Annotated in this window: 108 protein-coding genes, 3 tRNA genes and 5 pseudogenes (1 of these 116 running past the window's edge); 70 read left to right on the top strand and 46 right to left on the bottom strand. The window is 38.9% G+C overall.

What is annotated here, in order from left to right; genetic code table 11:
- Together ACT2CV_RS04315 and ACT2CV_RS04310 are read right to left on the bottom strand one after the other, a co-directional pair.
- On the bottom strand, positions 1-222 hold the 5' portion of the coding sequence (locus ACT2CV_RS04315; protein ID WP_464973564.1) for a hypothetical protein. It extends 210 nt beyond the left edge of the window; the window shows 222 of its 432 coding nt (coding positions 1-222); the start codon lies at positions 220-222; its stop codon lies off the left edge, out of view.
- A 9-nt stretch (positions 223-231) separates the two neighbouring features.
- A complete protein-coding gene (locus tag ACT2CV_RS04310; RefSeq protein ID WP_464973563.1) occupies positions 232-1,269 on the bottom strand; it encodes an IS1595 family transposase in 1,038 nt (345 codons plus the stop codon).
- Between the two features lie 118 nt (positions 1,270-1,387).
- Between ACT2CV_RS04310 and ACT2CV_RS04305 the strand changes: the two genes are divergently transcribed.
- The 7 genes from ACT2CV_RS04305 (at position 1,388) to mreD (ending at position 11,679) form a co-directional block, all read left to right on the top strand.
- On the top strand, positions 1,388-1,723 hold the full coding sequence (locus tag ACT2CV_RS04305) for a helix-turn-helix domain-containing protein (protein WP_464973562.1): 336 nt from the start codon (positions 1,388-1,390) through the stop codon (positions 1,721-1,723).
- Positions 1,724-2,947 (top strand): hypothetical protein, encoded by a 1,224-nt coding sequence (locus ACT2CV_RS04300; RefSeq protein ID WP_464973561.1) that lies wholly within the window; start codon positions 1,724-1,726, stop codon positions 2,945-2,947.
- Between the two features lie 278 nt (positions 2,948-3,225).
- On the top strand, positions 3,226-4,356 hold the full coding sequence (locus tag ACT2CV_RS04295) for a glycosyltransferase family 9 protein (RefSeq protein WP_464973560.1): 1,131 nt from the start codon (positions 3,226-3,228) through the stop codon (positions 4,354-4,356).
- A 248-nt stretch (positions 4,357-4,604) separates the two neighbouring features.
- Complete coding sequence (locus tag ACT2CV_RS04290; protein WP_464973559.1) at positions 4,605-8,303, top strand: YadA family autotransporter adhesin; 3,699 nt, start codon at positions 4,605-4,607, stop codon at positions 8,301-8,303.
- 409 nt (positions 8,304-8,712) lie between these two features.
- Entirely contained in the window at positions 8,713-9,831 is a 1,119-nt protein-coding gene (locus ACT2CV_RS04285; protein WP_464973558.1) for a transposase, read from the top strand.
- Between the two features lie 304 nt (positions 9,832-10,135).
- The gene (gene mreC, locus ACT2CV_RS04280) at positions 10,136-11,188 is read left to right on the top strand and encodes a rod shape-determining protein MreC (protein WP_464973557.1); all 1,053 of its coding nucleotides are present in this window, start codon (positions 10,136-10,138) and stop codon (positions 11,186-11,188) included.
- Complete coding sequence (gene mreD, locus ACT2CV_RS04275; RefSeq protein WP_464973556.1) at positions 11,188-11,679, top strand: rod shape-determining protein MreD; 492 nt, start codon at positions 11,188-11,190, stop codon at positions 11,677-11,679. The genes mreC and mreD overlap by 1 nt, the downstream gene beginning before the upstream one ends.
- A 37-nt stretch (positions 11,680-11,716) precedes the next feature.
- Here mreD and ACT2CV_RS04270 read toward each other — a convergent pair whose 3' ends face one another.
- Positions 11,717-13,051 (bottom strand): NAD(P)/FAD-dependent oxidoreductase, encoded by a 1,335-nt coding sequence (locus tag ACT2CV_RS04270; protein WP_464973555.1) that lies wholly within the window; start codon positions 13,049-13,051, stop codon positions 11,717-11,719.
- Positions 13,052-13,227: 176 nt separating this feature from the next.
- Here ACT2CV_RS04270 and rep point away from each other — a divergent pair, with 176 nt between their 5' ends.
- The 8 genes from rep (at position 13,228) to purT (ending at position 18,731) form a co-directional block, all read left to right on the top strand.
- Positions 13,228-15,246, top strand: coding sequence for a DNA helicase Rep (rep, locus tag ACT2CV_RS04265; protein ID WP_464973554.1), 2,019 nt, complete (start codon positions 13,228-13,230; stop codon positions 15,244-15,246).
- 92 nt (positions 15,247-15,338) lie between these two features.
- Positions 15,339-15,432: transfer RNA gene (locus ACT2CV_RS04260), tRNA-Ser, on the top strand.
- A 31-nt stretch (positions 15,433-15,463) separates the two neighbouring features.
- Positions 15,464-15,540: transfer RNA gene (locus ACT2CV_RS04255), tRNA-Arg, on the top strand.
- Positions 15,541-15,591: 51 nt separating this feature from the next.
- Positions 15,592-15,668, top strand: a tRNA-Arg gene (locus ACT2CV_RS04250).
- 119 nt (positions 15,669-15,787) lie between these two features.
- Positions 15,788-16,396: a beta-phosphoglucomutase family hydrolase gene (locus ACT2CV_RS04245; protein WP_464973553.1), complete on the top strand. Its 609-nt coding sequence runs from the start codon at positions 15,788-15,790 to the stop codon at positions 16,394-16,396.
- Positions 16,389-16,868, top strand: a complete 480-nt coding sequence (locus ACT2CV_RS04240; RefSeq protein ID WP_464973552.1) for a YqaA family protein — start codon at positions 16,389-16,391, stop codon at positions 16,866-16,868. The genes ACT2CV_RS04245 and ACT2CV_RS04240 overlap by 8 nt, the downstream gene beginning before the upstream one ends.
- A 163-nt stretch (positions 16,869-17,031) precedes the next feature.
- Positions 17,032-17,538 (top strand): S-ribosylhomocysteine lyase, encoded by a 507-nt coding sequence (luxS, locus tag ACT2CV_RS04235; protein ID WP_464973551.1) that lies wholly within the window; start codon positions 17,032-17,034, stop codon positions 17,536-17,538.
- An 11-nt stretch (positions 17,539-17,549) separates the two neighbouring features.
- On the top strand, positions 17,550-18,731 hold the full coding sequence (gene purT / locus ACT2CV_RS04230; RefSeq protein WP_464973550.1) for a formate-dependent phosphoribosylglycinamide formyltransferase: 1,182 nt from the start codon (positions 17,550-17,552) through the stop codon (positions 18,729-18,731).
- A gap of 12 nt (positions 18,732-18,743) precedes the next feature.
- Here purT and tsaA read toward each other — a convergent pair whose 3' ends face one another.
- Positions 18,744-19,472 (bottom strand): tRNA (N6-threonylcarbamoyladenosine(37)-N6)-methyltransferase TrmO, encoded by a 729-nt coding sequence (gene tsaA / locus ACT2CV_RS04225; protein WP_464973549.1) that lies wholly within the window; start codon positions 19,470-19,472, stop codon positions 18,744-18,746.
- Between the two features lie 81 nt (positions 19,473-19,553).
- On the opposite strand from tsaA, the gene ACT2CV_RS04220 reads away from it, so the two are divergent.
- The 7 genes from ACT2CV_RS04220 to ACT2CV_RS04190 all read left to right on the top strand — a co-directional run bounded on the left by ACT2CV_RS04220 (position 19,554) and on the right by ACT2CV_RS04190 (position 26,142).
- Positions 19,554-20,450: a 1,4-dihydroxy-2-naphthoate polyprenyltransferase gene (locus ACT2CV_RS04220; RefSeq protein WP_464973548.1), complete on the top strand. Its 897-nt coding sequence runs from the start codon at positions 19,554-19,556 to the stop codon at positions 20,448-20,450.
- A 51-nt stretch (positions 20,451-20,501) separates the two neighbouring features.
- Complete coding sequence (rraA, locus tag ACT2CV_RS04215) at positions 20,502-21,002, top strand: ribonuclease E activity regulator RraA (RefSeq protein WP_464973547.1); 501 nt, start codon at positions 20,502-20,504, stop codon at positions 21,000-21,002.
- A gap of 159 nt (positions 21,003-21,161) precedes the next feature.
- A complete protein-coding gene (locus tag ACT2CV_RS04210; protein ID WP_464973546.1) occupies positions 21,162-22,547 on the top strand; it encodes a DASS family sodium-coupled anion symporter in 1,386 nt (461 codons plus the stop codon).
- A gap of 201 nt (positions 22,548-22,748) precedes the next feature.
- The gene (locus ACT2CV_RS04205) at positions 22,749-23,363 is read left to right on the top strand and encodes a PepSY domain-containing protein (RefSeq protein WP_464973545.1); all 615 of its coding nucleotides are present in this window, start codon (positions 22,749-22,751) and stop codon (positions 23,361-23,363) included.
- A gap of 51 nt (positions 23,364-23,414) precedes the next feature.
- Positions 23,415-23,969 carry a hypothetical protein gene (locus ACT2CV_RS04200; RefSeq protein WP_464973544.1) on the top strand — a complete coding sequence of 185 codons (555 nt, stop codon included), beginning with the start codon at positions 23,415-23,417 and terminating at the stop codon, positions 23,967-23,969.
- A gap of 72 nt (positions 23,970-24,041) precedes the next feature.
- Complete coding sequence (locus ACT2CV_RS04195; protein WP_464973543.1) at positions 24,042-24,707, top strand: response regulator; 666 nt, start codon at positions 24,042-24,044, stop codon at positions 24,705-24,707.
- A 70-nt stretch (positions 24,708-24,777) separates the two neighbouring features.
- Positions 24,778-26,142, top strand: a complete 1,365-nt coding sequence (locus tag ACT2CV_RS04190; RefSeq protein ID WP_464973542.1) for an ATP-binding protein — start codon at positions 24,778-24,780, stop codon at positions 26,140-26,142.
- A 481-nt stretch (positions 26,143-26,623) separates the two neighbouring features.
- Here the strand turns inward: ACT2CV_RS04190 and acrB are convergent, their stop codons facing one another.
- The 5 genes from acrB to priA all read right to left on the bottom strand — a co-directional run bounded on the left by acrB (position 26,624) and on the right by priA (position 34,804).
- Positions 26,624-29,731 (bottom strand): multidrug efflux RND transporter permease subunit AcrB, encoded by a 3,108-nt coding sequence (gene acrB, locus ACT2CV_RS04185; RefSeq protein WP_464973541.1) that lies wholly within the window; start codon positions 29,729-29,731, stop codon positions 26,624-26,626.
- A 16-nt stretch (positions 29,732-29,747) separates the two neighbouring features.
- Positions 29,748-30,944: an efflux RND transporter periplasmic adaptor subunit gene (locus ACT2CV_RS04180; protein ID WP_464973540.1), complete on the bottom strand. Its 1,197-nt coding sequence runs from the start codon at positions 30,942-30,944 to the stop codon at positions 29,748-29,750.
- Positions 30,945-30,971: 27 nt separating this feature from the next.
- Positions 30,972-31,538 (bottom strand): TetR/AcrR family transcriptional regulator, encoded by a 567-nt coding sequence (locus ACT2CV_RS04175; RefSeq protein ID WP_464973539.1) that lies wholly within the window; start codon positions 31,536-31,538, stop codon positions 30,972-30,974.
- 159 nt (positions 31,539-31,697) lie between these two features.
- Positions 31,698-32,528, bottom strand: coding sequence for a cell division protein FtsN (ftsN, locus tag ACT2CV_RS04170; protein ID WP_464973538.1), 831 nt, complete (start codon positions 32,526-32,528; stop codon positions 31,698-31,700).
- Positions 32,529-32,599: 71 nt separating this feature from the next.
- On the bottom strand, positions 32,600-34,804 hold the full coding sequence (gene priA, locus ACT2CV_RS04165; RefSeq protein WP_464973982.1) for a primosomal protein N': 2,205 nt from the start codon (positions 34,802-34,804) through the stop codon (positions 32,600-32,602).
- A 204-nt stretch (positions 34,805-35,008) separates the two neighbouring features.
- On the opposite strand from priA, the gene rpmE reads away from it, so the two are divergent.
- Positions 35,009-35,221 carry a 50S ribosomal protein L31 gene (gene rpmE / locus ACT2CV_RS04160; protein ID WP_464973537.1) on the top strand — a complete coding sequence of 71 codons (213 nt, stop codon included), beginning with the start codon at positions 35,009-35,011 and terminating at the stop codon, positions 35,219-35,221.
- 62 nt (positions 35,222-35,283) lie between these two features.
- On the opposite strand, the gene ACT2CV_RS04155 is transcribed toward rpmE, so the two are convergent.
- A complete protein-coding gene (locus ACT2CV_RS04155; RefSeq protein ID WP_464973536.1) occupies positions 35,284-35,946 on the bottom strand; it encodes a YtjB family periplasmic protein in 663 nt (220 codons plus the stop codon).
- A gap of 44 nt (positions 35,947-35,990) precedes the next feature.
- Here ACT2CV_RS04155 and serB point away from each other — a divergent pair, with 44 nt between their 5' ends.
- Positions 35,991-36,956 (top strand): phosphoserine phosphatase, encoded by a 966-nt coding sequence (gene serB, locus ACT2CV_RS04150; protein ID WP_464974048.1) that lies wholly within the window; start codon positions 35,991-35,993, stop codon positions 36,954-36,956.
- 13 nt (positions 36,957-36,969) lie between these two features.
- Positions 36,970-37,461 (top strand): YajQ family cyclic di-GMP-binding protein, encoded by a 492-nt coding sequence (locus tag ACT2CV_RS04145; protein ID WP_464973534.1) that lies wholly within the window; start codon positions 36,970-36,972, stop codon positions 37,459-37,461.
- 51 nt (positions 37,462-37,512) lie between these two features.
- Here ACT2CV_RS04145 and ACT2CV_RS04140 read toward each other — a convergent pair whose 3' ends face one another.
- From ACT2CV_RS04140 to ACT2CV_RS04125, 4 genes are all read right to left on the bottom strand, one after another.
- The gene (locus ACT2CV_RS04140; protein ID WP_464973533.1) at positions 37,513-38,238 is read right to left on the bottom strand and encodes a TerC family protein; all 726 of its coding nucleotides are present in this window, start codon (positions 38,236-38,238) and stop codon (positions 37,513-37,515) included.
- A 70-nt stretch (positions 38,239-38,308) separates the two neighbouring features.
- Positions 38,309-38,977, bottom strand: a complete 669-nt coding sequence (gene mutH / locus ACT2CV_RS04135; protein WP_464973532.1) for a DNA mismatch repair endonuclease MutH — start codon at positions 38,975-38,977, stop codon at positions 38,309-38,311.
- Between the two features lie 9 nt (positions 38,978-38,986).
- Positions 38,987-39,520: a methylated-DNA--[protein]-cysteine S-methyltransferase gene (locus tag ACT2CV_RS04130; protein WP_464974045.1), complete on the bottom strand. Its 534-nt coding sequence runs from the start codon at positions 39,518-39,520 to the stop codon at positions 38,987-38,989.
- Between the two features lie 49 nt (positions 39,521-39,569).
- Entirely contained in the window at positions 39,570-40,928 is a 1,359-nt protein-coding gene (locus ACT2CV_RS04125; protein ID WP_464973530.1) for an outer membrane protein transport protein, read from the bottom strand.
- 185 nt (positions 40,929-41,113) lie between these two features.
- Between ACT2CV_RS04125 and ACT2CV_RS04120 the strand changes: the two genes are divergently transcribed.
- The 9 genes from ACT2CV_RS04120 to ACT2CV_RS04080 all read left to right on the top strand — a co-directional run bounded on the left by ACT2CV_RS04120 (position 41,114) and on the right by ACT2CV_RS04080 (position 47,989).
- The gene (locus tag ACT2CV_RS04120) at positions 41,114-41,401 is read left to right on the top strand and encodes a DUF406 family protein (protein WP_464973529.1); all 288 of its coding nucleotides are present in this window, start codon (positions 41,114-41,116) and stop codon (positions 41,399-41,401) included.
- A gap of 12 nt (positions 41,402-41,413) precedes the next feature.
- The gene (gene fsa / locus ACT2CV_RS04115; RefSeq protein WP_464973528.1) at positions 41,414-42,079 is read left to right on the top strand and encodes a fructose-6-phosphate aldolase; all 666 of its coding nucleotides are present in this window, start codon (positions 41,414-41,416) and stop codon (positions 42,077-42,079) included.
- A gap of 245 nt (positions 42,080-42,324) precedes the next feature.
- Positions 42,325-42,876, top strand: a complete 552-nt coding sequence (gene srlA / locus ACT2CV_RS04110) for a PTS glucitol/sorbitol transporter subunit IIC (RefSeq protein ID WP_464973527.1) — start codon at positions 42,325-42,327, stop codon at positions 42,874-42,876.
- A 30-nt stretch (positions 42,877-42,906) separates the two neighbouring features.
- Positions 42,907-43,896 carry a PTS glucitol/sorbitol transporter subunit IIB gene (gene srlE / locus ACT2CV_RS04105; RefSeq protein WP_464973526.1) on the top strand — a complete coding sequence of 330 codons (990 nt, stop codon included), beginning with the start codon at positions 42,907-42,909 and terminating at the stop codon, positions 43,894-43,896.
- A 44-nt stretch (positions 43,897-43,940) separates the two neighbouring features.
- Positions 43,941-44,306 carry a PTS glucitol/sorbitol transporter subunit IIA gene (gene srlB / locus ACT2CV_RS04100; RefSeq protein WP_464973525.1) on the top strand — a complete coding sequence of 122 codons (366 nt, stop codon included), beginning with the start codon at positions 43,941-43,943 and terminating at the stop codon, positions 44,304-44,306.
- 27 nt (positions 44,307-44,333) lie between these two features.
- A complete protein-coding gene (gene srlD / locus ACT2CV_RS04095) occupies positions 44,334-45,119 on the top strand; it encodes a sorbitol-6-phosphate dehydrogenase (RefSeq protein ID WP_464973524.1) in 786 nt (261 codons plus the stop codon).
- Between the two features lie 92 nt (positions 45,120-45,211).
- Positions 45,212-45,574 carry a transcriptional regulator GutM gene (gutM, locus tag ACT2CV_RS04090; RefSeq protein ID WP_464973523.1) on the top strand — a complete coding sequence of 121 codons (363 nt, stop codon included), beginning with the start codon at positions 45,212-45,214 and terminating at the stop codon, positions 45,572-45,574.
- Positions 45,575-45,584: 10 nt separating this feature from the next.
- On the top strand, positions 45,585-46,355 hold the full coding sequence (srlR, locus tag ACT2CV_RS04085) for a glucitol operon DNA-binding transcriptional repressor SrlR (RefSeq protein WP_464973522.1): 771 nt from the start codon (positions 45,585-45,587) through the stop codon (positions 46,353-46,355).
- Positions 46,356-46,543: 188 nt separating this feature from the next.
- Positions 46,544-47,989 (top strand): alanine/glycine:cation symporter family protein, encoded by a 1,446-nt coding sequence (locus ACT2CV_RS04080; RefSeq protein ID WP_464973521.1) that lies wholly within the window; start codon positions 46,544-46,546, stop codon positions 47,987-47,989.
- Positions 47,990-48,076: 87 nt separating this feature from the next.
- Here ACT2CV_RS04080 and ACT2CV_RS04075 read toward each other — a convergent pair whose 3' ends face one another.
- The gene (locus ACT2CV_RS04075; protein ID WP_464973520.1) at positions 48,077-50,392 is read right to left on the bottom strand and encodes a Tex family protein; all 2,316 of its coding nucleotides are present in this window, start codon (positions 50,390-50,392) and stop codon (positions 48,077-48,079) included.
- A gap of 116 nt (positions 50,393-50,508) precedes the next feature.
- On the bottom strand, positions 50,509-50,988 hold the full coding sequence (gene greB, locus ACT2CV_RS04070) for a transcription elongation factor GreB (RefSeq protein ID WP_464973519.1): 480 nt from the start codon (positions 50,986-50,988) through the stop codon (positions 50,509-50,511).
- Between the two features lie 138 nt (positions 50,989-51,126).
- Here greB and tatA point away from each other — a divergent pair, with 138 nt between their 5' ends.
- Genes tatA through hemB form a run of 4 tightly spaced genes read left to right on the top strand, consistent with a single transcriptional unit; the run spans position 51,127 to position 53,764 of the window.
- Complete coding sequence (tatA, locus tag ACT2CV_RS04065) at positions 51,127-51,348, top strand: Sec-independent protein translocase subunit TatA (RefSeq protein ID WP_464973518.1); 222 nt, start codon at positions 51,127-51,129, stop codon at positions 51,346-51,348.
- 3 nt (positions 51,349-51,351) lie between these two features.
- On the top strand, positions 51,352-51,939 hold the full coding sequence (tatB, locus tag ACT2CV_RS04060) for a Sec-independent protein translocase protein TatB (RefSeq protein ID WP_464973517.1): 588 nt from the start codon (positions 51,352-51,354) through the stop codon (positions 51,937-51,939).
- A gap of 5 nt (positions 51,940-51,944) precedes the next feature.
- Positions 51,945-52,691, top strand: coding sequence for a twin-arginine translocase subunit TatC (gene tatC / locus ACT2CV_RS04055; RefSeq protein ID WP_464973516.1), 747 nt, complete (start codon positions 51,945-51,947; stop codon positions 52,689-52,691).
- 50 nt (positions 52,692-52,741) lie between these two features.
- On the top strand, positions 52,742-53,764 hold the full coding sequence (gene hemB, locus ACT2CV_RS04050; protein ID WP_464973515.1) for a porphobilinogen synthase: 1,023 nt from the start codon (positions 52,742-52,744) through the stop codon (positions 53,762-53,764).
- Between the two features lie 46 nt (positions 53,765-53,810).
- Here the strand turns inward: hemB and ACT2CV_RS04045 are convergent, their stop codons facing one another.
- Positions 53,811-54,839, bottom strand: a complete 1,029-nt coding sequence (locus ACT2CV_RS04045; RefSeq protein ID WP_464973514.1) for a glycosyltransferase family 9 protein — start codon at positions 54,837-54,839, stop codon at positions 53,811-53,813.
- A 190-nt stretch (positions 54,840-55,029) separates the two neighbouring features.
- Between ACT2CV_RS04045 and rpsP the strand changes: the two genes are divergently transcribed.
- The 9 genes from rpsP (at position 55,030) to metH (ending at position 67,654) form a co-directional block, all read left to right on the top strand.
- The gene (rpsP, locus tag ACT2CV_RS04040) at positions 55,030-55,278 is read left to right on the top strand and encodes a 30S ribosomal protein S16 (protein WP_464973513.1); all 249 of its coding nucleotides are present in this window, start codon (positions 55,030-55,032) and stop codon (positions 55,276-55,278) included.
- Positions 55,279-55,314: 36 nt separating this feature from the next.
- Complete coding sequence (rimM, locus tag ACT2CV_RS04035) at positions 55,315-55,842, top strand: ribosome maturation factor RimM (RefSeq protein WP_464973512.1); 528 nt, start codon at positions 55,315-55,317, stop codon at positions 55,840-55,842.
- Between the two features lie 55 nt (positions 55,843-55,897).
- Positions 55,898-56,635 (top strand): tRNA (guanosine(37)-N1)-methyltransferase TrmD, encoded by a 738-nt coding sequence (trmD, locus tag ACT2CV_RS04030; RefSeq protein ID WP_464973511.1) that lies wholly within the window; start codon positions 55,898-55,900, stop codon positions 56,633-56,635.
- 33 nt (positions 56,636-56,668) lie between these two features.
- The gene (rplS, locus tag ACT2CV_RS04025) at positions 56,669-57,019 is read left to right on the top strand and encodes a 50S ribosomal protein L19 (RefSeq protein WP_464973510.1); all 351 of its coding nucleotides are present in this window, start codon (positions 56,669-56,671) and stop codon (positions 57,017-57,019) included.
- Between the two features lie 179 nt (positions 57,020-57,198).
- Positions 57,199-58,575 (top strand): GntP family permease, encoded by a 1,377-nt coding sequence (locus ACT2CV_RS04020; protein WP_464973509.1) that lies wholly within the window; start codon positions 57,199-57,201, stop codon positions 58,573-58,575.
- A 228-nt stretch (positions 58,576-58,803) separates the two neighbouring features.
- Positions 58,804-60,171 (top strand): L-serine ammonia-lyase, encoded by a 1,368-nt coding sequence (locus ACT2CV_RS04015; RefSeq protein ID WP_464973508.1) that lies wholly within the window; start codon positions 58,804-58,806, stop codon positions 60,169-60,171.
- A gap of 110 nt (positions 60,172-60,281) precedes the next feature.
- Entirely contained in the window at positions 60,282-63,152 is a 2,871-nt protein-coding gene (polA, locus tag ACT2CV_RS04010; protein WP_464973507.1) for a DNA polymerase I, read from the top strand.
- Positions 63,153-63,156: 4 nt separating this feature from the next.
- Entirely contained in the window at positions 63,157-63,954 is a 798-nt protein-coding gene (gene nudC, locus ACT2CV_RS04005) for an NAD(+) diphosphatase (RefSeq protein ID WP_464973506.1), read from the top strand.
- Between the two features lie 19 nt (positions 63,955-63,973).
- The gene (gene metH, locus ACT2CV_RS04000; protein ID WP_464973505.1) at positions 63,974-67,654 is read left to right on the top strand and encodes a methionine synthase; all 3,681 of its coding nucleotides are present in this window, start codon (positions 63,974-63,976) and stop codon (positions 67,652-67,654) included.
- 90 nt (positions 67,655-67,744) lie between these two features.
- Here the strand turns inward: metH and ACT2CV_RS03995 are convergent, their stop codons facing one another.
- On the bottom strand, positions 67,745-69,418 hold the full coding sequence (locus ACT2CV_RS03995; protein WP_464973504.1) for an ATP-dependent nuclease: 1,674 nt from the start codon (positions 69,416-69,418) through the stop codon (positions 67,745-67,747).
- Between the two features lie 257 nt (positions 69,419-69,675).
- Here ACT2CV_RS03995 and ACT2CV_RS03990 point away from each other — a divergent pair, with 257 nt between their 5' ends.
- Positions 69,676-70,497, top strand: a complete 822-nt coding sequence (locus ACT2CV_RS03990) for a DUF72 domain-containing protein (protein ID WP_464973981.1) — start codon at positions 69,676-69,678, stop codon at positions 70,495-70,497.
- A 65-nt stretch (positions 70,498-70,562) separates the two neighbouring features.
- Positions 70,563-71,033, top strand: a complete 471-nt coding sequence (locus ACT2CV_RS03985; RefSeq protein ID WP_464973503.1) for a hypothetical protein — start codon at positions 70,563-70,565, stop codon at positions 71,031-71,033.
- An 85-nt stretch (positions 71,034-71,118) separates the two neighbouring features.
- Here ACT2CV_RS03985 and ACT2CV_RS03980 read toward each other — a convergent pair whose 3' ends face one another.
- From ACT2CV_RS03980 to ACT2CV_RS03945, 8 genes are all read right to left on the bottom strand, one after another.
- Positions 71,119-72,312 (bottom strand): ATP-binding protein, encoded by a 1,194-nt coding sequence (locus ACT2CV_RS03980; RefSeq protein ID WP_464973502.1) that lies wholly within the window; start codon positions 72,310-72,312, stop codon positions 71,119-71,121.
- A gap of 103 nt (positions 72,313-72,415) precedes the next feature.
- Positions 72,416-73,147 carry an ABC transporter ATP-binding protein gene (locus ACT2CV_RS03975; RefSeq protein WP_464973501.1) on the bottom strand — a complete coding sequence of 244 codons (732 nt, stop codon included), beginning with the start codon at positions 73,145-73,147 and terminating at the stop codon, positions 72,416-72,418.
- On the bottom strand, positions 73,140-74,114 hold the full coding sequence (locus ACT2CV_RS03970) for a FecCD family ABC transporter permease (protein WP_464973500.1): 975 nt from the start codon (positions 74,112-74,114) through the stop codon (positions 73,140-73,142). The genes ACT2CV_RS03975 and ACT2CV_RS03970 overlap by 8 nt, the downstream gene beginning before the upstream one ends.
- Before the next feature lie 5 nt (positions 74,115-74,119).
- Positions 74,120-74,914, bottom strand: a complete 795-nt coding sequence (locus ACT2CV_RS03965; RefSeq protein WP_464973499.1) for a substrate-binding domain-containing protein — start codon at positions 74,912-74,914, stop codon at positions 74,120-74,122.
- Positions 74,915-74,955: 41 nt separating this feature from the next.
- A complete protein-coding gene (locus ACT2CV_RS03960; protein ID WP_464973498.1) occupies positions 74,956-76,902 on the bottom strand; it encodes a TonB-dependent receptor plug domain-containing protein in 1,947 nt (648 codons plus the stop codon).
- 362 nt (positions 76,903-77,264) lie between these two features.
- On the bottom strand, positions 77,265-77,477 hold the full coding sequence (locus tag ACT2CV_RS03955) for a Gfo/Idh/MocA family oxidoreductase (protein WP_005628486.1): 213 nt from the start codon (positions 77,475-77,477) through the stop codon (positions 77,265-77,267).
- A gap of 95 nt (positions 77,478-77,572) precedes the next feature.
- The gene (locus ACT2CV_RS03950; RefSeq protein WP_058652120.1) at positions 77,573-78,259 is read right to left on the bottom strand and encodes a DUF4405 domain-containing protein; all 687 of its coding nucleotides are present in this window, start codon (positions 78,257-78,259) and stop codon (positions 77,573-77,575) included.
- 49 nt (positions 78,260-78,308) lie between these two features.
- Positions 78,309-78,602 (bottom strand): flavodoxin, encoded by a 294-nt coding sequence (locus ACT2CV_RS03945; RefSeq protein WP_005612106.1) that lies wholly within the window; start codon positions 78,600-78,602, stop codon positions 78,309-78,311.
- On the opposite strand from ACT2CV_RS03945, the gene ACT2CV_RS03940 reads away from it, so the two are divergent.
- Positions 78,516-78,905 (top strand): IS1 family transposase, encoded by a 390-nt coding sequence (locus ACT2CV_RS03940; RefSeq protein ID WP_464973497.1) that lies wholly within the window; start codon positions 78,516-78,518, stop codon positions 78,903-78,905. The genes ACT2CV_RS03945 and ACT2CV_RS03940 overlap by 87 nt on opposite strands.
- 53 nt (positions 78,906-78,958) lie before the next feature.
- Positions 78,959-79,102, top strand: a pseudogene (locus ACT2CV_RS03935) (arsenical-resistance protein); the annotation flags it as partial.
- A 69-nt stretch (positions 79,103-79,171) separates the two neighbouring features.
- Here the strand turns inward: ACT2CV_RS03935 and ACT2CV_RS03930 are convergent.
- Both ACT2CV_RS03930 and ACT2CV_RS03925 read right to left on the bottom strand, forming a co-directional pair.
- Positions 79,172-80,719, bottom strand: a complete 1,548-nt coding sequence (locus tag ACT2CV_RS03930; RefSeq protein ID WP_464973496.1) for a multicopper oxidase family protein — start codon at positions 80,717-80,719, stop codon at positions 79,172-79,174.
- A 10-nt stretch (positions 80,720-80,729) separates the two neighbouring features.
- Positions 80,730-81,185, bottom strand: a complete 456-nt coding sequence (locus ACT2CV_RS03925; RefSeq protein ID WP_279438880.1) for a DUF411 domain-containing protein — start codon at positions 81,183-81,185, stop codon at positions 80,730-80,732.
- A gap of 152 nt (positions 81,186-81,337) precedes the next feature.
- On the opposite strand from ACT2CV_RS03925, the pseudogene ACT2CV_RS03920 reads away from it, so the two are divergent.
- Positions 81,338-81,891 (top strand): annotated as a pseudogene (locus ACT2CV_RS03920) (zinc-binding dehydrogenase); the annotation flags it as partial.
- 52 nt (positions 81,892-81,943) lie between these two features.
- Here ACT2CV_RS03920 and ACT2CV_RS03915 read toward each other — a convergent pair.
- Both ACT2CV_RS03915 and ACT2CV_RS03910 read right to left on the bottom strand, forming a co-directional pair.
- A pseudogene (locus ACT2CV_RS03915) lies at positions 81,944-82,303 on the bottom strand (arsenical-resistance protein); the annotation flags it as partial.
- A 14-nt stretch (positions 82,304-82,317) separates the two neighbouring features.
- Entirely contained in the window at positions 82,318-82,716 is a 399-nt protein-coding gene (locus ACT2CV_RS03910) for a Cd(II)/Pb(II)-responsive transcriptional regulator (protein WP_010907411.1), read from the bottom strand.
- Between the two features lie 72 nt (positions 82,717-82,788).
- Between ACT2CV_RS03910 and ACT2CV_RS03905 the strand changes: the two genes are divergently transcribed.
- Entirely contained in the window at positions 82,789-83,403 is a 615-nt protein-coding gene (locus tag ACT2CV_RS03905) for a cation diffusion facilitator family transporter (protein ID WP_078277646.1), read from the top strand.
- 88 nt (positions 83,404-83,491) lie between these two features.
- On the opposite strand, the gene ACT2CV_RS03900 is transcribed toward ACT2CV_RS03905, so the two are convergent.
- Positions 83,492-83,878: a Cu(I)-responsive transcriptional regulator gene (locus ACT2CV_RS03900; protein ID WP_464973495.1), complete on the bottom strand. Its 387-nt coding sequence runs from the start codon at positions 83,876-83,878 to the stop codon at positions 83,492-83,494.
- Positions 83,879-84,285: 407 nt separating this feature from the next.
- On the opposite strand from ACT2CV_RS03900, the gene copM reads away from it, so the two are divergent.
- The 4 genes and pseudogenes from copM to ACT2CV_RS03880 form a co-directional block, all read left to right on the top strand.
- Entirely contained in the window at positions 84,286-85,032 is a 747-nt protein-coding gene (gene copM / locus ACT2CV_RS03895) for a CopM family metallochaperone (protein ID WP_464973494.1), read from the top strand.
- 283 nt (positions 85,033-85,315) lie between these two features.
- Positions 85,316-87,532, top strand: a complete 2,217-nt coding sequence (locus ACT2CV_RS03890; protein ID WP_464973493.1) for a copper-transporting P-type ATPase — start codon at positions 85,316-85,318, stop codon at positions 87,530-87,532.
- A 419-nt stretch (positions 87,533-87,951) separates the two neighbouring features.
- On the top strand, positions 87,952-88,218 hold the full coding sequence (locus ACT2CV_RS03885; protein ID WP_238327096.1) for an alcohol dehydrogenase catalytic domain-containing protein: 267 nt from the start codon (positions 87,952-87,954) through the stop codon (positions 88,216-88,218).
- Positions 88,219-88,271: 53 nt separating this feature from the next.
- Positions 88,272-88,703, top strand: a pseudogene (locus tag ACT2CV_RS03880) (helix-turn-helix domain-containing protein); the annotation flags it as partial.
- 34 nt (positions 88,704-88,737) lie between these two features.
- Here the strand turns inward: ACT2CV_RS03880 and ACT2CV_RS03875 are convergent.
- Positions 88,738-88,911 (bottom strand): IS1 family transposase, encoded by a 174-nt coding sequence (locus ACT2CV_RS03875; RefSeq protein ID WP_464974047.1) that lies wholly within the window; start codon positions 88,909-88,911, stop codon positions 88,738-88,740.
- 99 nt (positions 88,912-89,010) lie between these two features.
- Between ACT2CV_RS03875 and ACT2CV_RS03870 the strand changes: the two genes are divergently transcribed.
- Both ACT2CV_RS03870 and ACT2CV_RS03865 read left to right on the top strand, forming a co-directional pair.
- Positions 89,011-89,409 (top strand): LysR substrate-binding domain-containing protein, encoded by a 399-nt coding sequence (locus tag ACT2CV_RS03870; RefSeq protein ID WP_464973492.1) that lies wholly within the window; start codon positions 89,011-89,013, stop codon positions 89,407-89,409.
- Positions 89,410-89,462: 53 nt separating this feature from the next.
- Positions 89,463-89,810 (top strand): LysR family transcriptional regulator, encoded by a 348-nt coding sequence (locus ACT2CV_RS03865; protein ID WP_464973491.1) that lies wholly within the window; start codon positions 89,463-89,465, stop codon positions 89,808-89,810.
- Between the two features lie 237 nt (positions 89,811-90,047).
- Here the strand turns inward: ACT2CV_RS03865 and ACT2CV_RS03860 are convergent, their stop codons facing one another.
- Together ACT2CV_RS03860 and ACT2CV_RS03855 are read right to left on the bottom strand one after the other, a co-directional pair.
- Positions 90,048-90,458, bottom strand: coding sequence for a hypothetical protein (locus ACT2CV_RS03860; RefSeq protein ID WP_464973490.1), 411 nt, complete (start codon positions 90,456-90,458; stop codon positions 90,048-90,050).
- Between the two features lies 1 nt (position 90,459).
- Positions 90,460-91,254: a hypothetical protein gene (locus ACT2CV_RS03855; RefSeq protein WP_464973489.1), complete on the bottom strand. Its 795-nt coding sequence runs from the start codon at positions 91,252-91,254 to the stop codon at positions 90,460-90,462.
- 723 nt (positions 91,255-91,977) lie between these two features.
- Here ACT2CV_RS03855 and ACT2CV_RS03850 point away from each other — a divergent pair.
- Both ACT2CV_RS03850 and ACT2CV_RS03845 read left to right on the top strand, forming a co-directional pair.
- Positions 91,978-92,241: pseudogene (locus ACT2CV_RS03850) on the top strand (replication initiation protein); the annotation flags it as partial.
- Between the two features lie 60 nt (positions 92,242-92,301).
- Positions 92,302-92,949 (top strand): primase alpha helix C-terminal domain-containing protein, encoded by a 648-nt coding sequence (locus tag ACT2CV_RS03845; protein WP_464973487.1) that lies wholly within the window; start codon positions 92,302-92,304, stop codon positions 92,947-92,949.
- Between the two features lie 68 nt (positions 92,950-93,017).
- On the opposite strand, the gene ACT2CV_RS03840 is transcribed toward ACT2CV_RS03845, so the two are convergent.
- From ACT2CV_RS03840 to ACT2CV_RS03830, 3 genes are all read right to left on the bottom strand, one after another.
- Positions 93,018-93,170, bottom strand: a complete 153-nt coding sequence (locus ACT2CV_RS03840; RefSeq protein WP_464973486.1) for an excisionase family DNA-binding protein — start codon at positions 93,168-93,170, stop codon at positions 93,018-93,020.
- Positions 93,171-93,560: 390 nt separating this feature from the next.
- Complete coding sequence (locus ACT2CV_RS03835; protein WP_464973485.1) at positions 93,561-94,334, bottom strand: LEM-3-like GIY-YIG domain-containing protein; 774 nt, start codon at positions 94,332-94,334, stop codon at positions 93,561-93,563.
- A 13-nt stretch (positions 94,335-94,347) separates the two neighbouring features.
- On the bottom strand, positions 94,348-94,743 hold the full coding sequence (locus ACT2CV_RS03830) for a hypothetical protein (protein WP_464973484.1): 396 nt from the start codon (positions 94,741-94,743) through the stop codon (positions 94,348-94,350).
- Between the two features lie 125 nt (positions 94,744-94,868).
- Between ACT2CV_RS03830 and ACT2CV_RS03825 the strand changes: the two genes are divergently transcribed.
- Positions 94,869-95,258, top strand: coding sequence for a helix-turn-helix domain-containing protein (locus ACT2CV_RS03825; protein ID WP_464973483.1), 390 nt, complete (start codon positions 94,869-94,871; stop codon positions 95,256-95,258).
- A 37-nt stretch (positions 95,259-95,295) separates the two neighbouring features.
- On the opposite strand, the gene ACT2CV_RS03820 is transcribed toward ACT2CV_RS03825, so the two are convergent.
- The 5 genes from ACT2CV_RS03820 to ACT2CV_RS03800 all read right to left on the bottom strand — a co-directional run bounded on the left by ACT2CV_RS03820 (position 95,296) and on the right by ACT2CV_RS03800 (position 101,278).
- Positions 95,296-96,513 (bottom strand): tyrosine-type recombinase/integrase, encoded by a 1,218-nt coding sequence (locus ACT2CV_RS03820; RefSeq protein WP_464973482.1) that lies wholly within the window; start codon positions 96,511-96,513, stop codon positions 95,296-95,298.
- Between the two features lie 190 nt (positions 96,514-96,703).
- Complete coding sequence (locus ACT2CV_RS03815; protein WP_464973481.1) at positions 96,704-97,852, bottom strand: hypothetical protein; 1,149 nt, start codon at positions 97,850-97,852, stop codon at positions 96,704-96,706.
- Between the two features lie 2 nt (positions 97,853-97,854).
- Positions 97,855-99,375 carry a site-specific integrase gene (locus tag ACT2CV_RS03810; protein WP_464973480.1) on the bottom strand — a complete coding sequence of 507 codons (1,521 nt, stop codon included), beginning with the start codon at positions 99,373-99,375 and terminating at the stop codon, positions 97,855-97,857.
- Complete coding sequence (locus ACT2CV_RS03805; protein WP_464973479.1) at positions 99,362-100,642, bottom strand: site-specific integrase; 1,281 nt, start codon at positions 100,640-100,642, stop codon at positions 99,362-99,364. Before ACT2CV_RS03805 ends, ACT2CV_RS03810 begins: the two co-directional genes overlap by 14 nt.
- 150 nt (positions 100,643-100,792) lie before the next feature.
- Positions 100,793-101,278 (bottom strand): single-stranded DNA-binding protein, encoded by a 486-nt coding sequence (locus tag ACT2CV_RS03800; protein ID WP_464973478.1) that lies wholly within the window; start codon positions 101,276-101,278, stop codon positions 100,793-100,795.
- Positions 101,279-101,428: 150 nt separating this feature from the next.
- On the opposite strand from ACT2CV_RS03800, the gene uvrA reads away from it, so the two are divergent.
- Positions 101,429-104,257, top strand: coding sequence for an excinuclease ABC subunit UvrA (gene uvrA / locus ACT2CV_RS03795; protein ID WP_464973477.1), 2,829 nt, complete (start codon positions 101,429-101,431; stop codon positions 104,255-104,257).
- A gap of 56 nt (positions 104,258-104,313) precedes the next feature.
- Here uvrA and ACT2CV_RS03790 read toward each other — a convergent pair whose 3' ends face one another.
- Entirely contained in the window at positions 104,314-105,261 is a 948-nt protein-coding gene (locus ACT2CV_RS03790; RefSeq protein ID WP_464973476.1) for a hypothetical protein, read from the bottom strand.
- A gap of 148 nt (positions 105,262-105,409) precedes the next feature.
- On the opposite strand from ACT2CV_RS03790, the gene ACT2CV_RS03785 reads away from it, so the two are divergent.
- The 6 genes from ACT2CV_RS03785 to ACT2CV_RS03760 all read left to right on the top strand — a co-directional run bounded on the left by ACT2CV_RS03785 (position 105,410) and on the right by ACT2CV_RS03760 (position 108,750).
- A complete protein-coding gene (locus tag ACT2CV_RS03785; protein ID WP_464973475.1) occupies positions 105,410-105,616 on the top strand; it encodes a TOBE domain-containing protein in 207 nt (68 codons plus the stop codon).
- Positions 105,617-105,745: 129 nt separating this feature from the next.
- Positions 105,746-106,000, top strand: coding sequence for an FAD assembly factor SdhE (locus ACT2CV_RS03780; protein WP_464973474.1), 255 nt, complete (start codon positions 105,746-105,748; stop codon positions 105,998-106,000).
- A 106-nt stretch (positions 106,001-106,106) separates the two neighbouring features.
- Complete coding sequence (gene rpoE, locus ACT2CV_RS03775) at positions 106,107-106,682, top strand: RNA polymerase sigma factor RpoE (RefSeq protein ID WP_464973473.1); 576 nt, start codon at positions 106,107-106,109, stop codon at positions 106,680-106,682.
- A 46-nt stretch (positions 106,683-106,728) separates the two neighbouring features.
- Positions 106,729-107,295: an RseA family anti-sigma factor gene (locus ACT2CV_RS03770; RefSeq protein ID WP_464973472.1), complete on the top strand. Its 567-nt coding sequence runs from the start codon at positions 106,729-106,731 to the stop codon at positions 107,293-107,295.
- A 59-nt stretch (positions 107,296-107,354) separates the two neighbouring features.
- On the top strand, positions 107,355-108,308 hold the full coding sequence (rseB, locus tag ACT2CV_RS03765) for a sigma-E factor regulatory protein RseB (RefSeq protein WP_464973471.1): 954 nt from the start codon (positions 107,355-107,357) through the stop codon (positions 108,306-108,308).
- Between the two features lie 7 nt (positions 108,309-108,315).
- Positions 108,316-108,750, top strand: a complete 435-nt coding sequence (locus tag ACT2CV_RS03760; RefSeq protein WP_464973470.1) for a SoxR reducing system RseC family protein — start codon at positions 108,316-108,318, stop codon at positions 108,748-108,750.
- 2 nt (positions 108,751-108,752) lie between these two features.
- Here ACT2CV_RS03760 and srmB read toward each other — a convergent pair whose 3' ends face one another.
- Positions 108,753-110,069 (bottom strand): ATP-dependent RNA helicase SrmB, encoded by a 1,317-nt coding sequence (srmB, locus tag ACT2CV_RS03755; protein ID WP_464973469.1) that lies wholly within the window; start codon positions 110,067-110,069, stop codon positions 108,753-108,755.
- 69 nt (positions 110,070-110,138) lie between these two features.
- Between srmB and ACT2CV_RS03750 the strand changes: the two genes are divergently transcribed.
- Positions 110,139-110,831 (top strand): tRNA1(Val) (adenine(37)-N6)-methyltransferase, encoded by a 693-nt coding sequence (locus ACT2CV_RS03750; protein ID WP_464973468.1) that lies wholly within the window; start codon positions 110,139-110,141, stop codon positions 110,829-110,831.
- A gap of 31 nt (positions 110,832-110,862) precedes the next feature.
- Here the strand turns inward: ACT2CV_RS03750 and pnuC are convergent, their stop codons facing one another.
- Positions 110,863-111,546: a nicotinamide riboside transporter PnuC gene (gene pnuC, locus ACT2CV_RS03745; protein ID WP_464973467.1), complete on the bottom strand. Its 684-nt coding sequence runs from the start codon at positions 111,544-111,546 to the stop codon at positions 110,863-110,865.
- Positions 111,547-111,814: 268 nt separating this feature from the next.
- The coding region (locus tag ACT2CV_RS03740) for a YadA-like family protein (protein ID WP_464974044.1) at positions 111,815-115,343 on the bottom strand (3,529 nt) is incomplete at its 5' end.

Here is a 115,343-nt window from a genome sequence, read left to right as displayed (position 1 = left end):
AATCTGTAAGATATATTTGCGAATTTTCCCTTTAAATAGCTTGTATCTACGGCGATAGACAAAGTTTTCCGTATTGTATAATGTCACATCACTTTCACTTTGCATTAATGCTATTGCACGCTTTATTACGTCAATGTTAGCATCGAGTAAAGCGAGGTGATGTAGCACTTGCTTGCGTTCAAATTCAAGGTCTTTAAGTTTGCGGTCGAGTGTATAAGCCATATTGCTTCCTTACTGCAATATGACTTCTTGAGGAACAATTTTACGTTGCCAATAACCGCACCATTCATTGTTTTCATTGGTTGTATTCAGGCATTTACTGAGAATGTCATTAAATTGCCATCCATTCGGTTTTCTACGATTATCTTCACGATAGGCAACTTCATTGGCATAATTGAGTAAGTAGAGATTACTCATTTTATGCACTTGTCCGTAGTACATTCTTTTGAAACGTGAGAAGTAACTTTCTGCTTGGTTATTGGTTACCCCTAAATCACTGCGGTATTCTTCTTTGTGGTTGACGGTACAGAGATTGTAAAATGGCATGAGGACATCATAGGCATTACTTTCATCGGTATTGATTCTTGTCCCACGAGCCACGATGTTATCGGCTATCTGTTTAATGGTCGATTGGGTTTCGGCATAAGATACCGTCACGTAGGTCGATTTTGCCCCACGAGCATCACGATTAGCTTGTTTTTCCGCTTCGGTGTAATGCTCACGAGCCACAATAATGCAACGTTTATCAGGGTTTTGATTTTCTTTTAAACGATAGTCTATGCGGTCAGCTTTCTTATTCGCCTTGCGGGGTGCAGGGTGAACGTAAGTGCCGTCCATATCTACTTCCCCTGACATCATCGTAGATTGTCGATGAACCAATAAGGCTTTACGCAACTTTTGAGCCAACACGAAAGCGGCTTTATATTGCACATCTAATTCTCTGGATAATTGTAAAGCAGGCATACCTTTCACTGCATTGACGAACAAGGCAATCGCAAAGAGATACGTTTTTAACGGTAACTTATGATTGGCAAAAATTGTCCCTGATGTAATAGAAAAGGTATGTTTACAATGTTTGCATCGCCACTGCTTGCGAGTAGAGATAAAGTAGGCTTTATGTTGCACGCCACATTTCGGGCAAACCACATCTTCTTTACTTCCCCATCTGCGATAGCAAAGGTGATCGAATACTTGTTCGTCCGTCAAGGCTGCGACCTCTGTGATAGAGATGGTTCTTGATGCAGATGATATGAGAAAGTGTTGTGTCATTTTGCTATTTATTTTAATTAGGGGTAAACTACCAAATGTTAATAAGTACGCAACATTGTGTGTTATCTATTGTTTTATAATGCCACAAATAGCGTAAAAGTCAAGTCGGTATGTCATTATGTGTATAGCTAAGAGATTAAAAGATATAATTGAATCACAATCCTTGAGTATCAAGGCTTTTGCAGATAAAACAGAAATTCCATATCGTTCAGTGCAAAGCTATCTGTTGGGGGAACGTAGTCCAAGTGCTGAAATTTTAATCAAGGTAACAGAGTGTTTTGGGATAAATGCTAACTGGTTATTATTGGGCGAAGGTGAAATGTTTGCAAAAAATACCGCACTTTCTAAGCAAGAAATGCAGCTATTACACAGTTACAGCCAATGTAGTGATGACGTAAAACGTAAAATTATGGTGGCAATCAATGCAATTGCATTAGATTCAGTAGAGAAATAAATGAAAAAACTCATTCTAACTGCATTAGATGATAATGATGAAATTTGGTATCGTTGTTTTATCCCATTCATTCTAAGTTTAAGAAAAACAGATTACTTAGGCGATATTGGGGTTATTAGTTACCAATTATCATTAGAAAAACAACAAATATTGAAAGCGAATAATATTATTGTCTTTGAAGCGAAACATCAGTTTTCTGAAATGTTAGTTGATCGGCATTTTTCAGCGGCTGAAATTGCTCAAGATTATGATCAACTGGCTTTCTATGATGCAGATATTTGGTTTCCTTACCCCAAATTAACGGTTTTTGATCAAATTCGGGATAATCATTCTCTCTATTGTTGTTATGATGTAATCATTCCTCCATTCTTAGAAGAACCTTTACCTGACAAAATTTCAGAATCAACACGATTAAAATTTAATCGCCTGTTATCTTCTCAAAATGCTTTCTGGCAAGCAGGATTAATTATTGGCTCAAATCAGGCTTGGAACAATTATTTCCATTATATAAAGCAAGATCTACTCTGCTTATCTGAATTTAAAATGGTTTATGGCATAGATGCAACAATTTTGAATTTATATGCTTGCGATAAAAATAATGTAAAACATATATCGGAAAAATATAATTGTTTACCTTATTGGGGAATTAGCTTTGTAGGGCTGAATTATTTTAAGTTGAATGACAATACCGTTGAATCAGTGCATATTACTCGTTATCATAGAGATAGCAAAGAATATAATTATATTCACTTGAATAAATCAATCTATCTGAGTAGAGGGAAAGATTTTTCAATTGATGCACCAAAAATGTTGCATTATTTTCAATGCGGTCATCTATTTTCATCACTTCCTCAAAATACTAATTTTCCTGTCTTATCCATAGAAGAAATCTATTGTACATCTCTTTTTGCAAACACAGATACAGATGGAAAATTTTATAAGAAAGATAGCGTTATCTTGGATTGTAGTGCTAATGCTAAAATTGCACTGAGAAACCCATTAAACCAAGAGATTGAAATTTTATTTTACTTTCAGGAAAAACCTAATTCTGTTCTTCCTTGCCATATCGAATTTAAACAAAATGATAAACAACTTAATCTTGAGAGAAATACATTATATACAATAAGCCTTTTACCTTATGATCATCTTGAACTGATAACAAATGATATATGGCAGAATCGTTGTGGTATTCGTTATATTTTTAACAATGTAAGGTTTATTTAGATGAATAATTTTTCACTTTTAAATATTCTTAGAAAATTAGTTAAAATTGATACTTTACTATCAATTCATCATAGAAATCCAATGCTATTTCATCAGAGAGCAATATTGCTTGCTGACATAGGTTGCAATTCTCTTGCCATGAGAGATATATCACTTGCTACATTGTTAGAAAAACAAAATAATATTGAATCAATCAATCAATCAATCAATCAATCAATCAATCAATCAATCAAATTAAGTATAAAGACCTATCTAATTCTTTTTCAATATTATTTGAATTGGAAAAAGAGACTATTTATTACGATCTGGTCTATCAAATCGTTATTAACGACAAGTATTTTCATAAAGAAACCTTAGACCCAATGCACTATATCGCTCGTGCAGGTAATTTGAAAAAATTAGGTTTATTTCAACTTACCTTGAGAGATTATAAACAAGGGATGGAGTGTCTAGGGAGTTTTCCACAAGAGCTTGCCATTGCTTGTATGGATGCAGGTATGTTACTCAATCTATTAGGTGATTATGAGTTTGGTTGGCAACTTTATGAAAAACGTTGGGAGAGTAATTATAAGAGTTTCCAAAATCCGATTATATTTCCACGCCCTCGTTGGAATGGGGAAGATATTTCACAAGGCAGATTACTTATTCATTCAGAACAAGGAATAGGTGATAATATTCAATTTATCCGTTATGCTATTTATTTAAAACAGCAAGGTTTGGATGTTTTAGTTTGGAATAATGAGCATATTGACGATTTTTTGTCGTTTAATCTTGCAAAATATGGTATTGCTACTGCCAAAGGCGGAGATGAAGTACAATTTTCTCACTGGATTCCAATGATGAGTTTACCTGCAATATTGGAAACTCGCCTTGATAATATCCCTTATACAACAAGTTATCTCTTCTCAGAAAATAGCTATTTGCAAAAATGGAGAAAAAAACTACCGCTTAATAAATTCAAAATTGGGGTTGCTTGGCGTGGAGGGGCAGCCACAGATGTTGACAAAATTCGTAGTATTCCATTAGAAATATTCTCTCATTTATTTTCTCTTAATGCTGATTTTCACGTTTTACAGAAAGATATTAATGATAATGAACAGTCGATATTGGCTATATTTAATAATGTCTATGATTGGCATAACGACATTGATAACTTCTTCGATACATCTGCAATCATTGATCAAATGGATTTAGTGATTTGTGTAGATACTTCAGTTGCACACCTTGCTGCTGCAATGGGGAAACCAACTTGGATTCTCATTAATTATAGCCCTGATTTTCGGTGGTTACTCAATCGAGAAGATTCGGTTTGGTATGATAGTGTAAGATTATTTAGACAGGATTTAGATTATGACTGGAAGTCAGTGATAGATAGTGTTTTGAGTACGTATGCAATAAAATATTTTTAAATAATCAATAATGCTCTTGCCAACCGAGTTTAGTTCTTTTAGAATAGTATCACTCTCCAGAAACAAATAAACCACTCAGGTGAGTGGCTTATTTTCGTTTATTATGTCTGGTTTCTTTACCAGATATGTTTATTATGTCTAAATTTTCAAAGTAAAGCAATAGCTTTATCATTTTTATTCTGTTTTTTTGCCAGATATTCCACTCCACAAAATATTGTGGGTAATTATTTTCTATATAGGAATATTTTATGTATAAAAAACATAATAATACAGCAAAAACCGCAATTACTTTATTAACAGCATTAGCCACAGGGCAAATTTTTGCTACACCAATTTCTATTCAAGGTACTGCAACATCTGAAAACGCAGTGTCTATTGGAACAGATAGTTTTGCAACGGCATTAGATGGTGTTGCAACTGGTAAAGGTTCTGTTGCAACAGGAAATGGCTTTAACCGAGAGGATTTTGCCAATAAAGTCAATGCACAAAATGCGTTGTTGAGTGAAAAAGCCACTAAACAAGAGGAGCTTGACACTATCAATACCAATTTAGAAGCTAATGATAAAACCCAAGATAATCTGAATAAACAAATTGCTGACTTAACTAATCTTATTGATAGTAAAGAGCAAAAATCTGATCAACTTGATAATCTAAATGATGAGTTGGCTAATAAAGGTAATGAATTAACTGGGTTAACGCAAGATTTGGATAATGCTAAAAACAGTTTACCTAATGAGTATCTGATTGGTGAAAATAAAAATGTAGCTGTTGATTTTACACCTGTTCTTAATAGTTTAGATTACAACAAACTCAATAATGCTGATGGTCGTTCTGAGCTTACTCAGGACTTAAAGAATAAACTAGAGGGGGATTTTCCTGATATTCAAGGTATGTTCACCGATAAACAGTATCTTGACGTCTTGAATGAATTTATCAATAAACGTTCTTCTTATGATGCTTATCGTAATATTTATGATGCAGAAATGGGAAATGAAAAGTATAGAAATATTTCAGTTGGCAGTGATAATACAAGCGTGCCACTTAATACAGGGTTAGCACTCGAAAATATTTATTTAAGACTTGGTAAATCTATCCAAGATATTTCACGTGATGATATTTACACTCATTTAGAGAATGATGAATATAATCACACGAATTCTACTTACCAAGATAATAATAATTTGAGTAATAAAAATTTAACTCAAAATGATTGGGACAAGGCTCGGAACTTTAAACATTCTGATTTACAACGCAATCTTTATGATCAACTTATTCTTAGTCATTTGATAGCGGATACATCTACAAATACTCATGCCATTGCTACACAATATACAAATGTTCAGTATTTCAATCGTGAACGTAATGCATCAAACGGTCATGATAAAGATTATGTGTTTAAGCTAGCTCCCTTAAAAGGTAATTACGATCAAAGCAATCCATTTCAGATTATAAAAAAAGCTGTTAAAAGTGAAATTGCTCCTAGTAAAAAACAAACAGGTTTAATGGTATATGTTAGTGGAGTTGATGCTGTTGTAGAGCGTATTATCAAAGATAAAGCCTTATCAGATGAAGATTTAGAGTATATAAAGCACCGTTACGATCAGTTCAATCTTTACTCAGATACTATTGACTATGATTCAGATAAATGGGTTGTAGATAAAGATCATTATCGTGAGAATTTACAAAAAGTCTTAGATTTTAATGCAAAATTGGAAGAATACCGCCAAGTCAGTGAGCAAATTCGTAACGATGCTGTCACTAATAATGTAAGAGATGAATTGCTTGCTCGTCAGATTAACCTCAAAAAAGAAATTGAAGCCTTAAATGTTGATTCGTCTTATTTTGAAAGAATGTCTGTGAGATTTAATGAAACTGGTAAAAATGAAGTGAATCAAGGGATTGATTATGTCATTAAGCAAGAAAATTTCATTGATAAAAATTTACGTTATTATGATGGCAAAAATGTCATTATCACAAAGGTTCAAGAGAAAATAAAAGAAATCCAATCTGACATTTCTCAAGCACAGCAAGCTGTCGATAGAAAACAACGTGAAATTGACGAGCTTAATAAGCAAATTACAGATTTAGCTTTAACTCCAGACGAACAAGGTGCAGCAGACTTAAAAGCTGAAAAAGAACGTGAATTAGCGGATAAACAGGCTGAAAAAGCACAATTGGAAGATGATAAAGCAAGAAAGCAAAACGAACTTGATGAAATCAATCGCCAATTAGCGGATTCTAGTCTAAGAGATCTTGGTCTGCGTTCACAAGCTCATGGTTCAAATGCCTTTGCTTCAGGTAATGATTCCATTGCGATGGGGACTAATTCAACAGTAACAGCAAATGATGGTATTGTTATCGGACGTGATTCAATGGTAACTGGACTTGGTTCTGTAGCTATCGGAACGAACAATCAAGTACAATCAGCAAACGCAGTTGTACTCGGCAATAATATTACCGTTGGCTCAGGATTTGATAATGCTGTTGTATTAGGTAATAGTTCAACTGTCGAAGCTCCAAATCCAACCGAAAACATAGTGATTCGTGGTGTAACGCATAATTTTGCGGGTATTCAACCAACTTCTACGGTCAGTGTAGGTGCGGAAGGTGCTGAACGTCAAATTGTGAATGTGGCTGCAGGACGTGTTAGTTCAACTTCAACGGATGCAATCAATGGTTCACAATTATATGCTGTTGTTGATGCAGTAAATAGACTAGAGTTAGGTGCGGTAAATCCTGATGATGTATCTGATGCTATTAATAATGCGATTGCGAATAACATCAAAGCAGGGGATAACGTAACTATTGATGAAACAACTGATCCTGATAGTGGTGCAAAAACTTTCACTATTAATGCGATTGTACCAAAATCTCCATTAACAACAGTGAGTACGGGTGCAGGATTGGCATTAACTACTACCACAACCACTAATGATGAAGGTGTATCTGTTACCGATTATCATATTGTAGCAACAGGTAATGACAATCAAGAAGTTGTAGAGGAATCAGTCAGTGCAGGAAGTGAAAACTTAACCGTTAAACAAGAAGGCGTAAATGAATCGGGCGGTAAAAACTTTGTCGTGGATTTAAACAAAAATCTTGATTTAACCGATAAGGGGTCAGTGAAACTGGGTGATGTGTTGTTATCAAGCGATCAACTTAATATGGGTGGTCATACTATTACCAATGTTGGTGTACCAGTTAATGACAACGATGTAGTAAACAAAGCCTATGTGGATAATGGTAAACCAACGGTGACATCTAAAGATGCAACAGTCAGTATTACTGAAACCGTAGTTAATGCAACAACAGGAGCGATCAATTACGATTTATCTGTAACAGGTGGTTTACACGTTGAAACTGACGATGGTACATCTACTCAGCATAAATTGGGTGATACGATTTTTGTAACGGGTGATGGTAAAAATATTTCCACTGCAACAGTAGGTGGCAAAGTCCAAGTGAAACTCGCTGATGATGTGAAAGTGAACTCAATTACCGCAGGTAATGTTTCGCTTTCAACTAAAGGTGTAAATGCGGGTGGTAAAAAAGTCACTAACGTTGCCCCTGCGACTATCAGTCCAACATCAACCGAAGCAGTAAATGGTTCGCAATTATTCGCAACTAACCTACATGTTCACCAAAATACGCAAAATATTGCAAAATTAGGTGATCGAGTAAATCATTTAGATCACAAAATTAATCGTGTGAATAAAGATTTACGAGCAGGTGTAGCAGGTTCTGCTGCCATTGCAGGTTTGCCACAAGTTCGTGGTAATGGTAAATCAATGGTATCTGCTTCAGCAGGTAACTACAAAGGACAAAGTGCGATTGCCGTAGGTTACTCAAGAGCTAGTGATAATGGCAAACTATTACTTAAATTAAGTGGTAGTGCCAATACACAGGGGGATATTGTTAGTTCTGTGGGAATTGGCTATGAATGGTAAATAAAATTCATTCCTTCATGTAATTTAAACGTAAAAAGCAACGGTTCTTGAACCGTTGCTTTTGTATTTACGTTGTTCTAAAATAATTCACTATAAATTGGAATTGAAATAATAGATTTCAATTTATCACTTGCTTACGAATAATTTTCGCCTTTCGCCTTGTTTACAAGGCAAGATGGCTCGCTAGATAAGTGACTATTTCATTGCTTATCTATCATCGACAACGACCGCAATAGGCGGTCGAATGTTGGTTTGAGCTTATCTTGGCATTTGTCACTGAGTATTCAGTGCGGTACGGTATTCGAAGCACTAAACGCTTTGAGCCGACTTGAGTTTTCAGGTGGGCGATTTTTCATATCTGGCGTTTAAGAAAAGGGCTTTGAGTACCTTGTACACACAAGGAATACTTATGGCACAACATCATTTACTTTCAAGCAAATCAAAAACCTTATCTATTATAGACATTGCCCGTTTATCCGAAGAAGAAGCCTTTCATCGTTTAAAAGTCAATCGTTGGGGAAATCCTCATAATATCAAGGATGTCTGCTGTCCGCATTGTGGCATCCGCCATCACGCCTATTTCGTGAAATCTCGTAAACGTTGGCAATGCAAGCATTGTAAACGCTATTTTTATATCACCACGAATACCGCTTTAGTTTTCCACAAACTTTCTTTCGTTCAGATATTGGTAGCGATTCAGCTTTTTGTCAGTCAAGCGAAAGGCATGTCCGCTATTTCCATGAGCCAAATTCTCTGTATTAACCACAAAACCGCCCATGCCCTTTGCCAAAAACTGCGTGAAGTCTTATTTAAAACTCGTGATTTAAGTCCATTGCAAGGTGAAATTCATGAAGATGGAGCATGGATTAACTTCACGCTAAGAAAGCCAAACTTTCGCAAGAATCATTACAAACAGAAACAAAAAGCCGATAAACAAGGACGAAGATTCCCGAAATTTAGACCAACTAAACGTTGTATCATCAATTTTAGTCAACGTGCATCGAATGATAGTCACTTAAATGGTTCAGACAGAACCATTGTGGCAATGGATTACAGTGAAAGTGCCGAAACCATTTTGAAAATGAATCAACAATTTGTCAAACAAGGTAGCGATATTTTCTGCGATGGTTTAGACTTCCACTACACCAGATGGTCAGTCAATCATCAAGAGTGTTTTAGTAAGTGTAGCGTGAACAATAATCTTGCCGAATCCTTCAACGCTCGTTTTCGTGATTTACATCGTGGCGTACATCATAAATGCGACAATAGATATGCTTTACTGTATGCCAATCAAGCAGTCTATATGTCAGATAACCGTCACAAATCAAACGGTGAACTGTTTGAAGATGTCCTCAGACGTTGCTTATGGGTGTTACCACTGAAAGAATGTGTAGGTTACTGGCAAGGTAATCATCGTACTGAAGAACTTATCGGCATGGCTGCGTTCAGTCCTAAAGAAATTTCCCAATCGTATTTTCGCAATCTCAATGAGCGAATGAAGTATGAACAAGAGCAGTTAGTCGCTTAACGTCAGTTACCCACTTCAATTGACATTTCAATGAGGGAAAATAGCTTACCTGAATCAAGGTTGAGCAAATTGCCTACGTCTGTATGTAGGGAAAATGGGATGGATTGTGTGTAAATAAGGGAATGTTTAGGGAAAATTCCCCAAAATAGACCAAAAAAAATGCCCTTAACCTTGTTCATCAGGCTAAAGGCATGCTATTTTATTGCAGTTAAAATGCAGTTTTACGGCTTTGTGCAACTGCTACATAATACCGAAAAAATCCTTTGTTTTTAACCGCACTTTTTGTTTTTAGTTTGGACTGCCTATGAAACCTATTTTTGGAAAATCCCCGCCTCTCGGACTACGTTTATTTTTAGTCGTAGCGGCGTCGATTGCTCTAATTCTTTCCGACGGAAAAACCAATACGGTGATCAAAGCCCGATCAGTTATGGAAACAGCAATCGGTGGACTTTATTATTTGGCAAATACCCCCCACACTGTACTTGATAGCGTTTCAGACAACCTGATTGATACCAATAAACTGCAAATTGAAAATCAGGTACTCAAAAAACAACTGATTGAAAAAAATGCAGATTTGTTGTTATTAGATCAGCTCAAGGTAGAAAATCAACGCCTGCGTTTATTATTGAACTCACCATTGCGTAAAGATGAATACAAAAAAATTGCGGAAATTTTAACCGCAGAAAGTGATATTTATCGTCAACAAGCGGTGATCAATCAAGGACAAGGCTCAGGCGCTTATGTAGGGCAACCTGTGATTGATGAGCGCGGTGTGGTTGGACAAATCATTTCAGTAGGCGAACACAGTTCCAGAATACTGTTACTCACTGATGTTGCTCATGCCATTCCTGTGCAAGTATTGCGTAATGATGTGCGAACCATTGTGAGTGGTACTGGAAGAACCGATGAATTAACCCTTGATCATGTACCTCGCTCAGTGGATATTGTCAAAGGGGATTTATTAGTGACTTCGGGGTTAGGTGGACGCTTCCCTGAAGGCTACCCTGTTGCCATTGTTGAAAACGTATCGCGTGATGGATCTAATTATTTCGCTACTATTACAGCAAAACCCTTAGCTTCCTTAGAACGTTTACGCTACGTATTGCTTGTTTGGCCAAATGGCGAAGAAATGCGTAAGCTACAAGCACATTCACCAGAAGAAGTACGCAAAGCGGTACAGCAACGTTTAGCGAATAAAAATAATGTTCCAGAGCAACTGAAAAAAGAGCCTGTAACAGATGAACAAGAGCCGACACAACAAAGTGAAGAGCATTTAACGGAAAGTTTACCTGTTGAGATGAATTCAAATGATACTCAGCTTGATCCTGAACTTAAAGAACATCGGGAGGAAGACTAATGCAAACGCGTTTTCTCGTTCAATTCATTAGCTTGTGCTTGATCTTTATTATTGCATTAGTCATGGAAATTATGCCTTGGCCAGCGGGCTTTCAAAGCTTTAAACCCTCTTGGTTGGTCTTAGTACTGACTTACTGGGCATTATCTATCCCTGAAAAAGTCAGTATTGGCTCTGCTTTTGTTTTAGGTGTTTTATGGGATTTAGTGCTTGGATCAGTAATGGGGGTGCATGCTTTGGTACTTTCTTTATTTATGTACCTTGTCGCCAGAAACCACATTTTGCTACGCAACTTATCCATTTGGTTACAAAGCTTATTGGTCGTGGTGCTAGTGTTTGGTATTCGAATTGGCGTGTTTATCGTGGAACTACTCATTCATAACGCCACATTCCACTGGCAAGAAATTTTCGGCGCCCTGATTAGCGGTTTGTTATGGCCCTGGTTATTTTTGTTATTGAGAAAGATTCGACTCAAATTACAGTTAAGTGAATAAAAAAAGTGCGGTGGAAAACACCGCACTTTTTTCATCTTTAATAAAGTTTTAATGATGGGCGAATAAAGCGATTTAATCGGCCAATCAAAATGATTAATCCCGTTTTAAAACAACCATGTAAACGTTGTTGGTGTAAACGATATAGAGAAATATAAGCTAATCTCGCTAAGCGACCTTCAACGGTTAATGAGCTTTTCTTACCTGTAGTAATGTTACCTAATGCAGTAAATTTAGATAAAGACACTAACGAACCTTTATCGCGGAATTCAAAGGCTTTAAGATCGTTCTTGCCTGCAAGTAAGGCTAAAATATTTTGTCCACAGACTGTTGCCATTTGTGTCGCTGCCTGACCGCGAGGAGGCACCGGTGTACCATCTTTCTGCATTAAGAAAGCGCAATCGCCGATAGCAAAAATGCTATCATCAACTGTGGTTTGTAAAGTATCTTTCACCACAATTTGATTAATGCGGTTCAATTCTAAGCCGTCAAATTGTTGAGTAATTGGCGAAATACAAACACCAGCCGCCCATACCATTAAGTCCGCTTTAATCTCTTCACCGTCTTTTGTGAGCAATGAATTTGGGGTTGCTTCCGTAATCATGGTGCCAGTGCGCACATCCACACCTAGCTCTTCTAATTCCACGCGTACAGAATGTGAAATACGTTCAGTTAAGGCGGGTAATAAACGATCGCCTGCTTCAATTAGAGTGACTTTCAAGCAATCGCTACGAATTTTGCCATAACCATAAGAGGATAAGTGTTTCGCCGCATTAAAGAGTTCAGCTGACAATTCCACGCCAGTAGCACCACCACCAACAATGGCAATATTCACTTTATCTTCTTGAACTAAACTTTGTTTACTTTCATCTTCACCGATTTCTGATAACGCATTGTTTTCAGAGAATTTTAAGAATAATTCCAACATTTTGTGTTGGAAACGTAATGCTTGATTTGGCGCATCTAAGAAAATACAGTTTTCAGCAACACCTTTGGTATTAAAGTCATTTGATTTACTACCAATAGACACCACTAAATAATCGTAAGGGATACGACGAGCAACCACAATCATGTCGCCATCAGCGCCATAAACGGGTTCTAATTCAACGTATTTATTAACACGATCAATACGCGCAATGGATCCCTGCTCAAAGTTAAAACCATGATTAAAGGCGTGTGCGCGGAAACTTACTGCATCAGTTTCAGCATCTAATACCCCTGTTGCAACTTCATGTAATAAAGGTTTCCAAAGATGCGTTTGGTTACGATCTACTAACACCACATTGGCTTTCTTTTTACGTCCTAATTTGTTGCCTAAAAAGGTAGCAAGCTCAAGCCCGCCAGCGCCACCACCAACAATTACAATATTTTTCATAGGTTAGCCTCAAAAAATTTCACAAAATTTCAACAATTCTAATATGTAAGACATCGAAAGTCTATTGATTACGCCAAAAGCATTAAAAATAGGTATAATAATTTCCTTTTTATGCATTTTACAAAAAACCTTGTGAAGAAAACACGCATAATTTTAACCGCACTTAATCACAGAATATGAAACTGAATCCGCAACAACAACAAGCCGTTGAATTTACTACGGGTCCTTGCTTAGTTCTGGCTGGCGCTGGCTCAGGCAAAACACGTGTGATTATCAATAAAATTGCCTATTTAATTAATCAGTGCAACTATTCGCCAAAACAGATTGCCGCAGTTACATTTACCAACAAAGCCGCAAGAGAAATGAAAGAACGTGTTGCCCATTCTATTGGCAAAGAACAAAGCAAAGGACTCATTGTGTCCACCTTTCATACGCTTGGCTTTGATATCATCAAACGTGAATATCAGCATTTAGGTTTTAAATCGAATATGACCTTGTTTGATGAATATGATCAAATGGCGTTACTTAAAGAACTTACGGAAGATTTACTCAATGATGACAAAGAATTGCTACGTCAGTTAATTGTAGTGATCTCTCACTGGAAAAACGATCTCATTTTACCTAAACAAGCCAGCCAATTAGCGGCGGATCCGAAATATCAATTATTCGCTCAATGTTACGAACGCTATAATACTCAGCTGCGCGCATACAATGCCTTAGATTTTGATGATCTCATCATGCTCCCCACTTTATTGTTTAAACAAAACGCTGAAGTGCGGTCAAAATGGCAACAGAAAATTCGCTATTTATTAGTTGATGAATATCAGGACACGAACACAAGTCAATATGAATTAATCAAATTATTAGTAGGCGAGCGCGCTTGTTTTACGGTTGTAGGCGATGACGATCAATCCATTTATTCATGGCGCGGTGCGAAACCTCAAAATATGGTGCGCTTACGTGACGATTTCCCTAACTTAAATGTTATTAAACTGGAACAAAATTATCGTTCGACGCAACGCATTTTACATTGTGCCAATATTTTGATTGATAATAATGATCATGTATTTGCCAAACGTTTATTTTCCAATTTAGGCGAAGGGGAAAAATTACAGATCTTAGAAGCTAAAAATGAAGAGCATGAAGCAGAGCGCGTGGTGGCAGAATTAATTGCTCACCGTTTTATTCATAAAACCCAATATAAAGATTATGCCATTTTATATCGTGGCAACCATCAATCGCGCTTGCTCGAAAAAATGCTGATGCAAAATCGTATTCCTTACAAAATTTCTGGCGGCACTTCATTCTTTAGTCGCGCTGAAATCAAGGATATGATGGCGTATTTACGTGTTTTAGTAAATCAAGACGATGATGCCGCTTTATTACGCATTATCAATACGCCGAAGCGAGAAATTGGGCCTGCAACCTTGGAAAAATTAGGTTTATTGGCAAATGAAAAACAGATGAGTCTATTTGATTCGATTTTTGATTTTGAATTAATTCAACGTGTTACACCAAAAGCTTATAATGCCTTACAGCATTTCGCTCGCTGGATTGTGGAACTCAACGAAGAATTACAACATTCGCCAGAAAGTGCGGTCAAAAAAATGCTCGCACAAATTCAATACGAAGAATATCTTTATGAAACCGCGTCTACGCCAAAAGCAGCGGAAATGCAAAGTAAAAACGTAGCAACCTTATTTGAATGGGTGGCAGATATGTTACGTGGCGATGAATTTAATGAAGCAATGTCATTAAGCCAAGTTGTTGCACGTCTAATCTTACGCGATATGTTGGAACGAGGCGAAGATGACGAAGAAAGTAACCAAGTTCAATTAATGACATTACATGCTTCCAAAGGTTTAGAATTTCCTCATGTTTTTTTGATTGGCATGGAAGAAGGTTTATTGCCACATCAAACCAGTATTGATGAAGATAACGTTGAAGAAGAACGCCGCCTCGCTTATGTAGGCATTACCCGAGCGCAACAGAGTTTACATTTTATACTTTGTAAAGAGCGGCGACAATATGGCGAAATCATAAGACCAGAGCCTAGCCGCTTCTTATTAGAGCTACCGCAAGACGATATTCAATGGGAACGTGATAAACCTGTATTAACGGAACAAGAAAAAGCAAAATCCAACGCGGAAAATTTTGCCAGATTACGTGAAATATTGAACGGAACGAGAAAATAATTGTAGAGGAATTAAACAAACAAACGTTTTTTATCAAAAAGCATTTGACTTGTTAGCAGAAAACCGTATCATATCGCCCACAAACCAATTGCGGTGAGATGGCCGAGCAGGCTGAAGGCGCTCCCCTGCTAAGGGAGTATGGGGCTAAACACTCCATCGAGGGTTCGAATCCCTCTTTCACCGCCATTTTTGTAAAACCTAATTAATTGAAAAATCTGCACCCGTAGCTCAGCTGGATAGAGTACTCGGCTACGAACCGAGCGGTCAGAGGTTCGAATCCTCTCGGGTGCGCCATTTCATCTTCTACTCTGGATAAAATGGTTTAGATATCCAATCAATTCTTGAGCACCCGTAGCTCAGCTGGATAGAGTACTCGGCTACGAACCGAGCGGTCAGAGGTTCGAATCCTCTCGGGTGCGCCATTTCCCTTTTATTATCAATAACGAATTCCCTTTATTCTTATCCTTTTTATTATTTTTCGTCAAATTTCGTTCTAAAATCGTTATAATATTTCGTCTGATTAAATGGATGGAATAAAAATATGTTAGCGAAAGAAACCCTGCAAAATTACACCGCACTTATCTTTGATATGGATGGCACACTCATTGATACCATGCCAAGCCATGCAAAAGCTTGGGAAAAAGTAGGCGAGGTATTAGGCTATCCCATTAATGGTGATTTAATGTATCAACTGGGAGGTGCCCCTGTTTCTGTCATCGCCAAAATGGTCATGCAACGCTACGATATTCCGGCAGAATTATTAGAAGAAATCATCCGTTTGAAACGTGCCTTTGGTTTTGAAATGGTAGAACAAAATGCAACGCTACTCCCCGCTTTTGACATTGTCAAAACCTATCATCATCAATTTCCTATGGCATTAGGCACTGGCTCACATGGCAATATGGTCAATTTATTATTAGATAAATTTAATTTGCGTCCTTATTTTGATGTCATCGTCGATGCCGATCAAGTGACGCATCACAAACCTAATCCAGAAACCTTTTTACGTTGCGCCGAATTGTTACAGGTGCCACCCCAACATTGTTTAGTGTTTGAAGATGCAGATTTCGGCATACAGGCAAGCTTAAATGCAGGGATGGATGTGTTTGATGTAAGAATTCAACAAATTATTCAAGCGAAAAATGGTTGATTTTTTAACCGCACTTTTAGGCGAATACAGCCTTTGCTTGATGTTTGCTAGCGCCTTTCTCAGTGCAACCGTCTTGCCAGGCAATTCTGAAATCGTCTTTTTAGCTTTAGCCGCCAAAATTCAACTTGTTGCTGAGCAATATTTTAGTTTGCCTATCATTCAATTATTCGCAGCAGCTACCTTGGGCAATACATTGGGTAGCTTAACAACTTATTGGCTTGGGCGAATTTTCCCTTCGCCACAAATCAATCCGCAAACCAATACAAAAGCGCGGTGGATTTTAGAGAAGTTTTCCGCTTACGGTACCTTTTTATTATTATTGAGTTGGCTACCTGTGATTGGCGACTTAGCTTGTGCCGTCGCTGGCTGGCTACGCTTAAATCCTTGGCCTTCAGCTTTTTATATTCTCATTGGAAAAGGATTCCGCTATTTATTTTTACTGAGTTTAGTGATTGGTTATACCTTTTTATAACAATTTAAGTGTACAATATCCGCCATAAAAAAGCCGCTCACAAGGAGCGGCAAGTATAACCTAAGGAACCAATTTTTTATTATAAACACAACTATATGTTGCTTGTAATATAAGACCAACTAGAGGTTAGAAAGTTCAACTTTTTTTAATTAAAGGATCTTTTATGCCATTACTCGACAGTTTTAAAGTAGATCACACTATTATGAAATCCCCTGCGGTGCGTATTGCCAAAACCATGCAAACCCCAAAAGGCGATATTATTTCTGTTTTTGATTTGCGTTTTTGCCAACCCAACAAAGAAATCATTTCGCCAAGAGGTATTCACACCTTAGAACATTTGTTTGCTGGATTTATGCGCGATCACTTAAATGGCGATGATGTAGAAATTATTGATATTTCACCAATGGGCTGCCGCACAGGTTTTTATATGTCATTAATTGGCACGCCAGATGAACAACGCGTTGCAAAAGCTTGGTTAGCCGCAATGCATGATGCCTTAGCAGTGAAAGATCAACATGCTATTCCTGAATTAAATGAATATCAATGTGGCTCTTTCAAAGAACATTCATTAGAAGATGCACACAAAGCTGTTCAGCACGTTATTGATAGCGGCATTGGCATTAATAAGAATGAAGATTTAATGTTAGACGAGAAATTACTCAATCCCTAAGGAGTGAAAAAATGACGACAATTGGTACCGCACTTACCCCAAAAGCAACCAAAGTAATGATGCTAGGTTCTGGCGAATTAGGCAAAGAAGTAGTGATTGAATTAATGCGCCTCGGCGTAGAAGTGGTTGCAGTGGATCGCTATGCCAATGCGCCCGCTCAGCAAGTAGCACACCGCGCTTACACTATTTCTATGTTAGATGGCGCTGCATTACGCGCGCTTATCGAAAAAGAAAAACCAGACTACATTGTGCCAGAAGTGGAAGCCATTGCCACAGACACATTAATTGAGCTTGAGCAAGAAGGCTATAACGTCATTCCAACAGCGAAAGCCACCAAACTCACTATGAATCGCGAAGGTATTCGTCGTCTTGCCGCAGAGGAATTGGGTTTGCCGACCTCTAACTATCAATTCGTGGACAATTTTGACGATTTCAAAAGTGCGGTGGAAAAAATCGGTATTCCTTGTGTTGTGAAACCAATTATGTCTTCTTCCGGTCATGGTCAATCTGTGATCAAATCAGCCGATCAAATTCGACAAGCTTGGGACTATGCACAACAAGGCGGTCGCGCTGGTGCAGGTCGCGTCATTGTAGAAGGCTTTATCAAATTTGATTATGAAATCACCCTATTAACTGTTCGTCACATCGGCGGCACCTCATTCTTAGCGCCAATTGGTCACCGTCAAGAAGATGGCGACTATCGTGAAAGCTGGCAGCCACAAGCCATGTCTGAAGCCGCATTACAGAAAGCACAGCATATTGCAGAAAAAATCACTAGCGCATTAGGTGGACGCGGCATTTTTGGTGTCGAAATGTTTGTACATGGTGATGATGTTATTTTCAATGAAGTCTCGCCACGCCCTCATGACACAGGCATGGTGACGCTGATTTCACAAGAACTTTCCGAATTCGCTTTACATGCACGTGCGATCTTAGGTTTACCAATTCCTACCATTAATTTAATCAGCCCAGCAGCATCTAAAGCGGTTGTGGTAGAAGGGAAATCAACGCAGGTGCAATTCGGCAACTTAGCAGAAGTATTGGCAGAACCGAATACCGATTTACGCATTTTCGGCAAAGGTGAGGTGGATGGTCATCGTCGCATGGCGGTTGTTTTAGCGCGCGATATTTCCGTTGAAAAAGCCTTAGAAAAAGCGTTACGCGCCCATGATAAATTAGAAATTACCTTATAAAATCAAGGGCGTTTATAACGCCCTTTCATTTTTTTCGATGTCTATCACTTCAACCACGCCTTCCGCACAAAAGCAGAATTTCACATTATAATCCGCTAAATTGACACCATAAACACGCTCGCGGATTTGCCCTTGTTGATAGGCAGGGCGCGGATCTTGCTGTAATACGTCGCTGACAAAACGCTGAAAGTGCGGTTGAAATTGTTCGATTTTTTGCACCGTACTTTGTGCTTTTTCTTGCCACACCACTTGTAACTTCACTTCGGGTTTCTGCTGTGCAAAGCCTGAAATGGCATTAGGTTCGCTGTCAGCATAAGCAAGATAAGGTTTAATATCAAAAATCGGCGTACCATCCACCAAATCCACCGCACCTAAATGCAGCAACACTTTGCCATGTTGACATTCCACTCGACGCAATTCTACTTTGGATAACCCTAACGGGTTTGGACGATGTGTGGCTCGCGAAGCAAAAACTCCGACCCGTTGATTGCCGCCTAACCGCGGTGGTCGAACAGTGGGTTGCCATTTCCCCACAGGAATTTGATCAAACTGAAAAATCAGCCACAAATGGCTAAATTCTTCTAACCCACGAACTGCCTCGGGCGAATTATAAGGCGGTAACAATTCCACCACGCCTACGCCATCTCGCACCAAATTTGCTTGGCGCGGCACCGAAAACTTTTCTTTATAAGGCGTATGGATAATGGCAACAGGCTGTAATGTGAGGCTCAAATCAGACATATTTTATATTCTATGTTAAACTGTGTTCCTTATCATACCTGAAACCGCCTCAAAGTGCGGTAGATTTTTGAGTAGTTTTTTATGGCAACAATGAAAGCGTGGTTCGACACTGCTCGACCAAAAACCTTACCTCTAGCAGTAGCAATTATTTTAACAGGATCCGCATTAGCACAATGGGCAGGACAACACAATTGGGCTATTACGCTATTGTGTTTGCTTACTGCCACGTTATTGCAAATTGTCTCGAATTTTGCCAATGATTATGGCGATCATCAAAAAGGTTCGGATACAAGCGAACGCATTGGTCCTTTGCGTGGTATTCAACAAGGGCAAATGAGCGCAAAGCAATTACGCAATGGATTAATTGCTGTCAGCTTCGCCAGCTTCTTATCTGGCGCAACCTTAATCGCCATTGCTTATGAAAGTGTAAATGATCTAATCGCTTTTGCCATACTCGGCATATTGGCCATTGTTGCTGCGATTACTTACACTGTTGGCAAAAAACCCTATGGCTATTTAGGCTTAGGCGATATTTCCGTTTTCTTATTCTTTGGCTTGCTTGCAGTTTGTGGCACTTACTATTTACAAACGCATCAACTTTCAGCGGATATTTTCCTACCTGCAGCAGCTTGTGGTTTTCTCTCTACTGCTGTATTAAATATCAATAACTTACGTGATATTGAGCAAGATCGCAAAGCAGGGAAAAATACCTTAATCGTGCGTATTGGTGCTGAAAACGGGCGTATTTACCATTGCATCTTACTCTCAAGTGCGGTGATTTGTTACACCCTTTTCGCGATACAGCATAAACCCTTGCTACTTGCACCAATTGCAATGATTGCGATTTTATTAGCCAAACACGCTATTTTTGTTTATCAACATAAAGCGCCAACAGAATTACGACCGATGTTAGCCAAAATGTCGATGTTAGCTCTTCTTAGCACGATTCTATTTAGTTTAGGCTTGCTAATTCTATAAAAACAGGCATATACTAACCAAGCTGAAATAATTAATTTGAAAGGAAATCCTATGCATATTGATACTTCTGAACTCTGTGATATCTATCTTGATCAAGTAGATGTTGTTGATCCTATTTTCTCCAGTTTCGGTGGCTTAGCCTCATTTTATGGCAAAGTAACTACTGTTAAATGTTTTGAAAATAACGGGCTCATCGCTGAACTATTAGAGGAAGATGGCACAGGGCGCGTATTGGTTGTTGATGGTGGTGGTGCTGTTCGTCGCGCATTGATTGATGCGGATTTGGCACAGCTCGCAGCGAATAACGGCTGGGAAGGAATCATTGTTTATGGTGCAATTCGCCAATTGAGCGGATTAGAAAATATTGATATTGGTATTCAAGCGTTAGCGCCAATTCCTGTGGGCGCGGATAACCAAACTCATGGCGAGAGTGATGTGCCAGTAAATTTTGGTGGCGTAACTATTTTCCCTGAAGATTATGTTTATGCTGATTTAACAGGCATTATCCTTTCTCAAGAACCATTAGAATTGGACGACTTAGAGCAAGAATAACGTTAGTTTTTTTAAAAAGCGCGGTGAATTTCTAAATAAAATTTAACCGCGCTTTTTTATTTTTAGAACTCTGTCACAAAACCATAAAAAAATTGTTGCTTTTTTTTAACAATTAGATAACGTGAGACAATCAGTTACGATAAAACATAGGAGAACACTATGGAATTCACGCCAGAGAAGAAAACACTACTCAACCCTAAAGGCGTTATTTTACTTTTCGATATCGCTTTATTTTTCATCTTGCTTAACACCTTACCTTTTGCGCCAAATGAAAATAAAGGGCTTGCCTTACTCGCATTTGTTGCAGTGCTTTGGTTGACAGAAGCCATACATGTAACCATCACCGCCATTTTAGTGCCTTTATTAGCCATTGGTTTAGGTTTGGTTACAACCAAAGAAGCACTCGCCGATTTTGCTAACCCAACGATTTTCCTCTTCTTTGGTGGTTTCGCATTGGCCACAGCGTTACATATTCAAAAGCTCGATCGTATGATCGCTAACCGAATTATGTCTTTAGCACGTGGCAATTTAATGGTGGCTAGCCTTTATTTATTTGGCGTTACCGCGTTCCTTTCTATGTGGATCAGTAACACCGCAACAGCCGCAATGATGTTGCCATTAGCCATGGGCGTGTTAAGTCAATTAGACAGAGAAAAAGAACACAACACCTATGTTTTCGTGCTGTTAGGTATTGCTTACAGTGCAAGTATTGGTGGTATGGGAACCTTAGTGGGTAGCCCACCCAATGCCATTGTTGCTTCACAATTAAAACTCACTTTCTCTGATTGGCTCTGGTACGGCTTACCAATTGCCATTGCGCTTTTACCATTAATGGTGGGAATTCTATACCTTATTTTTAAACCTAATTTGAAAATCCGTTTTGATCAACAATTTGAAAAAATTGAAATGGATCGTCAACGCGTGATTACCTTAATTATTTTCGTCTTAGTGGCTTTATGTTGGATTTTCAGTAGTTCAATCAATCCGGCATTATCATCCGCCCTTGGATTAAGCAAAAAAATTGCAAGCTTTGATAGCGTAGTCGCCTTATTTGCAGCTGTGCTTGTGGCGATTTTTGGCGTAGCGTCTTGGAAACAAATTCAAGATAACACCGAATGGGGCGTGTTAATGTTATTCGGTGGCGGCTTAACCTTAAGTAGCGTGTTAAAAAATTCAGGCGCAAGCAAAATTATGGCGGATGGTATTGTCTTTATGATTGAAGGGGGACATTACTACCTAATCGGACTGATTGTTGCCGCCTTTATTATCTTCTTAACTGAATTTACCTCAAATACCGCAAGTGCTGCATTATTGGTGCCAATCTTTATTTCTATCGCACAAGCCTTAGGTATTCCAGAAACTGGCTTAGCCTTGATTATCGGTTTAGGTGCATCCTGTGCATTTATGTTGCCAGTGGCAACCCCACCAAATGCGATTGTCTTTGGTTCTGGTCAAGTTAAACAAAGCGAAATGGTACGTGCAGGTATTGTACTTAACCTACTCTGTGTATTTGTTATCGCAACCGTTGCTTACCTTTTCTGGTAATGAATTAAAACATAAAATAAATAGACCGCGCTTTTTAAAAGTGCGGTCTATTTTTTTGAAGAAAATTTATAAAAATTTTTATTTCCTAATTTTCCCCTAATTTTTCCTCTCTAAAATGCTCAACATCGAAAGGGCGAGAACATCAAACTTGCGATAAATAATCCTCTATTTATCAATTAATTTCCAAACAAGGAGCAAAAGATGAAAAGATCAGTAAAAACATTCGCAGCAACTTTATTAGCAGGCGTAGTGGCATTTGGTGCAATGAGTACAGTCAATGCTATGTCACCCAAAGAACAAGAAGCTCTAAGCAAAGCACAAATTACCGCAGTACAAGCCTTATCTACTGCACAAGCTAAAATTGGTTCAGATGCAAAAGTGAAAGAAATTGAATTCAAACATTCTTTTTACGGTAAAGATTATTTCCAAGTAGAAATGTTTGCAAATGGTCAAAAACATGAAGTAGATGTAGATGCGACAAATGGTGAAATTTTAGCAGTTGAAAGTAAAACACCGAAAAAAGTAAAACAACATGCAGATATTGTACCCAAAGTAACCTTTACTCAAGCAATTGAAACTGCTATTGCTAAAACGGGCGGTAAAGTAGCAGAAGCGGATTTCAAAAATAAACATGGTAAATCCTATTATAAAATTGAAACCATCAATAACGGTCAAGAATTTGTAGTAACTATTGATGCGGATAATGGGCAACTCATTGATTTGCCTAAAAAAGAGAAAAAAGACAAACACCATAAAAAACACGAACATCGTGAAGGTTATGTCAATACTGATACAGTAGAAGGGAAAACCAATTAATTTTAGTTAGCCCCATCTCAAATGGGGCATTTCAATAAGAAGGAATGAATTATGCAAAACATTAAAATTGATACAGTAAAACAAAATTTACAACAAATTATTGAACAAGAAAATGCAAAATTAACTGAGCAGCTCGAAGGTATTTTGAAACAAAATACACATTTCTCATTATTAGCTGAACAGTTACAGAAAAATCTCAATCAGGAAATAATGAAAAGCCAACAGTTACTTGAATTGATGGCAAGACGATATAGTGAAGATGTCGAAGTAGCATTACAAGGTTTTATAAACACAATAGAAATGGAAGATGAAATGCAACAAGCTCTATTATTACAGCGTGAATCACATCGCTTGGAGCAAGCAATTTATCAAAAATCGGCTGAGTTGGAAGTTGAAATTACATTATTAAATCAAGCCTTAACGACATTAATAAGAGATATTCATACTGAGCTTCAATATGCAGTTGAAACACCGAATAAATTTGATAAAGTGAAATTAGCATTTCAACAGAAATGTATGCCTAGCTTAAAGAAAAACTGGCGACATGGTAGTGTATGGTTAGGTACGGTATTAGAACGTTTTGCTTTAAAATTAAAAGCAGCATAAGTATAAATGGGTAGATTTATTTCTACCCATCCTTTTGTTAAACTCTAGTCAATTTTATTACTAATTTTTATTATGAGAATTTTATTAGTCGAAGATGACAAAATGATTGCTGATGCCGTTTATGAGGGGTTAAAGAACGCTCGTTATGCGGTAGATTGGGTAAATAATGGCAAAACTGCTGAACAAGCCCTCAATAGTCAACAATATGATTTAGTTTTACTTGATTTGGGTTTACCAGGTCAAGACGGTTTGCAGGTGCTTCGCCATTTACGACAAGATAAAAATAATGTTCCTGTACTTATAGTTACTGCTCGTGATGATTTGGATAGCCGATTATCTGGACTAGATGGTGGTGCGGATGATTATATTATTAAACCTTTCGATTTATCAGAACTATTAGCTCGTATTCGTGCTGTACTTCGCCGTCAAAGTGGGCAAAGTACCCCTTTACTGACTAATGGTGCGATCACATTAAACCCAACCAATTACCAAGTCACTATTGCTGATCAACCAACGCCCATCGAATTAAGTAATAAAGAATTTGCAATCTTACAAGCGTTAATGACACGTTCAGGGATTATCCATTCTCGTTCTGATTTAGAAGATAAAATTTATTCTTGGGGCGAAGAAGTTGAAAGTAATGCAATTGACTTTTTAATTCATAGCTTACGAAAAAAAATTGGCAAAGAACATATTAAAAATGTAAGAGGTGTGGGTTGGCTAGTTACCAAGCATTAATTGCAAAAACAAGCAAGTTATCTCTAATACTTATTATGACGACTGAATAAAGGTACTTAATTAGAAATCTATGAAAAATTCAATCCAATTTAAACTTACCCTTGCTTGTACCGCCTTATTTACATTAGTGGCTGCTATTGCTGGTGGTGTGTCTTTTTACGATACCTACCGAGAAACTTATAAATTACAAGATGACATGCTCGTACAACTTTCATCTTTTATTCACTTTTCAGATGATTCAACACCTTATTACCCACTTTCTGATAATGATGCTCGTGTGTTTGTTTATTTTGAACACCGAAACAAACACCTTAATACAATGCCAACAAACTTTCCGCAACAGATAGCTGATGGTTTTCATACGCTCAAAAAAGACGGTAAAAAATATGAGAAAGTGAATCCTCGCAAGGAAAACCGCTTTTGGTTTACTTTAAAAAACGCAGATGATTTATACCGCACTTATGTGCGAAGTACCCCAAAAGGTAAAATGATCATTACGCAAGAAAATGAGTATCGTGAGGATCTTGCTGTTCGCAGTGCATGGCAAAGCATTTTACCTTTGTTGATTTTATTACCTTTAGTCGTCTTACTTACCATTATCATTGTGCGTTTAGCAATGAAACCAGTCGATAGATTATCTCGTAAAATAGAAAAACGCCATGAACAAGATTTAACCCCGTTACCAACTCAAAAAATTCCTAGTGAAATTCGAGGTTTTGTGATAGAAATCAACCGATTATTAGGGCGTACAAATGATTTCATTCAGCAACAAAAACGTTTTATTGCAGATGCTTCACATGAGTTGCGTAGTCCAATGACAGCCCTTTCACTACAAATTGAGCAACTTGCATCACAAAATTTACCTATTGAAGCGAAAAAACAACTGATACAAGTACAAAAAGGCGTTCAACGCAGTCGAAATTTACTAGAACAACTGCTTTCGCTTGCTCGTATTCAAAATAAGGCGACACAACACTATACTCATTTTAATATACAAGATATTTTTAGACGTGTGATTGAAGATGTTTTACCTTTAGCCCTTAATAAAGAACAAGATTTAGGTGTAACAAACAATCAAACTGTCAATTTCTATGGTTCTGAAACCGATATTTATTTGCTCGTAAAAACACTGGTGGATAATGCTATACGTTATACGCCAAATGGTAGTCAAATTGATTTAAACGTAAAGAATAAAGGAAACAAGGTTATTATTCAGGTAGAAGATAATGGTAATGGTATTCCTAAAGAAGAACATGAACGTGTATTAGAACCTTTCTATCGTATTCTTGGAACAGAACAACAAGGCTCAGGTTTAGGTTTAGCGATAGCACGAGAAATTGTATGCAATTATTCGGGAACAATAGAGCTGAAAGAAAGTATCAATTTCAAGAAAGGGTTATTGGTAGAAATTTGTTTACCTAATGAAATGAAGTGAACTGTTTCTCATCAAGCCTAAGCCTATGTTATCACTCATTATAATCAAGTTATTGTACATTATTGACATCACATAGAAAACACAAAAAAATAAACCGCACTTTTTAAAAGTGCGGTCTATTTTTTGAAGTCTGGAACAAGGAAATACTTTTGAAGAAAGAAAATGTGCTTAGGTAGGGCTCCCCACACCTACACACGATCAAAGAAGATATTATTTCAATCCTCCGCCTGCGATCAGGGAGATTCATCGCTTTTCTAAGCACATTTTTGTCATTAGGTAGGGCTCGAAACACCTACACACGATCAAAGAAAGTAAAATCACTTTCCGCCTGCGATCCTCGAGATTATCATCGCTTTTCTAACGACAAAATAGAATATACTCTCGATAAAAATTGAAGTCAATCTTGCTAATTAGCTCGATAAAACACAAAAAAATAGACCGCGCTTTTTAAAAGTGCGGTCTATTTTTTATTAGTTTTATTTTAATGATGACTATCTGTAATCATTACAGGTTGGTTTTCATCAAATTCTGGTAATGGTTTATGTCTTGTTGCTACATAAGAATAAATCACCGGCAGAACAAACAAGGTAAATAGCGTACCAATGGCCAAACCTGACACAATCACAATCCCCATACTAAAGCGCATTGCTGCACCTGCGCCTGAGGCATAAAGTAATGGGATAAGACCCGCGATCATTGCCGCTGTTGTCATTAAAATTGGGCGTAAACGAATTCTTGCCGCATACATAATCGCATCAATACGGTTTTTGCCATGTAAAAGTTGCTCTTCTTTCGCTACTTCACACATCAAAATACCATGCTTAGTGATTAAACCAACTAATGTGATTAAGCCGACTTGCGAATAGATGTTCAATGTTGTACCCACGAAGTTGGCAATTTTCATTCCCGTTAATAAACTCAATACATTTAAAGTGAGCAAGGCTCCACTTAATGCAAGAGGAACGGATACAATAATCACTAATGGATCGCGTAAGGATTCAAACTGAATTGCCAATACTAAGAAAATAATCACAACTGCTAGTAAGAATGTAGTTGCTAAAGCATTACCTTCTTGTACTAATTGACGTGCTTCACCAGTCCAATCGTAGTTATAGCCTTGCGGTAAATCCTTAGCAGCTTCTTTTAACCATTTTACCGCATCACCAGTTGTTGATGTTGGAGATGCCACAGCTTGAATAGTCGCAGAATTTAATTGGCTAAAACGCGCCAATGAAGTTGGTTGAGTTTCCAATTTAATATTTAATAAACTACTTAAAGGAACACTTTCACCATTCGCCGCCGTAATATAATAATGTTTGAAACTTTCTGGTGATAAACGATCTGCGCGTTTTACTTGTGAAATCACTTTATAAGCGCGCCCATCAATATCCACACGCGTGATAGTCGCTGCCGATAAATAACTACCCAACGTAGAAGCAATCTGTTGCATACTAATGCCATAGGTACCCGCTTTTTCTTTATCGATGGTAATGTTCATCTCAGCGGTATCAAATTGTAAGCCCAATTTGGTGTAAACGAACTGCCCTGAACTTTTCATCTTAGTTAAGAAATTACCCGCTACTTCAGCAAGATCTTTTACACTATTCGGCGTACTGATAACAAAACCAATTGGTGGACCACTTTCCCCAGTATCAATTTCAGGGAACGCAAAGCCTGTTACTGAAATTTCAGGAATAGAAGCCGCTTTTGCATTCATCTCCGCCATAATCTGTGCTTGTGAACGAGAACGTTCTTTCCAATCTTTTAACGTCGTCACAATTAACGCACTATTTGACGATGGCACACCCGCAATTACTTGCGAATATTGACGCTCTGGTAAATCATCCAATAATTTTTCGTATTGTTTTGCTGCTTGCTGAATATAATCCACATTCACATTAGAAGGCGCTGTCGCCATACCTAAAAACGCACCTTTATCTTCCGCTGGCGTCAGCTCACTGGATAAGGCGTTGAAAAGGCTTGGCAAAGTAGCAAAAATAATCATCGCAAACACTAGCATAGTTTTACGTGCGCTCATCACTAAACCTAATACATAGCCATAAAAGTTGGTAAGTTTAGTTAAAGTGCGGTTAATTCTTTCCTCAAATTTTGAGCTTTCATGTTTTAGCAATCTGCTCGACATCATTGGTGAAAGGGTTAATGCCACTATCCCAGAAATAAATACCGCTCCCGCTAAAGTTAACGCAAACTCTTTAAAGAGTGTCCCTGTAATACCGCCCATTAATGCCATTGGTGAATATACGGCAATTAATGCAATGGTCATGGAAATAACAGGCACCGCAATTTCCCTTGTGCCAATAATAGCTGCGCGGAAAGGTGTTTCACCTTCTTTAATATGACGATCCACATTTTCCAATACTACGATTGCGTCATCCACTACCAAGCCGATTGCGAGAATTAAAGCAAGCAATGTCATCAAGTTAATCGAGAAATCGAAAACCTGTAACAACATAATTACCCCAATTAATGAAATTGGAATGGTAATAATTGGAATAATAATGGCGCGTAAAGAACCAATAAACAGCATAATCACCACAAGTACGATAATCACAGCTTCAACAATGGTGCTTACCACATCATTAATGGAGCTATTAATCGCAATAGTGCGGTCGTATAAAACCTGCCCTTTAATACTGTCAGGTAAATTCTTTTGAATAGATTCAAACAAAGGGCGAACATCAGCCGCAACGGTTAATGGATTAGCTTCAGCGGTAGGCTCAATAGATAACACCACCGCTTCCGCACCATTTGCTGTTGCTCTGGTGCTGTCACTTTCTTTATTTAATTCCACATCAGCCACATCACGCAAACGAACTAAGTTATCGCCTTTGGAGAAAACAACTAAGTTACGTAATTCTTCCACGTTTTTCGTAGTGGTTTCGACCTTATTTTTGTACACATTGTAGTAACCATTAAAACTACCCGCGGCAGTTTGTACGTTATTACTTGCCAATGCATTCATCACTTGTGTTGCAGATAAATTTTGCGCGGCTAGTTTTTGTGGATCTAACCAAATACGCATTGCATATTCTGATGCACCAAAAATTTCAACTTTCGCCACACCCTGTACAGTAAAAATCTGTGGTTTTACTACACGTTGAATATAGTCCGTTACTTGACTTGCATCTAATCGATCCGACGTAAAGCTGATATACATAATCCCCGTTCCCCCAGTTGATGAGGTCACTGTTGGATCTTCAATTCCTTTTGGTAATGCAGAACGCACTGAGTTCACTTTTGCCAATACATCGGCTAATGCGGTATTTGGATCCGTATTCAACTTCATTTTCGCCGTAATTCTTGAGGTATTTGGTAATGAAGTTGAAGATAAGTAATCAATGTTATCCGCCTGCGCAATGGCTTCCTCTAATTTTGAAGTCACAAACGCTTGGATTAGATTAGCATCTGCGCCTGGATATACAGTGGTTACGTTAATAACTGTTGTCGTCATTTTAGGGTATTCACGCACGCTTAATTTTGAAATCGCTTGCAGCCCTAAAATTACAATCAATAAGCTAATTGAAATAGCTAAAATCGGACGACGAATAAAAATATCCGTAAATTTCATTGACTATATCCTTAACTTATAGATTGGTATTCTTCGCAGGTTGAGTTGTACCTACACCTTCTTTCTCTGTCACAAGAACAAGGCTACCATTATTTAAACGTTGCATACCGCCAGTAACCACTTTTTCGCCTGGTTTGATATCATTGCCTTTCAATTGGGCATAAATTCCTTGACGATCTTTAGTAAAGACGGTGACTTGCTGTACTCGATAAAGCTTGTCTAAATTCTCATCCCCCGCCATTTTCTCTTTATCTTCATCAGATAATGGACGCAACACATAAGAAAATTCGCCATACATATTGTAGCTAATCGCTACTTGTGGAATGACAATCTGGTTACGTTCTGTTGAGAGCGCAAGGCGTAAACGGGTAAACATACCTGATAATAATTTCTTAGCATCACCATCTTCAAAAGTCGCCTGCACATCAACCAACCCAGTTGCTGCATTTACCGCAGGTTCAATCGCAGTCACTTTCGCTAAAAAGGTTTCGCCTGTTTTCGCATCTGAAGTAGCAGTTACTTTCTGACCGATAAAGAGTTGGTCTAATTGATTTTGCGAAATAGAAAAATCCACCTTCATTGAACTATTATCTTCTACGCGCACAATTGCTGTACCCGGTGAAATAAACTGCCCTTCATTTACTTGAACAATACCAGTTACCCCATCAAAAGGTGCCAAAATCTTACGGCGATCAATGCTTGCTCGTAATGCATTGATATTGGCAGACATTTGCTCAAATGCCGCTTTCGCTTTATCTAATTCAATTTGTGAGACGCTTTGTGACTTAATCAAATTCGCATAACGTTGGTAAGTTAAACGTAATGCTGGCAATTGCGCTTCGGCAGCACGTAAATTTGCCATTTCAACATTACTATCTAACTCTACAAGCACATCGCCTTTCTTCACAGATTGTCCTGATTTCACTAAAACTCGGCTAATAGTTCCTGATGCTTCTGCGCTTAACATCGCCCCTTGATTTGGGCGTACCAAGCCTGTTGTTTCAATTACGGGTGTCCACTCACTTGCTTTGACTGTTGTCACCGTAACAGGATTACGAGGTTCAGGTAAATTAGAAATGATTTCTTTTACTTTCATATTCTTAAGAAAATTCATTCCTATGACACCAGCAAAAATCAACACAGCAACAACTAAGCCCACTTTTAATAAAAAAACATGAGCGCGTTTTGGACGCTTGTTTTGTTGTTCAGTCATAAAAACTCCGTTATTTAAAAATAAAATTTATTGTTGAATAGCACGCCATGTCCGCTCAATAACGTTTTCTAATGTGCTTTCAGAGAACTCTTGATTAAAATAAATATGGGCATGAACTAAGTTCACCGCACTTTCAAGACTTAAAGAAAATAAAACCTTTATTGGCAAATCGCAAATTTGTTCACTCGCAATTGCTTTTTGACAAAATACCGCCCAATGTCCTTGATTTTGTTGCTCAGAACAGACCTTAACAAAGGAAGGTAAAGACCAATATTGCCCCATATTTTTAACTAAAATTGGGTTATTCGTGAGATGGTGCCAAATGTTCCACCACATAATGCGATATTGCTCAAAATAAGGTTTATTTTCGTCATAATCTTTCGCTAATTCTTGCGAAAAAATTGTAAATATACGACGAGCAAGTTGCTCTAACAGCTCATCTTTACTCTTAAAATAAAGATAAATTGTGCCTGCTGAGATTTTGGCTTCTTTTGCAATCTTGTGCATTGATAAATTATGTAATCCACCTTCTGCCATTAATCGCTCAGTCGCTAAAAAAATTTGCTCCGCCATATCAATTTCTGATTGACGCATAAATAATCCAATTTAGGTTAATAAAAAAGACAAACAGCGGTAAAAAACACCGCTGAATGAACGTTCGTTCATTTTAATGATTTTTAAAAATTAGGCAAGAAAAAGTGCGGTTAAAAAACAATAAATTTTTTAACCGCACTTAAATTCAACAGAAAATGGTTACATACCGATAATCACACAACCCGCAATGGCACTTGCTTGTTGTTGTGCAGCGGTTGCTGCTGCGCGATCTCCAACTGGCCCAATCAATACACGATTCCATTTGCCACTTTCCGTAATACGAGCATTTAACCCTGACATAGCAAGACGGGCTTGTAAATTCTCCGCTTTGCCACGATCATTGAAAGCACCACATTGTAAGCCAAATTTACCCACTTTCGATCCATCTGATTTTTTGCTTTCTTCTTTCTTCGCTGTTTCAACCTTTACAGCTTCTGCTTTTTTCGCTTGTTCCGCTTTTTTACGTTGTTCCGCAGCTTTGCGTTCTTGTTCCAGCTTTGCAGCCGCTTCTTTTGCCGCCATATCTTCAGTTGGAACAGCAGGTTTTGCTGTGGTTTCTACTGTTGAAGAAAGGTTATTTTCTGCCGCTTTATTGGCTTTCTCTAACTTCGCTTGCTCTTCTTGCTGTCTTAATTTTTCTAACGCAGCTTGTTTCGCTTTTTCTTCTTCCTCCAAGCGTTTTAATTCTGCTTTTTGGCTCTCATTTAATTGAATATTCTGGTTATTGGTAACTGTTCTACTTTCCAATTCTTTAATATAAGACCAAGTTTCTTCAGGGCGACTTGGCAACTGACTTTTTTGTTTCGCTTTCTCGTTTTTTACTTCCTGTTGCGCTTGCACCACTGCTTCAGGTGCATTTGACTTTAATAAATATAATCCCGCAGCAAAAGCAATGACGATACCCGCCGCGATCACAAATAAAAGGGGCTTATTTACGCCTGATTTTTTCTTTTTAGAACCGTTACGAACGGCATAATCTCGCTGTACCACAATATATTTCCGATAATCTATAGATAAATTGTTACAATTTTACTGAAAAATGGGCAATTTTACTAGAAAAATCAAGACAGATCTTGTGGATCCACATCCACATTTAACCGCACTTGACCGACTTTATATTCATATTGCAATGAAAAATCTCGCAGAGCCTGCTGTAAAACGGCGCGTGAGGCATGCTGTAATAGAAGTTGCCAACGATATTGATCAGCCTTTTTAGCAAAAGGCGCAGGCATAACGCCCAAAATCTGTAAGTGCGGTTGATTTTGGTTGAGTTTCCATTGCTGAAAAAATGCTTCAATCTGGTATAAGATCTGCTCTGCTGCTTGGCTTTGGCGACTCTGCGCCTTAAATAATACTTGCGAACTAAATGGTGGCAATCCCATTAATTGCCTGGTCTGCAATGCTTGTTCCGCAAAGGATGAATACCCCTGTTGCAATAAAGAGTGCAGCAAAGGGTGTTCAGGATAGTAGGTTTGTAAAACCACTTCACCCTGTTTTTCGCCTCGTCCAGCACGCCCCGCGACTTGAACATATAACTGCGCTAGGCGTTCTTCTGCACGAAAATCAAGGGAAAATAAACTGCTATCAACATTGACTAACGCCACTAAAGTGACATTAGGAAAATGATGCCCTTTGGCAAGCATTTGAGTGCCAATCAAAATTTGGCTTTTTCCTTGTTGAATATCACTTAAATGACTTTCCAATTTTCCCTTGCGCGCAGTGCTATCACGATCGATCCGCGTAATCGCATACTGTGGGAAGTATTGTTGCAAGCTTTGTTCTAATTGTTCTGTTCCAACACCCGTTGTGACCAAATTCGTCGAACCACATTCTGCACATTGGCGTGGAATAGGGCGTTGTGAAGCACAATGATGACAACGCATTGCTCGTTGTTGCTGATGATAAGTGAGCGGTTTATCGCAATGAGAACAAGTAGCAATCCAACCACATTCATGGCACAACAAAGCGGGGGCAAAGCCTCGACGATTAAGAAACAACAAAACTTGATTTCCTTTCTGCAAATGCTGTTCTATTTTTTTCAGTAAGCTGACCGACAAACCATTCACTAAATTTTGTTTTTTTAGATCAATCAGTTGTCCAACAACAATGTTTGCGTTACCCGCTCGTTTTGATAGCTTAATATGTTGATATTTGCCTAATTTTACATTGTTGAGGCTTTCCAAACTTGGCGTAGCCGAACCTAAGACAATCGGAATATTGAGTTGCTTAGCGTACACTAACGCTAAATCCCTAGCATGATAACGCCAAGCATCTTGTTGTTTAAATGAAGCATCATGTTCTTCATCAATCACAATCAAACCCAAATCATAAAACTGGCTGAGTAACGCAGATCTTGTGCCAATAATCACCGCACTTTGACCGCTTCTAACTCGTTGCCAAACCTGTAAACGCTGGGTGTCATTCAAATTGGAATGTAACACTTCAATCGGCACATTAAAACGTGCCATAAAACGCTGTACTGTTTGTGGCGTTAAACCAATTTCAGGTACCAACACCAAGGCTTGTTTACCTTTTTTGAGCGTTTCTTCAATAAGTTGCAAATAAATCTCGGTTTTGCCCGAGCCAGTTACGCCATCCAGTAAAAAAGCAGAAAAACCTTGTTGGAATAGCATTTGACTCATTGCAAGCGCTTGCTGCTGATTTAACACCAAACGATTTTCCGCTTTAACCATAGGCAAATCACCCAAAGCTTGTTGCCAAGAGATTACGTCTATGGTTTGCTCAATTTCCTCAATAAATTGTTTTGCTTTTAATTGTGACCAAATCGCCGTATTAAATGGATTATTGCCTTTCTCCAGTGGCGACTGCTTCAAGGATTGCAACGCCTCAAGCTGTTTTTTGGCTTTCTTCAAACTACCATTTTGCAAAGCTTGTTCACCAAGTGCGGTTAAATTCCACAAAGTTTTTGTTTTTTGCACCGCACTTTCGCCATTGCGCAATTTTACAGGTAAAGCGGAGATCAACACCTCACCTAAAGGGGCTTGATAATAAGCTGCAGCCCAAGTTAATAATTGCCAACTTGAAGGATTAAATAGCGTTTCCTGATCTAAAACAGCAATCACTTCTTTAAGTTGCTGTGGAGAGACATCTGATTTTTCAGGCAGATCGACCACAATCCCCACTTTTTTTTGCGCACCAAAAGGCACAACTACCCTTGCACCAACAACGGCATGGCAATCCGCTGGCAACAAGTAATCAAAAAAACGCATTAAAGGCACCGCTAACGCGACTCGTGCTAATCTCATCATTTATTCCAATCAGCTAAATTATGGGCATTATAACTAAAAATCTTGCTTGAATAATCCATTTTTTTCGGTATAATTTCTGCTCTTTTTAACGTGCCTTCAGAATTTCAATGGCAAATTCGAAGGTGTAATATTAATCACACGCGGTGTTTGAATATCGAATGATGATTCTTATAGCGGCGTGGCTTCAATTTGAGGTTCTCTATGAAACAAGGTATTCACCCAGAATATAAAGAAGTTACTGCAACTTGTTCTTGCGGCAACGTAATCAAAACTCGCTCAACTGTGGGCAAAGATTTAAACTTAGACGTTTGTGGCAAATGCCACCCATTCTACACTGGTAAACAACGTGTTGTTGACACTGGTGGTCGTGTAGAACGTTTCAACAAACGTTTCAGTATTCCAGGTTCAAAATAATTTGAATAAATAAACCCCACAATTGTGGGGTTTGTTTTATCTATCTTAGCGTGATTATTCCATCACATTCTACGTCTCCGGCGATGAAACATCGTTGCACTACTCAATTTTGATTTAGTAATTTTTATAGGCTCTGAAATAGCACGTCTGGCTCGACGATAATGGCTTAAAAAATAATGCACAGAACTGGCTAAAATAATTCCGGCTAGGAAGACGATAATTAGTTCACCATACAGGCGTGAAAAAATGTGATTAATTTTATTTTGTGTCGTCTGTCCGTATTTATCATCGAAGGTCACGCGTAAAAAACCCACAATGCCATTTGCTGAATAAATAGGTTCAACAATTTGTTGATTACTCAGCGTTTGAGTCTCGTCCAAACCAAGCTGATGCCGCAAACTTAAGGAATGACTACTCTGCGCTAACAGCTCGCCATTATGTCCATACAAAGAAGCGTCCAAGACAAAATTTTCTCGAGTTAAACTGTCCAAATTTTCCACTAATTTTTCTGTATTGGCATTATTGACTAATAAAATAGAAAACAAGTTTGTTTGTTGGCGCACCAATAAATGCGACAAATTCGCCACCTGATTGACACTAGCTAATTGCGATCCAATTTGGAATTGTTTTACACCGAATAAGATAACAGACATGACTGCAACACAAAGCATAATAATCATTAACATCATGGCTGACTTTGTGATTTTTTCTTTGATTATTTGCAAGTTCTTTTCCCAAAAATTTTCAAATATTGTATGATTGTAACACTATCGCCCAAAATTTACAGGATAAATTCATGCAAAGTATTATTCAAAAATTTCCTCAATTTCCCACCGCACTTTTACCCGATCAACCTTTTGAACAAAGCCATGGATATTCCATTTTATTCGGTCGCCATTTGGATGTAGAAAAATTAATGGCATTTCAGAAAAAGTGCGGTCAAAATTTTTATATTTTGGATGCTTGGACAATTTTAGACAATAATGTGGTGTTGTTTTCCAGTGAATTTAGTGCCGATATTATCACCAAAGCCCATGAATTAAGCATTGATTCTGCGGTGATTAATTTTAACGCCCGTTTAAGCCAAGCGGGTTTATTAGTGATGGATATGGACAGTACTGCAATCAAAATCGAATGTATTGACGAAATTGCTAAATTAGCAGGAACCGGCGATGAAGTATCAGCCATTACAGCTGCTGCTATGCGTGGTGAATTAGATTTTGAGCAAAGTTTACGCCGTCGTGTTGCCACCTTAAAAGGCGCACCTGAAAACATTTTAGAGCAAGTAAAATGTGATTTACCCTTAATGGAAGGCTTAATTGAAACCCTGCACGAATTAAAAAAATACGGTTGGAAAACAGCAATTGCTTCCGGCGGCTTTACCTATTTTGCTGATCACTTAAAAACGGAATTACAGCTCGACGCAGCGGTATCGAATCAATTTGAAATTATTGACGGCACATTAACAGGTAATGTAAAAGGTGATATTGTACATGCTCAATATAAAGCGGACACATTATTGCGCCTTGCTAACGAATTTAAGGTTGAAGCAAAAAATACCGTCGCTATTGGCGATGGCGCTAATGACCTTGCCATGATGGCTGTGGCAGATTTAGGCGCAGCTTTCCACGCGAAACCGAAAGTACAACAACAAGCACAAGTTGTGGTAAACTTTGCTGACCTCACTGGCTTAATTTGTTTATTAAGCGCAAATGATCGAATTCAACAGCTTTAATTAGGAGAAAATTATGCCTTCATTTGATATTGTTTCAGAATTAACTATGCATGAAGTGCGCAATGCCGTAGAAAATGCTAATCGCGTATTAAGTACACGTTATGATTTCCGCGGAGTTGAAGCAGTAATGGAATTAAATGAGAAAAACGAAACAATTAAACTCACAACAGAATCTGATTTCCAATTAGAGCAATTAATTGAGATCTTAATTGGTTCTTGTGTGAAACGTGGTATTGAAAGCACATCCTTAGATATTCCAACAGAAAGTGAACATCATGGTAAACTTTATTCCAAAGAAATTAAGTTAAAACAAGGAATTGAAACGGAAGTAGCGAAAAAAATCACAAAATTAATCAAAGACAGTAAGTTAAAAGTACAAACTCAAATTCAAGGTGAACAAGTACGTGTAACAGGTAAATCTCGCGATGATTTACAAGCTGCAATTCAGTTAGTAAAAGGGGCTGATTTAGGTCAACCTTTCCAATTTAATAACTTCCGAGATTAATCATCTTATTGTAAAAAAGGACGTCAATGACGTCCTTTTCTTTGTTCTCTGTTATTTATGATCCATTAATTTTCGCATCCGAATATTTAGAATTTCCACGACAACGGAGAATGCCATTGCAAAATACACATAACCTTTCGGGATATGTACGTCTAAACTCTCGGCAACAAGTAAAATACCAATCATTACTAAGAATGCTAATGCCAAAATCTTCAATGTTGGGTGAGAATCTACAAAATCGCCAATTGATTTCGCTGCAAGCATCATTACACCAACAGCTATCACAATCGCAATAATCATTACTTCGATATTATCTGCCATACCTACCGCGGTAATCACAGAATCCAAAGAGAACACAATATCTAAGATGGCAATTTGCACTAAAGTGAAGAAAAAGCTAGGGTGTTTAGGTTGTTTACCGTCCTCGTGTTTATCCCCATGTGGCGTCATTTCGTTATGAATTTCATGGCAACTTTTCACAATTAGGAACAATCCACCCAATAACAAAATCAAATCACGACCAGAAATTTCTTGCGCAAACAAGGTAAATAAAGGCTCTGTTAATCGCATTACCCAGGCCAATGATAATAATAATAAAATTCGCATTATCATTGCTAACGACAAACCGATAAAACGTGCAGATGGTCTGAGTTTTTCAGGTAGGTGTCCCACTAAAATACTAATAAAAATAATGTTATCAATACCCAATACAATTTCTAAAGCAGTTAGGGTTAATAAAGCAACCCAAGCTTCTGGGTTTGAAATCCACTCAAACATAGATAATCCTTAAAAGAAATAATAAGTTGTCGATTTTATAACTTTGGCTGAAAAAACCAACATTTATTTATCAACAATGGAAAAAATTTTGCAGAATTTGTGCAGTAAAAGGTTTACGCAGATAAAAACCTAATGGTAAGGTCTCTATCACTTCGCCATTTTTACCAATTCCTTTGGTTAATGCACGACTATTTGCCCCTTTTGGACGTAGCTGCAATACTTCGCCAATAGTTGCATTAATCTGTTCAACCTTGCCTAACACAATATAATCCATTAATTCTTCCCAATCTTGTCGTAATTGCTGCTCTTGCTGTGCATTGGGTTGCCACAAAACAGGATAACCAATTCTACGCTCAGCCAAAGGTAAATGGCGTTCCCCTTGCACTGGGATCCACAACACTTTGGCTAATTTATGTTTAACATGGGAATTATGCCAATCAATACCTGAATTCTGAATTAAAGGCGCTAAACAAACAAAAGTGGTTTCTAATGGATAACCTTCTGAATTGATAGGAATGGTTTTTAATTCAATACCTAAATGTGCAAAATCTTGCTCGGGTTTACTACCTGCCTTTGCTCCTAAAGACATTTCAATCAACTGACCAACCCAGCCTTTATCCCGTTTTAAATCAGGTGGCACGCTAATATTAAGCTCATCAGCAAGCTCGCCGAAACTTAAACCAGCAATAGCCTGTGCTCGTTGTAATAATTCAAATTCAGATTGAGGTGTTTTTGACATAAAGTGCGGTCAATTTTTGTATTGTTTTAGTAACTTTTGCTTAACGAATTCCACGCCTTTATCCACATAGTGAATTTGCTCTAAATTCAGTAAATAACGTTTAGCAGGCAAACCTCCTCCAAAACCTGTGAGTTGGCGTTGTTTACCTAACACGCGATGGCAAGGAATAATAATGCTGATAGGATTTCTCCCTACCGCTCCTCCCACCGCTCTCACCGCATTAGGTCGATGAATTCGTTGCGCTACTTCGCCATAGTGGCATATTTCGCCATAAGGAATTTGGCGTAGTTGCTGCCAAATAGCAAGCTGAAATGCGGTTCCTTTTGGTGCCAATGGAATAGCAGAAAACGTCTCTTTTTCACCGTTAAAATAGCGTTTCAACGCTGATTTTACTTGTAAAAATAAAGGAAGATCATTATTTTCTTGCCATTTTGCATTTGGCTCATACTGCTCCAATTCAAAATCAAGATTGGTGAGATGGTCATTTTCAGCCAGCATCAACAACCGCCCTACAGGCGACATATAGTAACTATAATAAATCATAAAATGAAAAAGGGCGTATAAAAATACGCCCGATTATATTTTAAATTGATTAGAAACGGTAGTTTAAGTTTAAACCATAGAGATTTGCTCTCGCTTTGGTTTTCACATCAGTTACGATACCTGCTTCAGTTTCTTTAAATTGGTTTTTCGCACCACGTAAGTGAGCAAAACCTGCATCAATTGATAGGTTCGGGGTGAAGCGATACGTTGCACCTACGCTGTACCATACACGATCTGTATCTGGAATTGAGATAGAATGATGTGTGCTTGCTGCAGTTTCATCATAAGCAATACCAGCACGTAAAGTTAATGCATCATTTACATTATAGGTCGCACCAATAGCTAAACGTGAACTATCGCGGAATTTTTCTGTTTTATCAAACAATACTTTACCTGTTTGAGAACCAACCGCTTTTAATTGATCTAATTTAGACCATTGCGTGTATTTCCAGCTATAGTGGAAAGCAAATTGATCTGTTACTTGGTGGAAACCAGAGAATTCCCAATAAGCAGGTAATGGCAGAGTTAAACCACCCGGTTCATTACCTTGAGATAAAGGACCTAAAATAGCTGCACCAGCATCACTGTATTGGCCTTTAAAATTAATATCAACTTGGGAATGATAAGCTAAACCAAAACGGCTACGTTCTGTTAATTGATACACTAAGCCAGCATTCCAGCCAAATCCCCATTTATCACCTTCGATTTTACGTAATAATGCGTCTGGAGAAACCATTGCTGCTTTTTGAGCTAAAGCACCATAATATTGCGCTTTCGCTAAATCGCCCGCAGCTGCAAATTGTTTAGCTGCTAGATCAGCTTTAGCCGCTGCTGCTTTACCTGCAACACCAACATGACGTTCAATTACAGCATCTGCATGAACAACATTTAAACCTACACCAAACGCAAGCTTATCTGTAATTTTATAAGAACCACTTAAATTAAAGTTTAATGCTGTTAATTCTGTTTTACCCGCAATAAAACCTGCCGCATAATCTGTTGGGTATTTAGTTGCTAAACCATAGTTCACATTTAAACCTGCACCCACAGCAAATTTGTCATTAATTGGGTAAACAGCATATAAGTTAGGCACAACCGCACCTTTTGCAATATCTTTTGCATTTGCGTTTGTTGCAAATGGTGTACCACTTAATGTTGTTGCTTCAATATCAATATTTGGATCTACATAGATTGCACCTGCTGCAATTTCTGGACGAGTAAATAAACTCATTAACGCTGGGTTAGTTGCAACTACACCTGCATTATCAGCGATCGCTGCTTCACCTGCATAAGCACGACCTAAACCAGAAGTTGAAACCTCTGCTAATTGGAACGCAGCAGCATTTGCTGCACCAGCAGCCACTAATAAAGCAGAAGAAAGAAGAGTTTTAGTAAAAAGTTTTTGCATAAAAATTCCCTATGTATTTGTCATCATTAGAGTAAACTTGCGGAATTCTAAAGAACGATCCCACTTCATTCAATGCTTTTTAGCGCTCCACTTGACTGTTCAGACCAGTGAAACGGGAACTTTTGAATCCAACCCAAAAGGGTGCTACACTCAATTTGGTTAAATTTTATAGAGGACAGAGTAAAATGAACTTATCTCAACGAATTGAGCAAACCAGTAAATGTTGCACTAAAAAAGAGCAACAATTTTTTGATGGCGTAGAAAGTGCGGTGCAAATTTCACAAATTTTTTCTGATGAAAAAGAAATCGATATGGCGCTAGATAAGATCGTTCAACTAGCACGTCAACTGGAAAGCGAACCTTGCAGCATAGAAAGCAAAACTACAGCGGTTGAGCAAGGTATTTTATTAGAGGTAAATTTACAATTTTGCTGCCAAGCAGAAGCAGTTCTTTTTCAGATGAAATACAGATAAAAGGAAAAGGTTATGCAAATTTTTTTAGATACCGCTAACATCAACGAAATTGAACGTTTGGCGAAGATTATGCCTATCGCTGGCGTAACAACCAATCCAAGCATTATCGCGAAAGAAAAACGAGATATTTTCACCGCACTTTCAAGTATTCAGAAAATCATTGGTAAAGATAAGTTGTTGTTTGCGCAAACAATGGGGCGCAATGCTGATGAGATGGTAGATGATGCATTGCAACTTTCTGAGCGTATTGATAATTTGATTATCAAAATTCCTGTTACAGCAGAAGGATTGGTTGCAATAAAAGCCTTAACAGAAAAACAAATTCCTACATTAGGTACTGCGGTATATGGTGCTGGACAAGGCTTTCTCGCAGCCTTGTGTGGCGCACAATATATTGCTCCTTATGTTAATCGCATTGATGCTCAAGGTGGCAGCGGAGTTGAGGTGGTCAAAGATTTACAACATTTATTGTCTCAACATCATTGTAACAGCATGGTTTGTGCCGCAAGTTTTAGAACTGCACGCCAAGTGTTAGATTGTATGCTAGCTGGTTGCCAATCCATTACGGTTAGTCCTGACATTCTGGCGCTTTTTATCCAAGATCCAGCAGTATTCAGTGCTATTGATAAGTTTGAACAGGATTGGCATAACGCATTTGGACGGTATAGCTTAAGTTGATTATTCTTCTAATATAAATGAGGGAAATTTATATAAACTTAAATCTTTCAAATTAAATTTTAAAATAAAACTTTTTTCTTTTATTTTAAAAGTTTTTGCTTTTTTGTGATCTAGGTCACAGTTTTAAACAAAATATTCCGGTATTATACAGAAGCTGAACATCCAAGCCTTATATTCAGCTCGCTAGAAAACTTTCACTCTAAAACTTAAAAACTTTCATTTTAAAACTTCTAAGAGGTCATTTTATGGAATACATCACTCATGGTGCAGAATGGTTCATTGGACTGTTCCAAGAAGGTGGTAAGGTTTTTGTTAGTATGGTAACAGGAATTCTCCCTCTCCTTATTTCATTATTAGTTGTAATGAACGCATTAATTAAATTTGTTGGTCAAGAACGTATCGAACGTTTAGCACAACGTAGTGCGGGCAACCCAGTTTCTCGTTATTTAATCCTTCCTGTTATTGGTACTTTTATTTTCTGTAACCCAATGACATTAAGCTTAGGTCGTTTCTTACCTGAACGTTATAAACCAAGCTACTACGCTGCAGCGTCTTATAGCTGTCACTCAATGAACGGTTTATTCCCACACATTAACCCAGGTGAATTATTCGTTTATTTAGGTATCGCAGCAGGTTTAACTAAATTAGGCTTACCATTAGGCCCTTTAGCGATCAGCTACTTATTAGTTGGGATGATCACAAACTTCTTCCGCGGCTGGGTAACTGACTTCACCACTGCATTTTTCGAAAAACGTATGGGCATCACATTAGATCGTGAAGTACATTTAGGTAAATAACGCACAGTAAAAAATTGATAGGTGAACATAATGAGTAAAGCACTTTATATTGAAAAAGGTAATGGCGGTTGGGGTGGTCCTTTAACATTACCTGTTGTTGAAGGTAAAAAAGTCCTCTATATGACAGGTGGAACAAGACCTGCTATCGTTGACAAAATTGTTGAACTTACAGGTTGGGAAGCTGTTGATGGATTTAAAAATGGTGAGCCTGCAAGCGAAGAAATCGGTATCGCAATCATTGACTGTGGTGGTGTATTACGTTGTGGTTTATATCCAAAACGCCGTATTCCAACAATCAACGTTCATGCAACAGGTAAATCAGGTCCATTAGCAGAATTCATCGTAGAAGATATTTACGTATCAGCAGTTAAAGAAAATAATATTAGTTTGGTTGATTCAGATGCACCTGCAGCTGCCGCAGCACCAAAAGCAGAAGCTGAAAAACCACAAGCAAAAGAATATGATACAACCAAGAAAATCACAGAACAAAGTGACGGCCTATTAGCTCGAATTGGTATGGGTATGGGTTCTATCATGGCAGTATTCTTCCAAGCAGGTCGTGATACTATTGATACCGTATTTAAAACAATTCTACCATTTATGGCTTTCGTTTCTGCCTTAATTGGTATTATTATTGCATCAGGTCTGGGCGATATCGTTGCAAAAGGTTTAACACCATTAGCGAGTAATCCTATTGGCTTAGTCACTTTAGCACTAATCTGTTCATTCCCACTATTATCTCCATTCTTAGGCCCTGGCGCAGTAATTGCACAAGTAATCGGTACACTTATCGGTGCGCAAATTGGTCTTGGTAATATTCCTCCTGCATTAGCATTACCAGCATTATTTGCAATCAATGCACAAGCAGCTTGTGACTTTATCCCAGTAGGTCTATCAATGGCAGAAGCAAAACAAGATACTGTACGCGTTGGTGTTCCTTCCGTATTAGTGAGCCGTTTCTTAACTGGCGCACCAACAGTATTAGTTGCTTGGGCTGTTTCAGCATTCATTTATCAATAAAATAGTGGGCGCTTAAGCCCACTTCTCAAAAAGGAACAGAAAGAATGACGACTATTTACGAAACTGAATTTACAAAAATTGGTGACCTTGCAGTTGAATCATTAAATGAAAATATGTTAATCACGTTCAAACAAGGCGCACCTGCTGATGTGGAAGAATACTGCTTCATGCACAATCCAAAAGAGCTTACCGCAACTTTACAAGTTGGCGATATCGCTGAATTTGATGGTGTAGATTACCCAATCACTGCACTAGGTGATGTTGCTAGCACTAACTTAAAAGAATTAGGCCATGTAACATTCCGTTTTGATAGCGCAGCTGCTGCGGAATATCCAGGCACAATTCATGTAAAAGGCACAACACCTACATCACTTAAAGTGGGCAGTGTGTTAAAAATCAAACGTTCATAATTTAAACTCAATCAGAAGGAAAATCATATGGAATCTTCTAAAGTAGCTATCGTTGTTGGTGGTGGTCAAACTCTTGGTGCATTTTTATGTGCGGGTTTAGCTGAAAATGGTTATCGTGTTGCTGTTGCTGACTTAAATGAAGCAAATGCACAAAAAACAGCAGCTGAAATCAACCAAAAAGTAGGTAAAGAAGTAGCCCATGGTTTCAAAGTTGACGCAACAAGCGAAGAAAGTGTTATTCAATTAGCAGCAAACGTTGATGCAACTTTCGGTCGTTCAGATTTATTAGTTTACAGCGCAGGTGTAGCAAAAGCAGCGCCAATCACTAGCTTTGCATTAAAAGATTTTGAATTCTCTGTTGCAGTAAACTTAACTGGTTACTTCTTATGTGCACGTGAATTCGCGAAATTAATGGTTCGTGATGGCATCAAAGGTCGCATCATTCAAATCAACTCTAAATCAGGTAAAGTGGGTAGTAAACACAACTCTGGTTATAGTGCAGCGAAATTTGGTGGTGTAGGTTTAACACAATCTCTAGCGTTAGACTTAGCGGACAACGGCATTACCGTAAACTCTCTAATGTTAGGTAACTTATTAAAATCGCCAATGTTCCAATCACTTATTCCACAATATGCGCAAAAATTAGGTATTCCTGAAAGCGAAGTTGAACAAGTATACATCGATAAAGTACCTCTAAAACGTGGTTGCGATTATCAAGATGTATTAAATGTTCTTATGTTCTACGCAAGTGAACAAGCTTCTTATTGCACAGGACAATCAATCAATATCACTGGTGGTCAAGTGATGTTCTAATATTAAGAGGGCACGTTAATGTGCCCTTTTATCTCCTCTCAAATTATTATAGAATAACCTTGTAAATCTATTTTTCAGAGAAAATCATCTTAATGTCCGCAACAAATTCATTAATCCTAATCGCCATTGTCGCTTGGGTACTTCAAATTATTTTAGGTGGCATACAGGTTAGCCGTTTTAATCGCGCTTTTAGTGCTTTATCAAAAAAAGGAAGAATTGGTGTCGGTCGAACCAAGGGGCGTTTTAAAGCTAAAGTCGTCATTGCTATCGCTTTCGATGATGATTTAACCGTTGTAGATGCCTTAATGATGAAAGGATTTACTGTATTTTCATCTCCACAGCCAGTTCCTGAATTAATTGGCTTAAAGCACCATGAAATCAAACCTGATTTGCTTTTCCCTAATAATCCCAATGCGCAAGATGCTTTATCAGAAGCGATACAAATAAAAGAATAAAGGATACGCAATGAAACCAAAAGAGCGACAACTGGAAATCCTCAATTACCTTCGCACGCAAGGTAAAACATCAGTTGAAGAACTTGCTAGTCATTTTTCCACCAGCGGCACCACAATTCGCAAAGATTTAACCGCACTTGAAGATGAAAAGAAAGTCGTACGCACTTATGGTGGCGTTATTCTGGTTACAAATGATAACGAAGATGATGATTTGCCGATTATCAATAAAGCCTACATCAATTTAGAAGCCAAAAAATTAATTGCAAAAGCAGCAGTTAGCTTACTTAAGAATGGCGATTCATTGATTATGGATTCAGGAAGCACAGTGCTACAAATGATCCCTTATTTTAATCAATTTGAGAATCTGACTATTATGACCAATAGCTTGCATATTCTCAACGCAATTTCTAATCTTAATACTGAGCATGAATTACTGACTTGTGGTGGCACCTATCGTCCCAAATCAGGTTCTTTCCATGGTATTTTGGCTGAAAAAACCTTTGAGTATTTTTCATTTGATAAACTCTTTATTGGAACAGATGGTTTTGATATGAATTTAGGTCTAACGACCTTTAATGAAGTGCATGGAGTGAGCAAAGCCATGTGCGATGCTGCAAAAAAAATCATTGTGCTGACAGATTCAACAAAATTCAATCGCCGCAGTCCCAATATCGTCTGCCCATTAGAAAAAATTGATACCATCATTACAGATAATGGCATTGAGCCTAAAATTCATCAAATGTTGACAGAGAAAGGCATAAATATCATCATCGCTGAATAAGTACCGCAATAAAGCATAAGAAAAAAGGAATTAGATTAATTCCTTTTTTTTCACCTTTTTCTTAAAAATCATTCAAATTTTCACCGCACTTTTATAAATTTTTATCCTGTTTTTCCAGTAATTCGATCACATTTGATCAGAATTATATTAGAATCCTTGCGATATTAACTTCAAGAGAGCGTCCAATTATGCATGATATTGTTCTAAAATTCGAAGAAATCTTAAGATGGATTGTTGATAATATTGATGGTCCATTGTGGGATATTACGGTCATTACCTTATTATTTACCGGCCTATTTTTTACTATTTCCACAGGTCTTGTTCAATTACGCTTATTGCCACAAAGTATTCGCGAAATGTGGTTTGGACGTGCGTCAACAGGTAGTTCATTAACGCCATTCCAAGCATTTGCCACTGGCTTAGCAAGCCGCGTAGGTGTTGGTAACATTGGTGGTGTTGCCACTGCAATTGCTTTAGGTGGTCCGGGAGCAGTGTTCTGGATGTGGGTTACTGCATTAATCGGTATGAGTAGTGCCTTTGCTGAATCTTCTTTAGCACAAGTCTATAAAATTCAAGATGCGGATGGTATGTTCCGCGGAGGCCCTGCTTACTATATTTCAAAAGGTTTAAAAGCCCCTTGGTTAGCGGTCGCTTTTGCTATCACCCTCATTTTCACCTTCGGTTTCGCCTTTAATGCAGTACAAGCCAACTCTATTGTAGAAGCAACCCGTAATGCTTGGGGTTGGAATCCAAACTACGTGGGTATTTGCTTAGTGATTTTAACTGGCTTAGTAATTTTCGGGGGGGTAAAACGTATCGGGCAAGTGTCATCTAAAGTGGTACCGACCATGGCGCTTTTCTATTTAATTATCGCCGTTATTATTCTTGGTATGAATATCAGCAAAGTGCCTGCTGTACTTGCAAATATTGTTACTAGCGCCTTTGATTTCTCTGCAATGGCTGGTGGTATGTTCGGTGCTTTATTCTCAAAAGCTATGTTAATGGGGATTAAACGCGGTTTATTCTCTAACGAAGCAGGTATGGGTTCTGCGCCAAATTCAGCGGCAACATCAAATGCAAAACACCCTGCGATTCAAGGTTTAATCCAAATGCTTGGTGTATTTGTGGATACCATCATTGTTTGTACCTGTACCGCAGTCATCATTTTAATGTCTGACGATTACGGTTGCGAAAGCTTAAAAGCGGTATCATTAACCCAAAAAGCGTTAACATTCCATGTTGGCGAGTTTGGTTTACATTTCCTCGCGTTCATTATTTTATTATTCTGCTACACCTCAATTATCGGTAACTACGCCTACGCAGAAAGTAATATTCGCTATATCCGCAACAAACCAACTATGGTCTTAATCTTCCGTCTCATCGTGTTGTTCTTCGTTTACTTCGGTGCAGTACGTGACGGTGGTATCGTGTGGGCATTCGCAGATACGGTAATGGCATCAATGGCAATGATTAACCTTGTGGCTATTATCTTGCTTTCCCCAGTGGTATGGTTAATTCTCAAAGATTACCGCAAACAACTTAAAGCGGGACAAGAGCCAGTATTCAGTGTGGAAGATCATCCTGAATTATTAAAACGTGGCGTTGATCCTCAAATTTGGGGCAAACAAGAATAACACCAAAACATTCAAAAAAAATCACCGCACTTCATCAAAGCGCGGTGATTTTTTATATTGTTTGTACTGATTTTTCAGATACAGAAATTACGACTTCTTCCAATCTTTCAACGCATTGGCAAAAGCGTTATTGCTGAATGAATTGCGCAGTGAATTCCCTTTGTTACTGGATTTTGGCGCTAAAGTGCGGTCCATTTTGGCCGAGTTTTTATCGTGATTTTTCACTGCAGTTTCATCCATACGCATGGTTAAAGCAATACGACGACGAGCAACGTCCACTTCTAATACTTTCACTTTCACTACATCGCCTGTTTTGACCACTTGATGTGGATCTTCCACAAATTTATCCGCCAAAGAAGAAATATGCACAAGACCATCTTGATGAACACCGATATCCACAAAGGCGCCGAAATTAGTGACATTGGTGATCGTTCCTTCCAATATCATGCCCGCTTTCAAATCCGTAATTTCTTCTACGCCATCCATAAAGGTTGCCGTTTTAAATTCACCACGCGGATCGCGTCCCGGCTTTTCTAATTCGTTGAAAATATCCATTACCGTTGGCAAACCAAATTGTTCGTCAACGAATTTTTTGGCATCTAACTGGCGCACTAAGCTGGCATTGCCCATTAGGGTTTGAATAGATTGCTCCGTTGCTTGTAAGATTTTTTCCACCACAGCATAGGCTTCTGGGTGAACACCTGAAGCATCCAATGGATTTTTTCCAGCTAGAATTCGCATGAATCCCGCACATTGTTCAAAGGCTTTTGCACCAAGTCTTGGTACTTTCTTCAAATCGTTGCGACTTTCAAAACGCCCATTTTCATCACGATAAGCCACAATATTTTGTGCAAGGGTTTTCGTCATGCCCGCAACACGAGCTAATAAAGGTGCAGAAGCGGTATTCAAATCGACGCCAACCGCATTAACACAGTCTTCCACTACCGCATCCAATTTACGCGCTAGCTGTGATTGATTGACATCATGCTGATATTGCCCCACGCCAATCGCTTTCGGATCAATTTTCACTAATTCCGCCAAAGGATCTTGTAAACGACGAGCTATGGAAATTGCGCCACGCAAGGACACATCCACATTTGGAAATTCTGTTGCCGCTAACTCTGAAGCAGAATAAACTGAAGCACCAGCCTCACTCACCACCACAGTTTGCGGTTTTTGACCATCAATTGCTTTAATCACATCTTTAGCAAAACGCTCAGTTTCACGAGAAGCGGTGCCATTACCAATAGCAATGAGTTCAACCCCATGTTTATTAATTAAAGCATAAATACTCGCCATTGCAGCGTTCATTTGACCTGAAGAATGTGGATAGACCGTATTAGTATCGAGCAATTTGCCTGTATTATCCACAACAGCAACTTTCACCCCAGTACGCAAGCCGGGATCTAATCCCATTGTCGTTTTCGCTCCCGCAGGTGCTGCCATTAAAAGCGCGGTTAAATTTCGGGCAAAAACATTAATAGCTTCATCTTCCGCTTTCTCACGCAAGTTTGCCATTAACTCTGTTTCTAAATGTAGGGCGACTTTGATTTTCCACGTCCAAGCAACCACTTGTTCACGCCATCTATCCGCTGGCTGCCCCGTAAAACGAACCTGTAAATGATCACGAATAATCTCTTCGCAATAGCTTGAACGGCTACTTTCTTCCGCATCAGGATCTGCATTTAAACTCAGTTGTAAAATGCCTTCATTACGCCCGCGGAACATGGCTAAAGCACGATGAGAAGGCACATTATTTAAGCGTTCTTGATGATCGAAATAATCTTGGAATTTTGCACCTTCCGCTTCTTTGCCTTCTAAAACTTTTGAAACTAGCACCGCACTTTGCAGTAAATATTGGCGAACTTTTGCTAATAATTGAGCATCTTCAGCAAAACGCTCCATTAAAATATATTTCGCCCCATCCAATGCAGCTTTGGTATCAGCAATGCCTTTTTCAGCATCGATAAAAGATGTCGCTGTCTGCTCTGGTTCATGCTGTGGTTCGTTCCATAACAAATCTGCTAAAGGCTCAAGCCCTGCTTCAATCGCGATTTGTCCTTTGGTGCGACGCTTCGGTTTGTAAGGCAAATACAAATCCTCTAATTCTGTTTTGCTTTGCACCTGTGCAATTTTATCGCGGAGGTCATCCGTTAATTTGCCTTGCTCTTCAATTGACTTCAAAATCGTTTGACGACGTTCGTCCAACTCGCGCAAGTAAATTAAACGGGTCTCAAAATGACGCAGCTGCGTATCATCTAAACCGCCAGTAACTTCTTTACGATAACGTGCAATAAAAGGAATGGTATTGCCTTCATCTAACAATTGGATCGCGGCTAAAATTTGTTGCGGACGAACGGTTAATTCAGAGGCAATAATTTGACTAATTTGTTGATTTAACATAAGGATACTTCTTAAATAAAAAATTGCGGGATAGCATAATATGTTTGCTTATAAAAAGAAAGTGGCGAATCAAGCCACTTTATCTGAAAGTGGGGGCTGAAAAGTGCGGTCGATTTTTATGTGGTTTCATACCAAATACGATTGACATAAAAAGTCATTTTCCCTGAAGGCGTTTCAACAGAGATATCGTCATCCACTTGCTTACCAATTAAAGCGCGCGCCACTGGTGAATCAATAGAAATCCAGTTTTTCGCAGGATCAAACTCATCACAACCGACAATGCGATATTGCTTTAATTCGCCCTGTTCTGTTTCCAATTCAACCCAGGCGCCAAAAAACACTTTGCCTTCTTGCTTAGGGCTATAATCCACAATTTGTAGCACTTCCAAGCGTTTCATTAGAAAACGAACTCGGCGATCAATTTCACGCAAACGGCGCTTACCATAAATATATTCCGCATTTTCACTGCGATCACCTAAGGCTGCCGCATCCGATACAGCCTGCGTGACTTTTGGTCGTTCTTCTTTCCAAAGATACTTCAATTCTTGATCCAAGGCATTCCAACCTGAACGCGTGATGTAATTTGATTTAGCCATTTTTACTTTATTTCCTAACATAAATTGCCCAGATTATAGCATAGTTAGACAAAATAATTCCTTTTGGCTATTGTTCAAAAAGGCTAAAAACGGTATATTCTCACTGTTTTTATCATTAACTCAAAATAAGGAAAAACTATGGGCGGAGTAAGTATTTGGCAAATTCTGATTATTCTTTTAATCGTTGTTGTATTATTTGGAACGAAAAAATTACGTACCCTAGGTTCTGATTTAGGTGCATCAGTCAAAGGTTTCAAAAAAGCAATGGCAGAAGATGAGCCAAAAGACGCTGAATTTAAATCATTAGAAACCCCTGAAGGTACTTCAGCGGAAAAGGCAAAAGAAAAAGAACAGGCTTAATCTGTGTTTGATATTGGTTTTTCTGAATTAATTTTAATCTTTATTGTGGGTCTAGTAGTGCTAGGTCCTCAACGTATGCCTGTTGCCATTAGAACCGTAATGAAATGGGTGCGCACTATTCGAGGATTAGCGGCTAATGTTCAAAATGAACTGAGTCAAGAACTAAAATTACAAGAACTACAAGAAAGCATTAAAAAAGCAGAACATCTTAATTTGAAGACCTTGTCGCCTGATTTGGCTAAAACAGTGGAAGAACTGAAAGAATCGGCGCAAAAAATGAAAGCCGATTTAGATAAACAAGCTGCGGACGCCAATAAATCCTTACAAGAACAAATTAAAGATGTAAGGGAAGCAAACTTCCAACAAACCCAAAAAAAAGCCATTGATGTTGCGCAACAAACTGAAAAGCCAACCGAAAGTGCGGTAAAAAATTCAGAAAATTTAACCGCACTTCATGACTCAACGCCAGAGGAAGCGCAGAACAATATTGAAGATGAAGTGGATCTTGATGCGCAATTAGCGAAATATATGGAGCAATATCATCCACTTGATGATCAGCAACCCTCAACCAATAGCAAATATAATGCATAAATCTCATGAGTAAAGTAGAAGAAACTCAACCCTTAATTTCTCATTTAGTTGAATTACGCAACCGTTTATTACGTGGCGTTATTTGCATTTTAGTGGTGTTCTGTGCATTAGTTTATTTTGCTAATGATATTTACCATATCATTTCCACCCCGTTACTCAATGCTATGCCGGCGGGCTCTACCATGATTGCGACCAATGTCGCAGCACCATTTTTCACACCGATTAAATTAACAGGAATTGCCGCGATTTTTATTTCTGTGCCTTATTTGCTCTATCAACTTTGGGCATTTGTAGCACCAGCATTGTATAACCACGAAAAACGCTTAGTGTACCCATTGTTAGTGTCTAGCACGATTTTGTTCTACACAGGTGTAGCTTTTGCCTATTATGTGGTATTCCCATTGGTATTTAGTTTCTTAACTAATACCACGCCAGAAGGTGTTGCGATGGCGACGGATATTAGCAGCTACCTCGATTTTGTGTTAACCCTCTTCCTTGCATTTGGTATTTGTTTCGAAGTGCCTGTGGCGATTATTTTACTCTGTTGGACAGGCATTACCACACCTGAAGATCTCAAAGCAAAACGACCTTATATTATCGTTGCCGCCTTTGTGATTGGGATGTTGCTCACCCCTCCTGATATTTTTTCGCAAACATTATTAGCCATTCCAATGTGCTTATTATTTGAAGTAGGCATTCTCTGCGCTAGATTTTATCGTCCGAAAGAGGATGAAGAAGAACAAAGTGAATAAAAAGAAAAGGGGCAATGCCCCTTTGTGCATTTTTGATAAAAGGAAACAACATGACTCAACAAATTTTCACAGGCTATCCTGCTCGTCGTTTACGCCGTATGCGTAAACATGATTTTAGCCGCCGTTTAATGTCAGAGAATAAATTAACCGTAGATGATTTAATCTATCCCGTCTTTATTATGGAAGGCGAAAATCATCGCGAGCTTGTACCTTCAATGCCAAAAGTGGAGCGTCTCACTCTTGATCAATTGCTGATCGAAGCCGGGTTATTAGTGAAATATGGCGTACCTGTTATTGCATTATTCCCTGTGATTGAGCAAGACAAAAAATCCCTAATGGCAGAAGAAGCCTATAATCCCAATGGTTTAGTACAGCGTGCGGTTAAAGCATTGAAGACTGCTTATCCCGAATTAGGCGTACTCACTGATGTAGCGCTTGATCCTTACACAGTGCATGGACAAGATGGCATTATCGATGACGAAGGCTATGTATTAAATGAAATCACTAGCGATATTTTGGTCAAACAAGCACTTTCACACGCAGAGGCTGGCGCCGATATTGTGGCACCAAGTGATATGATGGATGGTAGAATTGGCAAAATTCGCACCGCACTTGAGCAGCAGGGCTTTATCAACACCTTAATTATGGCTTATGCGGCAAAATATGCCTCAAATTATTATGGTCCATTCCGCGATGCAGTCGGATCAGCAGCTAATCTAAAAGGTGGGGATAAAAAGACTTATCAACTTGATCCAGCTAACAGTAACGAGGGCTTACAAGAAGTGGCGTTAGATATTGAAGAAGGCGCGGATATGGTGATGGTTAAACCTGGCATGCCTTATTTAGATATGGTCTATCGCGTAAAACACCAATTTGGTGTGCCAACCTTTGCTTATCAAGTTTCAGGTGAATATGCTATGCACTGGGCAGCCATTCAAAATGGTTGGTTAAAAGAGAAAGAATGTATCATGGAAGGATTGCTCTGCTTCAAACGTGCAGGTGCTGATGGTATTCTGACCTACTTTGCGAAACAGGTTGCTGAGTGGTTGTATGAAGAAGGTAAAAATAAATAATCTTTATTGAATAGAACAAAAGTGCGGTCTTTTTCACCGCACTTTTTTAATGCCATTGACGCTCAATAAACGGCAAAATATCCACTAAGCAGTCTTTAATGGAAATCACATGTAAATTCTTTTCCACTTCTTTTTTAAACGGTGGGCAGAAGGCAATGTGCTTATCTGGTGCATTAATCGGCTGCCAGCGGCGAGGAATAGCAGATAGACGGCTTGGATAAAAACCAATGGTCGCCACATTTAAAGCGCCACAAACATGTAAAGGCCCTGTTGAGCCAGCAATAAATAAATCAGCACAAGCAAGGGAATGCGTAAAATCCACTAACCCGTTATTTTGATCATAAACCACCACATTTTTATGATTAACCAATGTTGCTAATTGTTGTGCTTTTTCGCTTTCATTTGGCCCAGCGGTTAGCACAACTTGGCAATCAAAACCTCCTAAAATGCCTTGAATGAGCTCAGCATATTGTGATAAAGACAAATTATTGGCAGAGCCACCGGTTCCGCTATGTACAAATAACCATTTTTTATCTTTATCCAGTCCCAATTGCTCAGATAATAAAACTTTCTGTTTTTGCACCGCACTTTGTTCAAGCTGCAAATAAGGTGGTTGAACATCTTTCACTTCAAAATGATGATCTTGTAAAAATTGACGCGCCAAATCCATATTGTATGCAAATTCGGCTTTTTCAGAGCGGGAACGACGTTGCGTTAAACGCTGATTATATAAAAATTGAAATAATTTGGTGGCGGGCGCCAAACGATACGAAATGCCAGATTGCCAAGTTAATTTGGCATTATACCAATCAGAAACAAAGCTAATCACCGCATCAAATTTTGCTTGTTTAATTTGCTGTAAAGTGCGGTTAAATTCGGTTGAGTTTTTCTTATCCGTTGCATCAATAATGATGTCATCAATGTAAGGGCAAATTTCCGCTAAAGGTGCGGTATATTTTGGCACCAATGCGGTAATTTTAATATGAGGTGTGGATTGTTTGATTAATGCTAATGCAGGAAAAATCAGGATGAAATCACCTAATTTATCATTTCGGATAACAAGTAAATTTTGCATAATGAAAAGTAACCTTAATCAATTTAAGTGATTCATTCTAACAAAAGGCAATCATAAGATAAACCTTGCTTTTCTAATAAAAAAATGTATAATTTTCAGGCTTTTTGTCTATATATACAGAGAAAAAAGTAAGCATTCCTGCTCCTTCGATGCAGGTTTTCTTTTATTATTAAACACTTAGAGGAAGGTTATGGTAACCATTCGTTTATCTCGTGGCGGAGCTAAAAAACGCCCATTTTATCAAATCGTTGTTGCTGACAGCCGTTCACCACGTGACGGTCGTTTCATTGAGCGCGTAGGTTTTTTCAACCCATTAGCAACAGGTAAAGCTGAACGTTTACGTTTAGATTTAGATCGTGTTAATGCATGGTTAGAAAAAGGTGCAAGCCTTTCTGATCGTGTTAGCGTATTAGTGAAAGAAGCGAAAAAAGCAGCATAATTGCTAGCGATTTGAGCATTTAGATAGGTGGATAATATGGAACAACAAAGAATTGAAGTAGTTGGCAAATTAGGTTCAACTTATGGTATTCGTGGTTGGTTACGTATTTATTCATCAACAGAATACGCAGAAAGTATCTTTGACTATCAGCCTTGGTTCTTAAAAATTAAAGGACAATGGCAACCAACTGAATTAGAAAGCTGGAAACATCATAATCACGAACTTATTGTTAAATTAAAAAATATTAATGATCGTGAAACGGCACAAACCCTTGCCAATGTAGAAATTGGCGTGGATTTATCCGTATTTCCTGAGCTAGAAGAAGGCGATTTTTATTGGCATGATTTAATTGGCTGCCAAGTCGTTAATTTAGAAGGTTACAACATGGGCACTGTATCTGAAATGATGGAAACAGGTTCTAATGATGTGTTGGTAGTTCGCGCAAGCGCCAAAGATGCTTTTGGCAAACAAGAACGGTTAATTCCGTTTTTGTATGAACAAGTAGTTAAAAGAGTAGATCTCACCACTAAGACTATTGAAGTGGATTGGGACGCTGGTTTCTAATCTCAGGTATGCTGTTGCGCTTTGAGTAGTAACATTTTGACACAAAGGATTAACTATGTGGATTGGGATTATTAGTCTTTTCCCAGAAATGTTTAAAGCAATTACAGAATTTGGGGTGACGGGCCGAGCTGTTAAACATAATCTTCTGCAAGTGCGGTGCTATAATCCAAGGGATTTTACCTTTGATAAACATAGAACCGTTGATGATCGCCCTTATGGCGGTGGTCCTGGAATGCTGATGATGGTGCAACCTTTACGGGATGCAATTCAATTAGCAAAACAAGAAGCAGGAGAGGGAGTTAAGGTAATTTATCTTTCTCCTCAAGGACGTAAGTTAGAGCAAGCTGGTGTAAAAGAACTCTCACAAAATGAAAAAATCATTTTAGTGTGTGGACGTTACGAAGGCATTGATGAGCGGTTGATTCAAACAGAAATTGATGAAGAATGGTCAATCGGTGATTATGTTCTAACTGGTGGGGAACTTCCTGCAATGACGTTAATTGATGCTGTTGCAAGATTTATTCCTGGGGTATTAGGCAAACAAGCCTCAGCGGATGAAGATTCATTTGCTGTTGGTTTATTAGATTGTCCGCATTATACTCGCCCTGAAATGTTAGATGGCTTAGCAGTGCCACCTGTGCTGATGTCGGGTAACCATGAAGAAATTCGAAAGTGGCGATTGAAACAATCCCTAGAACGAACTTGGTTAAGACGCCCTGAGCTACTGGAAAAACTAGCTCTGACTGACGAACAAAAGAAACTGTTAAAGCAAATTAAAGCAGAAAACAGTTAATATCAGTTTAATCTAGTAAAAAAGGTTTAAAAAATGAGCAACATTATTAAACAACTTGAACAAGAACAATTAAAACAAAACGTACCTAGCTTCCGTCCTGGTGACACATTAGAAGTTAAAGTATGGGTAGTAGAAGGTTCTAAACGTCGTCTGCAAGCATTCGAAGGCGTGGTTATCGCAATTCGTAACCGCGGCTTGCACAGTGCATTTACGTTACGTAAAATGTCAAACGGTGTTGGTGTTGAGCGTGTTTTCCAAACTCACTCTCCAATCATTGATAGCATCAGCGTTAAACGTAAAGGTGCGGTACGTAAAGCGAAACTTTACTACTTACGTGAGCGTTCAGGTAAATCTGCACGTATCAAAGAGCGTCTTGGCGAATAATTCTAAGATCGCAATGAATATAAGCCTTGGGAAATCCCAAGGCTTTTTCTTTTCAAAAAGAAAACGACATAACAAATAACTTTCTACATCCATTTTTTAGAATTGTGATCTAACTCTCCTTTTCTTTATAGTAATTCTGCTAGGATATCTTTGATTTTATTTCAATTAAGGAGATAACTATGAGTGGAATGACGCTTATCATTGGCTTTATTATCGCCATCATTATTATGATATGGATGATTTCAAAATTAAAAGTCCATCCATTTCTTGCATTAATGACGATTTCTTTAGCACTGGCATTAAGTGCAGGTATTGATCTCAATAAAATCCCAGGTATTGTAGGGAATGGTTTTAGTGGTACCTTTAAAAGTATTGGGATTGTAATTATCTTTGGTGCCATTATTGGTACAGTTCTAGAAAAAACAGGGGCAGCCTTAAAACTTGCTGATATCATAGTTAAATTAGTGGGGCAAAAACGTCCTGAATTAGCTATGTTAATTATGGGTTGGGTTGTTGGTATTCCCGTATTCTGTGATAGTGGTTTCGTTGTTTTAAACCCAATTCGTGAAGCATTACGTAAAAAAATCGCTGCCAATCCTGTTGGCATGGCTGTTGCACTAAGTGCGGGTCTTTATGCTGCTCACGTATTTATTCCACCAACACCAGGGCCAATTGCAGCCGCAGGCGCATTGGGTTTAGGTTCTCAACTATTACTTGTTATTTTAATGGGTGTGGTTGTGTCAATTCCTGTACTTCTAGCTTCTTATTTATTTGCGAAATATATTGGCGGTAAAGTTAATATTGATGAATCAGAAGCAGATGCTGTTATCAATAAAAGCTATGACGAACTGCTCAAGCAATATGGAAAATTACCAAGTGGTTTTCTAAGCTTAGCGCCAATTCTTATGCCAATTATCTTTATGGCCTTAGGTTCTATTACCAAAATCATGGGCATTGAGGGTGGCTTTGGTAACATCATGTTATTCTTAGGAAATCCAATTATTGCTTTAGCAATTGGTGTGATTTTCTCTGTATTCTTACTAATTAGCACTGGCAAAATGGCAGATTTTGGCGATTTAACCAACGAGACGCTAAAAACAGTAGGTCCAATCCTCTTTATTACTGCTGCTGGTGGTGTATTAGGTAAAGTGATTACTGAAGCAGGCTTTGTAGAATATATTAAACAAAACGCGCATATTATTAGTATGGCAGGTATTTTCTTCCCATTCTTAATTTCAGCAATCTTAAAAACAGCGCAAGGCAGCTCAACTGTTGCAATTATCACCACAGCCTCCATTATGGGTATGTTTAATGCGGGCGACTCTTTAATGGCTGTGTTAGGCTTCACTAACGAGATTGCTGCAGCTCTTTGTGTTATGGCGATTTCTGCTGGTGCAATGTGCGTTTCCCATGCAAACGACAGCTATTATTGGGTAGTCACTAACTTCACCAAAATGACACCGCAACAAGGTTATCGTACACAAACAACGCTCACATTTATCATGGGTATCGTGGGTATGTTAACCGTTTATGTGTTGTCTTTAATCCTTCTATAACCACATCAAAGCAGGCTAGCTTATGCTAGCCTGTCAAAAATGATGCAAATTTTCTCAAAATATTTTTAAATGACCATTCCTATTTTAGTTCATTCAATACCTCGATAGGTTTAATCGCAATCTCTGCAGTTGTTTATGGATTATTTTTAAATTTCATTTAAAATGCCATTTTTCCTTTATTGCTAGTAAATTGGCCATAAAGGATTTTCTAAATTTGAGAAGAATAAAATGATTAGTGTATTTGATATGTTTAAAGTGGGCATTGGACCTTCTAGCTCACACACTGTAGGTCCAATGAAAGCGGGCAAACAATTTGTAGATGATTTAATCACCCAACATCTATTAGAAAAAACAAGCAGACTTCATGTTGATGTATATGGTTCACTTTCTATGACTGGACGTGGCCATAACACAGATACTGCGATTATTATGGGATTAGCAGGCTATTTGCCTCATGATGTAGATATTGAATTAATTCCTAAATTTATTCAGGAATTAAAACAAACTGCACATTTACCCATTGCACAGGGTGAGAAAATCGTTGATTTTAACTTTGATACCAATATGGTCTTTCATCAAAGTTTCTTATCCTTACATGAAAATGGCATGAAAATCACCGCACTTGATGATGAAAGTGCCCCCCTTTACCAACAAACCTACTATTCTATTGGTGGTGGTTTTATTGTAGATGAAGCACATTTTGGACAAGAACAAGAAACTGTCACACCAGTACCTTATCCATTCAAAAGTGCGGCTGATATTCTAAGACATTGTAAAGACAATGGTTTAGCGCTTTCCACTGTGATGATGGAAAATGAAATCGCCTTAAATGGCAAAGAAGCAACACAAAAACATTTATTATTGGTGTGGCAAACCATGCAAGCTTGTATTGATCGTGGTTTACATACTGAAGGGTTATTACCAGGGCCATTAAAGGTACCAAGACGTGCAGCTACACTCTATCGTATGCTACAAGCCAACACAAACTTAACCACCGATCCAATGCGTGTTATTGACTGGGTCAATATGTATGCTTTAGCGGTGAATGAGGAAAATGCAGCAGGTGGACGTGTAGTAACCGCGCCAACAAACGGTGCTTGTGGTATTATTCCTGCTGTATTGTCTTACTATGAAAAATTCGTCTCGCCATTGGATCAAGAAATTATTGAACGCTATTTATTAGCCTGTGGCATGGTGGGGGCATTATACAAAATGAATGCGTCTATTTCTGGTGCTGAAGTCGGTTGCCAAGGCGAAGTAGGCGTTGCCTGTTCTATGGCAGCAGCTGGTTTAGCCGAAATTTTAGGGGCAAGTCCAGAACAAGTTTGTATTGCGGCGGAAATTGCCATGGAGCATAACCTAGGTTTAACTTGCGATCCCGTTGGCGGTCAAGTTCAGGTGCCTTGTATTGAACGTAATGCGATTGCCTCAGTAAAAGCCATCAATGCAAGCCGCATGGCGTTGCGCCGCACCACAAACCCTCGCGTAACCTTGGATAAAGTGATCGAAACCATGTATGAAACTGGCAAAGATATGAATGCCAAATACCGCGAAACATCACAAGGTGGCTTAGCCATCAAAGTCATCTGTGACTAATTACTGAAAACCTAAAAGTGCGGTGGAAAAATTGCACGTTTTTACACCGCACTTTTTTATGGAAATTCAGCTATAATAGCGTCCAAGATTAGTTGTTCAAGAGAAATACAATGACGCAAATTGCTGAAAACCCACTGGTATTAGTGGACGGTTCTTCCTATTTATATCGTGCATTCCACGCATTTCCCCCATTAACCAATACCCAAGGCGAGCCAACGGGTGCCATGTATGGCGTACTCAATATGCTAAAAAGCCTGATTGCACAGGTGCAACCAAGCCATATTGCAGTGGTTTTTGATGCCAAAGGGAAAACCTTTCGGGACGAAATGTTTGAGCAATACAAATCTCATCGCCCCCCTATGCCCGATGAATTACGCAGCCAAATTCAACCTTTACACGATATTATTCGTGCTTTAGGTATTCCATTGCTTTCCATTGAAGGCGTTGAAGCAGATGATGTGATTGGTACCCTTGCGGTTGAAGCGTCTCGGGCGGGTAAAAAAGTCCTCATCTCAACAGGCGATAAAGACATGGCGCAATTAGTTGATGACAATATTATGCTTATCAACACCATGAATAATAGCCTGTTGGATCGTCAAGGTGTAATGGATAAATATGGCATTCCACCAGAATTAATTATCGACTATTTGGCATTAATGGGCGATAGTGCAGACAATATTCCTGGCGTAGCTGGCGTAGGTGAAAAAACAGCACTTGGACTATTACAAGGCATTGGTTCAATGGCTGAAATTTACGCTAACATTGACAAAGTTGCTGACTTATCCATTCGAGGTGCGAAAAAGCTGGGCGATAAATTATTGGAAGCCAAAGCAGATGCAGATTTATCCTATGCACTAGCTACCATCAAAACCGATGTTGAATTAGAAATCAGCGCAGAACAATTACAGCTCGGTGAAGCAAATAAAGATTTATTGATTGAATATTTTGCCCGTTATGAATTTAAACGTTGGCTCAATGAAGTACTAACGGGCGAAAGTTCCGTTACCAAAGGAGCGGAACAAGCAGTTAAAATTTCCCCTGCCGCAACAGAATCAAAATCAAGTGCGACGAACAAAAGTACGGTGAAAAAAAACATAAAAATTGACCGCAGTTTATATCAAATCATCCGCACAGAAGAACAACTAAAACAATGGATTACACAAATTGAACAAGCAAAATTTGTGGCAGTGGATACGGAAACTAATGCGTTAGATCCAATGCAAGCCGAATTGGTGGGCATTTCTTTCGCTTTAGAAAATGGACAAGCCTGTTACATTCCACTGGCACATATTCATCAAGTTGCAATTGAGCAAGAGCAAACAGATCTATTTGACGAAGTGCCTGAAACAACAGAAATGCAATGGCAACTTTGCCCAAATCAATTAGATAAAACCCTTTGCTTAAACTTACTCAAACCTTTATTAGAAAACCCTGACATTCAGAAAATTGGGCAAAACATTAAATATGATTTAACCATTTTTGCCAATAATGGTATTGAATTACAGGGAGTTGCCTTTGATACCATGTTGGAAAGCTATGTGTTGGATAGCACAGGTCGTCATAATATGGATGATTTGGCTGCGCGCTATTTAGGTTATCAAACCATTTCTTTTGAGACTTTAGCAGGTAAAGGCAAAAATCAACTGACTTTCGACAAGATCGACTTAGCACAGGCTGCCGAATATGCCGCAGAAGATGCGGACATTACCATGAAACTCCATCAAACCTTGTGGCAAGATATTGAACAAAGTGCTGAATTAGTTGAGCTTTATCAAAACATTGAATTGCCATTAGTGGAAGTTCTTTCTCGCATTGAACGTAACGGCGTGTTGATTAATAACCAAGCGCTTGAACAACAATCGCAAGAAATTGCCCAACGTTTAACCGCACTTGAACAAGAAGTACATCAACTCGCTGGTGAAACCTTTAATTTGGCTTCAACCAAACAGTTACAAGAAATTCTATTTGAAAAATTGGCGTTACCAGTCATTGCCAAAACGCCAAAAGGCGCACCTTCTACCAACGAAGAAGTATTAGAAGAACTGGCACAGCAAGGGCATGAAGTACCAAAATTATTAATGGAACATCGCGGTTTAGCGAAGCTCAAATCCACTTATACAGATAAATTGCCACAAATGTGCAATGCCAAAACAGGACGAGTTCATACCTCTTATCATCAGGCTGTAACCACAACAGGACGCTTATCATCCAGCGATCCGAATTTACAGAATATTCCTATTCGTAATGAAGAAGGTCGCCGTATTCGCCAAGCCTTTGTGGCAAGAGAAGGTTATAGCATTATCGCCGCTGACTATTCTCAAATTGAATTGCGAATTATGGCGCACCTTTCCAACGATGCAGGCTTAACACAAGCATTTAATGAAGGAAAAGATATTCACCGCGCCACTGCCGCTGAAATCTTTGGTATTCCTTTAGAGGATGTTAGTAGTGAACAACGCCGTAGCGCGAAAGCCATTAACTTCGGTTTAATTTATGGCATGTCAGCCTTTGGGCTTTCACGCCAATTAGGCATTTCTCGTGCTGATGCTACTAAATATATGAATCTCTATTTCCAGCGCTATCCGAATGTGCAGCATTTTATGACGGATATTCAGGAAAAAGCAAAAGCACAGGGTTATGTGGAAACGCTTTTTGGTCGCCGTTTATATTTGCCAGAAATTAATTCGAGCAATGCAATTCGTCGCAAAGCCGCAGAACGTGTGGCAATCAACGCACCAATGCAAGGCAGTGCCGCTGATATTATTAAACAAGCCATGATTGCGATTGATAAGGAAATTGCGCAGGATCCTGATATTTATATGATTATGCAAGTGCACGATGAATTGGTATTTGAAGTGCGTTCAGAAAAAATCGCACAATATAGCCAATTAATCAAATCATGCATGGAAAGTGCTGCCAAACTGAGCGTGCCACTCATTGTGGATGTTGGCGTTGGACAAAATTGGGACGAGGCGCATTAATAAAATGATACAACCAACGGATAATAAACAAGGTTTTTGGCTTATTACGCAAGCACAAAACATCTACTTCCCACAACATAATTTACCTTTTGGAACTGCGGAAGAATTAGGATTACAACATAAACTCACCACAAAAATTGGCGAATGGGATAATGCACCGCTCTATTTGCTATTAGAGGAAGACAATGCCCAATATGATTGGATTGCATTGCGTTCCTTATTGAATTTACCGAAGAGCAAATTCAATCTCTTAAACCGCGGTGTTGAATTAAATCATTTTTATAACACGCATAAATTCTGTGGCAAATGTGGGCATGAAACCGAAATGCCACAAAATGAATGGGCGGTGCAATGCAAAAATTCCTCTTGTTTACACCGCACTTATCCCGTCATTTGCCCGTCAATCATTGTGGCGATACGTAAGGATGACTGCATTTTGCTCGCAAGTCACCGTCGCCATATGAACAACGATGGCAGAGCCGGACTTTATACGGTGCTCGCAGGATTTGTCGAAGTAGGCGAAACCTTTGAGCAAACCGTTGAACGCGAAGTGTTTGAAGAATCCGGCATTAAAATTAAAAATATCCGCTATTTTGGCAGTCAACCTTGGGCATTTCCAAACGCACAGATGGTGGGTTTTTTGGCTGATTATGATAGTGGCGATATTCAAGTACAAGAAGAAGAGATCGTTGAAGCAAAATGGTTTAAATACAACGAGCCTTTGCCTCAATTACCTGAACATGGCACCATTGCCAGAGAATTAATAGAAACCACATTACAACTTTGTGCAAATGCAAACTAATTAATAACAGGAAAAAACTTTGAAAAATACAACCGCACTTTATAACGCCCTTGCTGAACGTATTTTAATTTTAGACGGTGCAATGGGGACGATGATCCAAGAATATAAGCTCACTGAAACCGATTTCCGCGGTGAACGCTTTAAAGACAGCACCATTGATTTACGTGGCAATAACGATTTACTCACCCTGACTCAGCCTTTGCTTATCAAGGCTATTCACGAGAAATATTTAGCGGCTGGTGCAGATATTATTGAAACCAACACCTTCAGTTCCACCACCATTGCACAGGCAGATTATGAATTGGAAAGTATTGCCTATGAACTCAATTTTGCAGGGGCAAAATTAGCGAGATTGGCTGCCGATAACTATTCTACGCCCGATAAGCCACGCTTTGTGGCAGGTGTGTTAGGTCCAACCAACCGCACAGCATCCATTTCCCCTGACGTAAACGATCCAGGCTTCCGTAATGTAACCTTTATGCAATTGGTCGATGCCTATGCTGAAGCGACCAAAGGTTTAATTGAGGGCGGAGCTGATATTATTTTAGTGGAAACCATTTTCGATACCCTTAATGCCAAAGCGGCAATTTTCGCCATTGAAAATGTATTTGAAGAATTAGGTGTGACCTTGCCTGTGATGATTTCAGGCACGATTACTGACGCTTCAGGTCGTACGCTTTCAGGGCAAACCACAGAAGCATTCTATAATTCGTTACGCCACGCCAAACCAATCAGCTTCGGCTTGAACTGTGCACTGGGTCCAAAAGAATTACGTCAATATATGGAACAGCTCTCCAAAATCTGTGAGTGTTATGTTTCTGCTCACCCGAACGCAGGTTTACCAAATGCTTTTGGCGGTTATGACTTAAGTGCGGTGGAAATGGCGGCACATTTGAAAGAATGGGCAGAAAGCGGCTTTTTAAATATTGTCGGCGGTTGTTGTGGTACCACGCCTGAACACATTAAAACCATCAGTGAAGCGGTTAAAGATTGCAAACCACGCCCGTTGCCAGAAATTAAAACCGCAATGCGTTTATCAGGGTTAGAACCCTTAACCATTGATGAAAACAGCTTATTTGTGAACGTGGGCGAACGTAATAACGTCACAGGTTCAGCGAAATTTAAACGTTTAATCAAAGAAGAAAAATACGCGGAAGCCATTGAGATCGCCATCGATCAGGTAGAAAACGGGGCACAAGTGATTGACGTCAATATGGACGAAGCCTTGTTAGATTCAGAAAAATGTATGACCCGTTTTCTCAATATTATGGCAACTGAGCCTGAAGCGGCAAAAGTGCCAGTGATGATTGACTCATCAAAATGGGAAGTGATTGAAGCTGGACTACAAACCATTCAAGGCAAAGGGATTGTAAACTCCATTTCTCTCAAAGAAGGCGAGGAAAAATTTATTCATCAAGCCAAACTCGTTCGCCGTTATGGTGCTGCGGTTGTGGTAATGGCATTTGATGAAGTAGGACAGGCCGATACCGAAGAGCGAAAAGTAGAAATTTGTACGCGTGCTTACCGCATTTTAGTGGATCAAGTCGGTTTCCCACCTGAAGACATTATTTTCGACCCGAATATTTTTGCTATCGGCACTGGCATTGAAGAACACAATAACTACGGGGTCGATTTCATCAACGCAACAGGTCGCATTAAACGTAGCTTACCGCACGCCAAAATTTCAGGCGGTGTGTCGAATGTATCCTTCTCTTTCCGCGGTAACAACCCAATGCGTGAAGCCATTCACGCGGTGTTCCTATATCACGCCATCAAACAAGGAATGGATATGGGGATTGTCAATGCAGGGCAACTTGCGATTTATGATGATCTCGACCCAGAACTACGCGATGTGATTGAAGATGCGGTGCTAAATCGCCGTTCTGACGCCACAGAACGCTTATTGGATATTGCCGACAAATACCGCAATACAGGTGCTGATGAACAAGATAATTCCGTTGCGGAATGGCGTACTTGGTCAGTGGAAGAACGTTTAAAACACGCTCTAGTAAAAGGGATTACCACGCACATTATTGAAGACACCGAAGAAGCGCGGTTGAAATTTAGCACACCTTTAGAAGTGATCGAAGGGCCGCTAATGGACGGTATGGACGTGGTCGGCGAACTGTTTGGCGACGGTAAAATGTTCCTACCGCAAGTGGTAAAATCGGCACGTGTAATGAAGCAGTCGGTTGCTTATCTTGAGCCTTTTATCAATGCCACTAAACAGAAAGGCTCATCGGCAGGTAAAGTGGTGATTGCGACCGTAAAAGGCGACGTGCATGATATTGGTAAAAATATCGTCAGCGTAGTAATGCAATGTAACAACTTTGAAGTGATCGACTTAGGCGTAATGGTGCCTGCGGATCGCATTATTGAAACCGCAATCCGAGAAAAAGCGGACGTGATCGCATTAAGTGGTTTGATCACCCCGTCACTCGATGAAATGGAATATTTCTTAAGTGAAATGACTCGCTTGAAATTAAACTTGCCAGTGATGATCGGCGGTGCAACTACTTCGAAAGAACACACCGCAATCAAACTCTATCCGAAATATGCACACGAAGTAGTTTACACCACCAATGCTTCGCGCGCTGTTACCGCTTGTGCTGCGCTGATGAACCCAGACACCAAAGCGGAATTATGGGAACGGATGAAAAAAGAATACGAGCAAATTCAGCACGCCTTTGCAAACCGCAAACCGCTACGCAAACAGCTAGCCATTGAAGAAGCACGTAAAAACCGTTTCAACGCGTTCGCAGGCGAATGGGCAGATTATCAAGTGCCGCAACCAAAACAAACAGGCATTATTGAATATAAAAATGTGCCTATCGCCACCCTACGCAAATTTATCGACTGGTCGCCATTCTTTATGCTATGGGGATTAATGGGCGGCTACCCTGATGCCTTTGATTATCCAGAAGGTGGCGAAGAAGCACGCCGCGTATGGAATGACGCCCAAAGAGTATTAGATGAATTAGAACAAAACGGAAAACTCAATCCAAGCGGTATTATGGGCATATTCCCAGCCTACCGCACTGGCGATGATATTGAAATCTATCAAAATTCTGACCGCACTTTATTGGCAGGCAAATGCTACCACTTACGCCAACAAACCGAACGCGGCAAAAACAGCAAAAGCCCATACAATCTCTGCTTGAGCGATTTTATTGCCGACCGAGAAAGCGGACAACGGGATTGGCTCGGAATGTTCGCCGTCTGTGCTGGCATTGAAGAACACGATTTAGTGGAAGGCTACAAAGCCGCAGGCGACGACTACAATGCCATTTTATTGCAAGCCGTAGGCGACCGCCTAGCCGAAGCAATGGCGGAATATCTCCACTTCGAACTTCGCACAAAAGTTTGGGGTTATTCAGAAGAAAGTTTTGATAATCAGGCCTTGATTGATGAAAAATACGTCGGCATCCGCCCTGCTCCCGGCTACCCAAGCTGCCCAGAACATACCGAAAAACAAATCATCTGGGACTTACTGGAAGTGGAACAACGCATTGGAATGAAACTTACCGAAAGCTACGCAATGTGGCCCGCCGCTTCCGTATGTGGTTGGTACTTCTCCCACCCTGCAAGTAACTACTTTACCTTAGGACGCATTGACGAAGACCAAGCGTTAGACTACGCAAAACGCAAAGGTTGGGATGAAAAGACAATGTTGAAATGGTTGAGTGTGGCGATGAAGTAGGATGTGAAATCGCTGGCTGAGAAGATGTGATTGTATGGAGGGCATAAGCCCACCTTATCGTAGTGGCGGGTTTTAACCCCACTACGATATTTATACAGGAATTCCTTTTTTATTTGGATTATTAACCCATTTAGAAATTTTTCCAATAAAATCCCACACATCTCCATCTTGTGGCTTTATATAACCACTTGAGCTAGGATTATCTCCCATTTTCTCAAAGATGTTCTTTAGCCAATGAGACTTTCCTCTTTCAATATCAAGGTCAGATAGCCACTGCTCAATTTCTCCAACAGGAACGACTGCACAACCATACTCAAATAAATTATCAAAAACATTTTCACAAAATTCTTTATCAGAATTACATAATAAACTTATTCCACCATTCCGTTTAAAATCTTGGCCTGTTGCATTAAAAGCAGTACATAAGTTTTCTCTATCTTTTCTATAAGAATCACAATTACGTTCAGGTAGAAAAATCCCATTTAGTACTTTATTCCAGTTTTCTCCACCTTCTTTAATTACATCAATATCAACAATTCCTACAGCAGGTATTCCTAACTCTCTTAATGGTTTTACAATATCCCAAACAGTTTGCTTATTTTGAGCATTTAGAAATAAGCACCCTTCAATCCCTCTGGGATCTCCAGCTTGTAATAAACGCTCGTTTATTTCTTGATAAAAAGCTCTGTCAGCATCCGCTTCGGTAACAACAACAGCATTATAAAAAAGAGCATTAAATACACCGATTGAACGTAGTAAAGGATTCTGCATTAATGGTTTTAATTTTTCTTGTGTTAAAACACGAGCTGTAGCCCCTTGTAGGTCATGAGTTAATCTAACTATATTGATTCCAACATTATTTTGTACGCATCCCATTAAAAAATTTGCACTATGTGTTGAAATAAATAATCTTTGATGATTCTCTACAAAACTAGATATTTCCTTACCTAACTTATAAGATAATGTTGGGTGTAAAAATGCTTCAGGTTCATCAATTAATACAATTTTAGATTCATCTACAAGTATAGATATAATCAGACCTATGAAAGCTTTTATACCGTCACTAGATTCTTCAACCAAGATAGCATCTTTCTGGAAAGCTATTCCTTCTTCTGTAAGGGATTTTTCTATATTATTTTTAGGTTCTTTTACAGATAATCTTAATCTTAAACTACCGAGATTTGTTGGATCTATAACTAAATATTTTTTAAATGCATCAAAGATAACTTCTCTTACCTTTTCCATTAATTTATCATTCTTGAATAACTTTGAAAAAACATTTGTTTCTTTTTCAATCAAATCTCCTGCTGATTTAGAATTTATCAAAGATAGTCGGTTATACCCATCAAGCTTTAAAGTATAATATGAAAAAACATCAAATATACCAGAGTTTTCTTTAGCCGAATTAATATCATCTATACTGTCTAATACACCAGGTAAATAAATTTGACACTTATTTTCATATTTTCCAATATATATATTACCTTTAAACAATGGTCTATTCCCTATAGTTTCTGGAAGTCTTAGACCATTTATAAATTCTGTTTCTAATCTATTCTTGTCTAAAGACTCAAACTCTATATGTCTAATTATTTTCAAGTTTTCTTTAATTCCTTTCGATACTAGCCCTTCTATCTCAATTAAAGTTTGAGACTTGCCGCTATTATTAGGACCAATAAAAATAGTAATTGGTTTTAATTCTAGTTCTAATTCATTTCCTGAATCTGGAGATGAACCTGATTTAAATACTATCTTTTGTAACATGCGAACTCCTTTTTAAGGTAAATTATACAATTTATGTGTTCTAAATTAAATATGTTACTCACAAGCGGTCACTTACCGATAAAATTTTGCAAATTTTACTCACAATCTGACCGCTTGCATTTCTCTAAATTCCCCCTAAACTTATTCTATTTCTCACTTTATAACAAAACCAAATGCATCATCCCCATATTTACATCGGCACTGGCGGTTATAGCGATACGGATTTAGTCGGTACGCTTTATCCTAAATCATAGGGGATCGGAACTTTATTTCGTTATAGCGATACGGATTTAGTCGGTACGCTTTATCCCTTTGGGACGGATAAAACGGAATTTTTGACGATTTATAGTCAGCATTATGATGCGATTGAAATCAACAGCACTTTTCACGCACCGATTGGGGCGAAGGCATTGCAGGGCATGGTGGAAAAGGCTCAGGGGCAGTTGCAGTTTTCGGTCAAGCTTCATCAAGATTTTAGCCATAAACGCACCGCAACAAAAGAACAAGCGGAAGCCTTTTTGAATGCGTTGCAACCTTTAACAGAACAGCATTGTTTGGCGAATTTATTTATTCAATTTCCGTCGAGTTTTGAACGAACGCACGCCAATCGTTACTATCTCGCTGAACTGGTTTCGTGGTTTCAAAATTATCCCTTAGCCATCGAATTTCGCCATCCGAGCTGGCATACGCAGTCGGTGTTAGGCTATTTTCAAGGCAAAGAAAATCTGATTTGGTGCAATGTGGATTATCCACAATATATCGGTTTGCCTGCCTTTCAGTTTTACGCCAATCAACGCACCGCCTATTTACGCCTACATGGTCGTAACCCAAACTGGTGGAAAGCTCAATCAGCTCAAGAGCGACACGACTACCGTTATAGCGACGCAGAAATGCAAGCGTTGGCGAAGTTGCTTCATCAACGCAAAAACGAATTTGATCAACTCTATCTCTATTTTCAAAACACCACCAAAAGCCACTCGTTCTACAATATCGAGTGTTTAAAAAGTTATTTGGCAGAATATGGATTTGACGTAAAAAGCAAACCTGAATTTTTAGTCGGTCAGCAAAGTTTGTTTTAAGTGCTTGTAACAGAAATTTCCGCTATCATAATGCGTTCAAATTAACTTCATTTTCTCGGCATTTTATGAATAAACTGAAACTTATTGTGCTAACGGCAACGATTTCTACCCTATTTGCTTGTACGCAGACCAAAACGCAAACGCAGCCAACCAAGCAAAAAGGCTATTTAAAAGACGACATTAGCTACGCAGAATTAGCAAATCCAGCCCATTACAAACGCTATTACTATTTTTGCCGTAACTTTGAAACAGGTGGCACATCTTATTTAGTGAATTATTTTCCACTCTCCAGAGAAAGTCGTTTACAGGAAAATTTTGGTATCTATTTCCAATTAGACGGTGGCAAAGCACAACCTTTCGACCATATCGAAAACAAAACCTTAAACGCCCGAGGCACACGCTTTGAAGTAGTTTACCGTTCATACCACCCAATTGAAGGGGCTTACATTGACCTAATCGCCCGCCACAGCAGTTCAATTTACTACAAAAACCACCAAGGCACCCGCACGCGTTGGTTAGAGTGTAGAGAGAATTAATCGACGATAAATGAATAAAAGTGCGGTTGAAAACAAATTTGTTTTTAACCGCACTTTAAGATAACTCACTAAGGTTTTATCGCAATCAGTCTGATAACAACCAATCCACAATGTAAATAATTTCTATCCCATTAATTTCTGTTTGTTCGTAATATTTACCTGTGATCAATATTTTTCGATAATTATCCTTAATATGTAATAGGTTATCCGTTTCCCTTGTATTTTCAGGGATTTCAAAAGCGACTTGGACATATAAAATTTCATCAGCTTTACGTGCGATAAAATCAATTTCCTTACTTTCAAGTTTTCCTACATCAATGGTATAGCCCCGTCTTAATAGCTCTAAAAAGACAATATTTTCTAAACGATTTGCATAATTTGCCCCTTTCTTACCAATCGCCTGTCGTCTTAAACCATTATCAACAATGAAATATTTGGCATTTGTTTTCAAATAACCTTTTCCGCGAATATCATACTGTTGTGCTTTATAGAATAAGAAAGCATTTTCAAGTAAATCTAAATATTTACTAATTGTGTGGTTAGATGTAGGAACACGCTCAGAAGTTAGTGTATTACTAATTTTACTTGGATTAACTAACTGTCCCACATTATCCGCAAGGAATAAGATCACACTTTTTAAAATATGAGTGTCTTTTACACCAGCCCGATAGGCAATATCATTTAATACAATCGAGTCAAATATACCTGATAAAATCGTCTCTTTAAGAGGCTCATCGGCTATAACAACACTTGGGAAACCACCATATTTTTCATATTCTTGATAAGACTTATCGACAAGTCTGGAATGATGATCGATATTTTTGGCATCCAAAAACTCTTTAAAAGATAAGGGATAAATTTTAATTTCCACATATCGCCCACTGAGTAAAGTAGCCAGCTCTCCCGAAAGGAGATTAGCATTTGATCCAGTAATAACAATATCTGTATCAAAACTCACTCTTAGTGAATTAATGATTTTTTGCCAATCTTCAACAAACTGAATTTCATCTATTAGGAAATAAACCTTTTCTGTCGAATTAGGCAATAGATCTCGAATAAGTTGTTGAAAATCTTCTGCATTTTTTACCCACTGATATTCGAAACGCTCAAAATTAATGTAGATAATATTTGTAGGTTGGATGCCTTGCTGCTGCAAATAGTCACGATACTGCATCAAGAGAACAGATTTCCCCGAACGTCGGACTCCAGTGATTATTTTAACGAAATCCGTATCTTTAAATTGGATAAGTTGTTGTAGATAGTGCTGTCGAGTTATCATATAAAACCCCATTAATTTTAGAAGTTAAGTTCCAATTTATCAAAATTAAAAATAAATTGGAAGTTGATTTCCAATTTTTTTTAATATTTCTATGATTTATGATCTAAACTTCCAATTTTCTTATATTGATAATCTCTTTCCTTTCCCGATCAATCTCTGCCTTAATTTTAAAGGCTTGGGCGAGATTGCTTTCTGTTAGCACTTGTTCGGTTTTGCCGCTTGCAATGATGTTACCTTTCTCCAACAAAATCACTTCGTCACAGAATTTATAAGCCAACGAGAGATGGTGGATGACCACCACACAGGTGTGTTGTGGGGTGAGGGATTTGAGTTGTTCCATAATATCGATTTGATAATAAGGATCCAGTGCGGCGATGGGTTCGTCTGCGAGCAAAATTGGGCTCTCTTTAATGCAGCAACGTGCCAGCTGAACTCGCGTTTTTTCACCGCCTGAGAGCTGTTGGTAAGGCTTGTCGAGCAAGTGTGAAATGGAAAACTTGTCGGAAATTGACCGCACTTTTTGTGCTTCATCGGCGGTGGGTTGATTTAAACCGAGAGCAATCACATCATACACGTTGAGATCCCAATGAATTGCGGTGCTTTGGGCAAGATAGGCGATTTGCTGGCTTTTCTGTTTAGGCGACATTGCACTTAATTTGCAAGAATTTAGCCAAATCTCACCGCTTGCAAGCGGTAAGATCCCCGCCATACTTTTCAACAGGGTCGATTTTCCTGCACCATTTGCCCCCATAATGCCGACTAATTTTCCTTGTGGAATTTGGCAACTGACTGCGTTCAAGCCGTAAGGCAAGCTGATATTTTCGATCTTAATCATACAATCTCCGTTGTTGTGTCAGCAAAATCCAAATCAGCACTGGTGCCCCGATAATCGCAGTGAGCGTGCCAATATAAATGTGAGAGAAGAAAGGCAGATGTAAAATCGCCAAATCGGCAATGAGCAACAGCAAAGCACCGATAAGTCCGCTCGTCAGATAGAGTTGCGATGGGCGTTTTTTCAGCAAAATGCGAGCAAAGTGCGGTGCGATTAAGCCGATAAATCCAATCGTCCCCGTTTGCGGAATAGTGGCACCCACTAATAAAGCGACACCGAAAGTAGTGATAAAAAAGCTGCGTTTTACATCCACGCCCATTGTGCTTGCGGTTTCTTCGCCAAAGGTGAGTAAATCCACATAGCGACGTTGGCGATAAATGCAGAAAAAGCCAAGTAAAACAATAGGTAAGGAAACAAGCAAAGTGTCTAATTTCGCCCAAACCAAAGAGCCTTGCAACCAGCGATAAAGCTCTGCCAATGCCCAAGGACTTTGTGCATTAGAAAGCAGCAAAGCGATAGCCGAACCGAGCAGCATATTGACCGCTAAGCCACTTAAAATCATCATCGTTGTGCCATAATTTTTCGCAATCAAATAGACCAACAGAAAGCTGAGCAGCGCCCCTGCAATGCCACCCAAGAGCAACAACGTGAAAGGGGCAGAAAAATAGTAGAGAATAAAAACGCTCGCCGTTGTCGCCCCATTCGCACTACCGAGCAAGCCCGGGCTGGCTAGCGGATTTTGAAAAATCCCTTGCATTGCATTGCCTGCCACCGCCAAACTTGCTCCTGTTAAAATGGCGAGTAGAAATCTCGGTAGGCGAATGTCAAATAGCACCAATGACCGCATATCCGTCAGCACACCATCGGCATTCAATAAAGCGGCAAAATCGCCCAGTTGATAACTGCTTGCTAAAGCAATAATGGCGATCAGCAAAGCAAACAAAATAAAATTTAACCTATTGATATTCATCCGTTTTATTTCCTTTCTTGCTGAAATTGTTGGTAAAGTTGCTCTGCCCCTTGCCATAAGCCTTGATCGACACAGTAAGTATATTTCAATGGAATTGTTGCAAGCGGTCGGTTTTGGAACATTTTTTGCAAAATTGGATGTTTTAGCAGTTCCGCTTGTTCGTTGTAGCCCTGTTTGTCGCTGATTGAAATCAGTTGGTTCGGCTGGCTCAACAGCACTTTTTCTAAGGAAAAATTTTGTGGCGTCAGCGTGGTTTTGGTGGGTTTTAAACCGAGTAAGTCGAGCAATATTCGGTATTGTGGAAAACTGGGCTCGACCACGCCTGTATCAGAGAGGATTAGCGTTTCTGCAAGCGGTCGGTTTAGCTTAAAATTTTGCGATGAAAGCTGAGCAATCAACTGCTCTGCTTGTGCCACGTTGCCCGTTAATTGCCCCAAGTGAGAAACGAATTCAATGAGCTGTTCGGGCGTTTGTGGATCGCTCATTGGCACAATTTTCACGCCAAGTTCTCTCAGTTTTGCCACTAATTGCGGGTAAAAACTTTCGTTAATCAGCAAGGTTTTATCCAAATAAGGTAAAAGTTGGCTCAAAGTTGGCTCAACGGTGGGTTTACTGACATTGACTTTATCCAACATCATCAAAGGATTAGTAGAATACGGCGATTGAGCCGCGATTTGCTCAGGGCGAGCAAGCTCAATCAGCAGGCGATCGCTACATAAATTCAGCGAAACAAATTGCTCCGCCTGTGCGGTGCCGAGAGAAGTAAAAAGTGCGGTGCAAATTAGGCAAGTTTTTTTCATTGCATAAAACAAAATGGTGGGCAAAACGCCCACCGAGTTGATTAGAAACTACCTTTTAAGCCAACGTAAACATTGCGTCCGTCTTGACCGTAGCCAATGGTATGCTCATATTTTTTGTTGAACAGGTTATTCAAATTCGCATAAACATTCAAATTCTTAGTGATTTGGTAATTCGCCCCTAAATTCACTAAGGTATAAGAAGGCAATTTCACGCGAGAAGCCGCATAAGTAACTTCATCAAAATGGGTATCCGCACGTTTTCCAACGTAGGCTAAATTCACATTTGTGCCAAATTGCTCTGTGACTTGGTAAGCAAGGCCTAAATTCGCGGTATGTTTTGCACGACGCACTAATGATACGCCTTTGCTATCCTTCGTATTGGTGTAAGTGTAGTTTGCATAGGCGGTTAATACGTCGTTTAATTTGCCGTTATAAGCCAGTTCTACGCCTTTGATTTTTGTTTTTCCATCAAGGTTAATCGCTTGTGTTGTGGATACATAAGTCACAGGATCAAAGGCAAGCACTTTAGAACTAATGAAGTTTTCTACGTTACGAGCGAAATAAGTCACATCTAAGCTGTGTTTTTTATCATTAGAAGTAATCAATAAACCGATATCGCCACCACGACTTTTCTCAGGTTTTAAGTTTGGATTGCCGATGAAAGAACCATTCCAACCAAAATATTCCGTCATTGTCGGATTTTGAATGGCTGAACCATAACTTGCGTGAGCTTGGAAGTTCGGTGAAAGTCTATAAGCCCCCGAAATTCTGCCCGTCCAAGCATTTTTATATTCTGAACTATCAATGTAACGACCACTAATTGCTAAGCTATGATCATCTTCGCTAAATAGACGATACTCCGCCGCCACACTTTTTTCAGTCAGGTGTTTTGGTACAGCATAAGCGGTTGAGTCATAGTCAGAACGTTGAAATTCGCCTAATAAACTGACCGCTTGGGTAATCGATCCTTCACGATCAAAATTGATATCTAATTGATAATTCGCATTTAATTTTTTCGCATCATAAGCACTTGCCCAAGCACTAAAGGTGTCGCTATCTGTTTTTAAATGGCTGATACTTGCTTGGTGTTTAAAGAGTTCTTGATCGTTACCGAAATAACCACTCAATTTGAATAGGGTATCACGAACACGCGTTCTATCATCGAATGATTTCTCGCCAGCTAAACTGCCGTCATAACGAGCCGTTTGAGATGAATGAGAAGCAAGCACTTCTAAACCACGTGTTTCCCCTGCATAGCCGAAGCGTAAAGAAGCGTTGTCACGATGGAATTTGTCTTTTTCTACCGCACCACCTGTTGTGATTTTATTGCCTTGTTCGCCTGTATAGTGGAATTTATTTGAGCTATAAGCAGAAATGCCTTTTGTTGTATGGCTATCCCCATGTAACGCATAGTAGAAACCATTCTGATAGCCAGAAACAGTCGCAGAACCATCAAAGGTGCCATTTGAACCTGCACCGAAATCAAAATCGATGTTAAAGGCTTTGTCTTTGTATAAGCCTTTCTTGGTGGTAATGTAGATTACGCCACCCATTGCATCACTGCCCCATAACGCAGATTGCTCACCACGTAATACTTCAATACGATCAATATTGCTTAATGCAAGACCACCGAAATCAAAGCCATAACCTGTAACAGGGTTCATTTTTACCCCATCAATGACCACTGCTAAATGGTTCGCATCCGCACCGCGTAGGTAAAAATTGGATAGCGTACCACGACCACCCGAAGCACTAAATGCCATACCCGGAACAGTTTTCAGCACATCGCTCACATAGGTAGCATTGCGATCGGCAAAATCTTTTTCAGTTAGAACAGTAACAGATGACGCGGTTTTATCTTGATTGATCGGTGCGGCATAAGCGGAGTACACCGTAATAGGTTTAAGTTCTGCTGCTTGCTCAGTTTCAGCAAAAGCAAGTGCTGGCAAAGCCAAAAGAAGTGATGTTGTGATGAGATTTTTTTTCATTGTTAGGTTCCTACAATAACAAGGTTAAAATTAATATGACGGGTTAATATAATCAGAAACAAACAAAAAAAGAAGACCTTGTTTATAAAAAGGTCTTCTTTTTTTTCATAATCAACGTTAAAAAAATTAATCTTTAATTTTAGAATGGTTGTTTCCATATTATTTGGGAATGTAAATTATAAAATTATTTTAAATCAATTAATTAAACACTAATCTACCCAGATTGAAGTATGAATACGTAAAAATAAAGTATAAAAAGGCTAGATTTCAGATTTTATTTTTACACAATGTATTTACTATAAAATACCAAACAGATAATATTTGTCCATAAATTCATTGGGTTGATGATGCCATTTTTACACTTATTGACTAATCACGATTAAATCCACCTCATCAGTCAGTAACTTTTCAAAATTTGACACAATATCAATGTTGGGGAACCATGCTAATGCCCGAGTGGTTGAACGCTCAAAAAATTTTATCACGTTAAACCGATGATCATTTTTAAAAAAGGGAACGTGGAAAATACGGGTAGAATACCCACTCCCCACAATGGCAACATTAATTTTCTTCATATTTGGCTATCCTTAATTAATAAAATTGTGGCGAGTATAAGATCGTTTCTATCTATCCGCCATTTAGGTTATTTATACAGAATATCTAAATAGATTTAACTTTTGACATCTTTTTTCCTAAATAAAAAGAACCAAACCAAAAATCTTGTGCTGTAAGCCAGCGCAATTAAAATCGCAAGAAAGTCAAAATAAAAGACCGCTTGCGGTTCATCATAATTGAAATAGGCAAAATCTACTTGTAGCAATAAATAGGGTAACAACTCTCGTTGCACAAAAACGAAAATACCATAAGCGGCAATAATCAGCCAACAAGCTGGAATAAGCCTGCGTGCAAGCCAATGTTCAAGATCTAAACGGTAGCCATTTGCGAATAAATTAGCAATAGGTTTCCAATGTAACCCCAAATGTACACCCACTAAAATTTGCAACCAATGGGTGCTGGTCATATGAATTTTTCGCATTAAATCTGTGGTAGAGTGGAATAGCATTTCCACCAATAGATGTTTAGAAAGCATAATGCCACTGATACAAGCGGTTAAAAATAACAAAAAAGTTGCAAAATTGACCGCACTTTGCAAAATGCGATAGCTGTTATAACTGCCTGAAAAGGTCTTTTTGAGCCACCATGTATTCAGTGAAAGATGTGAGATAATCAAAGCAAAAAAGACCAAGCCGAGCCATTCGTGCGTGATTTCTTCATAAAGATGATAGCCAAAAAGAGAAAGCAATATTGCCGTTAGAACCAAATCTTGAGCGAGTTGGAGGAGATATTTTTTCTTCATAAAATTGAAATTTAAATGGTAGGGACATACGCTGTGTGTCCCTACATTTTTATTTTGTATAACCATTTTCGGTTAAGAATTTAGCTAATCTTTTTTCCACTTGTTGTTCAGCCCTTACCGTTTTATGCAAATACGCCTCAAAACCGTTTTTCACGTTGGCTTGTGGTTGAAGTTGCTGAATATCTTTATCCGTTCCACCCAAACGACTGCCACCGTGACCAACCACCGGCACAATATTTTTCCCACTAAAGTCTACTTGCTCGAGCAAAGAATAAAGCGCCATTGGCATTTTGTACCACCAAATCGGATAGACCAAAAATACCGTATCTACATCGGTTATCATGCCAAGACAAGTGAAATCGAGGCATTTGTTTGGGGCAAACGTGATTTGCAAACCGCTTTGGCTTTAAAGCAGCGTTTAAAAGAACTCAAAGTAAGCTATGAACGTATTGCCGGCGATAATTGGGATGCTTTTGTAAATGCGTTTTCTGATACCGGTGACCAATGGGTGGGTAAGCAACATACTAAAGTGATTGAGGGTAATAACTGTCGGATTCGGCACAGATTAAGCAGAGCCGTCAGGCGCAGTTGCTGTTTTTCCAAATCAATGTTTTATCATGTTAAATCTTTTAATATTGGATTTTAGGCAATCAATCATCCCAAACAAATTTAACCCAGTACACTTTTCAGGACACCACCAGTAATTTTTTTGAATTGGCGGTGGCGATTTCCTTGTTTGGCTTGCATTCGGGCGCGGCGTTAGCGACTGTGGTTGGTGTATTGGTTGAAGTGCCTGTGATGCTCTCACTTGTTGCATTGTTAAACCGTTGGAATAGGCAGTGATAAGCAGTGGGATTTTCGCGATTTACAAATTTTCACGAAAATCCCTCTGTTTTTTATGGTTAGATACCACTATTCCACTTTAAACATCCCCATCATACCGAGATTTTCATGTTCCAAAATATGGCAATGGTACATTTTCAACCCAGTGTGTCCTTGCTTAAAGCGAATAATCACTTTTTCATAAGGGCGCAAATTGACTACATCTTTTAACGCCCTGCCTTCTGGCTTGAAGGTTTTGCCGTTTAATGTATGTTGAATCACTTCAAATTGAGTGCCGTGCAAATGGAACGGATGATCCATATGGCTTTCATTGAAAATTTCCCACTGTTCCACTTCATTCAATTTGGCAACAAAATCAATACGGTTCATATCAAAGGTTTGACCGTTGATTAAGAACATACCATTCATCATTGGTGGAATAGGGTTATCCGTTGGTGTTGTAGTAGCGTGATGTGTACCGTGATTCATCATTGGCATATTCGTATGGTTCATCATTTTTTCACTAAAGCGAATTTGGCGAACCTGCTTTGGCTCATCCCAGTTAGGCAAGGACCTTAAGCTTTCAGGTAACTGAACAGGTTCTGATTTCACCTGAATTGTGGCTAAAGTGAGATCTTTAGGCTGTTCTTGAACCATCATCTTACGGCGATCATAATAACCGCTTTGTAAATTGACTGTTCCTTGCGTTTCACCCACCATAATCACTTCAACGCGTTCGGCTGGTGTAAGTAGCAGTTCATCAACAGGCGAGCGAGGTTTTTCAAGTAAACCACCTTCGGTACCCACCACAATCCATTTCACCCCTGGAATGTTTAAACGAAAATAACGAGCGCTAGTGGCATTCCAAAGACGGATTCGTTCATTCGTTTTCACTTGAATCTGGGGCTGATATTGACCGTTGATTAACACAAATTCCCCCTCACGACCATTCATCCAATCTAACATCGTATTTGCTGGAATGGTGCCATCGGCATTTAAACGCAGATCGGAAATCACCCAATGTTGTTCAGGAAGGCGTGCAAGCGGATCATTTTTCGCTTTAACAACGAAAGTGCCTGCTAAGCCTTTATAGACTTGCTCGGAAACATGGTCATGTGGATGAGGGTGGTACCAATATGTCCCAGCACTGCCTTGAGGTAGCGTAAAGCGATAGACTTTTTTCCCTTGCGGTTCAACCATATCCATCGGGTTACCATCCGCTTCATTTGGTACATCTAAGCCGTGCCAATGTACTGTTGAGGGTTGTGGTAGGTGATTGATAAATTCAATTTCTACGGTGTCGCCTTCAAATACTTCAATTTGTGGCCCTGGTAGTTGTCCGTTATAAGCCCAAAATTCCGTTTCTTTATTGTCTGCGAGGCGAATTTTAATTGGCTCTGCTTTTAAAGTGGCTGTGAATAGCCCTGCTTGAGTCGATTGATTAGCAAGTTTTGGCAATATCCCATTAAGCGATAAACCTGAAGGCATTGCCTCAGTTGGCATTAGGCCAGTAGGTACTGAATGCATCATCGCCATATTGCCATGTTGTGCGTGGTTCATCATATTCGCAAGGCTATAAAGCGAGCTACTGGCTAAGCTAATTCCAATTCCATAACGTAAAAAATCTCGACGTTTCATTCTTTCCCCCCTATTGGTTATAGGATTTGAACACTTCACTTTCACCGTTTTTCTTAATTAAAACAACATCATAAGGATCTTTGCGTCCGCCGTATGCTTCACCGTCCATACCTGGTGAACCAATCGGCATGCCAGGTGCGGACAAGCCAACTGCATCGGGTTTTTCTGCGAGTAAACGTTTGATATCCTCAGCAGGTACATGTCCTTCAATCACATAGCCATCAATCACGGCTGTGTGGCAAGAAGCATGTTCATATTTAATGTTAAAGCGCTTATGAGCATCATAATTGCCTGTTTCGTTGACTTTAACCTCAAAACCGTTTTTCTGCATATAGCTGATCCATTCATTACAACAGCCACAAGTCGGGCTTTTCCACACTTCCATAGAAAGTGTTTGTGCTTGAGCAAAAGCGGTTATGCCTAAACTTAAAAGCAACAATGAGCGGGTGAATTTATGTAATTTCATAAGATGTCCTTATTTTTTATTGAGATTGAATGGACATCATTTTAAAGCTTAACCTAGGGTTAAGGTCAAGTAATCTGAAAAAATTCTATCATTTGAAAATTTTTCTCAAAATCCTACTGCTTGTAGTAGAGATATGCCAACGTACCATTACAGTGCAAAAAGGCGATTTTGTTGTATTGGGCGGAGCGACCAGCTCGGTAGGCATTGCCACCATTCAAATCGCCAAAATGCAAGGGGCAAACGTGATTGCTCTGTCTCGCACGCCAAAGGCGATGTGCTTTTACAGAAAGGGGCGGATTTTGTGATTGCCACCAAAGAAGATGACGTTACGGCTAAATTACTAGAAATTACAAACGGCAAAGGCGTGAATTTGGTGTTCGACCCTGTGGGTGGCAAAGAAGCAGCAAAAATTATCAACGCAATGACACAAGACGGCAAATACATCATCTACGGTGCATTAAGCCACGATGATATCGCCGTGCCTGTGTTCCCAATTTTAGGCAAACACTTAACCGTGCGAGAATTGTTTGAAATCACTACCGTACCAGAAAAACTCGCTCAAGCGAAAAAATTCGTGTTTGACGGCTTAGCAAGCGGTCAATTAAAACTAGAAATTGACAAAGTTTTTGCTTTTGATGAAATGGCGGAAGCTCACCGTTATATGGAAAGCAATGCACAGATTGGGAAGATTTTGGTAAAGGTTTGATTGTTTTAAGGTAAATATGCCGTCTGAAAAATAAGTTTCAGACGGCACATCGTTATTTTACCTGCCGATTAAGCCACCACACTAGCGAGAGCATCACAGGCACTTCCACCAGCACACCGACCACCGTTGCCAATGCCGCCCCCGAGTGCAAACTGAACAAAGAAATTGCCACCGCCAATTCAAAAAAATTACTCGTGCCAATCAAGCACGCAGGGGCGGAAATTTCGTGTGGTAATTTGAGCTATTTTGCCAAAACGTGAGCCAAGGCAAAAATGCCGTAAGTCTGTGCCAGCAAGGGAATGGCAATCAGCAAAATAATCAAGGGATTGGCAATAATGGTTTGGGCTTGAAAGGCAAACAGCAACACCACCGTCAAAATCAAACCCATAATGGAAAAAGGTTTCAGGCTGCCTGAAAAATATTCCGCTATTCTTTTTCTTTAATACCTTGAATAATCTGACACTTATCAACCGTTTTATTTTCACAACCCACAAATTGCATTAGAAAAGTTTTAACTTGTTGTAGTTCTGTGATTTGTTCGTCCAAATATGCCAAATGTTGCTCGGCAAGTGCATTGATTTCATTGCATTGTTTGTTAGGCGTTTGTTGTAATTGCAACAGCGTTTTGATGTTACTTAAAGAAAGACCGATATTACGGCAAGTTTTAATAAAGCGTAATTGTTCTAACTGATTTTCATCAAACACACGATAGCCGTTTTGTTGATGTGTAGGGGCGATTAAGCCTTGTTTTTCATAATAACGAATGGTTTCCAAATGTACGCCTGTTTGTTCACTGGCTTGTTTTATTTTAAAAAATTTTGACATTTTGGCTTGACCCTGTAATGACTACGGAGTTTATAGTATAGCAAATTTCATCTTAAAACAGGAGCAAAAAAAATGGCGTGCCAAAATTGTTGTGGTTCAAATCAGCCCATTCATCAATCGCCCAAGTACAAAAAAGCCTTGTGGATTGTCTTGATATTAAATTTATCAATGTTTTTTGTGGAAATTGTGATGGGGGTTAAATCAGGTTCAACTTCGCTGTTGTCGGACAGTTTGGATTTCTTGGGCGACAGTGCCAATTATTTGATAAGTTTGATTGTTTTGCCAATGGCGTTAAGTTACCGAGCCAAAGCATCTATGGTTAAGGGGCTAACGATGGGCGGTTTTGGTTTATTTATTTTAATGACAACCATTTATCGTGTGTTTTATGGGGAAATGCCCAGTTATTCTGAAATGAGCATTGTGGGATTTTTGGCGTTATTGATCAATGTGTCGGCATTGTTGATATTATTAAAATTTCGTGATGGCGACAGCAATGTCCGCAGTGTGTGGCTGTGTTCCCGAAACGATGCGATTGGTAATGTGGCGGTAATTTTAGCGGGTATGGCAGTTTATTTTTTTCAATCAAAATATCCTGATTTAATTGTGGCGTTTGTTTTGGCATTTTTGGCATTACAAGCCAGTCAAGAAATCATCAAAAGGGCTTGGGCGGAATTAAAAGTCAGTTAATTTAAAACACCGTTTTCGTTGGGTTGAAAGCGGTGTTTTTGTTTTTAAAATGGGTAAAATAAACTTTTTAAGGCTGCCTGAAAAAAACCTATCCCCCAAGCCCCTGTAAAATCGAACATTCTGGCATATCATCGCCACGACAGGCATCACGCCACGCCCCAAGAGTAGTTTTCATTTCTTCTAATTCCTTGATTTTATTTGATAAAAATTCAATGTGCGTATTTGCCAACGCTTTGACTTCACAGCTTTTGCGGTGTGGATTGTCTTGCAGTGCCAAAAGCTCGCCAATTTGGGCAAGCGAAAAGCCCACGCCCCTTGCTTTGGCGATGAATTTTAGGCGAGCGATGTCATTGGAGTTATAAATCCGATAACCTGCTTCACTGCGTGATGGGTTAATTAATAAGCCTGCTTTTTCATAATCACGGATTTGTTTGACGGAAAGTTGGGTAGATTTAGACGCTTGTCCGATGTTCATTGTTGCTCCTTATTGAGTGGTGTGTAAAAAAATGTTATCAAGTAAAAATAACCCTTGATCCTAACGCAAGGTTAGGGTTTATGATGCACACATCAAAACAAAAAAGCAATGCTTTTAATCGCTTAAAAGCACTTTGTTTTGATAATCCACTTTAACTTAACATTCGGAGAAACTGTTATGAACGCTGATTTTGTTCAAAACCGACACGCCCATTGCGGCTGCCAGTCTTGCACGGGGCAAAACTGCCGTCCGGACTGCCAATGCCAAAACGGCAAGCCCTGCATTTGTGATGACTGCACTTGCAACGGCTGTGCGTGTGAATCGTAAAACCAAATAGTGAAATGGACATTGGGCGAATCTGTCATTTGCCCAATGTTATCAATGCCCATTTTGACAAGGAGAATCCAATGACATTCATCAAAAACCGTGCCGTACATCTTGTCGCTGCCGCTGTTGTTTTGGCGACTTCAACCGCTTTTGCCGACGGCAAAAACGAAGTGCCGACGCACTCGATGGCGTGCGACAATAACTACACCCAAACCACCCACGACTGCCCAAATAACCAAAACGGGCACGCAGCGGTGAACCACGCCAATATGAACCACTCTGCTATGGCGATGGATACTCAAAATGCTCCGCCCCATACCCAAGCCTATCTTGCAATGATGAACAAGATGGGCGATGAGATGAGCAAAGCGGGCAATCTTGCCGATGCTGATACCGCTTTTGCCAAAGGTATGATTCCGCACCATATCGGAGCAGTTGAGATGGCAAAAGTACAGCTTGAATTTGGCAAAGACGAAACAATGAGAAAACTTGCCCAAGCGATTATTGATGGACAACAAAGTGAAATCGACCTGATGAACGCTTGGCTGCCGGGTAAAGACACCGCAACCCAAAACCCGCAAGCCCCGCACGCCAAGGCCTATGCCGCAGGCAAGGCGCACCACGAGGCGATGATGGCGGCAATCAATGAGCCAAACCCTGATGTTGCCTTTGCCAAAGCAATGATTCCGCATCATCAAGGGGCGGTCGAGATGGCAAAAGTGCAATTACAGTTCGGCAAAGACGAAAAAATGAAAAAGCTCGCTCAAGACATCATCAAAGCCCAAGAACCTGAAATCAAGCTGATGCAAGACTGGCTAAAACAGTAGGGGCAATAAGGCAAAAACACCGCTTTTGATAAAGCGGTGCTTTTGAGGTCGTCTGAAAACAGGTTTAAGGCTTTTTCAGACGGCATTTGGGGTTTTCAGGCAACCTTTAAAACAAGCCCCAAGGAAATGATGATGCCGACTTGTCGGACACATCGGCAAGCGATGTTCTGAACCTTCTGCTTTTTCAGACGGCATCGGTATTTGCAGGCAGCCTGAAAAAAACCGTCATTCTGACCGGCCCAATCCGTACCTGCTTTTTCGGTAAACGACCGGTGATGACCCTATGAACCCAACAGGAGAAATTGTGATGAAGCAAGAAACACACAAACCGCCCAAACACCACGAGTGCCGACACGGACACGGACAGCACCGCCCTGTGCAGACACCGTCCGATGCAGCGGCTGCTTCGGGCTACACCTGCCCGATGCATCCGGAAATCCGGCAAGACCGCCCCGGCAACTGCCCTCTTTGCGGTATGGCATTGGAGCCGCTGATGCCTGAATTGGACGACGACAATCCGGAGCTGCGTGATTTTTCCCGACGCTTTTGGTACACGCTGCCCCTGACGGCGGCAGTGCTGGTGCTGGCGATGTTCGGCGAGCGTCTGAACCTGATGGATATGGCCGCACAAAGCTGGGTAGAGCTGGTGCTGTCGCTGCCGATCGTGCTGTGGGCGGGGCTGCCGTTTTTCTCACGGGGTTGGCAGTCGCTGGCAAACCGTAGTCCCAATATGTGGACGCTGATTGCACTGGGAACGAGTGCAGCCTTCGTTTACAGCGTTGTTGCCACCGCTGCACCCGGCATCTTTCCGGCATCGTTTGTATCGATGGGGCGGGTCGGCGTGTATTTTGAGGCGGCGGCCGTCATCATCTCGCTGACCTTGCTCGGCCAGATGCTCGAACTCAAAGCCCGGTCGCAGACTTCGGCGGCAATCAAGGCCCTGCTCGGACTGGCGCCCAAAACCGCACGGCGTATCGGCCCGGGCGGTGCTGAAGAAGATGTGCCGCTCAGCCACATCCACATCGGCGACCTTCTGCGTGTGCGCCCCGGCGAAAAAGTGCCTGTCGATGGCGTGGTGGTTGAGGGCGCAAGCTCGGTAGATGAATCGATGCTGACCGGCGAGCCGCTGCCGGTGCGCAAAGCCACCGGCGACAAAGTCATCGGCGCCACGCTCAACACCGGCGGTGCGCTCGTCATCCGCTCCGAGCGCATCGGTTCGGAAACAGTGCTTTCGCAGATTGTCCAGATGGTGGCCCAGGCGCAGCGCTCCAAAGCACCGATGCAGCGTATGGCCGACGGGGTGGCAGGCTATTTCGTACTGGCGGTTGTCGCCGTCGCCGTTGCCACTTTCTTTGTCTGGGGCGTGTTCGGCCCGCAACCGTCTTGGGTGTTCGGGTTGATCAACGCCGTTGCGGTCTTGATTATCGCCTGCCCCTGTGCACTGGGACTGGCCACGCCGATGTCGGTGATGGTCGCCACAGGACGCGGGGCAGGCAGGGGCATATTGTTCCGTGATGCCGCCGCTATCGAAAACTTGCGGCGAGTAGACACTTTGGTGATTGATAAAACCGGCACACTCACCGAAGGCCGACCCGCCTTTGACCGTGCCGTTGCGGCAGCAGGCTTTTCCGCCGAAGAAGTGCTGCGTTTGGCCGCCAGCTTGGATCAGGGCAGCGAACACCCGCTGGCCGACGCCATTGTGCAGGCCGCACGGGCACAACAGCTGAAGCTGAGCAAACCCGAACAGTTTGATTCAGGCAGCGGCATCGGCGTGAGCGGCGTGGTTGAAGGGCGTGCGCTGGCACTGGGCAACACGGCGTTTATGCAGCAGAACGGGCTTAGCGTCGAACCACTGATCGAGCAGGCCGAATCCCTGCGCAGTGAAGGTGCCAGCGTGATATATCTGGCTGCGGACGGACATCTTGCGGGACTGCTTGCCGTCTCCGATCCTGTAAAAGACAGCACCCCCGAAGCATTGGCCTCGCTCAAAGCAGCCGGCCTGCGCATCATTATGGCAACCGGCGACGGATTGACCACGGCAAACGCCGTGGGCGCAAAACTGGGCATCGACGAAGTGCACGGCGAAGTCAAGCCCGCCGACAAACTGGCACTGATCGAGCGGCTTCAGAACGAAGGGCGGGTGGTCGCAATGGCAGGCGACGGCATCAACGATGCCCCCGCACTGGCCAAAGCCGATGTCGGCATCGCAATGGGTACCGGCACCGATGTGGCAATGAGCAGTGCGCAAATCACGCTGGTCAAAGGCGATTTGCGGGGTATTGCCACCGCACGCAAATTGTCTGAGGCCACCGTGCGCAATATGAAGGAAAACCTGTTATTTGCCTTCTTATACAACGGCCTGGGGGTTCCCGTTGCCGCCGGCGTGCTGTACCCCTTTACCGGCTGGCTGCTCTCGCCGATGATTGCCGCACTGGCGATGAGCCTAAGCTCGGCATCCGTGGTCGGCAACGCACTGCGGCTGCGCAAAAGCAAGTTGTAGACCACAGCCCCGCAGGCTTCTTCCAATGACAAAACGACCTCAAAAACACCGCTTTTGATAAAGCGGTGTTTTTTATGCCGTCTGAAAAGGTCTTTAATACTTTTTCAGACGGCATTGTGTTTTTCAAACAGTTTCGCAGTGTGCGTCATTGCACCAACCCAATATTTCATCAGGAAAATGGTGCAACAAGTTGCACCCTACATCTTTGATGCTTTTTTAAGACGGCATTGTTTTATTCAAACAGTTTTTGACAACCAAACCAGTCTGAAAAACAACCGCACTTTTTTAAGACGGCATTTTTTCAGACGGACTAAAACGCCCAATCTTTCCATTTTTAAAAACCAACTTCCCATTTTTCGCCATTCTTATTGTTATTTTAAAACGCTAAAATACGCCCATTTTTAATATAGGTCAAAACAATGAGCAAACAAATCCAATTTACAAAAACAGGTTCGCCTGATGTCCTGCAAATCGTTGATGTACAAATCCCCGCCCCAAAATCGGGCGAAGTGCAAATCCAAATGCACGCTTTGGGACTAAACCGTGCCGAGATGATGTATCGGGAAGGGGCGTATGTGATTGACTCTGTGTTCCCTGCGACTTTGGGTTATGCAGGGGCAGGTGTGGTCGTGGCGGTGGGCGATGACGCTGGCGAATTTCAAATCGGCGACAAAGTGAGCGTCTGATCTGCACCCCAAAAGTTGGACTAAAAACCAACTGATTAAGGTGCAGATTTTTTATGACGAAATACAACCAATCTTTCAAACAAGAAGTGATCGCATTTTTTCTCCAAAACGGGAAAAATTGCTCACTCACTCGCCAGCAATTTCAGCTTAAAGCCTCCACGCTACGCCGTTGGATTTCGCAATATAACTATAATGGAATCAATAGTTTAGCCGTACTGGGTAAGAAGCAAAAATATTCCCCAGAATTTAAATTAACCGTCATACAAGCGGTCAAAAAGGGGCAATTTTCTGCAGAAAGTGCTTGTCTGCATTTTGGTATTGCTAATTCAGGGGGGATTAGCCAGTGGTTGCAAGCCTTTGAAAAACAAGGTATAAACGGCTTATTTCCAAAGCCGAAAGGACGACCAGCAATGAAACCGAAATACCCGAAAATGCCTCCCCCACCCAAAACCGAAGAAGAACGCTTGCGTTATCGGATTTTGGAATACGTTCATAGCTTACTTTGAGTGCTTTTAAACGCTACTTTAAAGCCAAAGCGGTTTGCAAATCACGTTTGCCCCAAACAAATGCCACGATTTCACTTGTCTTGGCATGATAAGCGTAAATCAGCCAGATTTTGTTTTTCTTATTTCCAACAAATGTATGGAACTCATCAACTTGTAAAGTGTCGTAATGCTTTTGTTTGGGTGTGATTTGATGATGGCTGCGTTTTAAGGCAGCCTAGACTTTGTCACGACGGCTATAAGCCGTTATGGAACAAATAGCGCGGATACCGTTTCCGATGATATGCAAATGGCACTAATGGCGACCCCACAATATTTAGAAAAAAATGGTACGCCTCAAACAATTAGCGATTTAGTCAAACATAAATGTTTATGTGTACGTATGCCGACTTCTGAGGGCATTTTTGTTTGGGAATTTCGTTCCCCTGAAACAAAAGAGGTGATTAAATTTACCCCTTCGGGAAGATTGGTGGTTAATAATAATTTTCTGGCGAAAAAAGCGTGCCTTTCCCATTTAGGTTTAGCATTAATGCCTAAAGATCGAATGGCAAAAGAGCTAGAACGTGGGGAAGTAGTAGAGGTTTTAGATGACTACGCAATGAGTTATGAAGGCTATCATCTTTACTACCCAAACCGCCGCCAGAATTCGCCGTTGTTTAAGGCGTTGGTGGAGGTACTGAAAGGCTAGAAGTGCGGTCATTTTAGAACGTATCTTTATTGAGATAAATTAGGTTTAGTTTTGTGAAAGCAGGACAGCTATTGGGAATTTCTTCCTCATCCTTAAGCCATAGCATGAAAAATTTAGAGACACGGCTAAACCTACTACTATTCAACCGTACAACACGCAATGTATCGCTAACCAAAGCGGGACAACAGCTTTTTGAACAGCTTTTGCCGCTTTATCAAGCCATAAACCAAGAAGTCGATGCATTAAATGATTTTTTGAATACGCCATCGGGATTGATTCGCATCAACGCCCCGGCGATGGCAGCGGAAGCCGTGTTGTATCCAAAATTAAAGCCGATTTTGAACCAATACCCGAAAACCCGCTTGGAAATCGTGGTGGACGATCGTTGGCAGATATTGTGAAAGAAGGGGTTGATATGGGCGTGCACCTAGGCAACGACGTGGCGTAGTTCAGTACAATAGTGTTTGACGCGCCATTAAACTGCTGTATCTCTCCGGCCAGAAGAAGTAGATGTTGACGAAAATTGTTTTCTACTCTACCCATCAAGAAGTTTAATAGGTGTGAAGAGATTGTCTGAAAATTGATTTTCAGACAATCTTTTGTAGAGACTACTATTATAGTAAAAATCATCCTATAAATTACCTACGTTGACGGTTAACAGCAATAAGAGGCTTATTTAAAGTAATTTGGGTCATACCATGCATATATGCATTATATTGCCATACAATAAATTGCTGTTTATATCGCTCATTAATTTCTTCCAAACGTTGTACTTGAGCTTTTAAATTCTTAACTTGCTTTTGCAGATAATCCACAGTTACATTTGGTATAGGATTAGCTTTTGCTCTTTCTTTTATTTTTTGTTTTCGTCTAGTAAAGGCTGTTTGAATATCTGAATAATTTGCAAGAGACTGTCTCTCAATACTTTTAACATTCAGTAGTTCTGCCACTTTATGACAGAGTAAATCCCATGTTAATTTACCCTCCCAAGTATTAATCAACATGATTATATCTTCTAAATTTTCTTCTGTAATAAGAATTTTAGGCATACTATAACTCCATTAGTCTATATAAATCATCGTCTAACTTAGCTGTTTCTTTCTTCTGTATATCTAGATCCATTCCTCTTTCCAACAAAGCTAATTTAATAGGGGAAGGATCATACTCATCAGGCATCCTTAATAAGGAACCATTTGGGATGCTCTCATTTTCTAAGAATTTAATTTTAGTTTTTATGTGAGTTAGTCTCCATCCTAAATTACTTATCCAGCGATCTGCACCAAAAACACCTATTTTATGGTGTTCTTTAGCTTTATTAAATTGTTCGGTTATCTGGGCTTCACGCACCTTTAAGATTTCTAAGGAGTGCTCTAAACCTTTAATACAAACAAGCTCTTTACATGTTTCGCAATCTCCATGACGAGAACATGGAGACATTGCATAATCATGTTCACAGATCCCTATTTCTGTTACCGTTGCGATTCCAATTCTATCTTTCCCTAAGTCTTCATAGGTAATAGGAAGATTCAAATGAATTTTATCTAAGATAGAAATATCTTCGGGAATGAGTAAATTCCTAACTGATTCACTTTTTTCTTCTTCTGTTCTGTGATCATAAGCCTTGTTATCTGCAACTCTTGCTCGTCCTGCCCAATTAGCTAAAGTTAACTCATCCATTCCTCCTCGTTCAGCTTTTGTACTTAACCAATGTCTTGCATTGTGTGATGGTAATCTTATGAATTCTCCTTTGGATGTGCCTATACAATGTTTTTCCCATAATGATGTTTTAGGACGAGTTTCAGAATAGCAAAACCTATCATTAATTTGATTCACCGTTGGTAACACAAAAGAAAAACTTTTAGGGGAAAAGTCATCATGAAATTCATTTTCTCTAAATAATAATAAAGCTTCAGAAACCTTAACATTTTTATGTTTATCAACATAAGGCCAATTATGAAATTTTGATGTATATTTTTTATTTAAAAAATTGTTTTGATGTTATTAGATCTATATTAGGTATAGCTTTATCAATTTTAATATATAAATTTGGTTACTAATATGGTTACCATAATTCAATGTGCTTCAGCAATATGATCAAAAAATGATCTCTTTTCAATGTTCAGCTCAATCGCTGTAAAATTATACTAAAATTCACAAGAAAGTTAAATTTCAAGTTATTTTACGATAATTTTGGTGTAGGCTTGTAGTGCAATATTGGTCTTGTTCAGTTTACATCAGTTGTTGATGTATTCCTGTTTCAGTCAATATTGCGTATTGTTCATTAACAATATAATGTCATCAAATAATGTTTGGTATTCAATTATCATTATTTCATTTATTAATTTCTAATCATTAATATCTGATATGGGATAATAATTTGTTACTCATACATCATTACAATCATATTCAGCATTATTATCTGATATGGAATGACATTATGTTACTAAAATAAGGAGTAAAATGTACAATAGAAAAAATTACACGTTAGATGACTTTAACCGCAGTTTATCGCAACAGATAAAATAGACAGATTGCTTTGGTGATGGGGTTTGGTTAAATCAAAAAGAAGTCGCATTAACACATAAGTATATTCAATTTAACGATTTGTTTATTAAATTTATGGTGTTTGATGTAGACCGTGAAAATTCAGCAATGGATTGGGAATTAGTGGGTTTACCGAGTCCGAACATTGTGGTGCAAAATAAATTAAATGGCCGTTGTCATTACATTTATGCACTTGAATCACCAATTTGTAATACGAGCAATGGACGCATAAAACCAAAAGTTTACTTTGAAAAAATACGGCAAGCATACGTTGAAAAATTAGGCTAGGATAAACACTATGTGAATGTGTTTACGAAGAACCCTAATTGCGATTTTTGGCGGACATTTGTGTTTAATGTGCCTGCATACAGTTTAGACTATTTAGCTGATTTTGTTGATTTGTCGAATAAACCTGTGTTTTATCAACATATTGATGAAGTTGCTGAAGGTCGAAATTGTGATTTGTTTAATCAAATTAAACGCATTGGTTATCGTGAAGTATTACAATTTAAAAAAGCAAACAAAAATTTATCGCAGTTTAATGAATATTTGTTGTCGTTATTAGAACAACTTAATCAACATCAGCAGCCACCATTAGCCTATCGTGAATTAAAAGGTATCGCAAAAAGTGCGGCTCGTTGGATTTGGGAACGATTTAGTGAAGCACAGTTTCGTGAAATTCAATCAAATCGTTCGAAAAAACGTTGGAAAATACAACAACAAAATAAAGCATTATTCATTGCACAATTTAATCATAATCAACTGAGTGTGTCGCCTAAACAGCTTGCAGAACAATTTAATGTTAGCGTTAGCACAATACATCGTTGGTTAAAAGAAGTAAGGGTTATTAAGTCAAAAAATCAGTCGCAATCAATGTACGAACGCATTTTAGTGTTGAAAAATCAAGGGCTAAAATGGCAAGACATTGCACAACAATTATCTGTTTCAGTCGGTTGTGCAAAAATGTGTTTTAAACGCAATCACCAAATATCATAAAACAAAAGCCGCCAAAGTAATTTTGGCGGCTTTTTTTATAATTGGCAACTGTTAATGTAGTCTAAGACCTAAGATTCGGGAATGCGAACTTGTCGTCCGAGTTTAATTGCGGTGAGTTTTTTCGCTTCGATTAAACGTAAAATCGTTGAACGGCTGAGTCGTAAACGATTTTGTAGGTCTTGAATTGTCAAATAGTAGCCGACATTGTCTTGAATAAGCATAATAATCTCCTTTTTTCATTAGTATTTGTCAGGAGGTTAGCATAAAAATTTTTCAAGATAACTTTTTATTGACAATTTTTTTAATTTTTCGAGCAAGTAGATATTTTGCTTGAGGGGTACGTTGAAACAAGCGCAACAGGAAAATAAGGTCTTCGGGTTCAAGTTTGTTCAGCAAACATTCAAGTAAGACATCAGTATCTACATCATAGTGCGGTGGAAATTTACGCAGTTTTGTTATCATTTTTTATTCTCGTGTACACAAAATAATATGTAGTTATTTATTCTGCACGAGAATGATCCTAAATGAAGCACAGAGACACAATTTGAGTGAAAATTAATTATCCGATTTAGTAGATGAAAAAATCACCAGAACATTATTCTGGTGATTTTTTAGCAATTACGATAAGTAATTGGATTTTGTGGTGCTTTATAATCTTCATTGGAGGAATAGGTTAATTTATCAACCAGTTCTTGGTAGATCGGTGAATCTTTAGGTAAAATTTTTCCTTCAAATCCCCATCGTCCTTGCCGTTCAATAGGTGCTTCAACCCAATGAGAAATTTCATAGACAGCCAATGTCCAACCTCGATAAACAGCAACGGCATATTTCACTTTTTCGCGGCGTTGGCTCATTTTCCAATAACCACGAGTTCGATTATAAATTTCTTGTTCAATATCAGCTTGTTTAATTTCACCTGATTTAAGTTTACGTTTTAAATCATTATAATTTCTATTAATTGTGATTAAAACAATAGGCAAATCCGTTTTTAATTCTTGTGGATCATAAAGATTTTTCAATTCAGATAATGACATCAAGCCTTTTTCAGATGAATGCGTTCCACCTTGAATATTTGTTAATGGTTGCTGATTAGGTTTGACTAATGATAATAAATCAATCGCTAAAGCCTCGTATTCTAATGCTTGGCTCTCGGTTTGGATATTATGACGAAGAATGTAATATAAAGGTTCAAGTCCTATTTGATAAATGTCTTTAATTAATTCAATTTTTTCACTTTCTTTCGCTTTTCCTGTCAAAACTCCTTTCGCGTGTTGAAATACGCGGTTTCCTTTGCCTTTTCCAACATAAAAAATATTTTGGTCACGAGGATCAACTAAACAGTAAATGTAATAATTGATTTTTTCTGTGATTGAGATTGAAAACATATTAATTAACCAATTACAATTCTTGCTCTCGAACTAAAGTGAATTTATGGTTGCATTTACTACAACAGTAGTAATAACGTTTTTTTACCATTGTTGTTTGCATATATCGCTCACGAATTTTTCCCGATGCCATTTTTTCACGGACTTTTGTTTTTCCTATCCAGCGATCTATTTCTTTTGTGCTCTCTAATTCAACATCTCCAGAATCACAATTAGGGCATTGAATTAAAGAAGTATTACTTGTAAAAAGTAAAAAAATTAAAATAGCTAAGGCTACGAAAAATACGGTTGTACCTTTTCCTTGAAAAAAATTGCCACCGCCCTGAAAAAATTCAGCCAAATATATTAAAACTATCAAAAATGATATTGTTCCAGCGATACACCTAATCAATTTCCAAAGAATACGCAATGTCAGATCCTCATTTCAACTAATTTGGAGTAGATTGTAGTCAGAAAAATTTTGAGTTCCACCAACAATTAATGTATAGTAAACACACAAGTTGTTGTAAACACTAACGAATTTGTAGGTATGAAATGAACGTAAACGAGAAAATTCGCAAGATCAGAGAAGCAAAAGAGTGGTCGCAAGAGCAAATGGCAGAAAAAATGAGTATGTCATTGAATGGTTATGCCAAGATTGAGCGAGGCGAAACAAAGTTGTATTTGGATAAGCTAGAACAGATCGCACAAATTTTGGATATTGATATTGTTAGTTTAATTTCACCTGATGACAAAAATGTTTGTGTTCAAATTAGTGAGCATATACATTTAAGTCCTGTATATCAAGGAAATAACGATCAATCATTAATTATTGAGATTGAGAAATTAAAACTTGAAGTTAAACATAAAGATGAATTACTTGAACAAAAGCAATTAGAAATTAATAGATTAGATCGTATTATACAATTATTAGAACAAAAATAAGTGAAAGCTGTTGTTGAGAGACAACAGCTTTTTTACATTACAATTCAACACTTTGATTCATACATTGTTCAACAAAATTCCCCCAATCGTCCATTAATGGTTTACGTTGTTCGAGATAGGTAGAACGATTGTAAGCATTTCGTACTTTATTTTGGCTTTTATGCGAAAGGCAAGCCTCAATAATTTCAACATTCAAATCAATAAATTTTTCACTTAGATAAGTGTTTGCAATAGAGCGCAAACCGTGTGATGTCAATATACCCTTGTAACCCATTTGTTTGATATTGTTATTGGCAATTTGCGCACCAATGGGTTGCGAAGGTTTTTTGATGCTTTGGAAAATGTAAGCACTACGACCTGTTATGGGTTGCAATTTTTGTAAAATTTTAACCGCTTGTTTTGAAAGTGGGATTGTAAAGGGCTGCTTCATTTTCATTCGTTCAGCAGGAATGTGCCAAAGTGATTGTTCAAAATCAATTTCAGCCCATTTGGCATTAGCAGCTTCTTTAGGACGAGCAATCGTTAAAAGCAAAAATTTAATCAATGATTTAATGATGAAATCAGCGTGTGAATCATTTAGTGCAACGAAAAATTCAGGCAAATGTTCAGGACGAATGGTTGGGTGATGAGTGGATTTGGCTTTAACAAAGGTTTCAGCAATATCAGTACATTTATTGTATTCGATAATGCCACGATTCACCGCAAATCGCATTATTTCGTTGATTGTTTGCAATAACGATATGCCTGTTGCATTAACACCACGTTGGAACAAAGGGGTTACCATTTGAGTAACTTCAATGGGTTTAATTTGAGCAATGGGAATATTGCCTAATGTCGGAAAAGCATAGAGTTCAAGACGACGCCAATGATTTTTTAATGTTGCGGTTTTGATTTCAGCTGATTTTTTTGACTTCCATTGTTCAGCAATCGCAAAAAACGTATTTTGTGTTGCTTGCAATTTTTCGTACTTTTCAGCTTTGATATGTTGTTGTGGGTCAATGCCGTTAGCAACAAGTTGTCGATATTCATCACGCAATGCACGTGCTTTTGATAGACTGATTGCAGGATATTGACCCAATGACATTTTGGTTCGTTTTTTCGTAATCGGCTGATAATAGTTGAATCGCCACGATTTTGACCCCGTTGTCGAAATCAACAGAAATAGTCCGCCACCGTCAGTCAATGTATAGGGTTTATCAGCTGCTTTTGCTTTTTTGATTTCAGTATCAACCAGTTGATGTACCTTTTTCGCCATTGTTCACCTCGTATAAGTTCAAAACATGAACATAAAATCATCGTTTATAGCTATAATAGTAACCATAAAAATAACCACCTCAATGATTGGATACCAATATGGTTACTAAAAAGCTGGATTTTGATGCGATATTATGAATTATAATGAGTTATTCAAAATATGTAAACCTATTGATAATTAAGGTATTTTGCTATTTTGTGGTATACTCTGAAATATTAGAGCAATTTATATATAAAAATTTTCCTAACACCTCATAAGTTATAATTCCATCATTTTCACTTATTAAATTTTTAAACCATTTAGTATTAGTGCTATTTTTGTCAATATCTAGTACTTCAAAAATTTCACTTTTAGTTAAAGGCTTTTGGTATAAAGAACGGGATGGCGCAGCCTCTTTATTGGATAACATCAATATATTAGGATTTTCTTCTGCAAATTTAGCAACTCCTCTTGCTAGGGTGCCTATATTTGTTAAGCGTTTAACGGCTTCAACAACAATATCTTGCATACAGCTAGGAACCCATTTTAATCCCACTTTACCATTTTTTGCGGGTATCCATCGAATACCTAATTGCTTATTTCCTAAGCTATCATTCTCCCATTCTAAGCAATTAACAGATAACGACATTAACTCAGAACAACGAGATGGAGCAACCATAAGTAGAGCCATAACAGCTGTGTAATATTCAGTTTCTTTGTCTAAATTGGGGGCATCATGAAAGAGTTTAGCTACCAACATCATTTCTTCATCAGTTGGCATTTTACTGGAGCGGTATTCTTTTCCTTTTTCATCCAGTAATATAGTCAAATCTCTAGGGCGTTTGTAAGGACTTTTCCATAAAGGTAGTTGAGGTGTAATTTGATTTTCTCTACAAAAATCAAATAATTTTTGAATTTGATAACCTAATTTATTGACTGATTCCGTACCTTTTTTATATTTTTTTGATACGATATTTTCTACTTCATGAATAACTAAATAATCAAGCTGAAGTATGTCAGCTTTTCCTTTAATATTGTAGAGAGCCATTTCAACTATACGTAAAGATTCAGTATGTCGGGCTAAATTCCGAATAGGATTTAGAGAATAAGTATAACGAATATAGGCTTTGGCAAATTCAATGAATGGTGCAGCTAATGGCTCATATTTATAAGCTGTAGATTTAATTCTTTCTGTGGAAAAACGAACCTGAACTGGATAAATGCTGAATGTTGTTTTCCATTGGTTGTTTTCCCAGCAATCATTTCCAAAGGTAGTAAGCTGATTTTTACTGAAATTAATAAATTGCTCTAAATTAGATTTAGGATTATTATCTTGTGGAGTAAAAATTAGATTATTCATAATTAGTGGCTCCCAATAGTTCTTTTCATATCATTGCAAGCTTGAACAACATACTCAACAGCTAAAATAATACGATCTTTGGATGATGCATAATCTATGCTTTTGGTTTGTTTTAAACGTTCTTCCTTTTCCTCATACAACTTATTTAAGATTTGTTGATGAGGACCATCAACGAGCGGTCTAAACTTAGGACATAAATAACAAGTTTCATAGCCAGTTATACAAAAATCATTTGTACCACAAGCACCTATTGTATCTATTCCGTTATTGGTTATTAAAGATGTTGGATCGTGCCCCCTCTCGCTTTCATTTAAGTTAGAAATAATTCTACCTGTAAATGCTTGAGCTAGTTTTCCCATTTCAGCACCCATAACACGATCAATGTATTGCACTGTATCAGCTGTATTTTCAGTATAAACTTTAACGTTTTGTGTATCTGTATGATCTAGGAGCTCTGCTATAATCGTTGCCCCACCCCCTTTTCTTCCTAGATTTGTTCCTCTAGTATGGCGAAAACGTCTTGCTGTTACATGAATAATTTCACCTGTTCGTTCTGAAATTGCTTTTTGGTGAATACAGAATTTTCGTAATGCGTATAGCTCCAACGAAGAAGCAGAATAATGAAAAATATCTTTGTTTAATAATGAAAGATCAAAATTCCTATTTTTGATATTCTTCTTTAAACAATTCCAATCAATAAACATTGGTAATTTCATTTTATAACTAGAAATAAAGGTTTCATCAACCAGACTAAGCAATTTCTTATATTGATGTTCCATAAAGTTTAGGAGAATTAAATATAAGTCCTCTGTGATAGCAAGCTTTTTAAACGTTTCTCTAAATAGCCCTCCTCTTTTTTTTGCACTAGGGATATTTAGAAAATAATTCCATGTTCCTTGAGAGATTTCCTTTCTTAGGTCTTCAAATTTTAAATGGCGTATTTGAATGGGTCTTCTAGCTGTAGATTGAAGTAAGTGAATATATGCATATGTTTCAAATGAAATAAGATCTTCTCTCCAAAGTCTAGCTAGTTCAGCCATTAAAGCTAAAATTTCATTTTCGGTAAATGCTCCTGTATAAGGGCATCTCATTAATACCGATTTACCTTTATCATTTCCACTCAAAGTAAAACTTTCTAGCAACGACACAACAGATTTGTCAACTCCATAATAGCCATACTCATGCCATGACAGTAAAAAACCCTTTAATGCTCCTAAATGCCACTCACGTTCTTTACCTAAAGTAGCTTTCCAATTTATTATCACAGATGTATCAATAATATTTGAGTTAGTAGTCATTACAAATTCTTGGAATCGACGATGCATATTAAAAGTATGGTAGCTAGAATATTTTTCAGCATAAATAGCAAGTGTTTTTTTAAATCCTTCTAGTGTTTTATGATCTATATCTAATACAGATTGAGAGAAATTAATTGTAATATCTTTACTTATATGCCAAGAGTTTTCATTTTCATCAAATACATACCCATCTCTTGACTGTCTAAAACGTTTATTCTGATTCATAATTATCAACCTTTTTTTGAAAGTCAATCTGAAGATCTAATAATATTTTGTTAGCTTTTTCTCTTATATAACGTTGATTATAAATATTTCCTGATTTCTCGGATGTATGTCCCATAAGATGTTGTCTCATCTTTGCTTCTTTTTCGGGAGAAATAAAATCTTTATGAGAAGAATCATGATTTACATTTTGATTATTTTTATCCACCTTTCGTGAAAAATCTAAGTTCCATTCATGACGAAACATATGTGGATGAATAATCGAAAATTTAGAATCTATCTTTTTCATCGTTGGTACAATAACATTATCAAAAGAACTGGTACTAATTGGGTTTCCTTGTGTTTTTCCTTTTCGATGGGTTACAAATAAATATGGATGTTTATTAGCGTTAGGAATCTTAGAGCGATAGTTCATAATATAGTCATTGATAAGTTGAGCTATATTTTGTGAAATAGGAAGTCGCCTTTCTTTCGTTTTACTTACAGCTTGCTTCTTCCTTGTGTCAAATTTATCATCATGCGTGCGTCTAATTGTAATTGAGGATTTAGCTGTTCCTATATCAATAAATGGGATTTGAATTGATAATAGCTCTCCTCTTCTAATCCCTAATTCCTTTAATAAGATAAACATTAAATGGTTTCTTTTTCTAATTCCAATATCTTGAAATGGATTATTAGGATTAGAAAAGCTAGCAATAGACATAAACTCATCTAACAATCCATCAGGTAGCTCACTTTCTGGTTTGATAGATAATGTTTTATGATTTTTAGGTCTTGACTCTTTAATTAACGTAATTAGTTTCGTCAATTTTTCAATATATTCATTAGATACATTAATTACTTTAGATAGAAATAATATGTATTCTGAAAGCGTTGTTAGTCTATTATATTGATGACTAAGAGATACGGCAGAATAAATATCAATAAATTGAGTCCTACCTTTCATTAACACACTTTTTTTTGTATTGATTACATTCTTTCGCTTTTTTACATTTATTCTCATATGTTGGATAAGAGATTCTAATTGGTTTTCTGTTAAGAGTACTTTGTTATGAATTAGATCACTAATAACAAGATTATTCTGTTTTTCCCAATTCATTATCCACTGTATAGTTCCCAGCTTATTTCTAATTGTGTTTACTGCGGATTGATTACGTAGTTCTACAGTTACCCATAAGGTTGAATAAAAATCAGGAATACCAGTTTTAACATTAACCAATATAGGAAAACGTTCTCCATTTGAAAAAAGGACTGTTTCTAATCTATGCATATCCATTTAATTTACAAAAATATCATATATAAATACTATCAAATTAAAGATATTGTGTCAAAATTAATGTAAAAAAAGAGAACCCTTTTAAAATAAAGGGTTCTCTATATTTATATGGATTTTATTTTACAGTTTTAAATTATATGTAACTCAGAACGGAATATTATCATCCCCGAAATCATCTACTGGCGCTTGAGTAGGTTGAGTTTGTTGCATAGGCGCTGACTTAGCAGCTGGTTTGCTATAACCTGTATTGCTACCAAAACCATTATCTTGTGGTGCAAATCCACCTTGGTTTGCATTGCGGCTATCTAACATTTGCATTACATCGCCTTGAATTTCGGTGGTGTAACGCTCCTGACCAGATTGATCTTGCCATTTGCGTGTACGTAAGCGACCTTCTACATAAACTTGTGAACCTTTACGTAAATATTCCCCTGCAACTTCCGCTTGACGACGATAGAACACAATACGATGCCATTCAGTCACTTCGCGGCGTTCGCCTGTATTTTTATCTGTCCAACTTTCACTGGTTGCCACACTAATATTTGCGACTGCTTCGCCATTTGGCATAGTGCGAATTTCAGGATCATTACCTAAACGTCCTACGATAATTACTTTATTGATACCCGCCATAATTTCCTCTTTTGACTCAAAATTTGTTGTTTATTGTGCCTGAAAACAACTGGAAAATCTATAAATTTTCACTGGTTATTTTAACAGATATAAAAATGTGTGATAATAGTTCCAGTTTTAAAAAATAATGTTGTGATATTGGAAAGCGAAATGGATCAAATTGATATTCGAGGGGCCAGAACCCATAATTTAAAAAATATAAACCTCACTATTCCACGTGATAAATTGATTGTCATCACTGGTTTATCGGGTTCTGGAAAATCCTCTTTAGCCTTCGATACGCTTTATGCTGAAGGGCAGCGTCGTTATGTGGAAAGTTTATCTGCTTATGCACGTCAATTTCTTTCCCTAATGGAAAAACCAGATGTGGATAGCATTGAAGGTCTATCTCCCGCCATTTCGATCGAACAAAAATCAACGTCGCACAATCCTCGTTCTACAGTGGGTACGGTTACCGAAATTCACGACTATCTTCGTCTTTTATTCGCTCGAGTGGGGGAGCCACGCTGCCCTAAACATGATGTGCCATTAGAAGCGCAAACTATTTCGCAAATGGTGGATAAAGTATTAAGTTTACCTGAAAATAGCAAAATGATGTTACTTGCTCCCGTAGTGAAAGCGCGTAAAGGCGAGCATGTCAAAGCGCTAGAGCAAATTGCAGCGCAAGGTTATATTCGAGCGCGAATTGATGGCGAAATCTGTGATCTTTCCGATCCTCCAAAATTAGAATTACACAAGAAACATACCATTGAAGTGGTGGTTGATCGATTCAAAGTGCGGTCTGATTTAGCCACAAGATTAGCGGAATCTTTTGAAACCGCATTGGAACTCTCGGGTGGTACAGCGGTTGTTGCTGATATGGATAATCCAAATGCAGAAGAGCTTATCTTCTCCGCTAATTTTGCTTGTAGCCATTGTGGTTATTCCGTACCCGAATTAGAGCCACGGTTATTTTCATTTAATAATCCAGCAGGCGCTTGTCCAACCTGCGATGGCTTAGGTGTGCAGCAATATTTTGATGAAAGTCGCGTGATTCAAAATGCATCGATTTCTTTGGCAAATGGGGCAATTAAAGGCTGGGATCGTCGCAATTTTTATTATTATCAAATGCTCACATCCTTAGCGAAACATTATCAATTTGATATTGAAACACCTTATGAGGACTTACCTTCGCATATCAAACAAATTATTTTACATGGCTCAGGGCACGAAGAAATTGAATTTACCTATTTAAATGATCGTGGTGATAGCGTGATTCGTCGTCATAGTTTTGAAGGTATTTTAAATAACATGGCTCGCCGTTATAAAGAAACGGAATCTATGTCAGTCCGCGAAGAATTAGCTAAAAACATTAGCACGCGACCTTGTGTGGAATGTGGTGGCTCACGATTACGTTCAGAAGCGCGTCATGTTTATTTAGCGAACACGACACTCCCAGATGTGTCCGAAATGAGCATTGGTGAAGCATTGGTTTTCTTTGAAAATCTTTCCTTAACAGGTCAAAAAGCGCAGATTGCAGAAAAGATCTTAAAAGAAATCAAAGAGCGACTTTCTTTCTTAGTCAATGTTGGATTAAATTATTTATCTCTTTCACGTTCAGCGGAAACCTTATCTGGTGGTGAAGCACAACGTATCCGTCTTGCTAGCCAAATTGGTGCTGGATTAGTCGGTGTCATGTATGTATTGGACGAACCTTCTATTGGCTTACACCAACGAGATAACGAACGTTTACTTAATACTTTGTTACACTTACGTAATTTAGGCAATACAGTGATTGTGGTTGAGCATGATGAAGATGCCATTCGTGCCGCAGATCATATTATTGATATTGGACCAGGCGCAGGGGTTCATGGCGGACAGGTGATCGCACAAGGCACCGCTGCACAAATTATGACAACGCCAGAATCCATTACGGGTAAATTTTTGTCGGGCGAGGAAGCAATAAAAATTCCCCAAAAACGCACCGCACTTAATAAAGAAAAATTGCTCAAACTCAATGGTGCAAGCGGGAATAATCTTAAATCCGTTGATTTAGAAATTCCTGTTGGACTATTTACTTGTATCACTGGTGTTTCTGGCTCAGGCAAGTCAACGCTGATTAACGACACGCTATTTCCTCTAGCTCAGAATGCGCTAAACCGCGCAGATAATATTCATTTTGCGCCTTATAAATCCATTGAAGGTTTAGAACATTTCGACAAGGTGATTGATATCAATCAAAGTCCTATTGGGCGAACACCACGTTCAAACCCAGCCACTTATACGGGATTATTTACCCCAATCAGAGAACTCTTTGCAGGCGTACCTGAAGCACGAGCAAGAGGATATAACGTAGGACGTTTTAGCTTTAACGTGCGCGGTGGACGTTGTGAAGCCTGTCAAGGTGACGGCGTGATCAAAGTGGAAATGCACTTCTTACCTGATGTATATGTGCCTTGTGATCAATGTAAAGGTAAACGCTATAATCGTGAAACCTTAGAAATCCGCTATAAAGGCAAAACCATTCATCAAGTACTTGATATGACAGTGGAAGAAGCGCGTGAGTTTTTTGATGCGATTCCTGTAATTGCACGTAAATTACAAACCCTTATTGATGTGGGATTATCCTATATTCGTTTAGGGCAATCTTCTACTACTTTATCTGGCGGTGAAGCACAACGTGTTAAATTAGCCACAGAATTATCTAAACGTGATACGGGGAAAACCCTTTATATTTTAGATGAGCCAACCACAGGTCTGCATTTTGCGGATATCAAGCAATTATTAGAGGTATTACATCGCCTACGCGATCAAGGCAATACCATTGTGGTGATTGAACATAATTTAGATGTAATTAAAACGGCAGATTGGATCGTGGATTTAGGTCCAGAAGGTGGCTCTGGTGGTGGACAAATTATTGCCACCGGTACACCAGAACAGGTTGCTCAACATCCACATTCTCATACTGCACGATTCTTAAAACAGATATTAGAGAAATAATAAAATGGCTTAAACTGATAGAAAGTTTAAGCCATTTTTATTACCTTAAAATTAAGTTAGAAAATCACTTCTAAACGTAAAAACGCACCGAGATGATGTTTACGATCATGCTTTCTATCATTGTAGAAAGTCAGTTCAGGTTGAATAAAGACCCACTCGCGCAAGATTGGTTGTCGCCAGTTCACAAAAGGTCCATAATGATTAACATCAAATTTCTTACGCCCAATATCGCCCCCAATAGAAAGACCATAGTTTAAACGTTTATAACCAGCGAAATTATGTTGGCGGTAAAGACTGTTGCCCCAAGTTGTGTTTTCATCCTCATCATGTGTATATTCCAGATAAGTATGGTTATTGAAAAAGGTGCTATCAGAATCTTCAAATTTATTCTCTAGGTTAGTGCGTAAATAATGCTTACTCTTAATTCCATAACGATAAATTTGCTCTAATCGGGTTGAGAATTGGTCATCATGTTGCCATGTTTTACTTGCTTTGAAACGTAAAAACACATCAGCGCCTGAACGAATACCTAAATCGACATCCGTATCAATTCCCCATTGTTTAATGCCATCAGACCAGCGGATCGCAAAGGAATTATTGTCATGACGCGCTTGTTTCTTATCGTAGTGTTTATCCTTTTCCAATGGGGTGCGATAATTAGGTGCCGTTTGGTTACCATCGCGAGATTGGTTATCTAAATCTTCATCCCCCATCACCACGCTAATATGTTTTTTCAACGCAGGTAAACGAATTTTCGCGCGCACTCTTGGCTTTATTGAATAACCATCATAATGATTCCAAGCGCTATCTAGCATCAGACGTAAATTGGCGCTCGCGGGTTTATTCGGATCTGGTGTTCCCACCCAATCATCAATGGTATTCGACCAACTATGAAGCGTTTCTTTTACTTTCGCATGCTGTTGATCCACGACAGTATCATTTGCTAGTGCCATGGTTGGCAGTAAAAATACCACAATTGGCATCGCCCGTTTTATCTGTTTCATGGAATCCCCCTCATAAATCAGCTTTCATATTACGCTAAAATAAGAAAAATCCAAACACAATCCTCTTTTCAAAAAGAAAAATTTTGAATACAATTAGCGCGCCTCAATTGAGGTAATTTATAACTAAATATAATTAAGGAAAATCAATATGAAAATTAGTGCTCGTAACCAATTAAAAGGTAAAGTAGTATCTTTAGAGCGTGGCGCGGTAAATGCGATTGTGGGAATTGACATTGGTGGACAAGTCATCACTTCAACTATTTCTGTTGCAGCAGCTGAAGAATTAAAACTTGAAGTTGGCAAAGAAGCTTATGCTGTAATTAAAGCAACTTCTGTAATGATTGCAATCGACTAATCATTATCCAAAAAGAAAGAGGCAATTTATTGCCTCTTTTTCGTTTCTGACGACTGAAAAAGTGCGGTGGATTTTCTTTCATTTTTATTTTCGCTATAATGCCAAGCTCAATGTAGAGGGACTTCAACAATGACGCAATATAATAAATTACGAATTGAATGGGATTGCAGACGCGGTATGTTAGAGCTTGATAAAGTGATTATGCCATTTTATCAGCAACATTTTGATGAACTATCCGAAGCACAAAAAAATACCTTCATTCGTTTGCTTGCTTGTTCCGACCTACAATTATTTTCTTGGTTTTTCAACCGCACTTCTGCGCCTGATGAAGAATTACAGGCAATGGTTGACTATATCCAACAAACACTTCAATTAAATAAATAACTTTTTGCAAGATTTTGAAAAAAGATTGAACTTTTTACAAAAGGCTTGCTCTAATTCAATACAAGACACTTGCGGCTTTTCAGTTAAGCAAGTAACAAGAGAAAATATGGCTGAGCAAATTACAGATCAGGCTTTAGTAGAAAGAGTGCAGCAAGGGGATAAAAAAGCCTTTAATTTGTTGGTTTCTCGTTATCAAAATAAAGTCGCAGGTTTATTAACACGTTATGTGCCACGAAATGATATTCCTGACGTTGTGCAAGAATCCTTTATCAAAGCGTATCGCTCAATGGATTCCTTTCGCGGTGAAAGTGCTTTCTACACATGGCTTTACCGAATCGCTGTCAATACAGCAAAGAATTATTTAACGGCGCAAGGTCGCCGACCACCAAATGAAGATATTTTAGCAGAAGATGCTGAAAGTTATGATTCAGGTGTCAATTTACGTGATGTCGATACGCCAGAAAATGAACTTCTGTCGGCAGAATTAAAGAAAATTGTGTTTGATACCATTGATTCCATGCAAGAGGAATTAAAAACAGCAATTACATTACGTGAACTTGAAGGTTTAAGTTACGAGGAAATTGCCGAAATTATGGATTGTCCAGTTGGCACCGTACGTTCTCGCATTTTCCGCGCTAGAGAAATTATCGAAAATAAAATTGGTCCGTTGTTACAACGATAATGCAAACGTTATAACAATGACAAAAAATTAATATTGGGGTATTTACATGCAAAAAGAGTTACTTTCCGCATACATTGATGGTGAACAAGTAAGTAACGAATTCACTGCAACATTATGTCGTGACGAGGGCTTACAACAAAGCTGGCAAAGTTTCCACGCAATTCGTTCAGTAATGCGTGAAGAAACACCAGTTTTCCTTGGTGCTGACTTTACAGCGAAACTTGAGAGTCTCATTGGAGCCGAAGAAAATATTCAAGTATCACAGCCGTTGCCAGAAGAAGTGAATACATCACCATTTATGCAAAAGCTCAAAGCTATGTTAATGCCATTAAGCCAAGTTGCAGTGGCCGCAACAGTTTGTTTAGTTGCAGTGTTAGGCGTGCAAAGTTTTAATGCAAATCAAGCAGATAAAAGCGCAGATACACCGGTTTTACAAACCTTACCATTTAACAATGGCGTGCAACAAGTAAGCTATAATGCGCCAAGCAAAGATGTCATTAGCAATGAACAACTTGAGCAAAAAAATAAACGTATGGGCGCGATGTTACAACATTATGAACTACAACGCCGCTTACATGCAGATGGCATGAACTTAGGTCAAAATCACAAGTAATTCCCTCTTTAATAGATGATCACCACCCTTTGAGGTGGTGATTTTGTTTAGGACAGCATATGGCAAAAATAATCAAAATTTACACCGCACTTTCATTATTCTTTGGACTATCCTCTGCAGTATGGGCGGAAACAGCATCGCCAAAACAATTATTAGAATCCATGCACAAAGCACAAAGTCAGCGAAATTATCAAATGCTGTTCGTGCAAAACAATGTAGCGGGTTTACAAACTTTCCAGTACAAACATATCAATACGGACAATAAAAGTTACGCGCAATTAACCAACTTAGATGGCGCTAAGCAAGATATTATTCGCCGCGATAATTTAGTCAGCTACTTACACACCAATTTTGCGCCATTTACTATTAAAGCGGCACATATTGTGGATCATTTGCCACAAATTATGTCCTCCAATATCAACAAGTTAGCTGAAAATTATGACTTCTCAGATTTGGGGCGCAATCGTATTGCCGATCGCTTAGTGAAAATCATTAAAATCATGCCAAAAGATAATTTTCGTTATCAATATGTCGTCTTCATTGATGATGAAACCCAACTTGTTTTACATAGCGATATGATTGATCGTGCTGGCAATGTGTTAGAAAGTTTTCATGTGGTTAACTTAGAATTAAATACGGATAAACAATTAAGTGAACAACTGGATAGTTTGACTTACCCTCCATTATTAACAGAGCAGCATGAGGCTCAACAAAAAATAACCAACTGGACAACCACTTGGCTGCCAAAAGGTTTCCACATTATTCATGAAAGCATTGATGTAGAAAATAAAGAAAACGAGAAAATAATAGAAAGTCGTTTATATAGCGACGGTTTGTTTTCATTTACCATTTATGTGGCAGACAAAATCATTAATGAGCAACAAGAAAGTCTATGGCAGCAAGGGGCGAATACTATTTATAGCGAAACCATTAACGACAAGGAAATTACCTTAATCGGACAAATTCCTGCTGCTACTGCCAAACGTATTGTGCAAGATATCAAATTCAAATAGGCAAAATATGATTACCGAAAAAGCCATTGTGATCGACTATCAAGCGGGCATTGCTACAGTGCAATGTCAATCAAAAACCGCTTGTGGTAGCTGTTCAGCCAAACAAGCTTGCGGTGCAGCTGCCCTTTCTGAGCTCAATGGCGAAAATACGCATCATATTTTTACCTTGCCTTGCATTACGCCATTAAAAAAAGGGCAAATTGTGGAAATTGGACTATCGGAAAGTGCGGTGCTTTTTTCCGCATTATTACTCTATGTTATTCCATTGATTACGCTTTTATGTACCACTCTAATTAGCGCTCATCTGTTTGACAATGAATTGATCAGCGCTATTTTTATCCTTTTTTGCACCGCACTTTCCTTTTTTGCTATTCGTATTTACGCAAAAAAAGTACAAAAAAAATCGGCATTTCAGCCGATTTTATTAAGAGTGGTAGCGTAAAGCTATTCTGCTTTTTCTGTTGGTTTACGTCGCTTACCAATATTTTTACTGTCTTTATGACGTACTTTTTGTTTCGCGGTTTTAGTCGCCGGTTTCTTGGTGTGCGTCGCTTTTCCTTTGGACTTCGACTTCTTACTACTTTTCTTTTCTTCACCCTCTTTCGGTGCTTTAGTTCGAGGCTCAAGTCCTTCAATAATGCGAGGTTTCAATAATTCGCCCGTATAGCGTTTAATTTTACCCAATAAGTAATAATCATGCGCTTCAACAAAAGACACCGCTGTCCCTTTTTTACCTGCACGAGCAGTACGACCAATACGGTGCAAATAAGTATCCGCACTATAAGGCAAATCAAAGTTCATCACATGGCTGACATCTTCCACATCTAAACCACGCGCTGCCACATCAGTGGCGACAAGAACAGTTACTACGTTATTTTTCAGTTTATCAATGGCATTATTACGTTGCGTTTGCGCCATTTCACCCTCTAAATAAGTGCTACGAATCCCCCGTTTACGTAAGGTTTCAGACAGTGTTCTTGTTTCTTCACGACGACGAACAAAAATAATACCTCGGCTTACTTCTTCATCAGCAATAAAGCGTGCCAATAATTTGGTTTTATGCTCTTTACTGTCTGCATGATAATACCATTGATTGATTTTCTTACGCTCACGACGGCTTGGTTCAGCATCAATTTGCACCGGATCTTGCAATAAGCGCCCTGCAAAGTCCGTTAATAACTCGCCTTCCAAGGTTGCAGAAAATAATAGGGTTTGCTTACGCCAACGGGTTTCTGCCGCAATTTTTTCTGCATCTTGCCCAAATCCCATTTGCAACATGCGATCCGCTTCGTCAAAGATCAAAATCTCAACAGAACGGCAATCAAAATTTTCTTCTTTAATGTATTGCAGCAAACGACCTGGCGTAGCAACTACAATATCTTGGTTTTTATTAAACACTTCACCATGGTTTTGATACGCCACACCGCCTGTAATAGTCGCAATGCTTAAATGAGTAAACTGAGCTAATTCTTCCGCTTGCTCCGCTACTTGCATGGCTAATTCACGCGTTGGAGTAAGTACCAATACTCTTGGTGGACCCGGTTTTCTTCGTGGATAATCTAGTAAATGTTGGATTGCTGGTAATAAAAAAGCAACGGTTTTGCCTGTACCTGTTGGTGCAGAACCTAACACATCTTGTTCATCCATCGCCGCAGGAATGGCTTCCGATTGAATAGCAGTTGGGCGGTTATAACCTTTTTTAACTAATGCTTTTAATAGTTCTGGCGAAAGATCAAAATCATCAAAAGTCTGTGCTGACATTATTTTCTCTACTTATCGTTGTCAAAATTGTGCTAGATTATACCGCACTTTATGGGCTTAGGGGGATTTATGTCAGGCTTTCGCTTTAAACAATTTCATATTCAGCATGATCGCTGCGCAATGAAAGTGGGAACGGATGGCATTTTATTGGGTGCTTATGCGGATATTTGCCAAGCACAGCGTATTTTAGATCTCGGCACAGGCACAGGTTTAGTTGCGTTAATGCTGGCACAACGTAGCAATGCAACAATTTATGCCATTGAATTAGATAATGCGGCTTATTTACAAGCACAAGAGAATATTCAACATTCCCCTTGGCAGCAACAAATTCAACTTATTCAACAAGATGCGTTGGAATTTTGTCAAAAGTGCGGTGAAAAATTTGATCTTATTGTAGCAAATCCCCCTTATTTCGCACCGGGCATTGATTGCAAAACAGAGGCAAGAAATCAAGCGCGTTATATGCAACAATCCCATTTAGCTTGGTTAGAAAGTGCAGCACAATGTCTTGCACCTAATGGAAAAATCCAATTTATCTTACCTTTTGATTGTGCAGAAACTTTGATAAAACAGACCGCACTTTATTGTGTGGAACGTTTAGAAATTATGACTAAATCAGGCAAAGCGCCACAACGGATGATCGTTTCTTTTCAATCTCAACCCAAACCCACAATCACAAAATCGCTCACCATTTATAACGAACAAAACCAGTACAGCCAAGATTTTGTTGCGCTAACCAAAGATTTCTACTTAAAAATGTAAAAGGGCGTAGAAAACGCCCTCTTAATTTATTTTAATTTTCCGCTCTGACCAACTTCGTCCAGTTCCAATAGCCATATAAGGAATTTAGCAAGTAAGCACCATACATCAAGTACATCGCTGGCGTATTTTGCCACAACACAATGGAAAGCACATTCACTGCAATCCATAAAATCCATTGTTCACGATAACGCAAAATCATCAACAACTGTGCAACCACCACTAATACCGTCGTTAATCCGTCAATATTGGTTGAGCTACCACCTGCTGCAATCAGCGCTTGCACAAATAAGAAAGTACCAATAGCAATAGTCGCAAGTAAAATTATCCAACCTTTCGGCGTTAATGATTTGGCAATCACCGCTTCTGAATTTTGCTCTTTTTGTAAGTTTTCTTTCCACAGGAAGTAACCAATAAATTGCGCAGGAATATATACATACAACGTGGTATTCATTTCCCCTAAAAAGTTATTTCCCAAAGAAATGTAAAAATAAGTATAAGCGAAAATTAAACCGAAAAAGTAGTTACTCACTTTCCCTTTACTCACAAACACCACACAAAGAATACCAGCGATCCCTGAAACAATTTCTAATAGGGAACTTGGTTGTGCTGCTTGAGTGAATGCCCAAATTTGTGCAGCGATAAAAATCGCTAACCAAATCAGTTCAAAAGGTTTCCACCCACCGAAAAACTCATTTTTAATTGTTTGAAAATTCATCTAAATGCCCTCTTATGTTTTAAACTGAGCAAATTCTTACACCACGAACGACAAAAGTCAATGATAAATTACAAATTCAATGAAAATACACCAAACTTTTTATAATTTTGTTATATATAGAATACAAAATAGAATATTTATCTCAACAAAACCCAAATTTTGAACTTTTTATGCTAAAGAATCAGGCATAAAAAAACTGCATTCTACTCGGGAAAACCCTTTCAAATGCAGTTTAATTAGTTAATTAGCTAACGAAGTTAGCGAGGTATTACCATTGGTAACCCATACCAACACCACCAGATACATGGCCTTGGCTATTTGCAGTACCTTGGATCTTCAAGATAAGTTTACCATTGTCACTTGCTCTTGAGTAACCCACTGCAACCGCAGATGCGCCACCGTATGTACCAGCTGCTGCTGCTACCATTGATTTACCAGGAATGTAAACCTGTGGTAAAGAAGCTGCTGCTGCTGCACTTGCACCAACGCCACGAACACGTTTATCAAGTTTGTTCACTTTGTTGTTGACATTTGCAACATCACCTGCCACTTGATGTAACTGGCTACCATTTACAGCGTCCTTACTGTCTTTCGCAATACGTCCTGGTGCAACGTTAGTGATCTTGACTGCTTTACCGCCTTTACCACCAACTTGTAAATCACCATTCTTATTGTTAGTGATATTCACAGATGGACCTTTACCATTGTTCAATTCAACACCTTTGAACTCTGGAGTTTCAGCAATTTCTACTACTAACTCACCGTCTTTGTTAGACACATGAGTATTCTTCGCTGAAACTGGTTTAGCAGGTTTACCACCTTTATTTTCAATACCACCACGAACAGTTAAGGTTTCGTTCAGTTTCTTAACAACTTCTTTACCGTCGTTACCTTTGAACTTCAAGCCGTCGTTTAAGGTTGCCACTTTCTCTTCAACTGGGTTACCTTTCGGATCTACCGCAGGTTTACCTGTTGCAGGATCAACTGGTGTATAAACGATACGTGGTTTACCATCAACACCGTCTTTGCCAGGGATACCTGGGAAACCGTCTTTACCATCAACACCAGCAGGACCTTCACCGATCTTCAAGGTTGCGCCAACGCCATCTTTACCGTCTTTGCCTTTCGGACCTTGTAAACCGATAGAACCATCCTTACCATTGATAGCAACTGCTGCGCCATCAGCACCTTTCGCACCGATCGAGCCGTCTTTACCATTAATAGCGACACCAGATTTACCATCTTTACCGTTTACACCGATATATCCGTCAACACCGTCTTTACCCGGTTTGCCGTCTTTACCTGGTACTGATGGGCTACCAAGCACTACGTTATCTTCTAACGCATAAGTCACTTTAGTTGTTGAGCCATCTTGTTCTTGTTTCACTTTCAAGTTTTTACCTGAATTGAATTGAACAGTTTCACCAGGTGCAACAACTGATGGTGGGTTACTATCTGTTTGTTCAAAGTCTTCTTTATCTTTACCAGTCGTTGCTTTCCAACCACCATTGTTGATAACAGTTACTTCTTTAACAATTTTCTCTAAGTCAACATTGACTTTCACAGTACTAACTTTACCTTCATCATCAGCTTTAACTTCTACTGTGGTACCTGTACCATTAGCAAAGTTTACAGTGTCGTAAGGTTTCACAAAGTCAACTGGAGTGCCATTGCCTTGTAAGTTCCATCCTGCATTCAAGATGTCGCCAACGGTTGCTACATTAGTTACTTTGTTTTCAACACCATTTGGTAAATCCTGTGCTTTCGTCACTGGTTCACCATTTTTATTTACCGCATCTTTGTTATAAGTGTCCGGTAAATTAGACTTAATGTTGTTAATCGTAACTGGCGCTGGGTTACCATTTTCATCACGACCTGCAAAGGTTACTGTGTTTTTATTTTCATCTCCTGGATGACTTACGATAGTGATTGGGTTCACTTTCTTCGTATTATCATTAGGATCTGAAGTACCAATCGTCAAGCTATTGAAGTCTGGGTTTTCAGCAATCTTAACAATTAACTCACCATCTTTGTTTTCAACATAAGTATTCTTATCTGAAACTGGTACAGATGGAATCTTAGCATTTGGATCATTTGGATCTACTTTACTATCAATACCACCTTTAACTGCTAAGGTTTCGTTCAATTTCTTAACGATTTCTTTGCCATCGTTACCAACGAACTTCAAGCCGTCGTTTAATGTTGCCACTTTCTCGACCACTTCTTTATCACCGTTTTGGTAAACGTATTCGATACGTGGTTTTTGTGGTTTACCATCTTTACCGTTCAAGCCATCAACGCCGTCTTTACCGTCAACGCCAGCAGGACCTTCACCGATTTGAAGTTTAGCTGAAACTCCGTCTTTACCTGGTTGACCGTCTTGACCATCCTGACCATCTTTACCATCTTTCGGCTGTTTAAGCGTAATGGTTTCAATATCTTTCAAGTCTTTGTCAACATTAAAGGTAACATTGCTGACTTTACCACCTTCAGTTACTGTTACATTCGCTTTAGTATTTTTACCATCAACAAATGCGACTGTATCATAAGGTTTCACAAAGTCTTTCTCAGTTGTATTCTCTTTCAAGTTCCAACCTGCATTCAACACATCACCAACAGTTGCACCGTTATTAAAGATTTCATCTTTATTAGCAGGTGCAGATTGAGATTTAGTTTCATCACCTTCAGCAACTTCTGCATTTTCTGATGGTTTACCACCAGTAGGTGCGTCAGAACCGTCTGCATTAACAATTTTCTTATCACCTTGATTGTAAGTGTTCGGTAAGTTACCACCTACATTTGATAACTGCATTGGGTTTGTTTTGGTGTCATTGTCTCCATTGTTCATAGATGCGATGACATCACCTTTATCAACTGGCGTACCTGAACCATCTGGTTTGGTATTAAAGGTTACTGTGCCATCTTCAGCTACTTGTTTATAAACTTTGTCACCAGCTTTGTTTGTGTAAACCACAGGCATATCTACGTTTACGGTAATTTTACGTAAGTTATCACCTTCGTTTTTACCTTCAACGCGTACAGAACCTTCACCAACAAATTGAACTTCGTTCGCATTTTTCACAGTATTACTGTAATCGTTGTTTTTCGCAGAAACAACCCAACCCATATTACGTAAGTCACCAACAGTTGCAACATTGTTGTCTGATACATAATCAGGAGCGTCTTTATCACCACCTAAGTTGACTAAACCATCAGCCGCTTTCTTGGTATCAGGAGCGTCAGCTTGAGTATATGGTTTCAACCCACTGTTCACATTACCAATTGTGATCGGCGCACCTTTATCATTTGGTGCAGCATTTGGATTCACCGCATTTACCGTTAAATCTGCTGAATCAATTGGTGTTGAGTTCAAATCAGGTTTACCGTCAATGCCCACTTTGTAGAACTTATCGCCTACTTTAGCAACTGGATTGCCTTCAGAATCTGTAAACTGAACTGGCATACCAACAACATTTACGCTAACGTTGGTTACCGTGCCGTTTTCATTTGTTTCAACAACATGTTTAGTGTTTGCTCCATCAACAAAGTTTACTGTGTCGTAAGGTTTCACAAAGTCACGATCTTCACCGTTTTCTTTCACATTGAAACCAGCATTCAACACATCACCAACAGTTGCAGCGTTAGTTACTTTGTTTTCAACACCATCTGGTAAATCCTGTGCTTTCGTCACTGGTTCACCATTTTTATTTACCGCATCTTTGTTATAAGTGTCCGGTAAATTAGACTGAATGTTGTTAATTGTAACTGGCGCTGGGTTACCATTTTCATCACGACCT

The sequence above is a fragment of the Reella acinonychis genome (assembly GCF_052384575.1).
Lineage (GTDB): Bacteria > Pseudomonadota > Gammaproteobacteria > Enterobacterales > Pasteurellaceae > JBQSUQ01.
Note: the sequence above shows the minus strand (reverse complement) of the source record. Positions and strands in the feature narration are given on the sequence as shown.

Bases quoted from the DNA above. Each gene is read 5' to 3' on its own strand.
- ACT2CV_RS04310 (WP_464973563.1), bottom strand. From the start codon at position 1,269: ATGACACAACACTTTCTCATATCATCTGCATCAAGAACCATCTCTATC.
- ACT2CV_RS04305 (WP_464973562.1), top strand. From the start codon at position 1,388: ATGTGTATAGCTAAGAGATTAAAAGATATAATTGAATCACAATCCTTG.
- ACT2CV_RS04300 (WP_464973561.1), top strand. From the start codon at position 1,724: ATGAAAAAACTCATTCTAACTGCATTAGATGATAATGATGAAATTTGG.
- ACT2CV_RS04290 (WP_464973559.1), top strand. From the start codon at position 4,605: ATGTATAAAAAACATAATAATACAGCAAAAACCGCAATTACTTTATTA.
- ACT2CV_RS04285 (WP_464973558.1), top strand. From the start codon at position 8,713: ATGGCACAACATCATTTACTTTCAAGCAAATCAAAAACCTTATCTATT.
- mreC (WP_464973557.1), top strand. From the start codon at position 10,136: ATGAAACCTATTTTTGGAAAATCCCCGCCTCTCGGACTACGTTTATTT.
- mreD (WP_464973556.1), top strand. From the start codon at position 11,188: ATGCAAACGCGTTTTCTCGTTCAATTCATTAGCTTGTGCTTGATCTTT.
- ACT2CV_RS04270 (WP_464973555.1), bottom strand. From the start codon at position 13,051: ATGAAAAATATTGTAATTGTTGGTGGTGGCGCTGGCGGGCTTGAGCTT.
- rep (WP_464973554.1), top strand. From the start codon at position 13,228: ATGAAACTGAATCCGCAACAACAACAAGCCGTTGAATTTACTACGGGT.
- ACT2CV_RS04245 (WP_464973553.1), top strand. From the start codon at position 15,788: ATGTTAGCGAAAGAAACCCTGCAAAATTACACCGCACTTATCTTTGAT.
- ACT2CV_RS04240 (WP_464973552.1), top strand. From the start codon at position 16,389: ATGGTTGATTTTTTAACCGCACTTTTAGGCGAATACAGCCTTTGCTTG.
- luxS (WP_464973551.1), top strand. From the start codon at position 17,032: ATGCCATTACTCGACAGTTTTAAAGTAGATCACACTATTATGAAATCC.
- purT (WP_464973550.1), top strand. From the start codon at position 17,550: ATGACGACAATTGGTACCGCACTTACCCCAAAAGCAACCAAAGTAATG.
- tsaA (WP_464973549.1), bottom strand. From the start codon at position 19,472: ATGTCTGATTTGAGCCTCACATTACAGCCTGTTGCCATTATCCATACG.
- ACT2CV_RS04220 (WP_464973548.1), top strand. From the start codon at position 19,554: ATGGCAACAATGAAAGCGTGGTTCGACACTGCTCGACCAAAAACCTTA.
- rraA (WP_464973547.1), top strand. From the start codon at position 20,502: ATGCATATTGATACTTCTGAACTCTGTGATATCTATCTTGATCAAGTA.
- ACT2CV_RS04210 (WP_464973546.1), top strand. From the start codon at position 21,162: ATGGAATTCACGCCAGAGAAGAAAACACTACTCAACCCTAAAGGCGTT.
- ACT2CV_RS04205 (WP_464973545.1), top strand. From the start codon at position 22,749: ATGAAAAGATCAGTAAAAACATTCGCAGCAACTTTATTAGCAGGCGTA.
- ACT2CV_RS04200 (WP_464973544.1), top strand. From the start codon at position 23,415: ATGCAAAACATTAAAATTGATACAGTAAAACAAAATTTACAACAAATT.
- ACT2CV_RS04195 (WP_464973543.1), top strand. From the start codon at position 24,042: ATGAGAATTTTATTAGTCGAAGATGACAAAATGATTGCTGATGCCGTT.
- ACT2CV_RS04190 (WP_464973542.1), top strand. From the start codon at position 24,778: ATGAAAAATTCAATCCAATTTAAACTTACCCTTGCTTGTACCGCCTTA.
- acrB (WP_464973541.1), bottom strand. From the start codon at position 29,731: ATGAAATTTACGGATATTTTTATTCGTCGTCCGATTTTAGCTATTTCA.
- ACT2CV_RS04180 (WP_464973540.1), bottom strand. From the start codon at position 30,944: ATGACTGAACAACAAAACAAGCGTCCAAAACGCGCTCATGTTTTTTTA.
- ACT2CV_RS04175 (WP_464973539.1), bottom strand. From the start codon at position 31,538: ATGCGTCAATCAGAAATTGATATGGCGGAGCAAATTTTTTTAGCGACT.
- priA (WP_464973982.1), bottom strand. From the start codon at position 34,804: ATGAGATTAGCACGAGTCGCGTTAGCGGTGCCTTTAATGCGTTTTTTT.
- rpmE (WP_464973537.1), top strand. From the start codon at position 35,009: ATGAAACAAGGTATTCACCCAGAATATAAAGAAGTTACTGCAACTTGT.
- ACT2CV_RS04145 (WP_464973534.1), top strand. From the start codon at position 36,970: ATGCCTTCATTTGATATTGTTTCAGAATTAACTATGCATGAAGTGCGC.
- ACT2CV_RS04140 (WP_464973533.1), bottom strand. From the start codon at position 38,238: ATGTTTGAGTGGATTTCAAACCCAGAAGCTTGGGTTGCTTTATTAACC.
- mutH (WP_464973532.1), bottom strand. From the start codon at position 38,977: ATGTCAAAAACACCTCAATCTGAATTTGAATTATTACAACGAGCACAG.
- ACT2CV_RS04130 (WP_464974045.1), bottom strand. From the start codon at position 39,520: ATGATTTATTATAGTTACTATATGTCGCCTGTAGGGCGGTTGTTGATG.
- ACT2CV_RS04125 (WP_464973530.1), bottom strand. From the start codon at position 40,928: ATGCAAAAACTTTTTACTAAAACTCTTCTTTCTTCTGCTTTATTAGTG.
- ACT2CV_RS04120 (WP_464973529.1), top strand. From the start codon at position 41,114: ATGAACTTATCTCAACGAATTGAGCAAACCAGTAAATGTTGCACTAAA.
- fsa (WP_464973528.1), top strand. From the start codon at position 41,414: ATGCAAATTTTTTTAGATACCGCTAACATCAACGAAATTGAACGTTTG.
- srlA (WP_464973527.1), top strand. From the start codon at position 42,325: ATGGAATACATCACTCATGGTGCAGAATGGTTCATTGGACTGTTCCAA.
- srlE (WP_464973526.1), top strand. From the start codon at position 42,907: ATGAGTAAAGCACTTTATATTGAAAAAGGTAATGGCGGTTGGGGTGGT.
- srlB (WP_464973525.1), top strand. From the start codon at position 43,941: ATGACGACTATTTACGAAACTGAATTTACAAAAATTGGTGACCTTGCA.
- srlD (WP_464973524.1), top strand. From the start codon at position 44,334: ATGGAATCTTCTAAAGTAGCTATCGTTGTTGGTGGTGGTCAAACTCTT.
- gutM (WP_464973523.1), top strand. From the start codon at position 45,212: ATGTCCGCAACAAATTCATTAATCCTAATCGCCATTGTCGCTTGGGTA.
- srlR (WP_464973522.1), top strand. From the start codon at position 45,585: ATGAAACCAAAAGAGCGACAACTGGAAATCCTCAATTACCTTCGCACG.
- ACT2CV_RS04080 (WP_464973521.1), top strand. From the start codon at position 46,544: ATGCATGATATTGTTCTAAAATTCGAAGAAATCTTAAGATGGATTGTT.
- ACT2CV_RS04075 (WP_464973520.1), bottom strand. From the start codon at position 50,392: ATGTTAAATCAACAAATTAGTCAAATTATTGCCTCTGAATTAACCGTT.
- greB (WP_464973519.1), bottom strand. From the start codon at position 50,988: ATGGCTAAATCAAATTACATCACGCGTTCAGGTTGGAATGCCTTGGAT.
- tatA (WP_464973518.1), top strand. From the start codon at position 51,127: ATGGGCGGAGTAAGTATTTGGCAAATTCTGATTATTCTTTTAATCGTT.
- tatC (WP_464973516.1), top strand. From the start codon at position 51,945: ATGAGTAAAGTAGAAGAAACTCAACCCTTAATTTCTCATTTAGTTGAA.
- hemB (WP_464973515.1), top strand. From the start codon at position 52,742: ATGACTCAACAAATTTTCACAGGCTATCCTGCTCGTCGTTTACGCCGT.
- ACT2CV_RS04045 (WP_464973514.1), bottom strand. From the start codon at position 54,839: ATGCAAAATTTACTTGTTATCCGAAATGATAAATTAGGTGATTTCATC.
- rpsP (WP_464973513.1), top strand. From the start codon at position 55,030: ATGGTAACCATTCGTTTATCTCGTGGCGGAGCTAAAAAACGCCCATTT.
- rimM (WP_464973512.1), top strand. From the start codon at position 55,315: ATGGAACAACAAAGAATTGAAGTAGTTGGCAAATTAGGTTCAACTTAT.
- trmD (WP_464973511.1), top strand. From the start codon at position 55,898: ATGTGGATTGGGATTATTAGTCTTTTCCCAGAAATGTTTAAAGCAATT.
- rplS (WP_464973510.1), top strand. From the start codon at position 56,669: ATGAGCAACATTATTAAACAACTTGAACAAGAACAATTAAAACAAAAC.
- ACT2CV_RS04020 (WP_464973509.1), top strand. From the start codon at position 57,199: ATGAGTGGAATGACGCTTATCATTGGCTTTATTATCGCCATCATTATT.
- ACT2CV_RS04015 (WP_464973508.1), top strand. From the start codon at position 58,804: ATGATTAGTGTATTTGATATGTTTAAAGTGGGCATTGGACCTTCTAGC.
- polA (WP_464973507.1), top strand. From the start codon at position 60,282: ATGACGCAAATTGCTGAAAACCCACTGGTATTAGTGGACGGTTCTTCC.
- nudC (WP_464973506.1), top strand. From the start codon at position 63,157: ATGATACAACCAACGGATAATAAACAAGGTTTTTGGCTTATTACGCAA.
- ACT2CV_RS03995 (WP_464973504.1), bottom strand. From the start codon at position 69,418: ATGTTACAAAAGATAGTATTTAAATCAGGTTCATCTCCAGATTCAGGA.
- ACT2CV_RS03985 (WP_464973503.1), top strand. From the start codon at position 70,563: ATGAATAAACTGAAACTTATTGTGCTAACGGCAACGATTTCTACCCTA.
- ACT2CV_RS03980 (WP_464973502.1), bottom strand. From the start codon at position 72,312: ATGATAACTCGACAGCACTATCTACAACAACTTATCCAATTTAAAGAT.
- ACT2CV_RS03975 (WP_464973501.1), bottom strand. From the start codon at position 73,147: ATGATTAAGATCGAAAATATCAGCTTGCCTTACGGCTTGAACGCAGTC.
- ACT2CV_RS03970 (WP_464973500.1), bottom strand. From the start codon at position 74,114: ATGAATATCAATAGGTTAAATTTTATTTTGTTTGCTTTGCTGATCGCC.
- ACT2CV_RS03965 (WP_464973499.1), bottom strand. From the start codon at position 74,914: ATGAAAAAAACTTGCCTAATTTGCACCGCACTTTTTACTTCTCTCGGC.
- ACT2CV_RS03960 (WP_464973498.1), bottom strand. From the start codon at position 76,902: ATGAAAAAAAATCTCATCACAACATCACTTCTTTTGGCTTTGCCAGCA.
- ACT2CV_RS03955 (WP_005628486.1), bottom strand. From the start codon at position 77,477: ATGAAGAAAATTAATGTTGCCATTGTGGGGAGTGGGTATTCTACCCGT.
- ACT2CV_RS03950 (WP_058652120.1), bottom strand. From the start codon at position 78,259: ATGAAGAAAAAATATCTCCTCCAACTCGCTCAAGATTTGGTTCTAACG.
- ACT2CV_RS03945 (WP_005612106.1), bottom strand. From the start codon at position 78,602: ATGATAACCGATGTAGATACGGTATTTTTGGTCTATCCGATTTGGTGG.
- ACT2CV_RS03930 (WP_464973496.1), bottom strand. From the start codon at position 80,719: ATGAAACGTCGAGATTTTTTACGTTATGGAATTGGAATTAGCTTAGCC.
- ACT2CV_RS03925 (WP_279438880.1), bottom strand. From the start codon at position 81,185: ATGAAATTACATAAATTCACCCGCTCATTGTTGCTTTTAAGTTTAGGC.
- ACT2CV_RS03910 (WP_010907411.1), bottom strand. From the start codon at position 82,716: ATGTCAAAATTTTTTAAAATAAAACAAGCCAGTGAACAAACAGGCGTA.
- ACT2CV_RS03905 (WP_078277646.1), top strand. From the start codon at position 82,789: ATGGCGTGCCAAAATTGTTGTGGTTCAAATCAGCCCATTCATCAATCG.
- ACT2CV_RS03900 (WP_464973495.1), bottom strand. From the start codon at position 83,878: ATGAACATCGGACAAGCGTCTAAATCTACCCAACTTTCCGTCAAACAA.
- copM (WP_464973494.1), top strand. From the start codon at position 84,286: ATGACATTCATCAAAAACCGTGCCGTACATCTTGTCGCTGCCGCTGTT.
- ACT2CV_RS03890 (WP_464973493.1), top strand. From the start codon at position 85,316: ATGAACCCAACAGGAGAAATTGTGATGAAGCAAGAAACACACAAACCG.
- ACT2CV_RS03885 (WP_238327096.1), top strand. From the start codon at position 87,952: ATGAGCAAACAAATCCAATTTACAAAAACAGGTTCGCCTGATGTCCTG.
- ACT2CV_RS03870 (WP_464973492.1), top strand. From the start codon at position 89,011: ATGGCACTAATGGCGACCCCACAATATTTAGAAAAAAATGGTACGCCT.
- ACT2CV_RS03860 (WP_464973490.1), bottom strand. From the start codon at position 90,458: ATGCCTAAAATTCTTATTACAGAAGAAAATTTAGAAGATATAATCATG.
- ACT2CV_RS03840 (WP_464973486.1), bottom strand. From the start codon at position 93,170: ATGCTTATTCAAGACAATGTCGGCTACTATTTGACAATTCAAGACCTA.
- ACT2CV_RS03835 (WP_464973485.1), bottom strand. From the start codon at position 94,334: ATGTTTTCAATCTCAATCACAGAAAAAATCAATTATTACATTTACTGT.
- ACT2CV_RS03825 (WP_464973483.1), top strand. From the start codon at position 94,869: ATGAACGTAAACGAGAAAATTCGCAAGATCAGAGAAGCAAAAGAGTGG.
- ACT2CV_RS03820 (WP_464973482.1), bottom strand. From the start codon at position 96,513: ATGGCGAAAAAGGTACATCAACTGGTTGATACTGAAATCAAAAAAGCA.
- ACT2CV_RS03815 (WP_464973481.1), bottom strand. From the start codon at position 97,852: ATGAATAATCTAATTTTTACTCCACAAGATAATAATCCTAAATCTAAT.
- ACT2CV_RS03810 (WP_464973480.1), bottom strand. From the start codon at position 99,375: ATGAATCAGAATAAACGTTTTAGACAGTCAAGAGATGGGTATGTATTT.
- ACT2CV_RS03805 (WP_464973479.1), bottom strand. From the start codon at position 100,642: ATGCATAGATTAGAAACAGTCCTTTTTTCAAATGGAGAACGTTTTCCT.
- ACT2CV_RS03800 (WP_464973478.1), bottom strand. From the start codon at position 101,278: ATGGCGGGTATCAATAAAGTAATTATCGTAGGACGTTTAGGTAATGAT.
- uvrA (WP_464973477.1), top strand. From the start codon at position 101,429: ATGGATCAAATTGATATTCGAGGGGCCAGAACCCATAATTTAAAAAAT.
- ACT2CV_RS03790 (WP_464973476.1), bottom strand. From the start codon at position 105,261: ATGAAACAGATAAAACGGGCGATGCCAATTGTGGTATTTTTACTGCCA.
- ACT2CV_RS03785 (WP_464973475.1), top strand. From the start codon at position 105,410: ATGAAAATTAGTGCTCGTAACCAATTAAAAGGTAAAGTAGTATCTTTA.
- ACT2CV_RS03780 (WP_464973474.1), top strand. From the start codon at position 105,746: ATGACGCAATATAATAAATTACGAATTGAATGGGATTGCAGACGCGGT.
- rpoE (WP_464973473.1), top strand. From the start codon at position 106,107: ATGGCTGAGCAAATTACAGATCAGGCTTTAGTAGAAAGAGTGCAGCAA.
- ACT2CV_RS03770 (WP_464973472.1), top strand. From the start codon at position 106,729: ATGCAAAAAGAGTTACTTTCCGCATACATTGATGGTGAACAAGTAAGT.
- rseB (WP_464973471.1), top strand. From the start codon at position 107,355: ATGGCAAAAATAATCAAAATTTACACCGCACTTTCATTATTCTTTGGA.
- ACT2CV_RS03760 (WP_464973470.1), top strand. From the start codon at position 108,316: ATGATTACCGAAAAAGCCATTGTGATCGACTATCAAGCGGGCATTGCT.
- srmB (WP_464973469.1), bottom strand. From the start codon at position 110,069: ATGTCAGCACAGACTTTTGATGATTTTGATCTTTCGCCAGAACTATTA.
- ACT2CV_RS03750 (WP_464973468.1), top strand. From the start codon at position 110,139: ATGTCAGGCTTTCGCTTTAAACAATTTCATATTCAGCATGATCGCTGC.
- pnuC (WP_464973467.1), bottom strand. From the start codon at position 111,546: ATGAATTTTCAAACAATTAAAAATGAGTTTTTCGGTGGGTGGAAACCT.